124 protein-coding genes and 3 pseudogenes (2 of these 127 only partly in view) are annotated in these 115,343 nt (G+C 39.0%); 79 read left to right on the top strand and 48 right to left on the bottom strand.

What is annotated here, in order from left to right; all coding sequences use genetic code 11:
• On the top strand, positions 1-1,240 hold the 3' portion of the coding sequence (locus K6I41_RS01605; RefSeq protein WP_250375091.1) for a PglL family O-oligosaccharyltransferase. The gene continues 389 nt to the left of window position 1, outside the view; only the last 1,240 of its 1,629 coding nucleotides appear in the window; the start codon falls outside the window, past its left edge; the stop codon is at positions 1,238-1,240.
• A 41-nt stretch (positions 1,241-1,281) separates the two neighbouring features.
• Here the strand turns inward: K6I41_RS01605 and bfr are convergent, their stop codons facing one another.
• The 7 genes and pseudogenes from bfr to gmk form a co-directional block, all read right to left on the bottom strand.
• Positions 1,282-1,746 (bottom strand): heteropolymeric bacterioferritin subunit Bfr, encoded by a 465-nt coding sequence (bfr, locus tag K6I41_RS01610; RefSeq protein WP_000678123.1) that lies wholly within the window; start codon positions 1,744-1,746, stop codon positions 1,282-1,284.
• 245 nt (positions 1,747-1,991) lie between these two features.
• A complete protein-coding gene (locus tag K6I41_RS01615; RefSeq protein ID WP_250375092.1) occupies positions 1,992-2,186 on the bottom strand; it encodes a bacterioferritin-associated ferredoxin in 195 nt (64 codons plus the stop codon).
• Between the two features lie 219 nt (positions 2,187-2,405).
• The gene (gene ridA, locus K6I41_RS01620; protein WP_004789789.1) at positions 2,406-2,789 is read right to left on the bottom strand and encodes a deaminase RidA; all 384 of its coding nucleotides are present in this window, start codon (positions 2,787-2,789) and stop codon (positions 2,406-2,408) included.
• 144 nt (positions 2,790-2,933) lie between these two features.
• A complete protein-coding gene (locus K6I41_RS01625) occupies positions 2,934-5,039 on the bottom strand; it encodes a RelA/SpoT family protein (protein WP_005301002.1) in 2,106 nt (701 codons plus the stop codon).
• A 39-nt stretch (positions 5,040-5,078) separates the two neighbouring features.
• Positions 5,079-5,168: pseudogene (locus K6I41_RS01630) on the bottom strand (hypothetical protein); the annotation flags it as partial.
• An 80-nt stretch (positions 5,169-5,248) separates the two neighbouring features.
• Positions 5,249-5,527: a DNA-directed RNA polymerase subunit omega gene (gene rpoZ / locus K6I41_RS01635; protein ID WP_002116990.1), complete on the bottom strand. Its 279-nt coding sequence runs from the start codon at positions 5,525-5,527 to the stop codon at positions 5,249-5,251.
• A 72-nt stretch (positions 5,528-5,599) separates the two neighbouring features.
• The gene (gene gmk, locus K6I41_RS01640; RefSeq protein WP_004789787.1) at positions 5,600-6,229 is read right to left on the bottom strand and encodes a guanylate kinase; all 630 of its coding nucleotides are present in this window, start codon (positions 6,227-6,229) and stop codon (positions 5,600-5,602) included.
• Positions 6,230-6,351: 122 nt separating this feature from the next.
• On the opposite strand from gmk, the gene ispH reads away from it, so the two are divergent.
• From ispH to rplS, 12 genes are all read left to right on the top strand, one after another.
• On the top strand, positions 6,352-7,302 hold the full coding sequence (gene ispH, locus K6I41_RS01645; protein WP_013196710.1) for a 4-hydroxy-3-methylbut-2-enyl diphosphate reductase: 951 nt from the start codon (positions 6,352-6,354) through the stop codon (positions 7,300-7,302).
• A gap of 170 nt (positions 7,303-7,472) precedes the next feature.
• Positions 7,473-7,946, top strand: coding sequence for a pilus assembly FimT family protein (locus tag K6I41_RS01650; protein ID WP_192454566.1), 474 nt, complete (start codon positions 7,473-7,475; stop codon positions 7,944-7,946).
• Positions 7,940-8,500, top strand: a complete 561-nt coding sequence (gene pilV, locus K6I41_RS01655) for a type IV pilus modification protein PilV (RefSeq protein WP_250375093.1) — start codon at positions 7,940-7,942, stop codon at positions 8,498-8,500. Before K6I41_RS01650 ends, pilV begins: the two co-directional genes overlap by 7 nt.
• Positions 8,500-9,504: a PilW family protein gene (locus K6I41_RS01660; RefSeq protein WP_250375094.1), complete on the top strand. Its 1,005-nt coding sequence runs from the start codon at positions 8,500-8,502 to the stop codon at positions 9,502-9,504. Before pilV ends, K6I41_RS01660 begins: the two co-directional genes overlap by 1 nt.
• Entirely contained in the window at positions 9,501-10,310 is an 810-nt protein-coding gene (locus K6I41_RS01665; RefSeq protein ID WP_216070609.1) for a PilX N-terminal domain-containing pilus assembly protein, read from the top strand. Before K6I41_RS01660 ends, K6I41_RS01665 begins: the two co-directional genes overlap by 4 nt.
• 11 nt (positions 10,311-10,321) lie before the next feature.
• On the top strand, positions 10,322-14,176 hold the full coding sequence (locus K6I41_RS01670; RefSeq protein WP_250375095.1) for a PilC/PilY family type IV pilus protein: 3,855 nt from the start codon (positions 10,322-10,324) through the stop codon (positions 14,174-14,176).
• A 12-nt stretch (positions 14,177-14,188) separates the two neighbouring features.
• Positions 14,189-14,671, top strand: coding sequence for a type IV pilin protein (locus K6I41_RS01675; protein WP_111855056.1), 483 nt, complete (start codon positions 14,189-14,191; stop codon positions 14,669-14,671).
• Complete coding sequence (locus tag K6I41_RS01680) at positions 14,668-15,093, top strand: type IV pilin protein (protein WP_250375096.1); 426 nt, start codon at positions 14,668-14,670, stop codon at positions 15,091-15,093. The genes K6I41_RS01675 and K6I41_RS01680 overlap by 4 nt, the downstream gene beginning before the upstream one ends.
• Positions 15,094-15,240: 147 nt before the next feature.
• Positions 15,241-15,492 (top strand): 30S ribosomal protein S16, encoded by a 252-nt coding sequence (gene rpsP, locus K6I41_RS01685; protein ID WP_000260334.1) that lies wholly within the window; start codon positions 15,241-15,243, stop codon positions 15,490-15,492.
• 20 nt (positions 15,493-15,512) lie between these two features.
• Positions 15,513-16,061: a ribosome maturation factor RimM gene (gene rimM / locus K6I41_RS01690; RefSeq protein ID WP_198307888.1), complete on the top strand. Its 549-nt coding sequence runs from the start codon at positions 15,513-15,515 to the stop codon at positions 16,059-16,061.
• Positions 16,062-16,103: 42 nt separating this feature from the next.
• On the top strand, positions 16,104-16,859 hold the full coding sequence (trmD, locus tag K6I41_RS01695) for a tRNA (guanosine(37)-N1)-methyltransferase TrmD (protein WP_151768238.1): 756 nt from the start codon (positions 16,104-16,106) through the stop codon (positions 16,857-16,859).
• A 219-nt stretch (positions 16,860-17,078) separates the two neighbouring features.
• On the top strand, positions 17,079-17,447 hold the full coding sequence (gene rplS, locus K6I41_RS01700) for a 50S ribosomal protein L19 (RefSeq protein WP_004789772.1): 369 nt from the start codon (positions 17,079-17,081) through the stop codon (positions 17,445-17,447).
• Between the two features lie 53 nt (positions 17,448-17,500).
• Here the strand turns inward: rplS and K6I41_RS01705 are convergent, their stop codons facing one another.
• Together K6I41_RS01705 and K6I41_RS01710 are read right to left on the bottom strand one after the other, a co-directional pair.
• The gene (locus K6I41_RS01705) at positions 17,501-18,442 is read right to left on the bottom strand and encodes a lipase family alpha/beta hydrolase (RefSeq protein WP_192836324.1); all 942 of its coding nucleotides are present in this window, start codon (positions 18,440-18,442) and stop codon (positions 17,501-17,503) included.
• Between the two features lie 116 nt (positions 18,443-18,558).
• The gene (locus tag K6I41_RS01710; RefSeq protein WP_250375097.1) at positions 18,559-19,590 is read right to left on the bottom strand and encodes a lipase secretion chaperone; all 1,032 of its coding nucleotides are present in this window, start codon (positions 19,588-19,590) and stop codon (positions 18,559-18,561) included.
• Between the two features lie 153 nt (positions 19,591-19,743).
• Here K6I41_RS01710 and truB point away from each other — a divergent pair, with 153 nt between their 5' ends.
• The 3 genes from truB (at position 19,744) to K6I41_RS01725 (ending at position 22,094) form a co-directional block, all read left to right on the top strand.
• The gene (gene truB / locus K6I41_RS01715; RefSeq protein ID WP_013196721.1) at positions 19,744-20,649 is read left to right on the top strand and encodes a tRNA pseudouridine(55) synthase TruB; all 906 of its coding nucleotides are present in this window, start codon (positions 19,744-19,746) and stop codon (positions 20,647-20,649) included.
• Positions 20,650-20,668: 19 nt separating this feature from the next.
• On the top strand, positions 20,669-21,439 hold the full coding sequence (locus K6I41_RS01720) for a sulfite exporter TauE/SafE family protein (RefSeq protein WP_009391954.1): 771 nt from the start codon (positions 20,669-20,671) through the stop codon (positions 21,437-21,439).
• Positions 21,440-21,650: 211 nt separating this feature from the next.
• On the top strand, positions 21,651-22,094 hold the full coding sequence (locus K6I41_RS01725; RefSeq protein ID WP_001019905.1) for a hemerythrin domain-containing protein: 444 nt from the start codon (positions 21,651-21,653) through the stop codon (positions 22,092-22,094).
• A gap of 7 nt (positions 22,095-22,101) precedes the next feature.
• Here the strand turns inward: K6I41_RS01725 and K6I41_RS01730 are convergent, their stop codons facing one another.
• From K6I41_RS01730 to serA, 3 genes are all read right to left on the bottom strand, one after another.
• On the bottom strand, positions 22,102-22,965 hold the full coding sequence (locus K6I41_RS01730) for an EamA family transporter (RefSeq protein ID WP_250375098.1): 864 nt from the start codon (positions 22,963-22,965) through the stop codon (positions 22,102-22,104).
• A gap of 92 nt (positions 22,966-23,057) precedes the next feature.
• On the bottom strand, positions 23,058-23,942 hold the full coding sequence (locus K6I41_RS01735; RefSeq protein ID WP_151768235.1) for an EamA family transporter: 885 nt from the start codon (positions 23,940-23,942) through the stop codon (positions 23,058-23,060).
• 98 nt (positions 23,943-24,040) lie between these two features.
• Positions 24,041-25,273, bottom strand: coding sequence for a phosphoglycerate dehydrogenase (gene serA, locus K6I41_RS01740; RefSeq protein ID WP_004789759.1), 1,233 nt, complete (start codon positions 25,271-25,273; stop codon positions 24,041-24,043).
• A 367-nt stretch (positions 25,274-25,640) separates the two neighbouring features.
• Here serA and K6I41_RS01745 point away from each other — a divergent pair, with 367 nt between their 5' ends.
• Both K6I41_RS01745 and K6I41_RS01750 read left to right on the top strand, forming a co-directional pair.
• On the top strand, positions 25,641-27,050 hold the full coding sequence (locus K6I41_RS01745; protein ID WP_250375099.1) for a D-2-hydroxyglutarate dehydrogenase: 1,410 nt from the start codon (positions 25,641-25,643) through the stop codon (positions 27,048-27,050).
• A gap of 75 nt (positions 27,051-27,125) precedes the next feature.
• Positions 27,126-27,443: a hypothetical protein gene (locus K6I41_RS01750; protein WP_250375100.1), complete on the top strand. Its 318-nt coding sequence runs from the start codon at positions 27,126-27,128 to the stop codon at positions 27,441-27,443.
• A gap of 13 nt (positions 27,444-27,456) precedes the next feature.
• Here the strand turns inward: K6I41_RS01750 and K6I41_RS01755 are convergent, their stop codons facing one another.
• Entirely contained in the window at positions 27,457-28,245 is a 789-nt protein-coding gene (locus K6I41_RS01755) for a xanthine permease (protein ID WP_250375101.1), read from the bottom strand.
• Positions 28,246-28,431: 186 nt separating this feature from the next.
• Between K6I41_RS01755 and K6I41_RS01760 the strand changes: the two genes are divergently transcribed.
• The gene (locus K6I41_RS01760) at positions 28,432-28,800 is read left to right on the top strand and encodes a hypothetical protein (protein WP_004789750.1); all 369 of its coding nucleotides are present in this window, start codon (positions 28,432-28,434) and stop codon (positions 28,798-28,800) included.
• 46 nt (positions 28,801-28,846) lie between these two features.
• Here the strand turns inward: K6I41_RS01760 and K6I41_RS01765 are convergent, their stop codons facing one another.
• The gene (locus tag K6I41_RS01765; protein ID WP_013196729.1) at positions 28,847-29,161 is read right to left on the bottom strand and encodes a putative quinol monooxygenase; all 315 of its coding nucleotides are present in this window, start codon (positions 29,159-29,161) and stop codon (positions 28,847-28,849) included.
• Positions 29,162-29,174: 13 nt separating this feature from the next.
• Positions 29,175-29,762, bottom strand: a complete 588-nt coding sequence (locus K6I41_RS01770; RefSeq protein WP_250375102.1) for an NAD(P)H-dependent oxidoreductase — start codon at positions 29,760-29,762, stop codon at positions 29,175-29,177.
• A 224-nt stretch (positions 29,763-29,986) separates the two neighbouring features.
• Between K6I41_RS01770 and K6I41_RS01775 the strand changes: the two genes are divergently transcribed.
• Positions 29,987-30,352 carry a hypothetical protein gene (locus tag K6I41_RS01775; RefSeq protein ID WP_005301067.1) on the top strand — a complete coding sequence of 122 codons (366 nt, stop codon included), beginning with the start codon at positions 29,987-29,989 and terminating at the stop codon, positions 30,350-30,352.
• Between the two features lie 371 nt (positions 30,353-30,723).
• Positions 30,724-31,953, top strand: coding sequence for a chloramphenicol efflux MFS transporter CraA (craA, locus tag K6I41_RS01780; RefSeq protein ID WP_250375103.1), 1,230 nt, complete (start codon positions 30,724-30,726; stop codon positions 31,951-31,953).
• Positions 31,954-31,990: 37 nt separating this feature from the next.
• Here the strand turns inward: craA and K6I41_RS01785 are convergent, their stop codons facing one another.
• From K6I41_RS01785 to K6I41_RS01805, 5 genes are all read right to left on the bottom strand, one after another.
• On the bottom strand, positions 31,991-32,527 hold the full coding sequence (locus K6I41_RS01785) for a hypothetical protein (RefSeq protein ID WP_013196733.1): 537 nt from the start codon (positions 32,525-32,527) through the stop codon (positions 31,991-31,993).
• A gap of 25 nt (positions 32,528-32,552) precedes the next feature.
• Positions 32,553-34,703: a YccS family putative transporter gene (gene yccS / locus K6I41_RS01790; protein ID WP_250375104.1), complete on the bottom strand. Its 2,151-nt coding sequence runs from the start codon at positions 34,701-34,703 to the stop codon at positions 32,553-32,555.
• A 203-nt stretch (positions 34,704-34,906) separates the two neighbouring features.
• On the bottom strand, positions 34,907-35,476 hold the full coding sequence (gene sodC / locus K6I41_RS01795; protein ID WP_081402079.1) for a superoxide dismutase family protein: 570 nt from the start codon (positions 35,474-35,476) through the stop codon (positions 34,907-34,909).
• A 126-nt stretch (positions 35,477-35,602) separates the two neighbouring features.
• The gene (locus tag K6I41_RS01800; RefSeq protein ID WP_005301078.1) at positions 35,603-36,721 is read right to left on the bottom strand and encodes an AI-2E family transporter; all 1,119 of its coding nucleotides are present in this window, start codon (positions 36,719-36,721) and stop codon (positions 35,603-35,605) included.
• Between the two features lie 124 nt (positions 36,722-36,845).
• Positions 36,846-37,490: a ParA family protein gene (locus tag K6I41_RS01805; protein WP_151822872.1), complete on the bottom strand. Its 645-nt coding sequence runs from the start codon at positions 37,488-37,490 to the stop codon at positions 36,846-36,848.
• A 158-nt stretch (positions 37,491-37,648) separates the two neighbouring features.
• Here K6I41_RS01805 and K6I41_RS01810 point away from each other — a divergent pair, with 158 nt between their 5' ends.
• Both K6I41_RS01810 and K6I41_RS01815 read left to right on the top strand, forming a co-directional pair.
• Positions 37,649-38,116, top strand: coding sequence for a Holliday junction resolvase-like protein (locus K6I41_RS01810; RefSeq protein ID WP_002116954.1), 468 nt, complete (start codon positions 37,649-37,651; stop codon positions 38,114-38,116).
• Between the two features lie 139 nt (positions 38,117-38,255).
• On the top strand, positions 38,256-38,819 hold the full coding sequence (locus K6I41_RS01815; RefSeq protein WP_005301082.1) for a hypothetical protein: 564 nt from the start codon (positions 38,256-38,258) through the stop codon (positions 38,817-38,819).
• 52 nt (positions 38,820-38,871) lie between these two features.
• Here K6I41_RS01815 and K6I41_RS01820 read toward each other — a convergent pair whose 3' ends face one another.
• Together K6I41_RS01820 and K6I41_RS01825 are read right to left on the bottom strand one after the other, a co-directional pair.
• The gene (locus K6I41_RS01820) at positions 38,872-39,405 is read right to left on the bottom strand and encodes a hypothetical protein (protein ID WP_004789733.1); all 534 of its coding nucleotides are present in this window, start codon (positions 39,403-39,405) and stop codon (positions 38,872-38,874) included.
• Positions 39,406-39,431: 26 nt separating this feature from the next.
• Entirely contained in the window at positions 39,432-40,220 is a 789-nt protein-coding gene (locus tag K6I41_RS01825; RefSeq protein ID WP_250375105.1) for a class I SAM-dependent methyltransferase, read from the bottom strand.
• Between the two features lie 127 nt (positions 40,221-40,347).
• Between K6I41_RS01825 and K6I41_RS01830 the strand changes: the two genes are divergently transcribed.
• From K6I41_RS01830 to astE, 8 genes are all read left to right on the top strand, one after another.
• Positions 40,348-41,625 (top strand): hypothetical protein, encoded by a 1,278-nt coding sequence (locus K6I41_RS01830; RefSeq protein ID WP_250375106.1) that lies wholly within the window; start codon positions 40,348-40,350, stop codon positions 41,623-41,625.
• Positions 41,626-42,038: 413 nt separating this feature from the next.
• The gene (locus K6I41_RS01835; protein WP_111855040.1) at positions 42,039-43,466 is read left to right on the top strand and encodes an amino acid permease; all 1,428 of its coding nucleotides are present in this window, start codon (positions 42,039-42,041) and stop codon (positions 43,464-43,466) included.
• Between the two features lie 1,038 nt (positions 43,467-44,504).
• Positions 44,505-45,779: a Glu/Leu/Phe/Val family dehydrogenase gene (locus tag K6I41_RS01840; RefSeq protein WP_013196743.1), complete on the top strand. Its 1,275-nt coding sequence runs from the start codon at positions 44,505-44,507 to the stop codon at positions 45,777-45,779.
• A 135-nt stretch (positions 45,780-45,914) separates the two neighbouring features.
• Positions 45,915-47,129 carry an aspartate aminotransferase family protein gene (locus tag K6I41_RS01845; protein ID WP_005301100.1) on the top strand — a complete coding sequence of 405 codons (1,215 nt, stop codon included), beginning with the start codon at positions 45,915-45,917 and terminating at the stop codon, positions 47,127-47,129.
• A gap of 18 nt (positions 47,130-47,147) precedes the next feature.
• Entirely contained in the window at positions 47,148-48,179 is a 1,032-nt protein-coding gene (gene astA, locus K6I41_RS01850) for an arginine N-succinyltransferase (RefSeq protein WP_005301103.1), read from the top strand.
• Entirely contained in the window at positions 48,179-49,648 is a 1,470-nt protein-coding gene (gene astD, locus K6I41_RS01855) for a succinylglutamate-semialdehyde dehydrogenase (RefSeq protein WP_250375107.1), read from the top strand. The genes astA and astD overlap by 1 nt, the downstream gene beginning before the upstream one ends.
• 17 nt (positions 49,649-49,665) lie before the next feature.
• The gene (astB, locus tag K6I41_RS01860) at positions 49,666-51,009 is read left to right on the top strand and encodes an N-succinylarginine dihydrolase (protein WP_004789725.1); all 1,344 of its coding nucleotides are present in this window, start codon (positions 49,666-49,668) and stop codon (positions 51,007-51,009) included.
• 12 nt (positions 51,010-51,021) lie between these two features.
• A complete protein-coding gene (gene astE / locus K6I41_RS01865) occupies positions 51,022-51,996 on the top strand; it encodes a succinylglutamate desuccinylase (RefSeq protein WP_250375108.1) in 975 nt (324 codons plus the stop codon).
• 62 nt (positions 51,997-52,058) lie between these two features.
• Here astE and K6I41_RS01870 read toward each other — a convergent pair whose 3' ends face one another.
• The gene (locus K6I41_RS01870) at positions 52,059-52,859 is read right to left on the bottom strand and encodes a hypothetical protein (RefSeq protein WP_250375109.1); all 801 of its coding nucleotides are present in this window, start codon (positions 52,857-52,859) and stop codon (positions 52,059-52,061) included.
• A 590-nt stretch (positions 52,860-53,449) separates the two neighbouring features.
• Here K6I41_RS01870 and K6I41_RS01875 point away from each other — a divergent pair.
• Complete coding sequence (locus K6I41_RS01875; protein ID WP_250375110.1) at positions 53,450-53,758, top strand: hypothetical protein; 309 nt, start codon at positions 53,450-53,452, stop codon at positions 53,756-53,758.
• A 35-nt stretch (positions 53,759-53,793) separates the two neighbouring features.
• On the top strand, positions 53,794-55,149 hold the full coding sequence (locus K6I41_RS01880) for a S8 family peptidase (RefSeq protein WP_013196748.1): 1,356 nt from the start codon (positions 53,794-53,796) through the stop codon (positions 55,147-55,149).
• 102 nt (positions 55,150-55,251) lie between these two features.
• On the opposite strand, the gene K6I41_RS01885 is transcribed toward K6I41_RS01880, so the two are convergent.
• The 3 genes from K6I41_RS01885 to K6I41_RS01895 form a co-directional block, all read right to left on the bottom strand.
• Entirely contained in the window at positions 55,252-55,686 is a 435-nt protein-coding gene (locus K6I41_RS01885; protein WP_198308167.1) for a hypothetical protein, read from the bottom strand.
• A 96-nt stretch (positions 55,687-55,782) separates the two neighbouring features.
• Complete coding sequence (locus tag K6I41_RS01890) at positions 55,783-56,202, bottom strand: hypothetical protein (RefSeq protein ID WP_013196750.1); 420 nt, start codon at positions 56,200-56,202, stop codon at positions 55,783-55,785.
• Positions 56,203-56,350: 148 nt separating this feature from the next.
• Complete coding sequence (locus K6I41_RS01895; RefSeq protein ID WP_151823156.1) at positions 56,351-57,217, bottom strand: LysR family transcriptional regulator; 867 nt, start codon at positions 57,215-57,217, stop codon at positions 56,351-56,353.
• Between the two features lie 108 nt (positions 57,218-57,325).
• Here K6I41_RS01895 and K6I41_RS01900 point away from each other — a divergent pair, with 108 nt between their 5' ends.
• The gene (locus tag K6I41_RS01900; protein ID WP_250375111.1) at positions 57,326-58,228 is read left to right on the top strand and encodes a DMT family transporter; all 903 of its coding nucleotides are present in this window, start codon (positions 57,326-57,328) and stop codon (positions 58,226-58,228) included.
• A 67-nt stretch (positions 58,229-58,295) separates the two neighbouring features.
• Positions 58,296-58,580, top strand: coding sequence for a YciI family protein (locus tag K6I41_RS01905; protein ID WP_192454547.1), 285 nt, complete (start codon positions 58,296-58,298; stop codon positions 58,578-58,580).
• Between the two features lie 20 nt (positions 58,581-58,600).
• Here K6I41_RS01905 and K6I41_RS01910 read toward each other — a convergent pair whose 3' ends face one another.
• The 6 genes from K6I41_RS01910 to K6I41_RS01935 all read right to left on the bottom strand — a co-directional run bounded on the left by K6I41_RS01910 (position 58,601) and on the right by K6I41_RS01935 (position 64,151).
• Positions 58,601-59,203, bottom strand: coding sequence for a hypothetical protein (locus K6I41_RS01910; protein ID WP_192454546.1), 603 nt, complete (start codon positions 59,201-59,203; stop codon positions 58,601-58,603).
• Entirely contained in the window at positions 59,196-59,924 is a 729-nt protein-coding gene (locus K6I41_RS01915) for an adenylate/guanylate cyclase domain-containing protein (RefSeq protein WP_192454545.1), read from the bottom strand. Before K6I41_RS01915 ends, K6I41_RS01910 begins: the two co-directional genes overlap by 8 nt.
• Positions 59,925-59,997: 73 nt before the next feature.
• A complete protein-coding gene (glyS, locus tag K6I41_RS01920; RefSeq protein WP_250375112.1) occupies positions 59,998-62,067 on the bottom strand; it encodes a glycine--tRNA ligase subunit beta in 2,070 nt (689 codons plus the stop codon).
• Complete coding sequence (glyQ, locus tag K6I41_RS01925) at positions 62,067-63,044, bottom strand: glycine--tRNA ligase subunit alpha (protein WP_250375113.1); 978 nt, start codon at positions 63,042-63,044, stop codon at positions 62,067-62,069. Before glyQ ends, glyS begins: the two co-directional genes overlap by 1 nt.
• A 92-nt stretch (positions 63,045-63,136) precedes the next feature.
• Positions 63,137-63,595, bottom strand: a complete 459-nt coding sequence (locus K6I41_RS01930) for a hypothetical protein (RefSeq protein ID WP_250375114.1) — start codon at positions 63,593-63,595, stop codon at positions 63,137-63,139.
• Between the two features lie 46 nt (positions 63,596-63,641).
• Positions 63,642-64,151, bottom strand: coding sequence for a hypothetical protein (locus K6I41_RS01935; protein WP_151744438.1), 510 nt, complete (start codon positions 64,149-64,151; stop codon positions 63,642-63,644).
• A 203-nt stretch (positions 64,152-64,354) separates the two neighbouring features.
• Here K6I41_RS01935 and K6I41_RS01940 point away from each other — a divergent pair, with 203 nt between their 5' ends.
• From K6I41_RS01940 to K6I41_RS01955, 4 genes are all read left to right on the top strand, one after another.
• Positions 64,355-64,771, top strand: a complete 417-nt coding sequence (locus K6I41_RS01940; RefSeq protein ID WP_250375115.1) for a lysozyme inhibitor LprI family protein — start codon at positions 64,355-64,357, stop codon at positions 64,769-64,771.
• A gap of 109 nt (positions 64,772-64,880) precedes the next feature.
• Positions 64,881-66,143, top strand: coding sequence for a putative DNA modification/repair radical SAM protein (locus K6I41_RS01945; protein ID WP_250375116.1), 1,263 nt, complete (start codon positions 64,881-64,883; stop codon positions 66,141-66,143).
• 2 nt (positions 66,144-66,145) lie between these two features.
• Entirely contained in the window at positions 66,146-66,943 is a 798-nt protein-coding gene (locus K6I41_RS01950; protein WP_250375117.1) for a TIGR03915 family putative DNA repair protein, read from the top strand.
• A gap of 133 nt (positions 66,944-67,076) precedes the next feature.
• Positions 67,077-68,177 carry an HPP family protein gene (locus tag K6I41_RS01955; RefSeq protein ID WP_250375118.1) on the top strand — a complete coding sequence of 367 codons (1,101 nt, stop codon included), beginning with the start codon at positions 67,077-67,079 and terminating at the stop codon, positions 68,175-68,177.
• A gap of 63 nt (positions 68,178-68,240) precedes the next feature.
• On the opposite strand, the gene K6I41_RS01960 is transcribed toward K6I41_RS01955, so the two are convergent.
• Positions 68,241-68,495 (bottom strand): PspC domain-containing protein, encoded by a 255-nt coding sequence (locus K6I41_RS01960; RefSeq protein WP_004789692.1) that lies wholly within the window; start codon positions 68,493-68,495, stop codon positions 68,241-68,243.
• 250 nt (positions 68,496-68,745) lie between these two features.
• Between K6I41_RS01960 and K6I41_RS01965 the strand changes: the two genes are divergently transcribed.
• Positions 68,746-69,393, top strand: a complete 648-nt coding sequence (locus tag K6I41_RS01965; protein ID WP_151821445.1) for a hypothetical protein — start codon at positions 68,746-68,748, stop codon at positions 69,391-69,393.
• 66 nt (positions 69,394-69,459) lie between these two features.
• On the opposite strand, the gene K6I41_RS01970 is transcribed toward K6I41_RS01965, so the two are convergent.
• Complete coding sequence (locus K6I41_RS01970; RefSeq protein ID WP_005301163.1) at positions 69,460-71,283, bottom strand: acyl-CoA dehydrogenase C-terminal domain-containing protein; 1,824 nt, start codon at positions 71,281-71,283, stop codon at positions 69,460-69,462.
• Between the two features lie 255 nt (positions 71,284-71,538).
• Between K6I41_RS01970 and K6I41_RS01975 the strand changes: the two genes are divergently transcribed.
• Positions 71,539-73,881, top strand: a complete 2,343-nt coding sequence (locus tag K6I41_RS01975; protein ID WP_250375119.1) for a hypothetical protein — start codon at positions 71,539-71,541, stop codon at positions 73,879-73,881.
• A 47-nt stretch (positions 73,882-73,928) separates the two neighbouring features.
• On the opposite strand, the gene aroE is transcribed toward K6I41_RS01975, so the two are convergent.
• From aroE to ribA, 3 genes are all read right to left on the bottom strand, one after another.
• Positions 73,929-74,717, bottom strand: a complete 789-nt coding sequence (aroE, locus tag K6I41_RS01980) for a shikimate dehydrogenase (RefSeq protein ID WP_250375120.1) — start codon at positions 74,715-74,717, stop codon at positions 73,929-73,931.
• Positions 74,718-74,897: 180 nt separating this feature from the next.
• On the bottom strand, positions 74,898-75,848 hold the full coding sequence (hemF, locus tag K6I41_RS01985) for an oxygen-dependent coproporphyrinogen oxidase (RefSeq protein WP_250375121.1): 951 nt from the start codon (positions 75,846-75,848) through the stop codon (positions 74,898-74,900).
• 118 nt (positions 75,849-75,966) lie between these two features.
• Positions 75,967-76,578 carry a GTP cyclohydrolase II gene (gene ribA / locus K6I41_RS01990; RefSeq protein ID WP_250375122.1) on the bottom strand — a complete coding sequence of 204 codons (612 nt, stop codon included), beginning with the start codon at positions 76,576-76,578 and terminating at the stop codon, positions 75,967-75,969.
• A 303-nt stretch (positions 76,579-76,881) separates the two neighbouring features.
• On the opposite strand from ribA, the gene dxs reads away from it, so the two are divergent.
• The 9 genes from dxs (at position 76,882) to K6I41_RS02035 (ending at position 85,729) form a co-directional block, all read left to right on the top strand.
• Complete coding sequence (gene dxs / locus K6I41_RS01995; RefSeq protein ID WP_250375123.1) at positions 76,882-78,786, top strand: 1-deoxy-D-xylulose-5-phosphate synthase; 1,905 nt, start codon at positions 76,882-76,884, stop codon at positions 78,784-78,786.
• Positions 78,787-78,903: 117 nt separating this feature from the next.
• Positions 78,904-79,734: an inositol monophosphatase family protein gene (locus K6I41_RS02000; RefSeq protein ID WP_004789677.1), complete on the top strand. Its 831-nt coding sequence runs from the start codon at positions 78,904-78,906 to the stop codon at positions 79,732-79,734.
• Positions 79,735-80,142: 408 nt separating this feature from the next.
• On the top strand, positions 80,143-82,077 hold the full coding sequence (locus tag K6I41_RS02005; protein WP_013196768.1) for a DEAD/DEAH box helicase: 1,935 nt from the start codon (positions 80,143-80,145) through the stop codon (positions 82,075-82,077).
• Positions 82,078-82,185: 108 nt separating this feature from the next.
• Positions 82,186-82,395: a hypothetical protein gene (locus K6I41_RS02010; protein WP_250375124.1), complete on the top strand. Its 210-nt coding sequence runs from the start codon at positions 82,186-82,188 to the stop codon at positions 82,393-82,395.
• A gap of 90 nt (positions 82,396-82,485) precedes the next feature.
• Positions 82,486-83,304, top strand: a complete 819-nt coding sequence (locus tag K6I41_RS02015) for an ABC transporter ATP-binding protein (protein WP_005301184.1) — start codon at positions 82,486-82,488, stop codon at positions 83,302-83,304.
• Positions 83,301-84,080, top strand: coding sequence for a lipid asymmetry maintenance ABC transporter permease subunit MlaE (mlaE, locus tag K6I41_RS02020; protein ID WP_005301186.1), 780 nt, complete (start codon positions 83,301-83,303; stop codon positions 84,078-84,080). The genes K6I41_RS02015 and mlaE overlap by 4 nt, the downstream gene beginning before the upstream one ends.
• Entirely contained in the window at positions 84,080-84,763 is a 684-nt protein-coding gene (mlaD, locus tag K6I41_RS02025) for an outer membrane lipid asymmetry maintenance protein MlaD (protein WP_005301188.1), read from the top strand. Before mlaE ends, mlaD begins: the two co-directional genes overlap by 1 nt.
• A 26-nt stretch (positions 84,764-84,789) precedes the next feature.
• Positions 84,790-85,431 (top strand): MlaC/ttg2D family ABC transporter substrate-binding protein, encoded by a 642-nt coding sequence (locus K6I41_RS02030; protein WP_049837391.1) that lies wholly within the window; start codon positions 84,790-84,792, stop codon positions 85,429-85,431.
• A gap of 10 nt (positions 85,432-85,441) precedes the next feature.
• On the top strand, positions 85,442-85,729 hold the full coding sequence (locus K6I41_RS02035; RefSeq protein ID WP_192836303.1) for an STAS domain-containing protein: 288 nt from the start codon (positions 85,442-85,444) through the stop codon (positions 85,727-85,729).
• Positions 85,730-85,801: 72 nt separating this feature from the next.
• Here the strand turns inward: K6I41_RS02035 and K6I41_RS02040 are convergent, their stop codons facing one another.
• Positions 85,802-86,815, bottom strand: coding sequence for a CorA family divalent cation transporter (locus K6I41_RS02040; protein WP_004789661.1), 1,014 nt, complete (start codon positions 86,813-86,815; stop codon positions 85,802-85,804).
• A 158-nt stretch (positions 86,816-86,973) separates the two neighbouring features.
• On the opposite strand from K6I41_RS02040, the gene K6I41_RS02045 reads away from it, so the two are divergent.
• Together K6I41_RS02045 and K6I41_RS02050 are read left to right on the top strand one after the other, a co-directional pair.
• The gene (locus K6I41_RS02045; protein ID WP_004789659.1) at positions 86,974-87,555 is read left to right on the top strand and encodes an LOG family protein; all 582 of its coding nucleotides are present in this window, start codon (positions 86,974-86,976) and stop codon (positions 87,553-87,555) included.
• Positions 87,556-87,569: 14 nt separating this feature from the next.
• The gene (locus K6I41_RS02050) at positions 87,570-87,968 is read left to right on the top strand and encodes an NUDIX hydrolase (RefSeq protein WP_016140094.1); all 399 of its coding nucleotides are present in this window, start codon (positions 87,570-87,572) and stop codon (positions 87,966-87,968) included.
• Between the two features lie 5 nt (positions 87,969-87,973).
• Here K6I41_RS02050 and K6I41_RS02055 read toward each other — a convergent pair whose 3' ends face one another.
• On the bottom strand, positions 87,974-88,603 hold the full coding sequence (locus K6I41_RS02055) for a ComF family protein (protein ID WP_199945146.1): 630 nt from the start codon (positions 88,601-88,603) through the stop codon (positions 87,974-87,976).
• The gene (gene recG / locus K6I41_RS02060; protein WP_004789653.1) at positions 88,596-90,641 is read right to left on the bottom strand and encodes an ATP-dependent DNA helicase RecG; all 2,046 of its coding nucleotides are present in this window, start codon (positions 90,639-90,641) and stop codon (positions 88,596-88,598) included. Before recG ends, K6I41_RS02055 begins: the two co-directional genes overlap by 8 nt.
• 20 nt (positions 90,642-90,661) lie before the next feature.
• On the opposite strand from recG, the gene K6I41_RS02065 reads away from it, so the two are divergent.
• Together K6I41_RS02065 and K6I41_RS02070 are read left to right on the top strand one after the other, a co-directional pair.
• Positions 90,662-91,489, top strand: coding sequence for an NAD-dependent epimerase/dehydratase family protein (locus K6I41_RS02065; protein ID WP_250375125.1), 828 nt, complete (start codon positions 90,662-90,664; stop codon positions 91,487-91,489).
• A 67-nt stretch (positions 91,490-91,556) separates the two neighbouring features.
• A complete protein-coding gene (locus K6I41_RS02070; protein WP_151826563.1) occupies positions 91,557-92,540 on the top strand; it encodes a putative solute-binding protein in 984 nt (327 codons plus the stop codon).
• 46 nt (positions 92,541-92,586) lie between these two features.
• Here K6I41_RS02070 and plsB read toward each other — a convergent pair whose 3' ends face one another.
• Positions 92,587-95,160, bottom strand: coding sequence for a glycerol-3-phosphate 1-O-acyltransferase PlsB (gene plsB / locus K6I41_RS02075; RefSeq protein WP_250375126.1), 2,574 nt, complete (start codon positions 95,158-95,160; stop codon positions 92,587-92,589).
• A 276-nt stretch (positions 95,161-95,436) separates the two neighbouring features.
• Between plsB and K6I41_RS02080 the strand changes: the two genes are divergently transcribed.
• Positions 95,437-96,309 (top strand): acyl-CoA thioesterase, encoded by an 873-nt coding sequence (locus K6I41_RS02080; RefSeq protein WP_003653674.1) that lies wholly within the window; start codon positions 95,437-95,439, stop codon positions 96,307-96,309.
• Positions 96,310-96,417: 108 nt separating this feature from the next.
• Positions 96,418-97,683: a dicarboxylate/amino acid:cation symporter gene (locus K6I41_RS02085; protein ID WP_005301217.1), complete on the top strand. Its 1,266-nt coding sequence runs from the start codon at positions 96,418-96,420 to the stop codon at positions 97,681-97,683.
• A 48-nt stretch (positions 97,684-97,731) separates the two neighbouring features.
• On the opposite strand, the gene K6I41_RS02090 is transcribed toward K6I41_RS02085, so the two are convergent.
• The 7 genes and pseudogenes from K6I41_RS02090 to K6I41_RS02120 form a co-directional block, all read right to left on the bottom strand.
• Complete coding sequence (locus K6I41_RS02090) at positions 97,732-98,682, bottom strand: metal-dependent hydrolase (protein ID WP_151826560.1); 951 nt, start codon at positions 98,680-98,682, stop codon at positions 97,732-97,734.
• Positions 98,683-98,805: 123 nt separating this feature from the next.
• Complete coding sequence (gene yihA / locus K6I41_RS02095; RefSeq protein WP_004789642.1) at positions 98,806-99,582, bottom strand: ribosome biogenesis GTP-binding protein YihA/YsxC; 777 nt, start codon at positions 99,580-99,582, stop codon at positions 98,806-98,808.
• 100 nt (positions 99,583-99,682) lie between these two features.
• Positions 99,683-100,120, bottom strand: a complete 438-nt coding sequence (locus tag K6I41_RS02100; protein ID WP_005301222.1) for an RrF2 family transcriptional regulator — start codon at positions 100,118-100,120, stop codon at positions 99,683-99,685.
• A gap of 85 nt (positions 100,121-100,205) precedes the next feature.
• Positions 100,206-100,970: a globin domain-containing protein gene (locus K6I41_RS02105; RefSeq protein ID WP_013196777.1), complete on the bottom strand. Its 765-nt coding sequence runs from the start codon at positions 100,968-100,970 to the stop codon at positions 100,206-100,208.
• A 2-nt stretch (positions 100,971-100,972) separates the two neighbouring features.
• Positions 100,973-101,085: pseudogene (locus K6I41_RS02110) on the bottom strand (hypothetical protein); the annotation flags it as partial.
• 30 nt (positions 101,086-101,115) lie between these two features.
• On the bottom strand, positions 101,116-102,663 hold the full coding sequence (locus K6I41_RS02115; RefSeq protein WP_144732986.1) for a helicase HerA-like domain-containing protein: 1,548 nt from the start codon (positions 102,661-102,663) through the stop codon (positions 101,116-101,118).
• Positions 102,664-102,705: 42 nt separating this feature from the next.
• Positions 102,706-103,896 (bottom strand): PLP-dependent transferase, encoded by a 1,191-nt coding sequence (locus K6I41_RS02120; protein ID WP_151826558.1) that lies wholly within the window; start codon positions 103,894-103,896, stop codon positions 102,706-102,708.
• A gap of 168 nt (positions 103,897-104,064) precedes the next feature.
• On the opposite strand from K6I41_RS02120, the gene K6I41_RS02125 reads away from it, so the two are divergent.
• The 23 genes and pseudogenes from K6I41_RS02125 to secY all read left to right on the top strand — a co-directional run.
• Positions 104,065-104,793: a type 1 glutamine amidotransferase gene (locus K6I41_RS02125; RefSeq protein ID WP_151826557.1), complete on the top strand. Its 729-nt coding sequence runs from the start codon at positions 104,065-104,067 to the stop codon at positions 104,791-104,793.
• A 252-nt stretch (positions 104,794-105,045) separates the two neighbouring features.
• A complete protein-coding gene (rpsJ, locus tag K6I41_RS02130) occupies positions 105,046-105,357 on the top strand; it encodes a 30S ribosomal protein S10 (RefSeq protein ID WP_000070912.1) in 312 nt (103 codons plus the stop codon).
• 58 nt (positions 105,358-105,415) lie between these two features.
• Positions 105,416-106,054 (top strand): 50S ribosomal protein L3, encoded by a 639-nt coding sequence (gene rplC, locus K6I41_RS02135; RefSeq protein ID WP_004639526.1) that lies wholly within the window; start codon positions 105,416-105,418, stop codon positions 106,052-106,054.
• A gap of 11 nt (positions 106,055-106,065) precedes the next feature.
• Positions 106,066-106,668, top strand: a complete 603-nt coding sequence (gene rplD / locus K6I41_RS02140) for a 50S ribosomal protein L4 (protein ID WP_003653663.1) — start codon at positions 106,066-106,068, stop codon at positions 106,666-106,668.
• A complete protein-coding gene (rplW, locus tag K6I41_RS02145) occupies positions 106,665-106,985 on the top strand; it encodes a 50S ribosomal protein L23 (RefSeq protein WP_003653662.1) in 321 nt (106 codons plus the stop codon). The genes rplD and rplW overlap by 4 nt, the downstream gene beginning before the upstream one ends.
• Before the next feature lie 11 nt (positions 106,986-106,996).
• The gene (gene rplB / locus K6I41_RS02150) at positions 106,997-107,821 is read left to right on the top strand and encodes a 50S ribosomal protein L2 (RefSeq protein ID WP_005301260.1); all 825 of its coding nucleotides are present in this window, start codon (positions 106,997-106,999) and stop codon (positions 107,819-107,821) included.
• Between the two features lie 13 nt (positions 107,822-107,834).
• The gene (gene rpsS / locus K6I41_RS02155; protein ID WP_001138119.1) at positions 107,835-108,110 is read left to right on the top strand and encodes a 30S ribosomal protein S19; all 276 of its coding nucleotides are present in this window, start codon (positions 107,835-107,837) and stop codon (positions 108,108-108,110) included.
• An 11-nt stretch (positions 108,111-108,121) separates the two neighbouring features.
• Positions 108,122-108,451 carry a 50S ribosomal protein L22 gene (gene rplV / locus K6I41_RS02160; RefSeq protein WP_004639524.1) on the top strand — a complete coding sequence of 110 codons (330 nt, stop codon included), beginning with the start codon at positions 108,122-108,124 and terminating at the stop codon, positions 108,449-108,451.
• Position 108,452: 1 nt separating this feature from the next.
• A pseudogene (gene rpsC, locus K6I41_RS02165) lies at positions 108,453-109,269 on the top strand (30S ribosomal protein S3).
• Positions 109,209-109,622, top strand: a complete 414-nt coding sequence (gene rplP / locus K6I41_RS02170; protein ID WP_002049688.1) for a 50S ribosomal protein L16 — start codon at positions 109,209-109,211, stop codon at positions 109,620-109,622. Before rpsC ends, rplP begins: the two are co-directional and overlap by 61 nt.
• Positions 109,622-109,819 (top strand): 50S ribosomal protein L29, encoded by a 198-nt coding sequence (gene rpmC, locus K6I41_RS02175; protein ID WP_000849928.1) that lies wholly within the window; start codon positions 109,622-109,624, stop codon positions 109,817-109,819. Before rplP ends, rpmC begins: the two co-directional genes overlap by 1 nt.
• On the top strand, positions 109,816-110,073 hold the full coding sequence (gene rpsQ, locus K6I41_RS02180) for a 30S ribosomal protein S17 (protein WP_001291845.1): 258 nt from the start codon (positions 109,816-109,818) through the stop codon (positions 110,071-110,073). Before rpmC ends, rpsQ begins: the two co-directional genes overlap by 4 nt.
• Positions 110,074-110,165: 92 nt before the next feature.
• Positions 110,166-110,534 (top strand): 50S ribosomal protein L14, encoded by a 369-nt coding sequence (gene rplN, locus K6I41_RS02185; protein WP_001982634.1) that lies wholly within the window; start codon positions 110,166-110,168, stop codon positions 110,532-110,534.
• Between the two features lie 9 nt (positions 110,535-110,543).
• A complete protein-coding gene (gene rplX / locus K6I41_RS02190) occupies positions 110,544-110,861 on the top strand; it encodes a 50S ribosomal protein L24 (protein WP_002116820.1) in 318 nt (105 codons plus the stop codon).
• 15 nt (positions 110,862-110,876) lie between these two features.
• A complete protein-coding gene (rplE, locus tag K6I41_RS02195) occupies positions 110,877-111,413 on the top strand; it encodes a 50S ribosomal protein L5 (RefSeq protein WP_004789621.1) in 537 nt (178 codons plus the stop codon).
• 9 nt (positions 111,414-111,422) lie between these two features.
• A complete protein-coding gene (rpsN, locus tag K6I41_RS02200) occupies positions 111,423-111,728 on the top strand; it encodes a 30S ribosomal protein S14 (RefSeq protein WP_004789619.1) in 306 nt (101 codons plus the stop codon).
• 11 nt (positions 111,729-111,739) lie between these two features.
• Positions 111,740-112,135: a 30S ribosomal protein S8 gene (gene rpsH / locus K6I41_RS02205; protein ID WP_004789617.1), complete on the top strand. Its 396-nt coding sequence runs from the start codon at positions 111,740-111,742 to the stop codon at positions 112,133-112,135.
• 13 nt (positions 112,136-112,148) lie between these two features.
• Positions 112,149-112,682, top strand: a complete 534-nt coding sequence (gene rplF / locus K6I41_RS02210) for a 50S ribosomal protein L6 (RefSeq protein ID WP_005301272.1) — start codon at positions 112,149-112,151, stop codon at positions 112,680-112,682.
• A gap of 14 nt (positions 112,683-112,696) precedes the next feature.
• Positions 112,697-113,047 (top strand): 50S ribosomal protein L18, encoded by a 351-nt coding sequence (gene rplR, locus K6I41_RS02215; RefSeq protein ID WP_003653654.1) that lies wholly within the window; start codon positions 112,697-112,699, stop codon positions 113,045-113,047.
• 2 nt (positions 113,048-113,049) lie between these two features.
• Positions 113,050-113,547, top strand: coding sequence for a 30S ribosomal protein S5 (rpsE, locus tag K6I41_RS02220; RefSeq protein WP_003653653.1), 498 nt, complete (start codon positions 113,050-113,052; stop codon positions 113,545-113,547).
• A gap of 6 nt (positions 113,548-113,553) precedes the next feature.
• Entirely contained in the window at positions 113,554-113,730 is a 177-nt protein-coding gene (gene rpmD / locus K6I41_RS02225) for a 50S ribosomal protein L30 (RefSeq protein WP_000849088.1), read from the top strand.
• A gap of 3 nt (positions 113,731-113,733) precedes the next feature.
• The gene (rplO, locus tag K6I41_RS02230) at positions 113,734-114,174 is read left to right on the top strand and encodes a 50S ribosomal protein L15 (RefSeq protein WP_004789613.1); all 441 of its coding nucleotides are present in this window, start codon (positions 113,734-113,736) and stop codon (positions 114,172-114,174) included.
• Positions 114,175-114,219: 45 nt separating this feature from the next.
• A protein-coding gene (gene secY / locus K6I41_RS02235; RefSeq protein WP_250375743.1) for a preprotein translocase subunit SecY crosses the window boundary here: on the top strand, positions 114,220-115,343 show its 5' portion. Its footprint extends 196 nt past the window's final position; 1,124 of the gene's 1,320 nt are visible here — the first part of the coding sequence; the start codon lies at positions 114,220-114,222; its stop codon lies beyond the right edge, outside the window.

The raw sequence follows: 115,343 nt of genomic DNA on the forward strand, positions 1-115,343 counted from the left end.
TGCAATTTGCCAATGGTTGAATATCGAGTCTCATATTCCTTATGTGCTTAAGTTGCTGGGTAATCGTCCTTACGGTAATTTTGGTCAACCTAATAATATGGCAACCTTTTTAATTATTGGATTATTAGGGTGTTTATATTTATATGAAAAAAATAAAGTAACAATATGGTTGTTACTACCTTCAGCCCTCATTATTTTATTTACAGTCGCATTGAGTCAATCAAGAACTTCATGGATAGTTTTTCCATTTTTACTCATCTATTGGGGGATCAAGCTGTTTAGAAAGCAAAAAAGATTTGGATTTGCTCAAGGCTTCTTATGGTGCTTAACATTTTTTTTAATTGCTGGATTAATCTTACCGTATATTACTCAATTCATTGAATTCTCTACAAATACACAGATTACTGAAACAAGAACGTTTGTTGCTCGAGCAGGTTCGGGGCATGAACGTGTAGGTATGTGGATACAAATATTACATGCTATAGCTCAGCAGCCATGGGCAGGGTATGGATGGAGTCAAACTAGTGTTGCTGTAGTAGATAGTATTCAATATGGAACTGTACATGTATGGTTTAATAGTGCCCATAATGTACTGCTTGATTTAATTGTTTGGAATGGTATTCCATTAGCAGCTGTAATTATTGCTTACTTTGCGTGTTGGTTCCTTTGGTTAAATCAACAGGCTAAAGAAACCATCTCAATTATAGCGATTATGATGGTGTGTGCGGTGTTTATTCATGCCATGTTCGAGTTCCCACAGCGCTATGCTTATTTCTTGCTTACTTGTGGTTTCTTGCTCGGTATTGTTCAGGCGCAGACTCCAGTACTCAAGGGAGTTGTACTTAATAAGCAACTTTTTCGCTTAATATGGATAATTAGTTTACTGCTTATTATTGCGATTTTACGTGATTACAATGTGTATGTTCTAAATAGTAATTTACTGTATAAGAATAAAAAGCCAAATGCAGAGTTCATGGGGAGCAGTAAAATTTTTGTTTTAACGCAGTTTGAAGAGCGTTTAAAATGGATTGAACTTAATCCAAAAACTAAATTATCTGAAGCTGAGCTAGTCCAGTGGGGAAACTCGGTAAAGAATAAAGCAACTCCATATAATTTACGTAAAAATGCAAAATTGCTGGCTTATAATGGAAAACCAGAGCAAGCAGAGCAGCAATTATTAATTTTAAAGCATCTCTATAAGCAAAAAATAACGCTACCAGAGTTATTAAAAGAAAAGTAATAAAAAATCCCCTTGTATTCAAGGGGATTTTTTATGAGAAACTACATTTGACTCTGGATGTAATTTTCAATACCAACGCTGCCGATAAGGTCAATCTGAGTATCTAACCAGTCCCAATATTCTTCTTCTTTTTCTAAAATTTCTTGAACAAGATCACGCGTCACATAGTCTTGTTCTGTTTCAGCGAGTGCAACTGCTTTTTGAATCGCTTCTATATTTTCTTTCACTTTACGAATGTCACATTGCAGAACTTCTTCTGTATGTTGACCAATATAAAGTTTGCCTAAGTGCTGAAGATTAGGTAAACCTTCCAAGAATAAAATACGTTCAATAATTTTGTCTGCATGCTTCATTTGGCGAATGGATTCTTTATATTCAGCAGAGCCAAGTTGCTCAATTCCCCAATCATTAAACATGCGTGAATGCAAAAAGTATTGATTAATTGCAGTTAGATGATGATACAGCACTTGGTTGAGCTGATTAATGACATCACGATTGCCTTTCATTGTAGCTACTCCAAAACAATTTCTGCCTTAATTCAATTAAGGCAATCTATAAAACCATTCTAGTGAACAAACACTAATATGGCGAGTAATTTATAGAACAGCAAATGAAAATCGCAATCAAAAACAACACAATATTAGGAAAGGAGAGTTTCCAACCAAAAAAAACCGCTTGAATGAGGAACTATTAACGTTCCGCAAAAAGCGGTGGAGGAGCTAATAAATACTATTAAATTTTTATAAATCTTTTACGCAGCTACAGAAATACGAGCAGCGATTTCTGCTAATTCTTCATTAATAATAGCACGTGCTTCTGGTGCACAGCGTCCACAGCAAGTACCAAGATCAAGCAAATCACGAATTTCGCGATAGCTTTCTACGCCATTTTCAACAGCGTCTTTAATATCTTGATCGGTAATGCCACGACACAAGCAAACGTACATGGGAGTGATCCCCAAATATAAATGCGATAATTGATATTATTGATAATTATTATCGTTTGTCAATGAAATTCATTTAAAATCTCATTTATTATTATTGGGAATTTGGATAAAAAAATACCACCTGAGCGGAAATCTGAGTTATGTTCAGATTTTATACAAAGGTGGTTCATGATTTAGAGTTAAAAATTTAACGGAAAATATTTAATTTATTTCAATATCTTATTGATTAATAACCACAATACCATCCATTTCAACTAAAGCACCTTTTGGTAAACTTGCTACACCAAGTGCTGCACGTGCAGGATAGGGTTGCGCAAAATATTCACCCATAATTTGGTTTACAAGTTGGAAGTTTGATAAATCAGTTAGAAAAATATTGAGCTTGGCAATGTCTGCTAGAGAACCGCCGGCAGCTTCACAAACTGCTTTTAAATTATCAAATACACGGCGAATTTGAGCTTCAATACCTTCTACAAGTTCCATACTGTATGGGTCTAAACCAATTTGCCCTGAAAGATATAATGTATTATCTACTAAAATGGCTTGAGAGTATGTGCCGATAGCAGCAGGGGCATTTTCAGTATGAATTACTTGGCGGGACATTTGGTTCTCCTTGATTAAATCTCATTTCATCATAATCGATGATCGCTTTGGACAAAAGTATCATCGATTTAATTGATTAAGTGGATTTGGAAAGTTTGATTTTGTTAAAGAAACATAAATCTGACCAATAGCCCTTGTAAAGACTTAGCTTACTTTTGAAATTTCCATCTGTGGATTAGGCGCATCTAAACGCTCAATACGTGGAAAACCATAATGCATACGTAAGTCACGGATGACTTTTGCAATATGTTTACGGTTATTCACCACAATATTAACAAAAGTTCTTTGCTCATTTGAGTGAACCATTTCTACCCCTGCATTATTTTTACGACATTGATAGATCAGGTCAGATACCTGCTCATCATTCATTGCCATTTCTATAGCGAGGTAGGCTGTAAAACGAACATCGTCTACATCATCTGCTTTCCATTGAAGCGGCATGATATTTTCAGGATGTAGATGTTGTTCATGTAGCAAGTTATGGCAGCGGATACGATGCACAATTAACCCACGACGTGTTAAATGTCCTTGAATTGGGTCGCCCAAAACTGGATTACAGCAATGCGCATATTTAACGTCGATACCTTCAGTGCTTTGAATGAGTCGATCTGAATTTTCCACTTGTGGATGCTTGTCATGAGCAAATAAGTGATTAGCTACAAGTTGAGGTAGTAGGTCGCCAACTGCAATTTGTTCAAACAATGTATTTTTATTATCGATGTGGCGCCATTGAAGTAAATCTAACCAGTCGGCTTCAGAGAGATCGTTAATCGAACGGTTAAAGAGTTTTAGTGCTCGAGAAAGTGCTTGTGCACCAACTAAACGTTGTTCTTCAATATCTTGATCTTTAAGGACATGCTGTAAGGCACGGCGAGCTTTTTGCGTGTTAATAAAGCTTAACCAGTCTGGGTTTGGTGTTGCTAAAACATCCGTAATAACTTCAATAACCTGACCGCTAATTAATGGTGTCGACAGTGGTTTAATCTCGCCATCTACTTTTGCACCAACAGCATGGTTACCTAAAAATAAACTGGCTGAATAAGCAAAATCAACTACGGTAGCACCTTGTGGTAACTCGTGGAGCTGACCATGTGGAGTGTAAACCCAAATTTTTTCTTGATGCAAGTAATCTAACAAATCATTGAAGGTTGTTTTTGCACACTCTCCATCGATCAGAGTATTCAGATTTTGCATTGAAGCCTGAATAGCTGAACGACAAGTTTGCGGTGCATTTTCACCAAGCACTACCCCAAAACGAGCAGCTTTACGCATAAGCTCGGTTTGAATAGTAAGAGAGAGTGTGGTTTTTTCGCCTTTGAGCTTAATTAATAAAGACTGGTTGCCACCTGGTAGCGGACGACGGATATGGTCCTGATATTGAATGACCTGAAAGTTTTCTCTTAAAGCATCAACTAGGCGATCACAGTCGGCAATTGATTGTAAAACGATTTCAAAAGCATGGCTGTGGGTAAGTTCTTGTAAATCCATCTCATTTTTAACGAAATGGCGTAATAATTCGATATTGTTGTTTTTCTTTTTAATGCGGCCTTGAATATGATAATTATGAAGAAGTTCAGCGAGGTTTTGTTCCCAGATGCTTTGATATTTACATCGCTCTGGTTTGGTTAGACGTAGTGCATTTTGCACGTTATCAAACATATCAAGATCAAGATTTTGATAACAAAGATTTTCTAGATTATCACCCATTTCATTCATGCCGACTAATCTTGCCATTGGCACAAAGATATCAAGAGTTTCTTGAGCAATACGAGCGCGTTTATCTGGACGCAAAGCACCTAGAGTAGTCATATTATGATAGCGGTCAGCTAATTTAATAATAATGACACGTGGGTCCTGTAGGGTCGCTTGCAGGATTTTTCGGAATGAGGCGGCCTTGTTATATTCTTTATCACTGGATTGGCTAAGTTTGGTTACACCGTCAACCAGCTCGGCAACTGTCAGGCCAAATTTTTCAGTAATATCTTCTTTTGTATATTGAGTATCTTCAATAACATCATGCAAAAGAGCTGCCATTAAGGTTTCAGCATCTAAACGCATGTTCGCAAGAATACAGCTGACAGCAATTGGATGCAGAATGTAGGGTTCACCACTTTTACGTGTAATGCCAGTATGCGCTAGATCGGCAAAATCACAGGCAGCAAGCACTTTCTCGACTTCACTTACCGATAAGTAAGGGTCGATAATCAATTTAAGCTGTTGCTTGGCTTGGCTGACCTCTTCGCCTGGCATAAATCACCCTTTTTCCTAATACTGAAAAACTAAATCTATCTACTTCTTAATGAAAAGCATATTGCGGAACTTGTCAATTTTTTCATTTGAAAAAGTGTATTTTTTTTTCAATGAAAATAATTGCTTTTTTCAATATCTTTAAATTCAAGACAAAGCCAAATAAAAAACCACCGCAGAAAAACGATGGTTTTTTTATGAAACAGAATTAATTAGAAAGAAAAACCTTCTAAATTCAAGCTGTTTGTAGAAAGAGCAAGATCAAGACTAGAAGTTTGATAATCTTGTTCACGTTGCTTAAGAATTTCTTTCGTAACGTGCCCTGCCGCGATTTCGCGCAAAGAAACTACAGTCGGTTTGTCGTTATCCCATTCTACAGTTGGCTCCATGCCTTGACGTGCCAATTGACGAGCACGTTTACTTGCAACGAGCACAAGCTCAAAACGGTTGTCTACATGATCTAAACAATCTTCAACGGTGACGCGTGCCATAAAAGTTCTCGTTTTGGAATGGTGAATTTGAACAGACTAAACAGTATAAAAGGCTTTCGATCTAGACTCAAGTTATTCCTGTTTTGGTTGAGGAGTAATCAAGTCTTGAATTAATGTTTGATAACGTTTCGCTTGCTGAGATAGTACTAGACGGTTTGCTGTAATCACAGCTTCAATCTCATGTAAGGCTTTATTAAAGTCATCATTAATAATGATGTAATCAAAGTTCGTGTAATGCTGCATATCTTCAACTGCACAGCTTAAACGATGTTCAATGACTTCAACTGAGTCTGTGCCGCGGTTAGATAAACGCTGACGAAGGTCAAACTGTGTTGGCGGTAAAATAAATATTTGCTTGGATTCAGGAAAAAGTTTGCGAACTTGCTCTGCACCTTGCCAATCAATTTCAAGTAGAACATCGTGTCCTTGAGCTAACTGTTGTTTTACAGTTGCTTGAGAAGTGCCATAGTAATTACCAAATACTTCAGCGTATTCAATAAAACCGTCATGGTTGACTTGGTCTAGAAATTCATCTTTTGTAGTGAAGTGATAGTGAACACCATCTAATTCACCGGGACGTTGACCTCGGGTAGTATGTGAGACTGAAACATGTAAATTGCTCACACGGTCAAGCAGGGCTTTCACCAAAGATGTTTTGCCCGTTCCTGATGCAGCAGAAACGACAAACAATAGACCCGACATGATATTTTTCCTGATATGATAAAATATCTTCGCTATTGTAGTGTACCGTGCGTTTAAACTGAATAGTTTTAATTGCAAATATTCAAGAGAAATTCCCCTGTTTTATTAATTTTGAGGCTGTTATGGAAATTGTGTTAGCTAATCCGCGTGGTTTTTGTGCCGGTGTTGATCGAGCCATAGCAATCGTCAATCGGGCTTTAGAATGTTTTAACCCTCCTATTTATGTACGTCATGAGGTTGTACACAATAAATTTGTTGTTGATGACTTACGTCAAAGAGGGGCAGTTTTTGTTGATGAACTAGATCAGGTTCCGGATGACTCAATTGTCATTTTTAGTGCTCACGGTGTTTCAAAAGCTGTTCAGCAAGAAGCGGAGCGCCGAGGTTTAAAAGTATTTGATGCAACTTGTCCTTTAGTTACCAAAGTTCATATTGAAGTGACTAAATATGCACGGGAAGGTACTGAAGCCATTTTAATTGGTCATGAAGGGCACCCAGAAGTTGAAGGAACAATGGGCCAATATGACAAATTGAAAGGTGGTGAGATTTATCTGGTTGAAGATGAAGCTGATGTTGCTGCGCTTGCAGTTAGACATCCTGAAAAACTTGCATTTGTAACTCAAACAACTTTATCTATTGATGATACGGCTAAAGTTATTGATGCTTTGCGTGCAAAATTCCCTCATATTCAGGGGCCGCGTAAAGATGATATTTGCTACGCTACTCAAAACAGACAAGATGCTGTACGTGACTTGGCGGAACAGTGTGATGTGGTCTTGGTTGTAGGCTCACCTAATTCATCAAATTCAAATCGTTTACGCGAGCTTGCAGAGCGTATGGGCAAAGCTGCTTATCTTGTAGATAATGCTGACCAGTTAGAACAGTCATGGTTCAATGAAACTTGTAAAATTGGTGTGACAGCGGGTGCTTCAGCACCAGAAATTCTGATTAAGCAAGTTATTCAACGTTTACAAGATTGGGGCGCGCAAGCACCTAAAGAATTAGATGGACGTGAAGAGAACATAACCTTTAGTCTTCCTAAAGAATTACGTATTCATGTGACTCAAGCATAAAGTGTGACTTATTTAACATACTGATTTTAAAATAGTAAACAGATAATTGTTGATGTGACAGTTATCTGTTTTTTTATACCCTTCATCTGCTTTGTATTTGTTTTGTAAATCTAAACCGTAAAATTTAAATAATAAATAAAAAATTCTTAAGTTTATTTGGGGTTCTGGGGATGAGGGGAATTATTCCGCAAGAAGGGTTCACCTTGGTTGAGCTTATGGTGACGATTATAGTAATGACCATCATTGCGATGATGGCCGCACCGTCTATGTCGAATTTATTAGAAAGTAAACGACTAGATGAAAATCAACGAGACTTAATCAATACTTTGTCTGAATCAAAAAGCCAAGCAATACTTGGTCGACAAGATGTAACTATTAATCTGAATTCAACAGCTTCAAATACATCAACATCTTTTAATTGGAAAGCTGCAGCCAATAATGCTCTTGAGCTCAAAAATATTGCTGCTAATGGTACGCAGAGTTCACTAACAGCGACGACTTTAACTTTTAATGCGAATGGAGTTGTAAGTAATATCACCCAAGACACACTTTTATCTATTTGTAATTCAAAAATAAATACAAAGAAAATTCTTATTTTAACAAAGCTTGGCACATTAATTTTTAAAGCTGAGGAGACATGCTAATGCTGGGTGGCAAACAAAAAACTCAAGCCGGGGTGGGTTTATTAGAAGTGTTAGTCGCCTTAATTTTACTTGCAATAGGAGTTTTAGGATATGTTGCCTTGCAGGTTCGGGCTATAGACGCCTCTTCAGAAGCACTAAGTAAATCTCAAGCTATTATGATTATGAGAGGGTTAGCGGAAAATATTCGCGTAAATAGTTCTCAAGCTAGTCAATATCCTGCATTTGTTCGTAGTTATAGCAATTACTCCTCTACAACCATAACTCCCACGTTGTGTTTTAATGCCACTTGTACGCCTTCTCAACTTGCTCAATTTGATGCATATCAAGCAGCAAAAAATGCTGATCAACTTGGCATGAAAATCACAATGACAAATTGCCCTGGGGTTACAAGCACAATGACCCAGCAGAGGCAGTGTTTGTTTATTTTCTGGGGGAAAACTTCTCCAGTAATTACAACAAATGGGGGAGTCATTACCGCGGATGTATCGAGTTGTATGAGTACCAATGGCGTTTATGCCAATAATTCAAATTGTTTAATGATGGAGGCATATTGATGGCTCACTCATTTTTTTCGGGGAAGCAACGAGGCTTTACATTAATTGAGCTTATGGTTGCATTGGCTTTAGGTCTGATTTTGGTGGCTGCAGCGACGCAATTATTTATTGGTGGACTTCTATCAAGCCACCTACAAAAAGCAAATGCTGAAATACAAGATAGCGGTATTTTCGGTCTGGAATATATTGCACGTGATATACGCCTTTTAAATTATGGAAATGTAATCAACCCGATATTAACTGATATCACCCCTTGGGGCGGCGTTGTATTAACTGGCTCAACAGCAACTAATAATGACAGTGTCAATTTTGTACCTAATGTTGGAACAAATACTTATATTGCTGATGCTTTATTAAGTCGTGGTGCTGGAGATAGCGTAAGTACTGTTAGCAACCATTGGAAAGGCCTTTCAAATATACAGAACAGTTCAGACACCGCTGTGCAAAGTGATCAGTTGACGATTCAATTTATTGCTCCTACCTCTATGACCAATTGTGAGGGTGTGAATGTACTTGCAGGAGATTTAATTGTAGAGCGTTATTTTTTACGTCTTGATAGTAATGGTAGTTCTCAACAAGATTATGCACTTGCATGTGATGCAAATACTCCCTCTGCTGCAGCCGCGACAGCTCAACCTACCACTATTACTGGCTTGGGTGACGCCGGGCAAATCGTATTACCGCGTATTGATCATTTTCATGTGTTATTTGGTGCAAAAAATGCGGCTGGCAATTTTGCTTACTATACGATTCCCCAGTATCGAGCTGCTGCACAGGCTGCGCGAGATGCCACACCATCTGTAATGGCACCGCGAATTCTTTCAATACAAATATCTGTACTAGCCCGTTCCACGAATAATGCTCAAAACAGAGCAATAGATCCTGCCCAGTCTTTTCTTATGTTAGATCAAACAGTGCATGCTTCTGATAATACAACTCGATTCTTACGCCGTGTTTATAACGTAACAATTGCTCTACGTAATGCGATGGGGGAAAGTCTATGACCCATTTAATTCATCAAAGTAAATCTAAAGAAAAAGGGGCAACCCTTATAGTTGTGCTTATTATTTTGTTGGTTGTTATTTCTGTAGGTGTTTTAGCAATAAGAGTGGCTATAGTTTCTTTAAAAGTTGCTACGAATAGCCAAGTTAGTCAATTAAATTTTCAATCATCTGATACGCCCTTGGAACTCATTGTGCAGATGAATCCTAATACACTGACTAATATTACTAATGTGATTGGTGCAGCGCTCAAAGAGCATGAAAGTAATCCGGGTGCAGAATACAACTTTTGTTATAAGCCTGTTTCTACATCTACAAATTTTGCTCAAACTCGAGGCGCAAGTTTACTTCGGGCAGGAAGTGCTAATAATGCAGTCGTCGAAGATGGCGGGGTAGCGGGTTTTTGTGATTTAACAAGTGACTATGGAAGTAATCGTCAAGCAGTCGTTACCCAAGTTGCTGTCAGTATTCCAACAGATGCTCTTAATGATATTCCGGGTTCAAATTTACCGCGGGGAACAAATACCTCCGAAGGTACGCAACTACCTAAAAGTATGCTGTCTACTCAACGTATTCGAGTGATTACAACTGCTTTTCTACCTGCCTATGCATCTACCTCAATAGAGACTTTACAAAGTGATTGTTTAAGTACGAGTTCAGCAAAAATTAGTGACAATTTTGATACTACATTAACAGCGAAGCAAACCTTAGCAGAGTGTTTGGCAAATCATAACGTACCTTTTAGCACTCAAGTTCAAGAATTTAACTATACCAATAAGCTCACTCAAATTGCGGCACCAGGTTCATAGCGGGGAATATCGTGAAACTAAAATTGAATAATTTTAAGCCAAATAATTTATGGTATGCCATCTGTTCGAGCTCGGTTGCTTTTACATGGCTAGTGACAAGTTCTGTTGCGCAGGCCAGTGATTTACAGATTTATGCTTCACCTACAGCTGGTAAAAAAACTATTGTAATGATGTTAGATACTTCAGGGAGTATGACATCTAATAGTTATAACGAAAATCGTTTGGCTATGCTTAAAAATGGTATGAATGCTTTTTTAGCCAGCAATAATCCTGTTTTAAATGATACTCGTGTGGGTTTAGGTAATTTCTCTGCAAATGGTGATAGTCGAAGTGGGCAAATTTTGGTGGCTGCTGCTCCTTTAGGAGATGCAAGTACTTTAAATACGGTGGGGTCTCAGCGTTATAAATTAAAACAGGCAGTTGCAAATTTATCTGCTGGTGGGTCAACACCTTCAGCACATGCTTATGCAGAAGCTGCTGCTTATTTGATGGGTACATCGACTTATTCAGAGGCGAATTACCTTATTCGCAAAGATAGTTATATAAAACGTGTACGAAAATCTGATAATAGAACAGAATATACATATTGTACGAATTATCGCGATTCACAAATTGATACAGCAAATTTATGGCAACCTTGTCGCTCTAGTAGCTATTGGAGTAACTGGTCAACCTCTAATCCAGGTGTAGCCACGGCCACAGCCTATAATACTTCGTCTGATTCAAGTTATTCTTATACTTATTACTACACCACTTTTAATTATGCTATAGCAAACACTGATAGTGGTATTCCAAAATCAAAAACCAATGATACGACAAGCAATCCGAATATTGTTTTAGATAGAAATGCTTCTAACTTAGATGCCATTTACCAATCTCCTTTACCGGCAGTGGCCAATCGTCAAAGTTGTGATGGGCAGGGCATTTACTTTTTATCAGATGGTGAGCCGAACAATACAACAGATACACGCTCGGCAACAGTAATGTCGACGGCCCTAGGTAGCACTCTGGGAGCAAATTTCAGTTGCTCTGGGGGACTTTCTAATACTTCATCAGATTCTGGTTGGGCTTGTATGGGGGAGTTTGCTAAACGACTATTTGATAAAACAAAAAACCCTGCTGGAGTTTCTATTCAAACAGCATTTGTTGGTTTTGGTAGTGATTTTTCTAGCTTGAGTTCGGAAGATGTGAAAAATGCCTGTCGTCTAAGTTCAAGAACCCAATCTAACCGTAAAAGTGATGATAATTGTTCACCTAATCAACCAAACAATGCAGTTGCCTCTCCAGGATATGGAAACGGTGGTTTTTTTCCTACCCAAAGTGCTCAAGGGGTAACGAATAGCGTTATTGCGTTTATCAATAATTTAGATAAGGTCCCTTTAGAACCTTTAACAACAGGTGCAATTTCTGTTCCTTACGATGCTTTAAATCCTAAAAATTTACAAGAATATGGTTATTTACGTGCTTTGGAGCCTAATCCTGCCAATACGTATTTAACATGGAGAGGAAATCTAAAGAAATATCATGTTGTTTTATCAGGAACAAATGCTGGGGCTTTTGAAGCTAACACGGGTGGATTGGTTTACAACGCAAATGGTGCATTTAGAGCAGATACAAAAGATTACTGGAATAGCTCGAATTACAATGATGGCGGAAAAGTCTTTTTAGGTGGTTCGTATGCAAAAGTTCCTTTACCAATTGCTGGACAAAATGAAACACGTGATGAAGAAGGAAATATCACAAAATATTATTACGCAGTACAAACTAAAATCCGCAACTTATTTACTGATGTTTCCGCTGTTGCAGCGGATGGTAGCTTAACGAAAATATCGACTTCTGGAACTAATTTACTAAGAATTCCTGCTGCTCCTGCTACTGGAGCTAATCCTTTTGATAGCGCAAGTAATACAGCAAGTTATATATTAGGAAAATTTGATGCTTCAACTGGACAAGATATTTTAAAAACTTTCCCTATTAGCTTGAAATTAAAAATATTAAATTATCTAGGTTACTCAACTGATATTAGCGCTACGACTTTACCTTCGTCATTAGTTACATCGAATGCACCATATTTATCGATGGGTGGTAGTATTCATTCTTTACCAGTACAGCTTACCTATAATGGAACATTAGATGAAAATGGGAATTTAACATCTGCGCGTGAACAATCCATTCTCTATGGAACGATGGAAGGTGGTCTGCATATTGTGGATGCCTCAACTGGTGTAGAACAAATGGCTTTCGTCCCTGCTGATATATTAAATGATCCAGTTGCATCAAGAGCTTTAGTTGTTGGGCAAAGTGATACTACAGCTCCTGCTCACGGTATGGATGGGGCTTGGGTATCTGATCCTGCATATAGTATTACTACAACGGGAAGCGGTAGCTCAGCAGTATCAAAAGTAACTGCAAAGCAAATGAATATTTATGGTGGCATGCGAATGGGGGGCAGCAGCTATTATGGCTTAAATGTCTTAAATCCTGCTTCACCTAAGCTTCTATTTAGAGTGGGAGCTGATCAAACTGATTATAGTCGTATGGGGCAGAGTTGGTCTAAACCTGTACTTGCAAATATACGTTATAACGGGGTTATTAAACGCGTCATGATTGTTGGTGGTGGCTATGACCAATGTTATGAAAACCCGAATATTACCTTGAGCAACTCTTGCTTTACGAATGGAAAAGCAAAAGGGAATGCTGTTTATATTATTGATGCTAAAACTGGGGAGCGCTTATGGTGGACTAGTGATACAGGCTCAAATATAGATAACTCTAATATGAAGCACAGTATTGTTAGTCGCATTAGTACTTTAGATCGAGATGCTGATGGTTTAGTCGACCATTTATATTTTGGCGATTTAGGTGGGCAAATTTTCCGTATCGATCTTAATAATAACCAGACAAAAACAAATTCAACTTATAGCAGTTTCGGTATTAGAGTTGTTCGATTAGCCAATTTAGCGACGAATGACTCAAATTATGATGCTTCGAACGATTATACAAATGGGAATGCACCACGGTTTTATGAACCGCCTACAGTCACTATACATGATTATGGTATCCGTACTTTTATTACTGTAGGTATTGCTTCAGGTGACCGCAGTACACCGTTAGATGTTTATCCACTTACGGGACGTGAGGGAATGTCACCTAGCTCGGCATTAAGCGGAAGACCTGTAAACAATGTCTATGGAATTATTGATAAAGACTTTATCAAAAAGAATTTGATGTCTTTAACTGATAGCCAACTTGAAACAAAAGATATTACTCGATCAGCTCTTAGAAAAAATCCACAAATTTTAAGATCTGGAGAAACACGAGTAGCCCAAATTTTCTTCCCAAACAGTGGGACGGGGCAAGGTGGTTGGTATCGCTCACTTTCTAGTATGAGCGATGGCACAGAGAAAGCTAATAATAGTTTCCGTATTAAAGGTGGACTAAAAGCTTTTGAAGAGCCTATGGCCGTTACGGGGACTTTAATTGTGCCTGTTTATGACCCGCAGGGAACAGGTATTGTAGCGGCAGACCCATGTTTACCACGGGTAGTAGGGGAAACGGACCAGCAGACTTACTGCCTACCATTTGGCGCCTGTCTTAACTCTGATGGATCAATTGATCAGAATAAAGAGAATGGCAATGGATTTAAAACACAAACGGGTAGTAACTGCCCAGCAGGGGCCTCTGAATGTAATATAAACGTCATAGGTGCAGGTATTCGTAGCGTAACATTTGTACCAACGGAGGATAACCCACCTGCGACAAATAGTTGTGGGAAATTAAAGCTGTCTGGTAATGAGCAAGGGACGGGACAGTGGCAATGTACGAGTCATTTAGTTCCTACGCGTTGGTATGAGCGTTATCGCTAGAAGGGATGACTTATGAATAAGTACTACATTTTACGGTTCAATCAGGGTTTTACCTTGATTGAGCTCATGGTTGTCATCGTGATTGTCGCTATTTTTGCTTCGATTGCTATCCCTTCATATCAAAGTTATAGCCGTAGAGCGACTGCTTCTGCTGCCAAAGGTGAAATTCTAAAATTGGCGGAACAATTGGAACAGCATAAATCCAAGAACTTTACCTATAGAGGATTTACGACCACATCTGTAACGTTGCCACAGGGTGGTTATACGATTGCAATTAGTGATGATACGACGACAGGAAATTTATTGACAAATGGTGCTGCAAATGGGCAGACATGGGTCATTAAAGCGACAACTACAGATCCAGGAAACATTAACTTTATTGCTAAAAATTCAGGTTTGCGTTGCCAAAGTTTAACAGCTACGGCTGTTGATAATGACTGTGGTGGGACAGTCACTTGCAATGTATGTGAAACAAATAGTGAGAATTGGCAATGAAGAATGGTTTTACTTTAATAGAAATCATGATTGTAGTAGCGATAATTGCAATTTTAGCAGCTATAGCGACACCTTCATATTTGCAATATTTACGTAAAGGGCATCGTACAGCTGTTCAATCTGAAATGATGAATATTGCCCAAACATTAGAATCAGAAAAAATGGTTCACAATCGTTACCCATCAAATGCTACCATTACTTCGATTTATGGCTCAAATGTAAGTCCTCAACAAGGCCAAGCCTTATATAACTTAGCTTTTGCCAACATAACTGATTCAAGCTGGGTGTTAACTGCTACGCCTATTGCTAATACTTCTCAAGCTGGTGATGGGATCATTTGTCTTAATGATCAAGGACAAAAATTTTGGGCAAAAGGTGCAGCGAATTGTGTGTTATCTGCCGCATCAAATTGGCTACAGTAATTTTAAATTCAAAACTGCGGATAACTCAAAAAATAATCTTTCTTTCAGGGCGAAAATCACGTAGAATGTCGCCCTCTATGAAAGGGGTTTGAAGTGTTGCCGATGGTCGGCGCAGGGATAATCCGTAAGAATTATAAGGCTTTTATCATGGTTGTTATTCGTTTAGCACGTGGCGGCGCAAAAAAACGTCCATTCTATCAAATCGTTGTGACTGACAGCCGCAATGCACGTGATGGTCGTTTCATCGAGCGTATCGGTTTCTTTAACCCGACTGCACAAGGTCAAGCAGAAAAACTTCGTTTAGACGCAGACCGTTTTGCTCACTGGGTTTCTCAAGGTGCTCAACCTTCTGAACGTGTTGCTTCTTTAGCTGCTCAAGCTAAAAAAGCTACTGCATAATTTTTTGTAGTAGGTAGCCCATGACATCAACACAGAATGTTCCCGAAGATCGTATTCAGATTGGACAGTTACGTTCAGCTTATGGATTGAATGGGTGGCTCTGGGTGTATTCAAATACAGAACCTATGAGCAACATGTTTGACTACCTGCCTTGGTACATTGAGACCAAGGCCGGTTGGCAAACAATAGATGTAAAACGTTGGAAACCACATGGCAAAGGCTTAGTTGTTGCTTTGAAAGGTGTGAGTGATCGCACTGGAGCAGAAAACTTGGTTGGCGCTAATATCTGGATTGCTAAGTCTCAACTGCCAAAAGCAGATGTAGATGAGTACTACTGGTCAGATTTAAAAGGCTTAACAGTGTTTGGTCTGAATGATGAAGAGCAGGAAGTAAACTTAGGTAAAATTCATGAGTTGTTTGAAACTGGAGCTAATGATGTGATGGTAGTACATGCTACCCCAGACAGCGTTGATTCAGAAGAACGCATGATTCCTTGGCATAAAGATGTAGTACAACGTGTTGATCTTGAAGCTGGTCGTATTTACGTCAATTGGGGCGTAGATTATTAATCCTTTTAGGATTAATACAGCAGGAAAATAGAGGAGTCTGTGATGTTTTTTGCAGTCATTACGCTTTTTCCTGAAATGTTTGAAGCGATTACAGCCTACGGCATCAGCGGACGTGCGGCAAAACGAGATATCGTACAAGTTACTTGTATTAACCCTCGTGATTTTGCTGAGGGAAACTACAGAAGAGTGGATGAACGTCCATTTGGTGGTGGCCCTGGGATGGTGATGATGGCTGAGCCTTTGGCGAAAGCAATTGCGCATGCCAAACAGCTTGCCTCACAAGCAGGACATGCTCATGTTCCTGTGGTGTACATGTCTCCACAAGGCAAAACTTTAAATGAACAGGCAGTACAGCAGTTTGTTGATTATGACGGCTTAATTGTACTGTGTGGACGTTATGAGGGAGTGGATGAGCGTTTGATCCAGCATTATGTTGATCAGGAATGGTCAATTGGTGATTACGTTTTATCAGGTGGTGAACTGCCCGCTATGGTGTTACTTGACAGTATTATTCGCCGTTTGCCGAATGTAATGTCAGATGAACAGTCAGCAGTACAAGATTCTTTTGTTGATGGTCTTTTAGATTGTCCACAATATACAAAGCCAGACCATTTTGAGGGGCTGGATGTACCAGAAGTTTTAAAATCTGGACATCACGGCAATATCGAAAAATGGCGTTTTTTGCAGCGTTATCAACGAACTTTAGAACGTCGACCAGAGTTGACCGAGAAAGTAGAATTGAATAAGCAGCAGAAAAAATGGCTAAAAGATGCGCAAGAGAGCGGTGGTAATTCTTAACCACTATTCTCAGGAACGGAAGTTCTGCAAAAATACGAGAAGCAATGCTTCGAGTTAAAGCATGATTCTATTTAATGAATAGTTTTATGTATATTCTAAGGCTCTTTATAGACATTTTGTCGTAAAGGGAAAGATAAACGGGTTGATATGCGCTTTAGCCTCTATCCCCAGCGGAATTTCAGACCTCTTCTGACTCCGCACATATTGGAGATTCCCACAATGAGTGGTAAACATCCTTTAGTTCAAGCTGTTGAAAATGCACAGTTAAAATCTGATATCCCTGCTTTTGCTCCTGGTGACACTGTTATTGTCCAAGTTAAAGTAAAAGAAGGTGAGCGTGAACGTCTTCAGGCATTTGAAGGTGTTGTAATCGCTAAGAAAAACCGTGGTTTGAACTCTGCGTTCACAGTACGTAAAATTTCTAGCGGTGTTGGTGTTGAGCGTGTATTCCAAACTCACTCACCAGTTGTTGCTAAAATCGAAGTGAAACGTCGTGGTGACGTTCGTCGTGCTAAACTTTACTACCTCCGTGACTTGTCTGGTAAAGCTGCACGTATTCGTGAAAAATTACCAGCTCGTAAAGCGTAAGCTTATAGCGAGTAAAAAAATGCGCCTTTTGGCGCATTTTTTGTTTTAAAAAATTACAGTCCTTGAAGTTTCAAACGGTTTGCATGTTGACGGTAAACTGAGACCGGATCTGATGCAAAAATAGAACGTATTCCAAGTACTTGGTTCACTTCATCTAAATGATTCCAGTTGTAATCATCACGAATTGTTTTGCCAAATTTGGCACTGCATCGAGAAACAAGTCCATCATTATCACCAAATGGATCGACCACTAAGCTACTGCCTGTAAGAGCAATATCAAATGGATCTAATGGATTGGTTAAGGCTTTATTTCCAGAGAAAGAATACATATAAATGCCTTTCTCTTGATATGTTCCCTCACCACAAGAGGTGGTTGGTATACCCATAGGGAATTGAGTATTAAACTGAGCTGAACCTTGAGTCGATAAGCTATGGGCGCCTGCTAAAGAGTCATGCGGATAGCTAGTCGGATCTAGACCTCCTGCCCAAGTAATCGCTGCTGAAAACCAATTTACTAACGTTGCCAGTCCAGACAGAGGAGTACCCTCAACGTTCAGAATGACATCTGCCATTGGTGATCCCTTATGAGGCGCACCAATCGTGGTAAGTGAGGCAACTTTTTCTGGCATGATACCGGCCACATAGCGAATTGTTGGACCCCCATGGCTATGACCGATTAAGTTGACTTTAGGTTTACCAGTAATGGCAATAATCTCTTCTACTTGCTGGGCAAGTTGTTCTCCACGCACTTCTGTTGAGTTAAATGGTGAGACCCTTGTAGCCCAGACATTTCCTCCATTGCGGGCAAGATCAGGAAGAATTTGGTACCAGTAATCGAGACCAAGCGTATCTGTTCCGATTCTGTTAAAACCCGCCATTCCATGATTAAAAACCATTGGATATTTTGTCTGCGCGTAAGATGAATAAACGAACGAGCTTTTAACTTGTTCAGCATTTGTTGCATGGGCCGCTGAAATACTCAGTCCTGAGAGCATTGCAGCGCAGAAAAACATTAACTTCCTTTTCATTTTTTACTCACTATTTTTATTTTGTATGAAAAGCAGCTTCTTACTGCTAGTGAATGTTTAGCCAGTTCCCAAAAAGGAAAGGCTTAGTAATTAAATGGCAGCTCACCTCCCTGATCATGGACCGTTTCAAAAGTTCGAAGTCTTAGTTGTTCTTGTGATGAATTGAATTGTTGTTGGCGTAACTGTTGAATAGCTTGATTTTTGGCGCTATCACTCATGTTACTTTTAATAATTTCATCTCGACCATTGAGATAACTTGTGACCCTTTGTTGCCAAGCATTCCGCTCTGTATCTAAAGTTTCTAATCGTTGAGTCGCCTCGGCTCCAACGAGTGCTGTACGCATTTGTCGAAGTTCTTCAGCTGAACCCTTACGAGCTTTAATTTGTTTGGTCAATGTATGTAAATCATCAAGTTTAGAAAGTTCTTGCAGGTTTTTCTGCCAGTCTTCGGGAAGTTCTTCAAAACGTTCTTTAAGTTTTCGTGCTTTTTCAATTTCGCTTAGAGAAGAGTCTTCAAGTATCTGCATTCGATCTAGCGTATAGTTCTGATAGATATCTTCGCTCGAGAAAAGGCCTTCAATTTCAGAAGTCGAAAAGAAACGCTTTCTTATATCTTGAATTGAATTAAAGATCTTTTGAAAATAATTTTTATCTTGTTGTTTTGCTGAAGGCGTTTGGATTTGAGCAAGCTGTTCACGATATTTTAAATAGCGGCTCCATAAGTCCATAATCTGAGAGCGGGCTGGCTCTAAATATTTGCCTTGAATAAATTTCCCAAAGTGGTTTTTGATTTGTTCTAAATCATTTTCGCCATATTGAGTAATAAAATATTCAAAGCAGTCGCGTGTTTGACTGTTAACGACTAAATGTTGAGAACTATCAATTTTTAACTGGCAGTTAACTTCGGTGTCTTGCTGACTTTTACTATGGTAAGCATCTTCATTTAACGATGAATGATCTGTGGGTTGAGCTGATGCTAAATTTTGAGCTGTATTTTCACTGACTTGGGCTGATGTGTTTTTTGAGTCAGGACTTAACCAATAGACACATGCAATGAGGCTCAAAATAAAAAATCCGAGCACGCACCACAATACCTTCTTCTGCATTCCGTGCATAAAGATATCTTCCTTAAGTTTTAATTTGTTGTTTTTTTACTCGATCATTAATGTGCCATAAAATAAGTGAAAAGGCACCTAAATATTGTGAAAATATCTTGTCGAATTTGCTAACATGTCGGCACTTTTTTCTAGCTTTGTGTTCCAGTAAAAATGACGACAAAAAATCAAAAAATTTCTCGTCGCCATATCAGTGGTGTATTTCTATTAAATAAACCATTAGGGCTCAGCTCAAATGCGGCTTTGCAAAAAGTGCGTTGGTTATATCGCGCCCAAAAAGCAGGTCATACTGGAGCTTTAGACCCATTGGCGACAGGTTTGCTCCCGATTTGTTTGGGAGAGGCTACCAAGTTCTCACATTATTTGCTGGACTCAACAAAGCGCTACCAAACTACTGTTCGCTTGGGGCAAACCACGACGACAGGTGATGTGGAAGGGGAGATTCTACAAGAACGCTCCGTTCCTGTTCTCAACCAAGAGCTTATTGAACAAACCTTAGAAAAATTTAGAGGTGATATTCAACAAGTTCCGCCGATGTATTCGGCTTTGAAAAAAGAAGGCAGACCATTATATGAGCTTGCCCGAAAAGGTATTGAAATTGAGCGTGAAGCCCGCCCAGTCACAATTTATGCTTTAGAGCTCATTGAATTTACCGAAAATAGTATCACTCTGGACGTCACTTGTTCTAAAGGAACATACATTCGTGTATTAGGTGAAGATATTGGTGAAGCACTTGGTTGTGGTGGGCATTTAACGATGCTAAACCGGACTCAAACAGGACATTTTGAGCTTATTCCGAGTTATACCATTGAATATCTGGAAAGCTTAACTGAAGAGCAAAGAGAAGCATTGTTACTACCAGTGTATGCGCCAATTGACCATTTCCTAAAAATTCAGGTGCCTGAAGGGCGTGAAAAATATTTTTGCAACGGTTTAGAAAGCAATATTGAGCATTCTGCAGAAGCAGAAGTTTTGGTTTTTTCGGGTGAGCGTTGTTTAGGCTTAGCTGAGATTACCGATAAAAAACGGTTGGTACCTAAGCGTATCTTAAATTTGTAGTAGATGTAGAGTATAGAGCATGGAATGGGACGTTATCCTAAGTTTGATCTTTTTTGCGTTTACTGCGGGAGCAATTGATGCTGCTGTAGGTGGCGGTGGACTCATCCAGATTCCCGGGATCATGAGCACTTTTCCTAACATGTCGACTGCTACGGTAATTGGTACCAATAAAGTCTCATCCATTTTTGGTACTGCATCGGCTGCTTATACATTTGCTAAAAAAGTAAAATTGCAGTGGAAGCTTTTAGCAGTTATTGCCATTTGTGCTCTGATTAGCTCTTTTGCTGGGGCAGCTTGTCTATCGCTTATTCCTCAATCGGTATTACGTCCTTTCGTGTTCGTGATGTTGATTGTGATTGCCGTTTATACGCTAGTTAAAAAGAACTTCGGGCAGGTTCACACTGAGCAAAAAATTACCAATAAAATGCTGATTTTAGCTGCTATAGGTAGTTTGGCGATTGGTTTTTATGACGGTATTTTTGGGCCAGGTACAGGTAGTTTCTTTATTTTCTTCTTTATCCGTTTTTTACAAGTTGATTTCTTGCATGCTTCAGCTTTGTCAAAAATCGGTAACTTTATGACGAACTTAGCTGCTTTGAGTTTCCTCATTCCGACAGGTCACGCTATTTTGCATATCGGTTTAATGATGGCCGTTGCAAACGTGCTTGGTTCTGTTGTTGGGGTCCGTACCGCGCTTAAATACGGTAGTGGATTTGTCCGTATTATCTTTTTAATTTTGGTGAGTATCCTGATTTGCCGTTTGGGCTATCAAATGTTTGTTACGGGTTAAATAAGATTAAAAGTATGAGCTGTTCCTAAAATGCAGTTCATACTTTTATGTATCATTTAAAATTAGAAATATAAAAATCATTACAGAAGTTTACTAGAAAGAAAACTGTGTAAAAAATAGTCTCATTTTAAGCTACTTAAACATTATAAATTTCAACGTATGATAAACCTTGAAATAAAAAAGATTTTTTAGCTAAAAAATGAGGAAGAGAATGAATATTTTCGAAGCATTAAGAGAAAGCCATGAAAATCAACGTAACCTTTCTGAACAACTTATTCAGACACATGGTTTAACTGAAGAAAGAAAAGAACTATTTGATGCATTAAAAAATGAACTTTATGCCCATTCAGTTGCCGAAGACCGTTACCTCTATATTCCTTTAATGTTTGACGATGTCGGTTTAGATATTACGAGACATGCTTTATCTGAGCATCACGAAATGGATGAGTTGGTTGAGCAGCTCGAAAAAACCGATATGAGTAGCCCAAGCTGGTTAGCAACTGCCAAACAGTTGAGTGAAAAAGTTCATCATCATTTAAAAGAAGAAGAGCATAAATTTTTTCAACAGGCGGGAAAAATTCTTAAAGATAGTGAAAAAGAAACACTCGGTAATAAATATTTAAAGGAATATAAAAAGTATAAAAAGCAGCAATAGTATTTAACTATGCTACTTTTTTAGAACTTCTTAAAGTAACGCCGATTGATGCCAACATTACACAACCTAAAGCCACCCATTGCAGCATGCTGATTTCTTCGTGAAGTAATAAGAAACCCGTTAATGCTGCCAATGCTGGTGCTAAACTTGTTAGGGTGCCGTAAGTTAATTTAGTAAGTTGTTTGAGTGCCATTAAATCAAGTGCATATGGAATAGCCGTCGCTAAAATAGCAATAAGTAATGCTTTACCCCAATACTGTGTTTCAAGTAATGCAGGAGCATTATGCCAGATGCTAATCGGTAGTAAGGTTAGAGCAGATAATCCAATTCCAATGGTTAAAGCATGCATTCCTATATTTTGGGTCACAACTTTCTGACCAAAATAAATATAGAATGCCCAGCAAAGTCCAGCACCTAGCGCGCAGGCAGCACCGACATAGGAAAAGTGGTGCTGTGTTGGGTCTTGCCAAGGCACCATTAATGCAATACCTAACATCGCAAATGCCACCCAAATATAGTCACTCTTTTGTTTAATGGAAAGTAGAGCTAGTCCTAAAGGACCAATGAACTCTAAGCCCACGGCAATTCCTTGAGGTAACTTCCCAAGTGACGTATAGAATAAAATATTCATGAGACCCAAAGATGCGCAGTACATCAATAAATCACGCCATTTTAAATAGGGTAAGCGTGACCAGATTTTCCATGAACGGAACATGATCGCGACAATAACCGTTGCAAAACTCAGCCTTAAAACTGTAACGGTAAGAGGGTCTAATATTGAAATGAGTTGCTTAGCAAATGAAGCACTGATTTGATATGAGACCATCGACAGAATCATATATAGCACAGCAATAATGGGAAGATTCTGCATGGAAATACCCTAGGGCCTCATCTAATATTATTTAAAACTAACAAGGGTTAATTATAGCGAATGCCATGTTTTAACTCGTGGTTTTAGTCGATTTAACTTACTGTTTTTTCACGTTCCTGACGTGCTTTTTGAGTGGTTATGGTACAACCGACTGAAGCTGCAATAATTGTTGCAAGTGCCAACCATTGATTCCATAACAAATACTCACCTAAAAAGATAAAACCAGAAAGTGCAGCAACTGCGGGCTCTAGGCTCATCAATGTTCCGAAACTTAAAGGCGTTAAATTACGTAGGGCTAGCATTTCTAAAGAAAAGGGTAATGCACTGGCTAAAATTGCCAAACCAATAAAATAAAAAAGATAGGGGAGCTCTATAACTTGCCCTATTGAGCCTGAGAAAAAAGTAATGGGTAATAAGATGCATGCGCCCACACTCATTCCTAAACACACAGTGTGATTGCCTGATATACCTGACGGTTTCTGTCCAGCAATAATATAAAGTGCCCAACATGCGCCAGCACTAACCGCAAATAATACTCCGATCCAATCCAGACTATGAGCCTGATTGAAAGGGAATAGTAAAATGAGACCAACAATCGCTAAACTGACCCAGACAAAATCATATTTTTGGCGTGCATGGTATAAGGCCACACTTAAGGGGCCAATAAATTCAAAAGCAACTGCAATACCAATGGGTAGCCGTTCAATTGACAGATAAAAAAGTGCGTTCATTCCTGCAAGAGCAAAGCCATACGCTAAAATAGCTTTCCAGCGGACCTGACTAAAATTAATTCGCCAAATTCTAAAAATAAAGGCAAGAATAATTGCACCTAAGCATAAGCGCATTGCTGAAACGGTAAGGGTAGGAAAGCTCTGGAACAGAAATTTAGCTAAAGATGCACTGCTTTGTACGCTCAGCATAGCGAGAATAAGAAAACCCAACGCATGTAGCTGAGATTTCTGGTTCGAACTGGACATTTTATTATTTGATCGATTGGTATACTTTTCACATGATAATGTAAATGTCCATAAAAAAGCCACAGACAATGCTGTGGCTTTTAAATTTACAGTTCGTATTAGAACAATACGCGCACGCGAATTGTACCTTCAACTTCATGCAACATATCTAAAGCTTCGTGAGAAGCAGAAGCGTCAACGTCCATTACGAGGTAACCGATGTCACCTTTAGTCATGAGTGATTGACCAGAAATGTTGATGCCTTGCTCAGCAAACAAGTTGTTGATTTTAGACAATACGCCAGGTACGTTTTTGTGGATGTGCAATAAACGGTGTTGGCCAGCAGTCAATGGTAATGCGATTTCTGGGAAGTTTACTGCAGAAAGCGTCATACCTTTGTCAGAGTAAGCAACAAATTTCTCTGCAACTTCTAAACCGATGTTTGCTTGCGCTTCCATGGTTGAACCACCAACGTGAGGAGTCAAAATCACATTGTCTAAGCCACGAAGTGGAGAAACAAACTCTTCGCCATTTGCTTTTGGTTCTTTAGGGAATACGTCAACCGCTGCACCAGCAATATGACCAGATTTGATGGCATCCGCTAAATCTTCAATCACTACACATGTACCACGTGCAGCATTTAGGAAGATTGCGCCTTCTTTCATTTTTGCAAATTGTGCTTTAGTGAAGAAGTTGCGTGTAGATGGAACATCAGGCACATGTAATGTAACTACATCAGCAGTCGCTAAAAGTTCGTCTAACGAACCAACTTGGCGAGCATTACCCATTGGTAATTTAGTTACAGCATCGTAATAAATCACATGCATACCTAAGCTTTCAGCAAGAACAGAAAGCTGAGAACCGATGGAACCGTAACCTACAATACCTAAAGTTTTGCCACGAGTTTCGAAAGAACCGACAGCAGACTTGTCCCAACCACCACGATGACAAGCCGCCGATTTTTCAGGAACACGGCGAAGAAGAAGAATTGTTTCAGCAAGTACAAGCTCTGCAACCGAACGCGTATTTGAATACGGTGCGTTGAATACAGGAATACCACGTGCCATTGCTGCTTTAAGATCAACTTGGTTGGTTCCGATACAGAAACAACCCACTGCGATCAATTTATTTGCAGCTTCGAAAACTTCTTCAGTCAATTGGGTACGCGAACGAATACCAATAAAGTGAGCATCTTTAACAGCTTCTTTTAGCGCTTCGCCTTCAAGAGCAGTTTTGCGATAGTCAATATTGGTGTAACCCGCAGCGTTTAGAGTATCGACTGCGTTTTGGTGAACGCCTTCTAACAAAAGGAAACGGATTTTATCTTTAGGTAGTGAAAGATGTTGGCTCATTACGGCTCCGCTACAAAGGCCAAATTTGGTGGCGCTATCATAACATAATGGTCGGTACTATAGATATTTCGTTTGCGCCATCGTCTTATGGCAATTTTATCTATGTCTAATCACTTCTATTTATGGCTTGTGATTAATTTAGAATAGGTTTGGTATGAGATTTTTCTCTGGAAGTCCCATAGAAAAGCATTTATTTACGTTAAACATGTTTTGTAGTGACAGTATCTCTATTCTGAACTTTATCGCTTGAGCTGTTGCATGTAGAATATAGGAGTTCCTTGAACATTATGGCTTTGCTCAGGTGAGAACCCTGAAAATATGAAGTCATATTCCCACCATAGTTTACTTCTTGCTAGGTCTGCAAACGATGAATGCTCCAGTCGCTTTAACACCTGAGTTACTCACCCAATTAACAGCAATCGTCGGTGAAAACCGTATTAAAACCGATGCTGATAGTCTCGAAAACTGGGGTAAAGATCATACCAAGCATTTTAATCCGAACCCATCGGTCATCGTTTTTCCATCGACCACTGAACAAGTTCAGGCAGTTGTAAAGCTTGCGAACCAGTTTAATATTGCGATTACACCGTCAGGCGGTCGTACTGGTCTCTCTGCTGGTGCTGTAGCAACCAATGGTGAAATTGTCATTAGCATGGACAAAATGAACCAGATTCTTGAGTTCTTCCCAGCAGATCGTATGGTACGAGTGCAAGCTGGTGTAGTGACTGAAGAATTGCAAAACTATGCTGAAGAGCAAGGTATGTATTATCCGGTTGATTTCGCGTCAGCGGGTTCTAGTCAGATTGGCGGTAATATCGGTACCAATGCTGGTGGTATTAAAGTTATTAAATACGGCATGACACGTAATTGGGTGCTTGGTTTAACTGTTGTCACTGGTAAAGGCGATATTTTACGTTTAAACAAAGGCATGGTTAAAAATGCAACTGGTTATGCATTACAGCATTTGTTTATTGGTGGTGAAGGTACATTAGGTTTAGTCACTGAAGCGGAAATTAAACTTGAGCGCCAACCACAAAACTTACAAGTTTTAGTTTTAGGTGTTCCTGATTTTGACGCAGTAATGCCTGTATTACATGCATTCCAAAAAGATATCGATTTGACTGCATTTGAGTTCTTTGGTGAACTTGCAATGCAAAAAGTTTTAGACCACGGGCATGTACAACGTCCATTTGAAACTGAATGTCCATTCTATGTATTGCTTGAGTTTGAAGCGCCATATGAGCCAATTCTCGATAAAGCAATGGAAATCTTCGAGCATTGTATGGAGCAGGGTTGGGTACTTGATGGTGTAATGAGCCAGAGTCTTGACCAAGTAGAAAGTTTATGGCGTTTACGTGAAGATATCTCTGAATCAATCGCGCCGTTTATTCCATATAAAAACGATATTTCAGTGTTAATTACTCACGTGCCTGCATTTATTCGTGAGATTGATGCAATTGTTCAAGAGAACTATCCTGATTTTGAAATTTGCTGGTTCGGTCATATCGGTGACGGTAATTTGCACTTAAATATTTTAAAACCTGAAAACTTAACCAAAGATGAGTTCTTTGCGAAGTGTCAGGTTGTGAATAAATATGTGTTCGATACCGTTAAAAAATACGATGGTTCAATCTCTGCCGAGCATGGTGTAGGTATGACGAAAAAGCCATATTTGGAATATTCACGTTCGCCTGAAGAAATTGAATATATGAAAGCATTGAAGTTGGCATTTGACCCGAACGGGATTATGAACCCAGGTAAATTATTTGATCTTTAATACTTGATTGAATAAAAGAATTTCTGTTAAAAGCGTATCGAAAGATGCGCTTTTTTTATTGTTAGGAAAGAGTGAATGATAGAAAAACAAACTATTTGTCACGGGTATATTTGCTTACATCGTAAAGATATTGCTGTTGACTACGTGGATTTTCACAACAAGAATAATGATTTATATATCAGTATGGTTTTATTTATGAAAATAGAAGATTCAACTCATATGATACGCTTATATCTGAAAGATGAAGAAAAGAAAATTTTGGATGAGTTTTTGGTCTGTAAAATTGTATTTGGACAAATTTTAGATCAAGTTGTTTTGATGAAAAATTATTTAATTACAGATTTTCAAGGTAAAAATATAGGAGAAGCTTATATAACAGAAATTAAAGTATAAGCAGTGATAAAAATTATTTCTTGTACGCTTTCCAGCCCGTCACAATATGATAAATCAACGGTAAAAGACTAAGAGCAAAAAAGCTACAAAGCCCAATGGCCCACACAGGTAAATCCCTTGGATTACCTAAAAAGAAATAGGCAAAAATAGAATAAGACAACATCGAAAACATCGCCATTGTTCCAAGTGGAACTGTGACTTTAAAAATTAACGTACTAGCAAATGTTTTGTAGGGTTCCATGTCGCGCTTTAGACTATAGGCAATAATCATGAGCAACACATAACCTAAAATAAACAGCATAAATAAAGCGGCTGCAAACAATAGAATTGTTCGCCAGCTCTTTTCTTGTGCGGTGTGATCACCTGATTCATAAACAACAGTAATATGTTCACCAACTACAGGTACATCACCAGAGCGAACTGAGTTGTCTAAAGTTAGAGTTCTGTTTTGATTATCTTTAAATTGAACCTGAGCAATATGCATCAGTGTCTTAGTTTTATATTTACGCCCATTTGAGTCGGTACGTTCAGTATCTACCCATTCCGAAGTATAACTCACTACAGTTGCATCGTAAGTTGGTTTGGTTGCTAAGCCGTAGACTGCCTGAGAAACCCAATAAGTAAATGGGAAAAATAAAGCACTAATACTAAAAACCACGGCAAATAAATAGGCAAATTCAAACTTACTACTTTTACGATTTTTAGCTAAACGCTTGACCCAAAACTTGGTGAGTACAAATGACCAAATTATCAAAACTGCAACGACCACCAAGAAAACTTGTCCCGCATACGTCAGTTGCATAATGATCCTATTTGTTATGTGTAATAGAAATTAATTTTATCAAACGATTGTCGTTAAAGTTGAGTGAGTAAGAACAATTATTTGATCTGTAAAAGAGTAGCTATCCTTAGAACTACATAGTTTCTACAGAGTAACCGAGCAAGGCATAGCATCATAAAGCTATGCCTTTTGTTTTTGGTGATAAAAATGCAACGTTTATTTTTAATTTCAGCGCTCTGTGCTGGACTTTTCACTGGGTGTGCGACGACCAGTAAATTAATTCCTTTTGTGGGTTCCGAAACCCCAATGCAACAAGTACTTAAAGCTCAACCTGAGATTGTAAAAGAGCATAACAATACCTCAGTTCAGCAAGTGTTTAACCGAGTAGAATCTCCAACAGTTTCTCGTATTGTTGTCATTCAAACAGGTTTAATGGATGACTCCGTCTCTGCCATTCGAACAGAATATGCATTTAAATTAGTGGATGAAAAGTGGCAGTTGCAGAATAAGCAAAAAAGCTATCAGTGTGCGAGAGGGAAAGGCTCTAGAGGTTTCCAGACACAGCTTTGTTCATAAAAACAAAAAAAGACGATAAATATATCGTCTTTTTTTATGGGCTAAATTATACGCCGCTTTCTAAAATTTTAATTTTGACATCAATGACATCATCTTTAACTGCTTCATGATGTGCTTGCATATGAGGTGTAGCCAAATGCGCCTCAAGATGAGCAACACTTTCCCATTTTTCTAACATCACAATTGTGTCAGGCTCGTGGGTTTGGAAGCTCGCATTTGATTTGTGATCAATTAAAGGTTCATAACCATGACAACCATCTTCGGCTAAAACAGTTGGAATAATTTTTTGAAAAGCATCCAATACGTTTTGACGATGCTGCCCAGCTGATTTGGTGCGAATTTCTGCAATAATGGTTAGCATGGATTTCTCCTTATTAAGCTGCTACAAAAACACTATTTAAGTGTGCTTTATATTCTTCAATATAACTATCAACGTTAGGCATTTTAATCACGTCATTTACAATAAAAGTCGGTAATGTGCCCATGCCTAAGAACTGATTAGCTTTATGAAATGGTAAATAAACACCATCTACGCCTACGCCGTGGAAGAACTGATCTGCATCGTCAAATGCTTCCATTGGCGCATTCCAAGTGAGTGACAGCATATATTTTTTGTCATGAATTAAACCACCTGAACCATATTTTTTTGATGTATCAGAACGGCTACGACCATCATTTGCGTAAAGTGAACCATGACCTACAGTAAATACATCATCAATATATTTTTTAACTGTCCATGGTGCACCCATCCACCAACCTGGCATTTGATAAATAACAACATCTGCCCATAAGAATTTTTCTACTTCAGCTTCTGCATTGTAGTCGCTATCTGCACGAGTCACTTGAACTTCATGGCCTAGTTCAGTGAGATGGTCGGTTGCCAATGTCGTGAGCGTGTCATTTAATTCACCATTTGAATGGGCAAATTGTTTGGCGCCATTAATCACTAAAATATTGCTCATGAGAGTTACTCTAATTAAATTCCTAAACTTGATGTGTACTTTACGGAATTTACTCTTGTTGAAAAATGTATGAATTGGAAAAATATTGTTGATTAAAAATCACTAATATTGATTTGATGCATCATTTTATTTTCCACTTTAAAGATAAACACTTTACAAAGTAGAACGGAAAAAATTATTTGTAGTCTTTAGCATTAAATTTGAGTAAATCTAAGAGATTAAGTATGAGAAAAATGAGTTTGCTGATTGCTTTTAGCCTTGTAACGCTAACGGCGTGTACTCCAGCGAAAAATTCTTCTGCTCAACTTGCTGATAGCCCGATACAAGCGGTATTGCTTGATCAGCCCGATCTTTTAAATGATGCAAACAATTTGGATATTTCACAGCAAATGAATGCTGCCGATGATCCCTCTAATGCTCAAGTCACTATTTTACAGACAGATCCGAGCGAAGACGCGATAACAAAAGTCCGTACAGAATATTTATTAAAGCGAGACCAGCAAGTCTGGAAAATTGTAAATAAAAAGCAAAGCTATCAATGTACACAAGGACAAGATGCCCCAGACTTTCAAGTTAATCCTTGTCCTTAATGCTTAATTTTTTATCGAATATGTGGATAACTTTGAGTTTGTGCACAACAAGAATTTGTGGGTATTTGAGTGCAAAAAACTGAAATTTAAGCTTCTTGAAATTGCATGATTGCTGATCAATTTAAAAAGTGCTATTGTTGCGCTCGGCAATTGTGCCAATTGGTAAAAATTACCGAATCTCACGTCATACTTTTTTTCTCGTTTTAGACACCTTGTGAATACGGTGTTTCACATTCTAAACATGCACTCTCACGGCATATAAAAACTTAACTAAAGATTGATAGACCATACTGTCATCGTCATGACTACATTATTTATTTCAATATGTAGTTGCTGAGACATTTTGGCCGCTATTTTGAAGTGTACAACTCATGAAAAATATTCAAACGACAACGTTGAACCGTACAACGTTGATGTTTCCTTTGGCCTTAGTGCTATTTGAATTTGCGGTTTATATTGGCAATGACCTTATTCAGCCAGCAATGTTGGCAATTACTGAAGATTTTGGTGTAAGTGCAACTTGGGCACCATCTTCAATGTCATTTTATTTATTAGGTGGCGCTACAGTTGCGTGGTTACTTGGACCGTTGTCGGATCGTCTCGGACGTAAAAAAGTACTGCTAGCAGGGGTTTTGTTTTTTGCTCTATGCTGCTTCTTAATTTTACTAACCCGGCAAATAGAACAATTTCTAGCATTAAGATTTTTGCAGGGAATTGGCTTAACTGTAATCTCCGCAGTCGGTTATGCCGCTATTCAAGAGAGTTTTGCCGAGCGTGATGCAATTAAAGTTATGGCACTCATGGCAAATATCTCGTTGCTTGCACCATTGCTGGGGCCTGTACTTGGAGCCTTTTTAATTGATTATGTGTCTTGGCATTGGGGCTTTGTCGCCATTGCTGTATTGGCATTACTCAGTTGGGTCGGTTTGAAAAAACAGATGCCAAGTCAGCAAGCTAGTGTAACTCGACAACCTTTTAGTTATCTTTTTGATGATTTCAAAAAGGTGTTCACTAACCGCCGTTTTTTAGGTTTAAGTCTTGCTTTACCGTTGGTGGGCATGCCTTTAATGCTTTGGATTGCTTTATCTCCAATCATTTTGGTAGATGAGTTAAAGCTCACCAGTGTGCAATATGGCTTGGCTCAATTTCCAGTATTTCTTGGTCTCATTGTAGGCAACATCGTCTTAATTAAAATTATTGACCGTCTCGCTTTAGGTAAAACCATCCTGATTGGCTTACCGATTATGCTGATTGGGACACTCATTTTAATATTAGGTGTGGTGTGGCAAACCTATTTAATTCCTTGTTTGCTTACAGGCATGACGCTCATCTGTTTTGGTGAGGGAATTAGCTTTTCAGTCTTATATCGCTTTGCACTCATGTCATCTGAAGTATCAAAAGGAACCGTTGCAGCAGCTGTTTCGATGCTATTGATGATGAGTTTTTTTGCCATGATTGAGCTGGTACGGTACCTCTATACGCAATTTCATTTATGGGCTTTTGTCTTATCTGCATTTGCTTTTATTGCTCTTTGGTTTACTCAACCACGAAGTGCTTTAAAGCAGGAAATGCAAGAAAGAAAGCTCGAAGGAAATGATTAAATTTAAAAAACCGGAATTTATATTCCGGTTTTTTTAGTTATTCTTTTAACATTTTTTCCATTTCCTCGCGGTCTGTTTCATAAGTACAACCTAATAATGTCATCGGACTTTTTCCGGTCATTTCTGATAAATTGAGATTATGATAAACAGTAAAAGAATCTGCTGTTGCAGGTTCTGTCTTGACAGTGCGAACACCTCTAAAAAAAGGTAATGTTTTAAAGTCTGGATGCTGAGGAATATTAAATTTCTTTGAAAGTTGTTGAACATTTACATTACGAAAAACGGCAGTTATACCTTGACCAGCTAGGGCAATTTCGTTTGTCTTTAAACCAAACAGTTCAATGGGTTGATTAGTTTTATATAAATAAATGAAAGGTTGGTCTGAATCTTCAATTCTTTTAAAGCCAAGCGCTGATAAATTTTCATCATATTCAGAAGCAAAACTGGTATAAGTTTCTTGATCTGATTGACACTCTATAATCTTTTTTAAATCATTTATTTCAAATGCATATGATGTGCTACTCAGCAATAAAAAAGTGGCAGAAAGAAATTTATATATCTTTGGAAAATACATTTTTATCCTCAATAAAGTGTTATAGCTATTTAATCTCTTGTTCTAAAAGCTGACCTTTTAAAGTTAAGAGTTCAGGTAGGGTTTCTAATAGTAAACTCATTTGTTTTAAGACTAGAGTATAGCTTTCCGAAAAGTCCTCATGAGTTGTTAGATTTTGAATTTGTTTTAAAGTTCGCTCAAGAAAATTAAAGTCAACAGAAGCTTGTTCAAATAAACTCTGATTAAGAATGTGCTGACAATCCAGTAAGAGCTGTAATACCTGTTGATCCTCAATTTTCTGCCGTTGGCTACCTAACGCTGCCACATAGCTCAACTGGCTGTGGCTATAAACCAAATAGCGAAAAGCGTAATGAATGAGTTGAGGATTTGGATTCGGTTCAGCACTTAAACTCGAGATCATGTTCGACAGCTCGATTTGAGCATTATGGGCAGCACGACGAATTCGGCGGTATTCTATATCTTGATTTTTGCCATATTGATATTGCTCAACAATCACATTGAAATAATCTAAGGTCGCTTTGCTACTTTTCTTAATATTGTTAGGAATATTGCGGAAGTTCCAATCAGGCCAAATAAAGTTTACGGCAAGCCATGCAATAAAACAGCCTAACAGCGTATCTATCAGACGGGGTAAAATGATGCTGTAGCCTGCACCTTTTAAGTTAAAAATTAACAGCACCATCAGGGTGGCCATAAGCGTCGCCAATGCGTATTTCTTTTGCCGCAAGTAGAAAAAGCAGACTCCGCAAATAATCGTAATGATGAGCTGACCTTCAATACTCGGTACAAAATATAGAATTGGTATTCCTAGTAAAACACCGAGTAGGGTGCCAATGGTTCTTAGTTTAAGACGGCTTTTAGTCGCAAAATAAGTGATCTGGCAGACAAATAAACTAGTCAGTAAAATCCAATAGCCATGCTGAGCAAAGGGTAATAATGAAATGGCATAACCTGCGGCGAAAACAACTGCAATTCGTATGGCATGTCTAAATAAGGCTGACTGTGGTGTAAGTTGTTGCCTGAGTTTTAAGATCAGATCTGAAAATCCTTGAATATCATCATCAAGTAAATTTAAGTGTTCTTGTCTTGTTTGAGTATTATTTTCAGGGAAGGGCTGTGCATATTGTAGTTGTTCAAACTGTTCATGCATTCCCTTTAAATTATCAAAAATAAGTCTTAAGTTTTTAACTTCAAAGTTTTGTGGATGCTGTTGTATCCAGTCCTTTAAAGAACTTTCCAAATTGTTCAATACCGTCCGGCTTTCTTGTGAAGGCTGAGATGGTCGATTATGCAAAATACATTGAGCCAGATCTTGGCACGCTTGTGCTTGTAGGCGTAGGTTTTTTTGGAAACGGAAAATAAGATCACTACGACTGAAGTTCTGTTGAATATGTTCGTAATGTAAATAATTAGAAGTTGCTTGCTCGTGAATGTCCCGCGCAAAAAAATACAGGTTTAGCCAATAAATACTTTTATTACTGACGCGCGAAGCTTTGAGTCGAGTGAGCAGGGAGCTGCGTATTTGATTGAGACTTTGAGCAACTTGCGTATTTTGTAAGGACAGTTCATATAAAAGTTGTTCTACATTCTCTTTATTGTCGGGATCAAACAAACGTGCTTTTGCTTGTAGGAGAACAGAAATTTCTTTAAAAATTTGTGAGAGCTTATCTTGTAAGGGAAGTGTCGGCTTAATAATAAAAAACAAAATAGATGTAAAGCCGTACCACAAAGCACCATAAACAAAGTAGGTAGGTTGTTGGTACCAGTGCGCATATTCTCCTAAACCGAACATGCTATAAATGGAAAGCAAAATAGTGCCAAACGAAATTGTGGCATAACGTTGCCCTAAAGCGCCTAATAAAATGAAAAAAGCACTAGAAAGAGAAAGATATAAAATAAAGAAAATTTTGTAGGGAGCTAAAAAGCCAAGAATACTACTGACTGTAAAAAAGAGGAGGCAGACGTAAACCAAGTTACGTAGCCGAATACTTAAGCGATCATCAAAGTCAGTTAACGCTGCTGCAATCGCGCCTAAAGTCACGGGAACGATGAGCTCGTTATGGCCTAGCCAAAGTAAACCCAAAGTTGTGCCTGTGAGTACAATCAAAATTTGCAGGCAATAAATTAAAATCGAGTTCGACTTAAAACTATTAAATATTTGGGTCAGATAGTTCACGGCTTTTGTTCTAAATTAGAGAATACGTGAGAAAGCAGTATGTAACTTTAAATTTTTATTACTTCAAAAATATTATTCTTTTTATCTACAAAAGTCAGTCATTTTTTAAGATTTTATTAGGCTTAAATCAAGTTGTAACGATCAATAAATTAACAAAATTGTGGATATCTTTTTAGATACCCACAATTTGAAAAAGACATAAATTATTTAATCACGCCACATGCAATTCGTGCTCCGCCACCACCGAGAGGAAGAGGTGAGTCTGAGTAGTTATCACCACCCGCATGAATCATAATAGCTCGACCTTGAAGATCAGCAAGTTTCAATCGAGGTGCGATTACAGCAGTCGTTGCAACACCAGTATTATCGACCACTAAAGCAGGTAAATCACCTAAGTGACCAGTTGTTGGAGTACCGTGATGAGGGGCTTGATTCGGGTTGTAGTGACTACCAGCAGCTAAAGCAGCACCTGGTTTCCCATCTTTTACAGCTGGTTCACAAGAGGCATTTTCATGAATATGGAAGCCGCGTGTACCACTTGGTAAGTCAGCTAGAGCAGGCGTAATAATTAAACCTTTGTCGCTATCTTGAAAGCTAATCGTACCTAATTTTTTACCAATACCAGCGGCAGTCACTTCATTTACATCGACCACTTTTTTCGTATGCATTGTTGTTAATGCTTGAGCTGTATCTGATACAGTTTTTGTGACTGAACTACAGCCAACCGTAAAAAAAGCTGTAAGCGCACAGACTGCGCCAATTTTATTAAACATCTGCATGATCGGATGTCCTTATAAATATATATGATTGTTTGATTCAAACAAACGAAGGTTTAACCTACAAGTTAATTTAAATAGTTAATTTGTATCTAGAAACATTTTTAAATTAAATAAATAGGATCACTCTTTATCATTAGAAGATTCATTTTCAGAATCATAAATCATAGTCGTTTTAGGCATAGGTTCAGGCTCAATGGTTTCATGTAACCATTCACGCCAAATTGCCAGTAAAATAGCCAGAATTACAGGTCCAATAAATAAACCTACTAATCCAAAACTTGCAATACCACCTAATACACCAAACATGATTAATAAGAATGGAATTTTTGTAGCACCAGAAATCACAAGTGGTCGAATCACATTATCTGAGCTACTAACAATCACTACACCCCAAACCACTACACCAATTGCTTCCATAGTTTGTCCCTGAGAGAACAACCATAGACCGACACCTAAATAGGAAATGGGTGTACCAAATGGAATTAAAGCCAATAAGAAAGTAGCAATGGTAAGCACCATTGGGTTAGGGACACCTGCTACAAAATAACTTAATCCAGCTAAAACAGCTTGAGCAATTGCAGTTAAACCCACGCCATAGACTACAGCACGAGTCGTTTCCGAAATCGTATCGAGATAATGATGTATACGAGGGCCTATAACCATTTCTAAGGCTTTACTCACCTGAGACAAAATCATTTGACCATCACGGTAGAAGAAAAATAGGCTAAATACGGCAAAGCCAAGTTTGACAATATTTTTACTAATTTCACCGAGCAGTACACGGCCATAACTTAAATGGCTTTGTACCCAAGCTGCAACATTTTGAATTGTGCTATTAGGGTCGTTATTTAACTCATTGAGTGTACGAGAAATTTCTTTTCCAACAAAAGGAAGATCACGAATAAAATCAGGGACACTTAAATGACCTGAAAAAACCTGACGTTGTAAGTCAAAATATAAGTTGCGGCCTTCATGCTGCAAAATAAAAATAGCGCATGTAAAAGGGACGCCAACAACCAAAATGACCAGACTAATCATTAGAGTTGCATTTAAAGTATTACGGGTTTCTCCAAAAAAACGTTGAATTCTTAAATAAATAGGCCAAGTCATATAAGCAATGATGGCAGCCCAAAGTACAGGAACAATAAAGTATTTCAGGATATTAAATCCTAAAAAAATCAAAATAAAAAACAGCCCAAACAATAAAACGCGCTGTAAATTAGGAGCGTATGGATGCACGAACAATATTTCTCTAATTTTCTACATAGAATAAAGTCATATTAACTGAAAAATAACCTGAGGCAAATTTTAAGGCCGCAATGTAAAGAACCTTATACATCTCTTTTTAGAGACTAAAAGTCATTTAAAACCACTCAGCTTTATCTTCAACTAACTTGTTTAGAACAGGTTGCCATTGATTTTGAATCGTAATAAAGTTTTTTTGAGGCTTATCAAAAATGCTTAAGCCTTGCATTGCTAAGCTACCATATGCAGTGCGTTCAGCAATCCAAGCAACAGGTTCCTGTTCAATTTTTTCAAAAAACTGCTGAATATCTTTTGAGCTAGCACTGTTTGGTTTTACGCGATTTGCAAGAAGTAAAATCTGAACTTTGCCTTTACGAATACGCTTAATATCTTGTAAATGCTTTAAAAAGCGACGAGTACTGTCTATATCAAAAAATGAAGGCTGAAGTGGAGTAATAATGGCATGAGCTTCACTAATGAGTTGCTCAGCATGTTCACCTGAAAGTGCACCAGGCGCATCAATAATTAAATAATCCAGATTTTTAGGCGCGTCACCAATTGATTTTTCATGACGCCAGTCGAGGCTTTGAATTTTTGCGACACCTTCGGGGCGCTGTTTTAACCATTGTAAAGCCGATTTTTGATTGTCCGAATCTGCTAATGCTACTTTATATCCTTTTTGTGCCAATGCTGTTGCCAACGTAATGGCCGTCATGGTTTTTCCGCATCCGCCCTTTTGATTTGCAATAAGTATCGTTTTCATAAATCCAATTATTTTCAGCAGCACATTTGTTTATGTTTTATACCTTAGCATCTTTTTATGTGAAGAAGATGACCACCTTTGACAAAAGTTTAAGCTGTTTCGTTATTTTAGATATGATTAGATCTGTAATCTTAATTCGCGCTTTTTAAGGAAAATTTATGTCTGTATGGCTTGCCATGCTTATTGGTGCTGGAATTGGCATCATTATCACTACTCTTATTTTATCAAACACTCGGAATGGACGAATTAAGGCTGAATATGAGCAATATATTGCTGAACTTGAATTAGAGCATCAACAAGCTCTTACTCAAGCACAAAAGAGAAGTGTAAATACAAGCCGTGCGGTGTTGAAAGGAAAAATGGCAGAACAATTTGCTCCAGTTTTGCCTGAATTTCAGTATCTACCCAGCGATGCAAAATTTATGGGCGATCCGGTGGACTATATTATCTTTGATGGATATACCGATTTTCGTGATGGTGATGGGACAGCAGAAGACATTAATATTATTCTACTTGATGTAAAAAGTGGTGGTGCAAGGCTTACTAAAGGCCAACAGGCGATTGCCCAAGCGGTCCAACAAGGTAAGGTTCGTTTTGAAACTTTGAGAATAGATTTTGAAGATTAACAAGCTGTTTAATTCAGCACAAAAATAGACGAAATTGATCTGTATTGTTACTAAATTCCGATATTTTTTTCATCGCTTACAGCTACTATAAATTGATGATCTATTCACTTTGATCTAGCAATATTTGAGGTGTAACGCGATGAAAAAACAATGTTTGATGATGGCCTTGCTGACTGCTATTGGCATGAGTGCAGCATTTGCATCGACCTCAAGTGAATATAATATTGCCAATGGTTTGAACCCGATAGAAAAAGATCAATCTATTTCTGTGTTACAACCTTTTCAAGGAAATTTCAGGATCTTGGGTTCAAAGGTTTATCAAAATGATGAACAAGCTAAATTTTCTCCTATCGACTATGCTGTAAGTTGGGGATTGTTTGCACAGCCTGAAATTGCACGTCACATTTCAGTGAAACAATATGACCGTTATTTAAACTGGAAAATTCCTAAATTACCTGTTCCCGCAGAGCAAGCAATGCAAATGGTGTCTAACATGCACATCATTCCTGCAAACCCTGAAATTGCTCAGCAGATTAAACAAGTTAAACGTGGTGATCTCGTTTATCTAAAAGGGGACCTTGTCGAGATTAAAGACAAAAACTTAGTTTGGAAATCTTCACTTACGCCAACCGACACGGGGGATGGAGCATGTGAATTATTCCGTGTTCAGGCAATTCATTGGGTTGAAAAGCAAAATATATAATTTGAAAAAAGCCTTCATAAATATAAAGGCTTTTTTATAAGTAATGTAATACTTATTTCTGTTGTGATGCTTTCCAATACTTTAATTGATTTTGCGCTTGTAAATAGTCGGCAAGATCATTGATCTGTTCATCTTTAGTCGCGTGCTTATCACTATAGTGTTTTTCTTGGTTTTCCCAATATTGATAAAGTAGTCCCTGAATGTAACGGCCTTGCTCAGTTTTTAAATCTAAATCTTTTAACATGGTTAGAGCAGAGCGCACATTATCGAGTGTACGTTGTTGCTCAAAATCTGTTGTGAGTGTTCCCGCTTCATGCATTTTTGCTAACTCATTTTCCATTTCGTCGCTCATTTCTGTAAAGCGGCGGTCATAGTCCTCTAAAAGTGCAATATCGTGTGCATCATCAGCAGTAGCAGGGAACGTCTTAACAGGTCTTTCATTTAGTTTTTCTAAAACCTGATCTGTAGATGAGGTGGCAGATGGTTGCTCCGTCTTAGCAGGCTCATCCGCTTTTTTACAAGCAGTAAGTAATAGGCTAGAGCAAAGCAAAGACATTAATATGACTTGAGGTGTTTTCTTCTTCATAACTTTCAACCAAACCTATTCACTAATTATTTAACGGGTAACGTACTTTTCTGAAAGTGATATGCATATGTGACATATGGAAAATCAATCTGATCTTGAGGGCCCAATCCCGTAAAATCATAAACAATTTTTTCAAACTGTGCTTTGAGTTGTAACTGATCTTTTTCAGTCATTGCAGCAATAAAACTTGTAGAGAGTAAACGTTTACTCACGACTTGTTCGACAGAACCGCACTGCGACTGTGTAAATGTTTGTAGGCTATCAAGTACGAATAAATCTTGTTGTTCAAACACACGTTTCCACTTTTCACTATGGTAACGCGGCGTGTCTCCTTCAAGAGGAAGTAGAAAATCAGCTAAGGCTTTCACCCAATCCGTACGCTCGTCGCGTTGATTCCAAACGAGTCCTAAATGTCCTTGTGGTTTTAATACTCTATACATTTCTGTTAGGGTATCAAGGTTGTCAAACCAGTGGAAAGATTGCGCACAAATAATGGCATCAACTTCATGGTCTGCTACAGGAATTGAATGGCTAAAAGCCTGTAATGTTTTGATATCAGGATAAACTTGTTGAAGCTGCTGTAACATCTCGCCAATTGGCTCAACTGCAATAACATCTGCATGTGTTTGTTTTAAGTAGGGTAAGAATTTGCCAGTACCCGATCCAAGATCGATAACAGTAGAGTTTTCCTGTATTTGTAGGCAATTTTGCAGCCAACTTACTATTTCTGCGGGATAATTAGGTCTAACTTGCTGATATAGTTCAGCAGCTGAGCTGAAGCCTTTTTGAGCGGCAGGATGTAAGGATTGTGTCATATTTTGCGCTTTTTAATCTGACTGGCATCTATAAAATAAGATACTCCGCAATCATAAATTGGCAAAACACCTATTTTGTTTCATTTTTGACGTTGTATGTGGGAGTAAATTTTCTTTCGGTGTGAGCATGGATAAGCAAATTATTTTTGAAGACGAACACATTAGAGCCATTTTTTTACCAGGCGATTCTAATACATTGGTTCTCTCTTTTGGCGATTTGATTACCCGAGCGAGTGGCTTATCTATCAATGCTGAAAAGTCCCTAATTAAATACCAATATAATATTATTGGGGTAATGCCAAAACAAAAATCATGGTTTCCTCAAGCGAGCATGATTGAGCTGGCAAAAGCGATTTCGCCTATTCTAGAAGGCTTTAAAAATATTGTGGGTTATGGCGGTTCAATGGGCGGCTATGCAGCAATCAAATATTCTAATTTATTGAATATGAATCGTGTGATTGCATTCGTGCCTCAATATTCAATTGATCCTGACCAAGTTGAAGATCGACGCTATGCCGAGTTTTTCGATGCTGTGGCAAATAAAGACATGCAAATCCAGGCGCAAGATGTCGATGCAGCGCGTGAATATGTCATTGTTTATGACCCTTATTTTTCGACTGACCGTGAACATTATCTAAAAATAAAAGAGCTATTACCAAACTTACATACGATTCATTTGCCATTTACTGGTCATGAAGCATTGTCTGTATTGGCAAGTTCAAGTTTATTGCATGATTTTATTGAACATGAATTTGACGAAATTTATTTTTATCAGCAGGTTCGTAAGGTCAAAAAGCAAAGTAAGTTTTACTTCCGTAATGTATTAGCGCATGTTCTTACTCATCATGATGACATGTTGTTAAAAATATTACGCCAAAATGATTTTCAGCTTGATGAGCGTTATTTTGATAACCCTCTTAAACACGCTATTACTCGTAGTCTGATAAAGACACAGCAAGCAACTGAGCTAGACTTTCAAAAGTTAGGTATTAAAGTACAGCGAATTCAGGACGCTGCAAATTATCAAGAAGGATTGCAGACCAGCTTTGGCTCAATTTTGGTATTCAACCTCATTAATTCAAAGTTTGAAAGTTATGCTCTAGATGTTCTGCTGGCGAATAAGTCTTATTTGATTCCAATTGTGGCTGAACACACTGGTGTAGTGCATATTAAATTAAATAATGAAACTTATTTGTTAGGAATGAATGATCGCAAAGTCATTAAATTGTTCAAGCACGACGAGCCTTTATCATCGGATATGAGTCCGTTTGTAGTCAAAAAATATTCAGACTGTTTTGCAATCAGCTATAAGCAATTAAATTTATCTTGTGATGAACATGGGATGTGTGAATTTATAGAAGGTTCAATTCAGTCGACTGAACAACTAGTCTCGATCAGCTTTTAAAACTTTATAGTGGTTAAATAAAGCTCAGACCTTAAGGTTTGAGCTTTATTTTTTGCTTAAAAAATATTTTTTCATAAACTTATTTGTATATTAATTTAAAATTCATTATTTAAATAAATAGTGTGTTTGTTCTGCGAATATTTATTGTATTAAAAGTAGATATAGCTAGTGGTGAATATAAATGCTATATTTTAAAATAAATGGGTTTTATTAATATATAAATTATAGAAATAGTGTCAGGTTAATTAAAATACATAAATAACGATGTTTTTTTATAAGATTATGTTTTTGTTATTTATTTTATTTAAAGAAGATGGGGCTGCTTAAAATAAGTTCACTATTCAAAGATAATTGCATATTTATTTTTTTCTCCTAAAATGATTTTTTACTAAATTGTCGTTACAGTTTTTTATATGCAATCATTAAATTATCGGAATAATGATGCATCGCAACATGGAAGTTCTGCACCTTTGAAACGAGCAATGAGTACTCGACATTTGGTGATGATCTCCCTTGGCGGTGCCATAGGTACAGGTCTTTTTTTAGGGTCGGGTGATGTAATTTCCCAAGCTGGCCCAATTGGCGCAATTATTTCTTATTTTTTAGGCGGTTTAATTGCCTATACCGTGATGTTATGTCTTGGTGAACTTGCGGTACATGTACCAGAATCAGGATCATTCGGTGAGTACGCTCGTCGCTATATTGGTCCGGGTACGGGCTATATGATCACTTGGTTATATTGGTTAACTTGGACCGCGACTTTAGGAACAGAATTTACCGCAGCAGCTTTACTGGTTCGTGAGTGGTTTCCCTCTACTTCTGTTTGGGCTTGGACATTATGTTTTGGCGCCTTAGTTTTTTTCATTAATATTAGTTCAACGCGATTATTTGCCGAGTCAGAGTTTTGGCTGGCACTTGTGAAAGTTGTCACAATTATCTTTTTTATTGGCTTGGGTTTGCTGGCGATTTTTGGCTTTATCCCTTATCACGGACACGAAACTGCGCCGTTGTTTAGCAATTTAACTGCCCAAGGCTGGTTCCCACATGGGTTATTTCCAATTTTTACAACCATGCTGATTGTTAATTTTGCTTTTTCGGGTACAGAATTAATTGGTGTGGCAGCTGGGGAGGCAGAGAATCCAGCACAGACAGTTCCTAAAGCAATCAATGCTGCTATTTGGCGACTACTGATTTTCTTTGTCGGCACAATTGTTGTAATTAGTTCACTGTTACCATTCCAGCTTGCTGGTTTGAGTGGTAATGAAGTGAGTAATAGTCCATTTGTGACTGTGTTTAATTATATTGGTATCCCATATGCGGAAGATATTATTCGCTTTGTGATTATTACGGCTTTACTCTCTGCTGCAAATTCTGGTTTGTTTGCTGCTTCACGTATGATGTGGTCGCTTTCTGCAAAAAACCAATTACCAAAAATCTTTTCTAAACTTACACCTTCAGGAACACCTATTGTAGCTATTGTGGTCACAATGCTGGGTGCTATACCAGGTTTACTTTCAGAGCAATTTGCACCTGAAACTATTTTTAAGAATTTATTGGGTGTTGCTGCTTTCACCATGGTTGTAGTGTGGATTGCAATTTGTGTATCTCAATTCAACTTCCGTAGACAGTGGTATAAATCTGGTAAAACTGCAAAAGATTTGCGTTTTGCTGCTCCTTTATTTCCTTTGACTCCAATCGTGGGTGGTCTGTTCTGTGCTATTACTTGTATTAGCATGGTATTTGATCCTTCGATGCAGGTTGGCTTCATCTGTTGTATTGTTTTCATTCTGGTGTGTTATGCGAGCTACTTCATTTTTTATCACAAGAAAGATGCGGTGTAGAGCTAAGCAAAGATATGCTTTCTGAAGCATAGTCTAAAGGCCCCATTTGGGGCTTTTTTATTGCCTGTAGGAAATTAGAAAAGGATGGGTTTTATATATTTTTTTTAAAAATGAATTTTTATTTTTGATCATAAAAACAAATATTGTTTTATAAATTTACCATTGATCGGATTTTTATTAATATTTATTTATTATAAATATTTGATTAAGTCTATGTTTAGTCTTGTTATTTAATAAAGAGCCGTTTTTAGTTTTTTGGAATATAAGGGTTGAATGAACGTAATATGGATTTAATGTGAAGAATAGATAATTTTTTGATAGTTTTTTGGAAAATAAAAGTTATTAAGTTATTGTTATATATTAATAAAAATATTTACATTTTTTGTATTTATGGTTGTTTGTTTTCTATAATATTTTTTTATTAAAGTTAAGGGTTTTTTAATATTTGTTGTTTTTTTATTATAAATGTCAGTTCGATTTGATTATTTTTTCTCTTCTTATTTATTTTAAAATGTTCTAAATGAGCTTGCTCTATGCTATATTTATTGGAAGATTTTATATCTATGTTGCGGCTTAATTTTAAGCAGCATGTGTGGAAATAATTAATCTGTAGGATTATTGAACAAAGTTTATTTTAAAAAGACTAATGGAGGGATCTATCGATTAGTCAAAAAAATTTTATGGACTCGTGGTTTTTGTAAATCATAGTTCTTTTTAACTCCCAAACGGTTATGTCACTTCTTTTGTATTTATATTTCAGCCGGCTGGTTTTAGTGGGTTGTGGCTAGTTTTTTGCTTTTATAAAACTCTCTTTATAAATAGCAATTTAAACAAAAGAAAACTTGTAAAAGATATCGGTATATAAAAGTAGATCGTACTTTTAGTACCAACAAATGGAATTTAAAAAATCTGATGCTTTAGAAGAGCAAAAGATTTAGTAAATAAACTAAGACACTGTTATTTCAGGGTTTTAGTTGCTAAATAATAAAGATTACAGATTTATCAAATCTGAGTCTATGAAGGTATATAGGAAAAAAGATGTCAGATCTTTCATACGTAAACGAACACAGCGATGCATGGCAAACTTACTTGGCACAAATTGACCGTGTTGCTCCGTACTTAGACCACTTAGCTGAGTTTATCGACACTTTAAAACGTCCAAAACGTGCACTTATTGTAGACGTGCCAATTGTAATGGATGACGGTTCTATTCAGCACTTTGAAGGCTACCGTGTACAACACAACTTGTCTCGTGGTCCTGGTAAAGGTGGTGTTCGTTACCATCCGAATGTTGATTTGAATGAAGTTATGGCGTTATCTGCATGGATGACAATTAAAACTGCTGTTTTGAATTTGCCATTTGGCGGTGCAAAAGGTGGTATCCGTGTTGATCCACGTAAATTATCTAATCGTGAATTAGAGCGTTTAACTCGTCGTTATACGACTGAAATCGGTCACATTATCGGCCCTCAAAAAGATATCCCAGCTCCAGACGTTGGTACAAATGCCAATATCATGGGTTGGATGATGGATACTTACTCTACAAGCCAAGGTTACACAGTAACTGGTGTTGTAACTGGTAAGCCAGTTCACTTAGGTGGCTCTTTAGGTCGTGTTAAAGCGACTGGTCGCGGTGTATTCGTTACAGGTCGCGAAGTAGCTGCAAAAATCAATTTACCAATTGAAGGCGCGAAAATCGCTGTTCAAGGTTTTGGTAACGTAGGTAGTGAAGCTGCTTTCTTATTTGTTGAATCAAAAGCAAAAATCACTCACGTTCAAGATCACACTGGCACAATTTTCAATGCTGATGGTATTGATCTTGTTGCATTACGTGAACACGTAAATGCAAACCAAGGTGGTGTTGGTGGTTTCGCTGGCGCGCAAGCAATTGCTGATGAAGATTTCTGGACTGCAGATGTAGACATCATTATTCCTGCTGCGTTAGAAGGTCAAATCACAGTTGAACGTGCTGAAAAACTTAAAGCTAAGTTGATTTTAGAAGGTGCGAACGGCCCGACTTATCCTAAAGCTGAAGACGTATTAGTTGAGCGTGGCATTGTTGTAGTACCTGACGTTGTATGTAACGCTGGCGGTGTAACTGTAAGTTACTTCGAATGGGTTCAAGACATGGCGAGCTACTTCTGGACTGAAGAAGAAATCAATGAGCGTTTAGACAAATTGATGGTTCAAGCTATGGATGACGTTTGGAACACAGCGAACAGCAACGCTTGTACTTTACGTACAGCAGCTTACATCTTGGCATGTGAGCGTATTTTAAAAGCTCGTAAAGAGCGTGGTATTTTCCCGGGCTAATCTGCGGGAATTACTTTTAGGAAAAGTGGTCTGAGCAAATATTAAGGATGTTATAGGGTTATTTGTTCAGCCCCTTTTTCTGAATTATTCAAAATTAAGTGTTATCGAATATATTAAATAAATACTGAGGTAAGCATGGAACAGCCAATTTCTGTAACTCGAAGCAACTTTAACGACTGGATGGTTCCAGTTTTTGCACCGGCAAATTTCATTCCGGTACGTGGCGAAGGTTCACGTATTTGGGATCAAGAAAATAAAGAATATATTGATTTTGCAGGCGGGATTGCAGTAAACGCATTAGGTCATGCGCATCCAGTGGCAGTAAATGCTTTAACAGAACAAGCAACAAAACTTTGGCATGTAGGTAACGGTTATACAAATGAACCCGTTCTACGCCTTGCAAAACAACTCACCGAAAATACATTTGCAGACAAGGTTTTCTTCTGTAACTCAGGTGCTGAAGCGAACGAAGCTGCTTTAAAACTGGCTCGTAAAGTTGGTTTAGATAGTGGTGTTGCCGGTAAAAGTGGCATTGTGGCATTTAATAATGCTTTCCATGGTCGTACCTTATTTACCGTTTCAGCGGGTGGTCAGCCTAAATATTCACAAGACTTTGCACCACTTCCAAACGGTATCAACCATGTTGCCTTTAATGATTTAGAAGCTGCAAAAGCGGTGATCAATGAGCAAACATGTGCAGTCATTGTTGAACCGATCCAAGGTGAAGGCGGCGTTATTCCTGCTGACATCGAATTTTTAAAAGGTTTACGTGCACTGTGTGATGAGTTCGGTGCCTTACTTATTTTTGATGAAGTGCAAACTGGTGTTGGCCGTACAGGCGCACTTTATGCCTACATGAACTCTGGTGTTATTCCAGATGTGTTAACGACAGCAAAAGCATTAGGCGGTGGTTTCCCAGTCGGTGCAATGTTAACAACTGATAAATTTGCTCCACATTTTTCAGTGGGTACACATGGTACGACTTATGGTGGTAACCCATTAGCAAGTGCAGTTGCAGGTGCAGTATTCGAATTTATTAATACGCCTGAAGTACTTGAAGGTGTGAAACATCGTCATCAATATTTCCTCGATGCACTAAATGCATTAAACGCTGAACATCAGATTTTTGAAGAAATTCGTGGTCAAGGTTTATTGATTGGCTGTGAATTAAAAGCTGAGTATGCAGGGAAAGCCAAAGATATTACGACTTGGGCGGGTGAAGAAGGTTTACTTGCTTTAATTGCAGGCCCGAATGTGGTTCGTTTTACTCCGTCGCTTATCATTCCTGAACAAGATATTGATGAAGGGATTGCTCGTTTAAAAAGAGCGTTGGCAAAATTGGCTAAATAAAAAAAAGGAAAGCTAGCCATGATGATCGTCCGTCATGCCGAGTTTCGAGACCTTGAAGATATTTATAAATTAGCGGGTAAGTCGGGTGTAGGCCTGACTTCCTTGCCACAAAATATGGATACACTTTCGGCTCGAATTTCACGTACTCGCAATACTTTAAATGGCAATGTCCATAAAAGTGAACAAGGCTATCTGTTTGTTCTTGAAGATACAGAAGCTCAACGTGTTATTGGTTTAAGCGCAATTGAAGTTGCTGTAGGACTCATTGAGCCTTGGTACAACTTTCATGTTGGTACTCAAGTACACGCTTCAAAAGCATTAAACGTTTATAAGTCACTACCTACCTTATTTTTGAGTAATGACAGAACGGGTAGTAGCGAACTCTGTACATTATTTCTAGATCCAGAGCGTCGTGAAAACCAAAACGGTAAATTCTTATCGAAAATCCGTTTTATGTTTATTGCTGCCTTTAAGCAATATTTCGAGAAAAAGTTAATTGCTGAAATGCGTGGTTTCTCAGATGAAAATGGATGTTCTCCATTTTGGGATGCGATTGGTCACCATTTCTTTAATATGGATTTCTCAACAGCAGACTATTTAAGTGGAATTGGGCAAAAAGTATTTATTGCAGAGCTTATGCCACGTTTTCCAGTCTATGTAGATCTCTTGCCAAAAGATGCGCAAGAGGTGATTGGAAAAATGCACCCACAAACTTTGCCTGCTTACCATGTGCTTGAGTCGGAAGGCTTACGCTATCAAGGATATGTCGATATTTTTGATGCGGGTCCAACCATTGAAGCCAATATTGATGAATTGCGGGCAGTAAAAGAAAGTCAGTTCTTAAACGTCAAAATTACAAGTGAAGCTGCGGTCGGTAAGACCCAATATCTCGTTGCCAATGATAATTATCATGACTATAAGGCAATGTTGATGAAGCTTGATCTTGTTGATAACACTATAAATTTAACACATGAACAAGCTGAAAAACTCGGTGTACAAGAAGGTCACGTTGTTCGTGTGTTATCACTAAATCCAATGGAAGTTTCCTGATGTCAAACTCTTTATTTATAAACGGTGTCTGGTTACAAGGCAGCGGCACAACATTTGAAAAAACAAATCCAGTTGATAACCAAACTGTATGGTCCGGTGCTGAAGCAACTGCTGCTGATGTAGAGCAAGCTTGTCAGGCAGCGCGTACTGCATTTCCAGCATGGGCACGTTTACCACTTGCAGAACGTGTAGCGATTGTTGAAAAATTTGCGGCTTTGCTTGAAGAAAATAAAAAGCACTTAGCAGAAGTGATTAGCCAAGAAACCAGTAAACCATTTTGGGAAACACTAACTGAAGTTCAATCAATGATTGGCAAAGTTGCAATTTCAATTCGTGCTTATCATCAGCGTACAGGTGAAAGCTCAACTGAAATGGCCGATGGCGTAGCATCTTTACGTCACCGTCCACATGGTGTGCTTGCAGTTTTCGGTCCATATAACTTCCCGGGCCATTTACCAAATGGGCATATTGTTCCTGCATTATTGGCAGGTAATACCGTGGTATTTAAACCAAGCGAATTAACACCTTGGACTGCTGAAGAAACTGTAAAACTTTGGCAGCAAGCTGGTTTGCCAAATGGTGTTATGAACTTGGTGCAAGGTGGTCGTACCACTGGCGAAGCGCTCGCTGCTTCACATGAAATTGACGGTTTATTGTTTACTGGAAGTGCAAACACGGGTTATCACTTGCATAAGCAAATGGCAGGTGCTCCTGAGAAAATCCTTGCGCTTGAAATGGGCGGCAATAATGCATTGATTATTGATGAAATTATTAATGTCGATGCTGTAGTTAATCTCACTATTCAATCTGCATTTGTTTCGGCGGGTCAGCGTTGTACATGTGCACGCCGTATCTTGGTAAAAAATGGCGCAGAAGGTGATGCATTTATTCAACGTTTCGTTGAAGTTGCAAAAAATCTAAAAGTTGGTCGTTGGAACGATGAGCAACAACCATTTATGGGTGGCGTTATCTCGTCAGTTGCCGCATCAAATATGATGCTTGCTCAGCAAAAATTGCTTGAGCTTGGCGCAAAAAGCTTGTTGCCAATGACGCGTCCGCAAGAAGATAGTTCGTTACTTACTCCAGGCATTGTTGATGTAACAGGCGTCACAGATATTCCAGATGAAGAATATTTTGGTCCGCTTACGACGATTCAACGTTATGACAACTTTGATGAAGCATTAAAAATTGCGAATGCAACTCGCTTTGGTTTGTCTGTTGGTCTGGTTTCACCAAAACGTGAACTGTTTGATCAAGTACTTATTGAAGCGCGCGCCGGTATTGTGAACTGGAATAAGCCATTAACAGGTGCTTCAAGTGCTGCACCGTTTGGTGGGGTCGGAGCCTCAGGTAACCACCGCGCAAGTGCCTTTTATGCAGCTGATTATTGTGCTTGGCCAATGGCTTCACTTGAAAGTGACAGCTTAACCTTACCAGAAAAATTATCTCCAGGGATTGTGTTGCCTTAAACACTAGGGAAAGAAAAATGAAAGGATATGAAGTAAATTTCGATGGCTTGGTGGGACCAACACATCACTACGCGGGCTTGTCGTTTGGTAATGAAGCATCGACAAAAAACCGTAATAACGCCTCGAATCCAAAATTAGCAGCTAAACAGGGCCTGCTAAAGATGAAGGCCTTGGCTGACATGGGAATGAAACAAGGTGTGCTTGTTCCGCATGAGCGCCCACATGTTCCAATGTTACGCCGCTTAGGTTTTACAGGAGATGATATTAGCGTTGTTGCTCAAGCAATGCGTCATTCACCTGAACTATTATCATCGTTAAGTTCAGCTTCTCCAATGTGGACTGCAAATGCTGCTACTGTTTCACCTTCGGCAGATAGCCAAGATGAACGCGTGCATTTTACCGCAGCGAACTTGAATAATAAGTTTCACCGTTCAATTGAGGCTGAAACTACAAGTCAGGTCCTACAAGCGATCTTTAAAAATGAACGTCATTTTGTACACCACGAAGCGTTGCCACAAGTAGCCTTGTTTGGTGATGAAGGTGCAGCAAATCACAATCGTTTAGGTGGTGATTATGCTAAGCGCGGTGTTCAAGTATTTGTGTATGGTCAACAACATTTAAATAATGGCTTACCAGGACCAAAACGCTATCCAGCTCGTCAGACGCGTGAAGCAAGTGAAGCAATTGCACGTTTGCACCGTTTAGATGATGCGCATACCGTTTTTGTTCAACAAAATCCGGATGTAATTGATCAGGGCGTATTTCATAACGATGTTATTGCGGTAAGTAACCAACAGGTTTTATTTCATCATCAACATGCATTCTTAAATCAAGATCAAGCTTTTGCTGAAATTCGTCAGAAAATGGCAAGCATCGGTGAAGATTTTATCTCGATTGAAGTTCCTGAAAACCGCGTTACTGTTGATGATGCCGTAGCAACTTATTTATTTAATAGCCAGATTTTGACTCGTCCAGATGGTGGAATGACCATTGTTGTGCCGGAAGAGTCTCGCCAGAATAAAGCAGTTTGGGGTTATCTGAACGATATGGTTCAGATGGGCACACCAATTGATGCTATTCAGGTATATGACTTACGCGAAAGTATGCGTAATGGTGGTGGTCCGGCATGTTTACGTTTACGCGTAGCTTTAAACGAAACTGAGTTAAATGCTGTAAATCCAAAAGTATTAATGAATGATCAATTGTTTGGCACACTCAATCAATGGGTTGATAAACATTATCGTGATCGTTTAGCTCAAGAAGATTTGGCTGATCCGCATTTACTCATGGAAAGCCGTATGGCACTCGATGAACTGACCAAAATTTTAGGTTTGGGCTCGGTTTATCCTTTCCAAAAATAATGAGGAGGTGACATGCAAGATTTTCTAGCATTAACCTTACAAGGTGAGCAACCTAACACCTGCGAAGGAAAACAAGATAATTTTTCTTGGCGTTGGTTGGGTGAGGGGATTCTTGAATGTACACCAAATGCACAGTACGACAAAGCCGTCGTACTGTCAGCTGGAGTACATGGTAATGAAACAGCACCAATTGAATTGTTATCTCATCTTTGCACAGATTTATTTGCGGGACGTTTAAACCTTGCTGTGAGGTTGCTGTTTGTATTGGGTAACCCTTATGCAATGCGTCAAGCGAAACGTTATGTGCATGACGATGTGAACCGAATGTTTTGTGGTGGATATAAAACTCTACCTGTGACTGAAGAATCAAAACGTGCTGAAGTTTTAGAGCAAGTGGTCACGACTTTTTTTCAGGAAAGTTCAAGCCAAGCAAAACGTTATCACTATGATTTGCACACCGCAATTCGTGCTTCTTTGTTGCCAACGTTTGCTTTATTTCCCTATCAAACACATGCTTATGATGCAGATTTGACAGCGAGCCTTGAAGCAGCTGACTTGGATGCTTTGGTTTACCACAATGCGGTCGGTAAAACCTTTACGCATTTTACCAGTGAAAATTTTAAAGCTGCGAGTGCGACTTTAGAGTTAGGCAAAGCCTTACCATTTGGACAAAATGACTTGAGCCAGTTTGCTGCAATTGATGAAGTGATTCGTCATGTGGTTTCTGAGCAAGCCTTGCCACCACGTAATAAAACAAAAATTCGGGTCTTTAAAGTATCGGACTCTTTAATTAAAAAAGACGAAGATTTTCAGATGAATTTATCGGCTGAGGCACCAAATTTCTCGACTTTTACCAAAGGTGAAATCATTGCGACTCAACCTTCTGGCAATTATATTGTTGAGCAAGATCAAGTCTGGATTTTATTTCCAAATCCAAATGTGAAACTTGGTTTACGTGCAGGTTTGGTTTTAACTGAAACCAGCTGAACATTTGATTTTTAAGAAATAAAAAAAGGGCAATTAATTGCCCTTTTTTTATTTATAAGATATTAGTTCGTACCGAAAAGGCCTTTAACCCAAGATTTCTTTTCAGCTTTTTGTGTAGACGTTTGAGCACCAGCGTTTATATTTGCGTTTGTGTTAACTCCAACAGGGCCAACGTTAACACCAACATTTACACCAGTTTGAGCATTAATTGCATGTGCTGGTTGTGCTGCATTCAACTGTGCTTGGGCATCAGCTTTAGTATCAGCTACAAATTCTTTTTGCTCAGCTTGATTTTGAGCTACACGAGTTTTTACTGCATCTACATGCGCTTGAGCATTAGCTTGTTTTTCAGCAGTAAATTCTTTTTGGTCTGCTTGTTTTTCTGTAACTTTAGTCTTTACAGCATTAAAACCTGCTTTTGTATCAGCTTTAGCCTCAACTGCTAGGTTTTTAGTGCCGTTTGCAGCTTTAGTCGCTACATTTTTAGTACCTGTTACTGCTTCGGTAGCAAAATGTTTAGTACCAGTTGCAGCTTCGGTAGCAAAGTGTTTGGTACCCGTTGCAGCTTCAGTTGCTATGTGTTTTGTACCATTTGCAGCTTTAGAAGAAAGTTCAGTCACTTTTCCTGTTGTTTTTTTAGTTGCTTTAACTGTAGTGTCAGCAGCGACATGACCAGCATGCTTTGCCGTATTACCTACAGTGTGTGCAGTATTTTTGACTGTATTGGCTACGCCACTAACAAGACCACCCGGTTGTACATTTACTTGAGCAGAAGCATCTGCATTAACGCCCGCACTTTGTGCAAAAATAGAAGCAGAAGCAAGAACACTTGCAGTAACGATAGCTGTTTTCATCATTTTCATTGCGATATCCTTCAAAGAATATACCCTTTTAGTGAGGTATTTCATAAACGCAAACGAATCATAGCCAAGGGAATATGGGCTTGGGAACTGAGTTCATCAAAACGTTACAACAGTGTTACGTTGAGTAAACAGACTAGGGAGGAATTGTGGAGATTAATAAAAATTAATAATAAAGTGAAAAAGAACATTTATTTATTAGAAAATCTAATTAAGCAAAATGAGTTCTTATTATTTAGTTTAAAAAAAATATCTTTTAATTTTTTCATTTCGTTTTTTCGAGTTTGTTCTCTATATCTTCAAATGTGATGTAAATCTCATTATTTATTGGAGTAAACGGCATAGTTATTGCTTATTATGAGAATAAGGCGCTTTTTAGCACTTTTTTGAACCATCTTCTGCCAGAAATATAAACGTACAGGGCAGAACTGTATTTTTGCTTATTCGGGATAAAGTTATTTTAACTTTTTAGTGGTTATGTATTTCATTAAATAGATTTTTCACATGAAAGATACATTAAGAAATGATGCTTTATTTCAAATAATCAAAAATAAAAATAGATATCTATAAACAAAAAAACAGAGATATGACAGATGAAAATTATTGCTTCCCTTCTTGTAATAGTCGGCTTGATCGCCGTTGTTCTCTATTTAAAGCCCACAAGTGGTGCATCTGATGTGTTTAATTCTGCTTTACATGAGTCGAATTCGCCACAACCAGACACATCGTCTTATCTTTCTAAACTTAAGGAGCCTACTCAACCTAAAAATCTATCTCAACATTCAACTCATCCACAATCGGTATCGGCTGATACAGTTCCTTTTTATGACACAAAAAGTGATCCTTCAATTCAACCGATTGATCCAGAAAAAGATCCAGCAAATGAAATAAAAGTGAAATAAGTAAATTGTTAGTTGAAAAACTACGGAGAAAAATAATGCAAAGTAAAACGTTATTTCTATTAGGTCTATGTACGATTTTAAGTACAACTGCATCAGCTCTTCCTTTAGATTCTAAAGGTGCTAAACAGAGATTAAATCAGGCAGCAAAACAAAAAGTATTTCAGGGTAAAATCGATTTAGATGCCTTGGTGAATAATGATTCGAATGATTTAATTGTTGAATACAATATTGCTTCGGTGAGCGTGCCTTCCGGGTTAGAACGGCGAAGTTATATTGCAACAAATAAGAAAAATTTACAGGCAAGGTTTAACCGTGCTGGTGGTGTTCAAGTACTTCGGGACTACAATAATTTGCCTTTAGCTTTTTATCGGATTAGTAACCGCGAAGCTTTGGTCTCTTTACTCAATGACCCTAATGTTAAAGCGGTTTATCCAAATCGTATTAATCAAACCACAACCAATGAAAGTTTACCTTTAATTAATCAACCACAAGCCAATACCAATGGTTTCACTGGTGAAGGCTCTAGTGTGGCAGTGATTGATACAGGGGTGAATTATCTTCATTCTGATTTTGGTTGTACGGCAGTAAACACACCATCAAATACTTGTCGCGTTGTTTACTCATTTGATAGTGCACCAGATGATGGCGCTTTAGATGATGATGGGCATGGTAGTAATGTTTCAGGCATTGTGTCTAAGGTTGCCACCAAGACCAAAATTATAGGCATTGATGTGTTTAGAAAGGTCAGATCCCAAGGTAAATGGGTAAGCACAGCTTATGATAGTGATATCCTCGCAGGGATTAATTGGGCTGTAAATAATGCACAAACCTATAATATTAAAGCAGTTAATTTAAGCCTTGGCGTGCCGGGTGTTAAATATACCTCGGAGTGTAGCGACAGCAGTTATGGAACGGCATTTGCTAATGCACGAGCTGCTGGTGTGGTACCTGTAGTCGCTTCAGGCAATGATGCATTTTCAGATGGAATTTCATCTCCTGCCTGTGTTGCTGGTGCAGTAAGAGTTGGTGCTGTTTATGATAGTAATATTGGTGGTGTGTCATGGGGGAATCCAGTGAAATGTTCTGACCCAACAACAGCAGCAGACAAAGTGGCGTGTTTCAGTAATGGTGGTAGCCTTGTGACTTTATTGGCACCGGGAGCAATGATTACGGCAGGTGGCTACACTATGGGAGGTACATCTCAAGCGACACCACATGTGGCCGGTGCGATTGCTTTATTACGAGCGAATAGCGTAAGTCCAACAGAAAGTATTGATCAAACCATCAGCCGTTTAAAAACGACAGGTAAACCAATTACTGACTCAAGAACGGGCTTGGTTTTCCCGCGTATTGATTTACTGGCAGCAACAAATGGTTTAACCATTAATTAATAGCTTATTTATAATTTTTTAAATTAGGTCCAAGAAATTTTTAAAATAGCTATAACCCGTTGCAGAAGATAGCTTTTGCAACGGGCTTTTTATGAAAAAGTATTAATAACACTTTTCTAAATTTGCTGGATTAAAGTTATTTTGGAGTTTTTTGAAATTATTCTGAATTTCTGGATCTTGAATATTAAAAGTTGTTGAGCTTTTAGTCGTAGAGTTTGTTGCCTGATTTAATATGCCTGACTCATCAGGGTATTGTTGTGTAAATGATGTGGCTGAAATGAGCCCTTTATCATTAAATACCCAGTGTTCAGTAACGTGTCCGCCCCCTAAATATCCCGTAAATTCAATCATACAAGCTTGCTTATCTTGTTTAATGAGTTTGGCTACATTACCTGTAGTTGATGGATAAGCTTCGATATTGGTATCTTGCTCTAGAACTTGTGCCTGAGAATAAGATGAAGAAGGAGGTGCAGAGGTTGCACATGCAGTTAATGCTAAGCAGCATAGTGTTGAAAAGAGAAGTTTTTGACTATTCATAAGGCAGATTCCTAGCTCTTTATAGTTGATGATCAATAGTTCTAAATGAATATCTGTATTTATAAAAGCGCGAATTTATCGCGCTGTCCTAGCAAATTAGTTAGTTGTTGTGCTCGATTTACTTAGCTCACCTTGTTCAATTGGGATATTTTCACCGTTTCGACTACTGGTAATATTTTGCTTCGCTTGATCTATTTTATTTTCTGTAAAAGCTTTGGCTGTATCTGCTTTCTGCTGAACAACTTCTGCTTTTTCAGCTGTAAATTCTTTGGTGTTTTTCCACTTTTCACTAATTTTATTTGAGGTTTTTTCAGAAGCTCCTTGAATAGAGTCTCCTAAATTTTGTATGCCTTTTCCAGTTTTATATAACAATACACGACCTAAACTTGGGTTATCACCATAAGGTTGTGCTTTAGAGGTTGTTTCACCCACTTGTTGTGGTTGCGTTGTTTCTGCAAATAAGGTCGATGAAGCCAACATAGAGGTCGCAATACATAAAATGTGTATGGTTTTCATTTTGGATAAATCTCCCCAACCAGAATCAAAAGATGAAGTGGTGATCTTACTGTTAAAAATAAAGCTTGTACTGCAATGAGATAAAACCCATACGATTTGATTACGATAAATCATCACTTGATCGCAATAAAGTAATTATCCCAATGACTCATAAACAAAATTCAGACTTAATTAAATCTAAAAACATATCTCGAGCTTTATGGTTGCTCACATTTTTATGCCAAAAAAATTGATTCTGCATAAAGGCAAGGTGTTCAAATTTATAGCCTCGAATATTGGTTAAATTTTTATATTGTTCATAAATACTCTTCGGTACCAAAGACACCCCAGAGCCTGCGCTGACGCAACCAATAATGGTGGCGTAACTGGTAATGCTAGTAATTGGAAGTGAAATATTTTTGAGCTTAAGCCATTCTTCAAGAGCTGCTCGGTAAGGACAGCCTTCAGTCCACATAAAAATTTCTTTACCAATCAAGTCTTCTTGGTTGTGGATTTCTCCCAAAGAATGAGATGCAATCAAGACCATTTCTTCTTGATAAATACTAAGTTTATTCAGCATAGGAAACTCAATATTGCCCGCTACAATTGCACCATCAAGTTTGTGTTGAGAAATATCGACTAATAGCTGTTTCCATGTGCCTGTAATAATTTGAATAGAAACTTCTGGAAAACGTTGATGATACTTCGCAAGTAAGTTAGGCAGACGAGTTGTGGCAGAAGATTCAATCGCCCCAATTTTTAATGGGCCAGAGGGTGGAGCATCAGGGTGAATACTACGTTTTGCTTCATCGCATAGCGCTAAAATTTTATGGCAATAATTAAGAAAAATTTCTCCAGAGGGCGTGAGCTTTAAACGTTTTCCTTCCCGATAAAACAGCGGTGCGCCTAATTCTTCTTCGAGTTGTTTAATGCGCGTTGTGATATTGGATGGTACACAATGTAGTTGCATTGATGCCTTAGCCATTGTTCCGCATTCAACCACGGTCTGAAACATTTTTAACTGTGCGATATCCATATTTTATCATTCACTTTTAATGAATATTTGACTCAATATAAGTTAATTTTATTCAACTATCCATGCGCATATGATGAAAGTGTTCCATTTCATTAGTGCAGATTTAACATGGCAATTTCTCTTGCTGCCGAAACCCAGCCTCCCGCATTTAAGCTCTATTTATGTATTGCTGTGACCGTCTTTTGTTGGGGCTATTCACCTATTGGCGTACATAGTGCTTTGCATTCATATACACCGCAGCATATTGCCTTACTCCGCTTTTTGATTGCATCGTTTTTTTTACTACTTTTGATCATGAAAAAAGGCGTTCAACCTTTAAAGTGGAAAGATGCTCCTGCACTTGCTGTATTAGGATTTTTCTCTGTAACGCTTCATCATTTGCTTATAAATACGGGGCAGCAATATGTAACTGCAGTCGCATCTAGTATTTTGAGTCAATCTATTCCCTTATTTACCTTTATTATTTCAGCTTTGCTTTTTAAGGAAAAAATTAGTTTCAAACAATGGTTATGTATTTTGCTCGGTCTTTGCGGCGCCGTGTTGGTGGTTAGTGGAGATCATGGTTTTGGTGTACCGAGCCCTTATAGTTTATTAATTGTTTTAGCTGCAATTGCATGGGGTCTTTATTTTAATTTATATAAGAAATTTGCTTTAAATTATGATGCCTTGAGCATGATGTGCTACATCATCTGGTTCGGAACCATTCCTTTACTTTTTTATAGTGCTCATTTGCCTAGTGAAATTTTACATGCCACTTGGCAAGCCAATATGTCGGTTGTCTTATTGGGTATTTTTCCTAGTGCGATGGCTTATGTACTCTGGGGCTATGTACTTAAAAATATGCCGTTAACGATTGCATCGAATTTTTTGTATTGTTCGCCGATTGTCGCCATGAGTTTGGCAGTCGTTTTCTTAAATGAAAAACCATCAATGATGGTGCTTCTGGGTGGAGTGATTATTGTGGGGAGTTTGGTGTGGATGAATTGGGGGAATAGGCGTACTATCGAATAAGCTACAGATCATTAAACTATCTGTAAATTGATGTTATGTCATGTGCTGCTTACTTTAAGAGAATGAGATGATTGTTGTTACCTTGACCTATAAAAAACCTTTGACCGAAGTTGATGCTGTACTCAAAGAGCATATTGCTTTTTTAGATCATTACTATGAGCAAAAGAAGTTTTTAGCGTCGGGGCGCCGGGAAAATAGAGTAGGTGGGGTGATTTTAGTTTTAAGCTCTTCGCTTCAAGAGGCTGAAGAAATTATGAAAAATGATCCGTTTTATATTCATGATGTGGCTGATTATGATTTTATGTGGTTTGAGCCATCGAAAAGTTTAGAAGAAATTAATTCTTTTATATAAAAGAATTAATTTCTAATTATTTAATGGATTGTCTTTGAACTCTGAGGCAAAGTCTTCTTGGGTTCAACTTCAACTTTTTTAATATTTGGTGCAAAAAGAAAAGATATAGAGCCAGTAACAATTAGACATGCGATTAAGCTTACAGCAAACTTGAGTCTATATAGTTTTAAATCGCGAATATAAATTAACTTAAGATGTTCAAATACTAATTCTTTAATAAATGGAAAGTTAGGATCATCTAAATCAGTAGAGTAATTTAAAACTGTTTGATTCGCACGAATATCTGTACGAAAAAAACCATTAATCAAATTAAATCTGAAAGTTCCACCCCCATAATAGGTTCCTTTCTGAGCATAACCATCATTTATATGTTTACTGGGATTATCAATTGCTGAAAGAGCTGCTAATAAGATTAAAACAGCAATAAGCCAAATTGCAAAGATAAGCCAAGCTAATCCTTGTTGCCACCATAGGCCATTAGAGTTTAAAAATTCATAAATTGTTCTAATCTGTGGAAAAGGAACAATACAGCCTGCTAGCAGTGCTCCAATTTTAAAATCAATAGCACGAATATTTTGTTGTGTATCTTGAATGGCGGATTGCAAAAAAGTGGATTTATCCATTTTGTTCTACCCATTTATTCATTGTGCTATTAACAGTATTGCCTTCATAGCATTCGTATGAAGAATTCCAATTTAACCAATCAATTTTCTTTTTATTATCGTCTGTTAAATTGTTATAAAAAGTTTTGCTATAAAGAGTTCTTTTTGAATTCGATCTATTAGCTTTTGAGCAGAGGTCGGCAGTTTCACCTACAAGTTTTCCGATCCATGTCACTTCATTTATTCCACTACCATTGTAGCCAGCTTTGATCATAAGTACGTCTGCATCATGACAAGCGATACCTACTGTGATTTCAGAATATTTTTTCTTCTTTAATTTTACATTTAAAGTATCAATAACAGAGGCTGCTTGGGCTGCTGTGCTAAAAATGCTATCAATATCAGTTTTCATCGGACTATTAAAAACGCCCCAGACACAATCACCTTCAATATAAATTTCTCTTAATCTTGAATTGCCATTGAGAACAGCAACTAGCTCAGAAATATAACTTCTATATATTTTAGCAGTAACAGGGCGCGTATGTTTTTTTGAAAACTCTTTAGAGCCTCTCATATCAATAAATATAGCAGAACAAAAAATATAATAACCATTTGTGAAAGTTAAATTATCACGATTAGGAATTTCCTTCTTATCTTCATAATTGTTATCAGATGAGCCTAAAATTTCATCTATTCGATCACGACTTTTTTCAAAATCATATGCCTTATAATTAGCTTGCATTCTATTTGCTCAAAAAATAAACCCCACTAATTTTATAGCGGGGTTTATTAAAAAGATCAAGTATTATAGATACTTAACCCTGCAACACACTCACATCAGCCACAGCAGTAAACAAGTTACGCAACTGAGCCAATAAACGTAAACGGTTTGCTTTCAATTCAGCATCATCTGCCATTACCATTACACCATCAAAGAAGGCATCAATCGGCGCGCGAAGTGCTGCAAGCTTAGAAAGAGCAGCCGTGTAGTCTTTTGCCGTAAGTAATGGCTCAACAATTGGAGTAACTGCTTGAAGCTCAGCAAATAATGCTTTTTCAGCATCTTCAACTAAGTTTGCTTCAACTACAGAACCTTCTGGCGCTGCTTCTTTTGCAAGAATGTTAGCAACACGTTTGTTTGCAGCAGCAAGTGCAGCAGCTTCCGGCAGAGCACGGAAATGGTTTACAGCATTTACACGCTTGTCAAAATCAAGTGGAGACTTCGGTGCAAGTGCTTGAACCGCTTGAAGTACGTCAACAGCAACGCCTTGGTCTTCATACTTGGCACGGTAACGACCTTCCAAGAATGCAACAGCATCAGCACGAGTCTTGTCGTGATCTTTCACAATGTCGCCATAACCTTGAAGTGCGAGATTTACCAGTTCTTCAATAGTTACGTCCAATTCATTTTCAATGATTAAACGTAAGATACCAATTGCTGAACGACGAAGAGCAAACGGGTCTTTAGAACCTGTAGGCGCTTGTCCAATACCGAAAATACCAACAAGTGTATCTAAACGGTCAGCAAGGGCAATCGTTGTACCAGTCTTAGTTTTTGGTAAAACATCGCCAGCGAATTTTGGTAAATATTGCTCGCCTAAAGCTTCTGAAACTTCAGTGTTTTCGCCTTCAATGCGTGCATAGTAAGTACCCGCAATACCTTGAAGCTCTGGGAATTCACCTACAAGCTCAGAAGTTAAGTCGCATTTAGCAAGTAATGCAGCTTTTTCAGCATCGGCTGGGTTTGCACCAGTGATTGAAGACAATGCAACAGCAAGTTTAGCAATACGTGTTGATTTATCCCAAAGCGTACCGAGTTGTGCTTGGAATACCATGTTTGCCAATTTTTCTTTACGAGATGCAAGGGGTTGCTTTTGATCTTGTAAAAAGAAGAATTCAGCATCAGATAAACGAGGGCGAACAACTTTTTCGTTACCTTCAATAATTTGAATCGGATCTTTAGACTCAATATTTGAAACAGTAATAAAGTAAGGCTGTAATTTACCTTCGCTATTGATCAAGCAGAAATACTTCTGGTTGTCTTGCATCGTTGTAATGAGTGCTTCTTGAGGAACAGCAAGGAAGCGCTCTTCAAAGTTTGCACGAAGAGCAACTGGCCATTCAACAAGGCTTGTTACTTCATCAAGTAAGTCAGCTGGAACAATCGCAGTCGCGTTAACTTCATCAGCTAACTTTTTCACTTGTTCTTGAATGGTTGCTTGACGTTTTTCAAAGTTCGCAACAACGTAAGCTTTCTCTAAAGCAGCTAAATAGTCATTTGCATGCGCTAAAGTCACAGCTTCAGGTGCATGGAAACGGTGACCATAAGTCACATTGCCAGCTTTGTGATCTTGAATAGTCGCGTCAACAATTTGGTCATCTTTAAGTAAGAGAACCCATTTCACTGGACGTACAAATTCGGTACGGCTTGCAGCAGAACGCATACGCTTAGCAATTGGTAAATTGTCTAATGCAGTTTGTAAAATCTGTGGAAGTAAAGCATCAAGGCTTTGACCTTTTACATCTTTTAAATAGCAAACTTTTTCAACTTTACCTGCTTGGAAAGTAGAAAGCTGATCAACTGTAATGCCTTGGCCACGCATAAAGCCTTCAAGTGCTTTAGTCGGTTTGCCTTCTGCATCATAAGCCGCTTGGACAGCAGGGCCGTCAAAACGTTTTTGTGTATCAGCTTGAGCAGCATCGATATCAACAATTTTAAGCGCTAAACGACGTGGAGCTGCATAAGCTTCAATTGATGCGAAGTTTAAGCCCGCATCTTTTAAGCCTTTTACCGTCTCTGCCTGTAAAGCATCACGTAAGTTTTTTAAGCTTTTTGGTGGAAGCTCTTCACAGCCAAGTTCGAATAAAACAGTATGTTTGCTCATTAGTTTTTCTCCGCCTTTGCTGCTTCACTTTCAGCTTGTGCTTTTAACTGTGCCAATACTTCATCACGTAAGTGTGGTTCTGCCATTGGGAAGCCAAGCTCTGCACGTGCTTGTACATAACTTTGTGCAATAGCACGCGCTAAAGTACGTACACGTAAAATGTAACGTTGACGCTCAGTCACAGAAATTGCGCTACGTGCATCAAGTAAGTTAAAGGTATGAGATGCTTTAACAACTTGCTCATAAGCAGGAAGAGAAAGTTTTGCTTCAATTAAACGGTTTGCTTCTGACTCGTAAAAATCAAACAGTTCAAATAGTTTTTCAACTGGAGCGTATTCAAAGTTATAAGTCGATTGCTCAACTTCATTTTGATGGAAGACGTCACCGTAAGTCACAGTACCGAATTGGCCTTTCGTCCAAACAAGGTCGTAAACCGAGTCAACACCTTGAAGGTACATTGCAAGACGTTCTAAACCGTAAGTGATTTCACCTGTTACTGGGTAACACTCAACACCACCGACTTGTTGGAAGTAAGTGAACTGAGTCACTTCCATACCGTTAAGCCAAACTTCCCAACCTAAGCCCCAAGCACCTAGCGTCGGAGATTCCCAGTTGTCTTCTACAAAGCGAATATCGTGAGTAAGCGTATCGATCCCGATTGCTTTTAAAGAATCAAGATAGAGCTGTTGGATGTTATCTGGGTTTGGCTTAAGCACCACTTGGAATTGGTAGTAGTGTTGCAAACGGTTCGGGTTTTCACCATAGCGGCCATCTTTTGGACGACGTGAAGGTTGAACGTATGCAGCGTTCCAAGTCTCAGGCCCTAAAGCACGTAAGAATGTTGCGGTGTGGAATGTTCCAGCGCCCATTTCCATGTCGTAAGGTTGTAGTACGACGCAGCCTTGTTCGGCCCAATAGTTTTGTAGGGCAAGAATTAAGCCCTGAAATGTATCAATGTGCGAGATGGCGCGACTCATGTAGCATCCACGAATTTATGAGAAAAATTGCCCCTAAGTATAAGGATTTTGTAGGGGAGTGGCAAAGGCTAGTTTGGGAATTTCAGATTTGATCATTTAGCAGCTTTTTTCATACTTTTGAGTAGTAAAATCCAATAAGTGATAGCGAAAATTAAAGAAAAGAAACTGACCATAAATATGATTTCTATTGGAAGGATTTGCCGTGGGGCGATAAATAAAATTGCTAAAATATTTGGAATTAAAAAGCTAAGAAAAATTGCGCTAACAAGAATAGAGAAGAAATTAAGGGAATTGAATTTCAATAAGAATAGTTGTAAAAAATAAACGGGTATAAAAACTAATATGTAATAAATGGCTGCAATAAAGAGTAGTCCGACAGGGGTGTTTAGTAGAATCTCAAAAGAAAAATCTTTATGGATGATTAAAGAACTTAAAAATATGAATAAAGCAACTATGTATAAATAGATTGGTGTCATGACTAGACAATGCCAAATTTGATCTTTATCTGGATCTAAATTTTGAATGAAGATTTTTAAAAAATTAAAAGACATTTTTGTACCCTGTAATAAAGGTTTTTTAGAAGATATAAGAGAAATTTTAATCTTGAGATTTTTCTGATTTTTTTATACTTCTGAGTAGTAATATCCAATATGTAATAGCGAAAATTACAGAAAAATAACTGAAGAAAATGATCATTTCTATTGGGGCGAATTCTAAACACATTAAACTAAGGATTAGCGTAGTCAGTATGATCGCACTAACAATAATTGAGAAAAAATTTATGAAATTATACTTTTGCAAGAAGAGTTGAAATAGATAAGCGGGAACAAATGCGAGTATGTAATAAGTCATTGCAACCATAAAAAGCATCAATGGCATATTCACAGCAGTTTTTAGAATTTCTAAAGTGAACCCTTCATATAGCATCATGGTGAAGATCCATAGAAACCAAGCAGGTATAAATAGATAGAGCGGGACTTTTAAAAGACTATATAAAATTTGATCTTTATCTGGATCTAAATTTTGAGTGAAGATTTTAAAATTATTAAAGATAGCTTTCTTCATATAAATCAATGTAAATTTGATTCTTATAACTATATATAACATGAATGCAAGTTAATGTATTTAAGAATGCGATCAAATCAAAATGTCTAATTAATATATTTCAGCTTATAAGGATTTTATATTCGATTAGCAGAGTGTTCATTCAATGTTTATGTTCTAATCTTTGAACATGGGCTAATAGGCAACTGTTACAGAATTTTTGTTATATTGAAGCATATTAAAAATTATAGAATCGAGAATTAGTTATGCTGAAATTTTGCTGCAAACTTATTGTTTTATCCAGCCTTTTTTGTAGTCCATGGCTTTACGCGCAGACGGAAACTGATGAGCAAGATGAATACAACCAATGTGTAGACCAGACCATTAAAGAAATGAAGCTTGAGAGTATTAACAACATGGTCGTGCATAGCTGTTCTGAACAAGCTAAAAAGACTTATGAAGAAAAAATAGTTGCTCTTATTGATCAAATTCGCACACAAAGCGAAGAATACAAACAGCCAGAGCGTTACCAGGATATTTTAAAATCTCAGCGACTTTGGAAAGCTTATGTAGATCAGGAATGTAGTAATGCAGGCTCATACATTGGCTCTCCGATGTATTCGTATTGCCCAATGCAAGAGTATGCAGCGCGTGTAAAGCAGCTTGAAGGATACGTTAATTAAGACGAATTATTTTAAACGTCACCTCATGACGCCGAGCGTACTTCACTGGATTAAATTTAAGAATGCAAAATGATATTTTTTAAACGATGCCATAAATGAGTCGTTTGATATGTCTGATCGCATTCGAGAAAAACTACAGATTCTTGCCGATGCTGCCAAATATGATGTGTCTTGTTCATCAAGTGGCAGTGACCGTAAAAATAAAGATAAAGGTTTGGGAGATGCCAGCCATTCAGGTATTTGCCATAGCTATACTGAAGATGGCCGCTGTGTGTCTCTCTTAAAAATTCTATTTAGTAATGTATGTATTTTTGATTGCGCCTATTGCGTTTCGCGTCGTTCTAATGACGTCCAGCGTGCAGCATTTACAGTGCAAGAAGTCGTAGACTTAACCATTAATTTTTACCGCCGTAATTATATTGAAGGATTATTTTTAAGCTCGGGCATTTTTAAATCGGCGGATCATACGATGGAGCGTATGCTTCAAGTCGTCAAGAAATTGCGTCTTGAAGAAAACTTTAATGGCTATATTCATCTAAAAACCATTCCAGGTGCATCGCCTGAACTGATCCATGAAGCAGGTTTATATGCGGATCGTATGAGTATTAATTTAGAGATGCCGACCGAGGTTGGCCTAAAAACTTTTGCGCCAGAAAAATCACATCAGGAAGTACAAAAAGATTTAGGACTAGTCCGTGACAGGCTTATTCAGCTTAAAGATGAGCGACAAATCATTAAGCATGTACCGAAATATGTACCAGCAGGGCAAACCACTCAAATGGTAGTGGGGGCCCATCAAGAATCAGACCAAGATGTCTTGTTTATGGCAGACAAGCACTATAAAGAATTTAAACTTAAGCGCGTCTATTTTTCGGGTTATATCCCAATTAATACCGAAAATAATTACTTGCCAGCAGTGGGTTCTGCACCGCCGTTGCTTCGTGAAAACCGACTCTATCAAAGCGATTGGCTCATGCGTTTTTACGGTTTTGAAGTCAATGAAATCGTTAATGAAAAACACCCAAACTTAGACCTTGATGTAGACCCGAAATTAAGCTGGGCTTTAAGGCATCCTGAACAGTTTCCGGTAGATTTAAACCGTGCAGATTATCAAATGATTTTGCGTGTACCGGGCATTGGGGTGAAATCGGCCAAGAAAATTGTGCAGGCTCGCCGCTTTGGAAAAATCCATATCGATTTACTTAAAAAACTAGGCGTGGCCTACCAGCGTGCAAAATTCTTTATTCGCTGTGAAGACAGCCCAAAGTTCCAAAAGGAACTATCTTCTGGCTATATTCGACAGCAGATTTTAACGCAGGGATCTTCGAAATATGTGCAGCAACTCTCGCCACAATTAAGCCTTGGGTTTTAATCATGTTTAATGAGGAAGTGGCTTACTATTTTGATGGTTCAATGGTGGGACTACTGAGCTGTGTTTTTCGTGCATTTCAATTTAAAGAATTGCAGGTCAGGCTCTGTTTAAATGATGCAGCTCAACATGGCTTATTTGCCGATAAAATTGAGGTTTCAAATAACGAGCAACATGCCGAGCGTGTTTGGTCCGCACTGCAAAAAAAGCTTTCATCTTCTTCGTTAAAACAATTTTATTTTGCTTATTTATCTGAATCTTTAGATGCTTATCAGCATTTATTTAATTACTGTATTTATGTGTTTAGTAGTCATTCTTCTGTAGAAAAAGATTATTCAAATTCTAGTGTTCTGGCAATTGCACAGTGGACAAAAAAGGTCGGGCGAGAGAAGCATCGGATGGAGGCTTTTATTCGTTTTAAGAAAACCAAAGATGAGCTTTTTTTAAGTTTAGTTCGTCCAGATTTTAATGTTTTACCGCTTATTCAGCCCCATTTTAAACGGCGTTATCAAGATCAGCGTTGGCTTATTTATGACGAACAACGCAAGTTTGGAATTTATTATGATTTACGTGAAATACATGAAGTTTCACTTGAAGCTTCTGAAGTCGACCGTAATTTAAAAAATGGAATGAGTCAAAGCTTTCAGCTTGAGCTGGATGAACAAGAAGGTTTATATGACCAGCTTTGGAAAGATTATTTTAACAGCGTAAATATTACAGAACGCCAAAATATAAAACTTCATGTGCAATATTTGCCGAAGCGCTATTGGCGTTACTTAAATGAAAAATTGATGGAATATTAAAGTTTTAAAATAATAAAGATTATTTTCAATAAGCTTTCTTGTTGTTTAAAGATATAATTTAAATGCACTTTATGTGACTTTGGGCGTATACTTTTGCCCGTTATAAATAACGGCATATCCCCAAAGGTGTACTGTGAGTGTTATACAGCGAGAATGGTTACAGATTTTAAAGCCAAATTTTAAGGTTTTACCTTTAAAGGAACGGTTACTTTGCGGTATTGGAGCGTTGTGTGGTTTAGCAATTTCTTCCTTAATTAGCTGGTATGTTCTGGGTGGAATTAATGCTTGGTACATCGCTCCAATGGGCGCCTCATCTGTTCTATTGTTTGCTGTGCCGACCAGTCCCTTGGCTCAACCATGGAATGTGATTGTTGGTAATACCTTAGCTGGAATTATTGGTGTTGCCTGTGCGCAGTGGATTCCTGATTTAACTACAGCTTTTAGTCTCGCAGTAGGTTTTGCCATATTTTTAATGATGACCACCGACTCTTTACACCCGCCGAGTGGCGCAGTCGCAATTACCGCGGTATTAGGTGGGGCGGCAATTCATAAATTAGGCTTTTATTTTATTTTTTATCCAGTTTTACTCAACTCGTTACTTTTACTCGGTTTCGCCATATTTTTTAATAGATTAATTGGGCGGCATTATCCGGTTACTGCTCATCTTAATGACCGTAGTAAAGACCCTACACCGACTCAAAAAGTATCAATTCAACCCAAAGACATTGAGTATGCATTAGGGCATCACACAGAATTACTAGATATTAGTCAGTACGATTTAGAAAAAATTATTTTAGAGGCTCAGGAACACGCCAATGAGCGCATGGTAAATCAATATATCTGTCAGGATATTATGAGCCGTGATGTTATCAAACTACATGAAGATGACGACATTCATCAGGCACTCGATAAATTTAAACAAGTGAACTTGATGAGCCTACCTGTAGTAAATGTAGAAAATCATTTGGTGGGAACTTTAGCGTTATATGAAGTTGTAGAGTGGTTTAAGGGTGCAGCAGATCCAAGAAACTCTTGGCAGCACTATGTGAAACAAATTATGAGTCATCGAGTGGTCACGGTACTGCCAACTCAACCTATTCAAGATTTGGTACCATACTTTGTTGAAAAGTCGTTTAACTACATACCTGTGGTTGAAGATCGCAAGCTTGTAGGAATGATTAGCCGTGCAGATATGATTGCTGCGTTACAGCAACAGTTAAATCAAAAGCTATAATTTTTAGAATAAAAAAAGCTACGGTTGATTAGGGGATGCAACCGTAGCGACCAAAATTATTAATTAACGTACTTGTTCTTCATTTACTGTTCGAACGGATTGTCGATAGCCTTCAATATGCTCTGGCTGTTTTTTCGGAATGACTAACCATAAAACCAGATAAACTAAAATTCCTGGAAAGGCCGCACTCATAACTGAGATCAAAACAAAAATGACACGTAGTAAAGTTACGTTCCAACCAAAACGTTCAGCAATACCACCCATTACACCGGCGATCATGCTGTGTCGGTTCGAGCGATATAAACCAGAACTGGCCATCTAATTCTCCTTAAAGATAAATAATTACAAGAAGCTATTGTGCTCTTGCTTAATAAAAATATGGAGGCGAAATAACGGGTTTAAAGTCCTCTCAAAAGTAAATTGGTTAAAATATGTAAAGGATTGGGATGAAGGAAACCAACATCAACTAAAATGCACCTTTTCAGGGCTTAAGGGGTTATTACAGCAATTGGTTAATGCCTGAAATGAATATAAACATGGCGGTTGCTGTTATCTGTGAATAATGTATATGTCTTTGAAGCGGTCTAGTTTTTTAGTTAAGTATTTAGTTGTAGGGGCTATGATGTGCCTGACACTGAGTGCTTGCGATATAAACCATGCCAACTCAAAAGATCACTCTAGTGCCAGCTCTAATTCTACGCATGAAGAAAATCTAATAAAAAATAGTACATCTACAAAAACATTAGATTATGTGGCAGGCCGTACTTTTTTACCCGAAGAAAACTTAGATCAAGCTAAAAAGTTAAGCGGAACCTTATTGCAATATGTAGGGCGATATCACACCCGAATTTCATGTGAGGATGCTTTTGCTGATTGTGAATCGGGCGAAGCAGAGTACATTTTAAATTTATTACCCAATGGATCGGCTTATTGGAATGTTATTCATTTTGGCCGTGTGGGAAGTAAAGATGGGGCTAAAAGTGCCGCTGTAAATGAATTATGTCCTTCTTTAAATTGGAAGGTAGATGAAAAAGAGCATGAGTTAACCATTCAATGTCCTTTATCTAAAGTTAATTTTTATTTTAATTTTGATTCAAACAAAAGATTGGTCATGAATCTAGAGAAGCTGTTTTATAGCGATTATGGTAAAAATCGTGAATTTTTAGAGCAAAACTATTTTGTTCCAAATCAGGCTTATGTATTAACTAAAGAATAAATATTACTTGAATAAAAAAGAGCGCAATATGAATTGCGCTCTTTTCGTTTCTCTATTTAAAAATCATTAGTAGTCGAAGCTAAAGTGTTCAACTGGTAATGATGTTAATGTGCGAGAGCTTGTCACCATCGACTCTGCATGACCTTGAGTCCGAGGCAGCATACGGTCAAAGTAGAAGTCTGCAACTTTGATTTTAGCTTTATAGAATTCAGGTGTTTCTGCACCGTCACCTGCTTCAAGTTTTTCAGAAGCAATGACTGCTTGTTGCGCCCAGAAGTAAGCCATCATCACGTAACCTGAGAACATTAAAAAGTCTACAGAAGCAGAAGATACGATGTCACGGTCTTTACGTGCAGCAAGCATGATACGAACAGTTAAAGTATTCCATTGAGCACAAAGCTTAGTTAAGTCCCAAGCAAAACGACGTAAGTATTTATTACGTGCGTGCGCAGCACAGAATTTTAAGATTTCAGCAGTGTAGTCACGAACCACTTTACCTTTTGAGCTAAGCAATACTTTACGACCAATCAAGTCAAGTGCTTGAATGCCTGTGGTACCTTCGTATAGCGTTGAAATACGAGCATCACGAGCGATTTGTTCCATGCCCCATTCTTTGATGTAGCCGTGGCCGCCGTAAACTTGCATGCCGTTATTTGCTGCTTCTAAACCAAGCTCAGTCAAGAAACCTTTCAAAATTGGAGTGTAGAAACCAAGCTTGTCATCATAGTCTTCATAAGCAGCTTGGTCGCCACGTGTTAATGCATCTGTCATTTTGTCTGCAAGTTTTGCAGCATGATAGATCATTGAACGACCACCTTCAGCAATTGCTTTTTGAGTCAACAACAAGCGACGTACGTCAGCATGATGAATGATTGCATCAGCAACTTTGTCTGGATCTTTCTTACCAGAAAGCGCACGCATAGACATACGGTCTTTCGCATAAGGTAACGCACCTTGATAAGATAACTCGGCATGTGCAATACCTTGAACAGCAGTACCAATACGTGCTGTGTTCATGAAGGTAAACATTGCATGTAGACCTTTGTTCACTTCACCGATTAAATAACCAGTTGCATTATCAAAGTTCAACACCGCAGTAGCAGAAGCTCGGATCCCCATTTTGTGTTCGATTGAACCACAAGCGACTGTATTACGCTCACCAACACCGCCATCAGCAGTAGGGATGAATTTAGGTACGATAAATAATGAAATACCACGAGTACCAGCAGGAGCATCTGGAAGACGTGCAAGTACGATATGAATAATATTTTCAGTTAAGTCATGTTCACCGGCAGAAATGAAGATTTTTGTACCAGAGATTTTATAAGTGCCATCTGCTTGAGGTTCAGCTTTAGTTTTAACTTGTCCTAAGTCTGTACCACATTGAGGTTCGGTTAAGCACATTGTGCCGCTCCAAGTTCCTTCAACAAGTTTAGGCATATAGGTTTGTTTTTGCTCATCAGTACCGAATTGCAAGATAGTATTCATACAACCCGAACTTAAGCCAGGGTACATGGTAAATGACCAGTTTGCAGTACCCATCATTTCTGATTTAATCAGATTTAATGACATTGGTAGGCCTTGACCACCAAATTCTTCAGGATAAGAAAGACCTTGCCAACCGCCCATTACGAACTGGTCATAAGCTTCTTTAAAGCCTTTAGGCGTTCTCACTTCACCATTGTCAAAATGGCAACCTTCTTCATCACCAGGTTGGTTAAGTGGCGACAATACGTTTTCACAATAATCTGCCGCACCTTCAAGAATCATATCAACTGTATCTGGATCTGCATTTTCACCATTTGATAAAGTTTTATAGTGAGCAGGGTAATCTAATACTTCATTCATTAAGAAACGAATATCATGTAGCGGGGCTTTATATGCTGGCATGGCTTTAATCCTAATTTTGAATCATTGTGGGATTATCTGAATCGATGATTTGATTATTCACTCACCTGATAAAAATACAATGATAATCACATCCGAAAGAAATGTCAGAAAAGCGAATTTTGTCGAAAATAAATACACCCGAAAATACATTTTCTGCTACATTCAGGACTTATACTTTTATGTGAAAAAACAACTATTTTTTATTTTTAGCAAGTTTTGCTAAAAAGATAAAGCTATAAGGTTTTAAAAAAGGTTATGCATTTAAAATATCTCAGTTTATGTTTATTTAGTTTGGGTTTGACCGCATGTGCGCAGCATAACCTACGTCCATCAGTGGCATCTGCCAACTTAGATCAAAAAGTCATTCAGGGTATGAATGCAATGTATGAATACCCAAGCTATGACTACCGCGGGCATTTTAAAGTTAATGTTGATTCGAATCAGCCTAAGAAAATCAGTACTGTAGAGAAAACGGCTCAGCTTGATGCTGGAGTGCAAAAAAAAGTAGATCAATATTTACGTGAACAAAAAACTAATTTGAATAAAAAACAGAAGCAGGCGCTTTATGCTGCAATTGCAAATGAGCAATCTGTTTCAGGTATATCTGACGAATCACGTTCAGAAAAAGTAAATGCCGTATTAATAAATTTATTAAATGACCTCCAATTTAGTTACGATGGCTCAGTTCATTACCGTCAAAAAATGGGGTCGTTAAATCTCACTGCAAGATATGAGAAACCGACCTTACTGGTACAGGCAAAATTGCCAATGGTACTTGATCTGAAAGACTATAAATTTTACGTTAATTATTTTGGATTAATGCCTTATCTAGTAAATAAAGACAATCAAAATAACTTGGCGTATGTCGATTTTTCAAAGTATAAAAATCTGTTTACAAACGTCGATATGAAGAAGTTTGTTGAATATGCAAAAGCTTCTAGCGCGATATCTTATCGTTTGGCTGAACCACAAAATTTACAGCGTTTACCCATTACCGATGCTGACCGTAAAGCCGGAATTGTAGAAAAAATTCGTTTAAAAGATACGGTCGAAGAGTTATTGCTGCAATCGGAACTCTATGGTCAAGTCAATGAAAAATATTTGCAAAAAAATGTTTTAGGGTTTGATGACCAAAAGGTTGCCGAATCTATAGCAACTGAACTTGCTGCTTCTGAAGCTAAGAAAAAGGTGACTGGTGCTGAGGGGCAGAGGGTTTCTTCTGAAGATGCAGCGGCTGTCAGTCAGCAACTCTACTCACTTATTAATGCTCATTTTGGCAATACATTGGCTTCTGAGGAAGGTGATGAAGACCAAGCAAGTGCAGCTCAAGATGTGGCAGCAGCAGAAGCAGCCTCTGATTCAGCTCAAGCAGAAGACGTTGCTGTGGCAGATGCTGAACCTACTGTACAAGATGCAGAAGTGGCTACACTTACAGAAGATCAGTGTGTTGAATTACAGTCTCTTAAGAAACCAGTTGCCTTAGGTGATATTAATTACTGTCAAATTTACGGTATTAATGTGCTTGATCAGAGCGCAGTAAATACCGAAAAAACTCACATGAAAGCTCGTCAAGCTGCTCTAAAACAAACTTTTGCTGCTTATGATCAGAACCAGTTTGTGAATGATGATGCCTTTAAAGCTTTATGGTTAAAACATAAAGCCGAGATTGAACAAGCTTTACCAAAACAAAGAAATCCAATTACGATTGATGTTGGACTTGATGAAAAAGGCCGTTTAGTTAACGCAGATTATGATGTTGCCTATACACCAGCCGAGTTTAATCATCGCTTTAATATTAAAATGGACATGCAAATTTTAAATTATGGTAAAGCCACTTCAATTGACCCGCAGCAGCTTAAACAAGCTAAATCAGTTGCTGAAGCAAGCAAAGGTTCGCTATTTGAAAACTTTGTAAAAGGCTTTAGTGAAAAACTTGGGCAGAGTGATGTTTCTGAACATCCAGTTGGCTTACATAGCGATGTACAAGATTTAGATTCTAGTCTGGCGCTGTTGGCTAACCAAACTTATGATGCAACACGTGCCTATGATAAAACGTATAAGGCTGTGTTTATTGCAAAATTGACTGCCGAAAAACCGTCATATATTCATTATTATTCAGTTCAACAGTTGCAAGAAATTGCTGAAGTTTATGCTTACTGGTTCTCTGAAGAAGAAACTTATAATCCTCAAGGTAAGGCTTTAGAGCGTATAGAAGCATTGCAGAAAAAGCACCATCTTGAGCAAGAAGAGCAATTTGATAATGATTTAGGTCGTGCTGTGGACCATATTGTGATTACGACAATACAAGGTGAGGCAGGGCGTGAAGCATGGCAAAAATTACAGAAACAATATAAGCAGCCTGAGCAGCTTTTCTCGAAGCAATATCAATTAAAATTTGAACAACAAAATGGTGCTTCTGCTGAAGAAAAACAATTGTTGTCGCAAACAGCTGATATTTTAGGTAAGGCTTATGCTGCTGCGCGTAAACAGCAACTTACGGAAAAAACAATTCAGAATTTAAAACCTGAACATAATGAATTTATTGATTATGAGATTTTCCGAGATGTTTATCAGCAAATGGTTGTGACCAAAAAATAATAAATGCAGTCAAAAAAGAACCTACTTAAAGTAGGTTCTTTTTTGTTTTATAGAAAATCTTTTAATTCAGGTCTTACACCATTCCAGATATAGAAGGCTTCAATAGCCTGACCCACTAACATCCCAAAACCTTCTGAATATGGCACATTGCGTTGTTTAGCTTGCTCAAGGAAGCTGGATGGCTTGCCATAAGCCATTTCATAGGCATATTTGAACTCTAGATTTTCTGGTAATTGTAATGCATCACCTGAAAGGCTTGCAGAAGTTGCATTAATTACAATGTCAAAACTCCCTTCTAACTCACTTAGAGAAATTGCTTGTAATTGAGCTTGAGGAACTGCTGCTTTTAAGTCATCTACCAGTTGCTCTGCACGAACGAGAGTACGGTTTGCAATCACAATCTTCTTAGCACCAGCCTGTACTAATGGATAAATAACACCACGAGTTGCACCCCCAGCTCCTAAAATTAAAATATTTGTATTTTCTAGGTTCCAGTCTAAGGCTTGAATTGCGGCCACTAAGCCTTGGCCATCAGTATTATCGCCGTGCAATTTGCCATTCTGCATCCATAACGTATTCACCGCTTTCGCAATTTGAGCGCGTTCGGTTAACACATCACACAAAGCAAAAGCTTGTTCTTTAAATGGTACGGTAACGTTCATGCCACTTCCACTATTTGCAAAGAAACTACGCATACTCGGTTCAAAACCATCAAGAGGGGCAAGACGTTTTTGATAGTCGAGATCAACACCTGTTTTTTCAGCGAAAGCATGATGCAATTCAGGAGAGCGTGATTGTTCGATTGGGTTGCCAATTACTGCAAACTGTTTGGTCATTCTTATATCCAAAATTTTAAAATGGCATGAAGCAGTTAAAAACGTGTGCTGAATATTCAGCAGGCCTCACTATAAGCCAAATTGGAATAAGAAAAAATATTTGAATGAGGTTCAGAAAAGTGAAAATAAAAAAGGAGATTCTCTAGGGTGGAAGCCAAAGAATCTCCAAAAAGCAAAAAATTAAGCAACTTTTTCTTTTAGATTTAACCAGTCACGTGGTTTTAGGTAATAGTCAGTTAAACGTTTCTCTGGGGAATTTTCATCCCATTCAGGACGATACGACCAACCTGCAAGGTTCGGTAGGCTGACTAAAATAGATTCGATACGTCCACCTGTTTGTAAGCCAAACAATGTTCCACGGTCATATACTAAGTTATATTCGACATATCTACCGCGACGGTAAAGCTGAAATTCACGTTGAGCTTCGGTATAAGGCTGTTCACGATGTTTTTCAAAAATTGGCAGAATGGCATTTAAATAACCATTACCTACAGCTTGAATATATTTAAAGCAAGTTTCGAAATCCCAGCCATTGAGATCATCAAAAAATAAACCACCAACACCACGTTGTTCATCACGATGTTTTAAATAGAAATAATCATCACACCATTTTTTATGTTCAGCGTAGACATGGTCACCAAAAGGCTGACATAAGTCATGAGCGGCTTGATGCCAATCGATAACATCTTGCTCATCTGGATAAAAAGGAGTTAAGTCAAAACCACCGCCAAACCACCAAATCGGATCTTGTCCTTCAGGTTCTGCAACGAATAAACGTACATTGGCATGAGAAGTCGGAATATTCGGATTTTTAGGGTGAATCACTAACGAAACGCCCAGTGCTTGAGCCTTAGCGCCAGCAATTTGAGGGTGTCTTTCTGTAGCGGAAGCGGGCAGTTTACTAATGTTGATGTGAGAGAACATCACACCACCTTTTTCAATCACTGTACCATTTTGCAGTACGCGTGAACATCCACCACCACCTTCCGGACGTTCCCAATCATCAATAATAAATTCACTCGTACCGCCACCAGCTTTTTCTTGTTGTTCTAACCCAGCACATATACGGGCTTGTAAATCGAGGAGAAATTCGCGGACACGTTGAATATCTGTGGAAGTCGGATGTTGCATAATGACCCTCAAAGATGATTGAGATAGGAGATAGATACATCAAAACACAAAACCATAAAAAAAGTAAGGGATTTTTAAGAAATGTCTCAAAAATCCCTTGTGATTGCTTTTTTAATATTTATTTTTTTAAAAAATCATCTTTTTGGTAAAGGTGATCCATACGTTCACGTTTGGTTTTTAAATATTGTTCATTAAAAGGGTTGCGCCCAACCGTTAATGGGACACGGTCAACAACATTAATTCCTTGATCTTTGAGTGCCTGAATTTTCAAAGGATTATTGGTAATTAATTTAACTTCTTTAACTTCTAAATGATCTAGCATGATGCTACACATGTCGTAACGACGTGCATCGGCAGGAAGATTTAAAAGTAAATTAGCATCTACGGTGTCATGACCTTGATCTTGTAAAGCATAAGCGCGAATTTTATTTGTAAGCCCAATACCACGGCCTTCCTGACGTAAATACAAAATAACGCCTTGACCTACCTCATTGATGAGCTTTTGAGTTGCCTGCAATTGAGGACCACAGTCACATTTTAATGATGCAAACGCATCACCTGTTAAACATTCTGAATGTACACGAACCAAAACAGGGCCTGTAGGGGGATTTTCTAACCCTTTAGAAAGTGCCACATGTTCTTCACCTGATACTGGATCTTGAAACACAGAAATATTGAATTCACCAAAAGCGGTCGGGAGTTTTGATGTTGCAATGAACTCTATAGGCACAGATTAACTCATCTTTTAACCGAAAACGGTTTAAAGTATAGCGTAATGCTGGGAGATTGGTCGAATTGTCATAATCATTTTGCACACTAAGGTTTTCTTTTTTGTATAAAGATGACGATAATAGTTGATAAATAGTCAGATTATTCAGGATAATCTGCCAACCATACCCATGATGTATGAGAGACTGCTTTGCATGACCTCGTTCGCAAATGTGGCTGATTGAAGGTGACTTCATTCGATTGTATGATCGACCCATTTTGACCCAGCTTAGGATTTGCCAGGCTTATAAAGGCTTTGCCACATATGTTGTATACCGAAATTCCAACTCAACGCCCTGTTACGCCATTGTTAGATGCAATTGATCATCCTCAACAATTACGTCAGCTCGAGCATAGCCAATTGGTTCAAGTGGCTGATGAGTTGCGTCAATATATTTTATATGCAGCAGGCCAGAGTGGTGGCCATTTCGGTGCTAATCTCGGCGTGGTTGAGCTGACGGTTGCGCTGCATTATTGCTTTAATACACCAAATGACCGATTAGTTTGGGATGTGGGACATCAGGCGTATCCGCATAAAGTCCTGACAGGTCGTCGTGAGCAAATGACCACGATTCGTTCTAAAAATGGTTTAGCAGCATTTCCAGCCAGAGAAGAATCAGTTTTTGATACATTCGGCGTAGGACATTCATCAACAGCAATTTCAGCTGGTTTAGGAATGTCGTTAGCACGTCGCTATCAAAATGATCCATGTGAAGTCGTTTGTATTGTTGGTGATGGTGCAATGACAGCAGGTATGGCGTTTGAAGCCATGAACGACGCTGTTGCACATGATGCTGATTTAATAGTTGTTCTTAATGACAATGACATGTCAATTTCTTGTAGTACAGGTGGCTTTGCTAAACATTTGGCTGCAATTTGGGAAAAAGGTCATTTAGTAAATGTAGATGAACATGGTGAGGCTTACATTCAGCCACATCCAAAATGGACCTATAACTCTCGTTTGCATCAATCGGCAACAGATGCGGCAGATAATTTATTTAAAGCAATTGGTTTTGATTATTTTGGCCCATTCGATGGCCATGACGTAAATCAACTGGCCCAAGTATTTAATGCTCTCAAGAAGCGTAAAGGCCCACGGTTAGTCCACGTCTATACTAAAAAAGGTAAAGGTTTCACTCCAGCAGAAGCGGATCCGATTACCTACCATGCAATTAGCAAAATTAATGCGACTTCAGCAGGTAAAACACCACCTAAATATTCTGATGTATTTGGTCAGTGGCTATGTGATGAAGCTGCACAAGATGAACGTCTACTTGCGATCACACCAGCGATGTGTGAAGGCTCAGGTATGGTTCAGTTTGCTAAAGAATTTCCGCAGAGATTTTTTGATGTTGCGATTGCTGAACAGCATGCAGTAACACTTGCAGCAGGAATGGCTTGTGAAGGCTTAAAACCTGTTGTTGCAATCTATTCAACATTCTTACAGCGTGGTTACGATCAGCTTATTCATGATGTCGCATTACAAAACCTTGATGTGACTTTCGGAATTGACCGTGCAGGTTTGGTTGGTGAAGATGGTCCAACTCATGCAGGTGCATATGATTATGCATACATGCGTACAGTGCCAAACATGGTCATCATGGCACCAAAAGATGAAAATGAATGCCGTCAGATGCTTCATACAGCCTATGTCTATAATGGACCAGCGGCAGTACGTTACCCGCGTGGTGCAGGTGTAGGTGTTGAAATTCAGCAAGAGTTGACTGCTATTGAGTTAGGAAAAGCTGAAATCGTTGCTGAAATTAAATCTGCTTGTGATGAACAGATTACAATTTTGGCATTTGGTAGCCGCGTTATGGTTGCCATAGAAGCTGCTGAACAATTTGCACAAAAACATGATGTGGGTGTGCGTGTTGTAAATATGCGTTTTGTGAAACCACTTGATGAAAAAATTATTCGTGATTTGGCTGAGCACACACATTTATTTGTCACTGTTGAAGAGCATGCGGTTATGGGTGGTGCGGGAAGTGCGGTAAATGAGTTCATGGCTCAAGAACAAATTGTGAAACCTATCATTAATTTAGGCTTGCCAGATTTGTTCTTACAACAGGCTTCACACGGACAAATGTTGCAAGACTGTGGTCTAGACGCTAAGGGTGTTTTGAGCTCAATTGAGAAAGTTTGGCTCAAGTTAAATCAGGTCGTTTAACCCTCAATAAAATTTTTGAAACATTTTCCCCCTAAAAGCGCATATATTTGCTAAAATATTTGCGCTTTTATGCATTATTCTTTGTCAAAATCTTCAAATTTGTCTAGTGGGTGTTCAATGGAACCTATGGTGGTTATGGCTGCGCGTGCGGCTCAAACAGTTGGTCAAGAGCTTTTAAAAGCGCATCAAAATCGTCATAAACTCGATTTACAAGTTGAAGAGAAAGGCATTGATGGCCCAGTAACGCGTGTAGATCGTTATTTAGAACAGTTAGCGATTGATACGTTACGTAAAAGTTATAAAAACCATAGCTTCTTAGGTGAAGAGTTTGGTTTACAAGAAGGTAAAGGCCATGATGCAGAGTGGTGCTGGGTAATTGACCCGCTTGATGGCACACAAAACTTTATTAATGGTTTCCCTCATTTCTGTATTTCAATTGCAGTTCAGCATAAAGGCGTTACTCAACACGGCGTAATCTACGATCCAGTACGTGATGAGTTATTCTCTGCTAGTCGTGGTCGCGGTGCAGTTATGAATCAACGCCGTATTCGTGTAAATGTAAAAGATAGTTTAGAAAATACATTCTTAGCAGTAGGCCATCCTTACCGCGCTAAACGTGCTGGCGAAATCGTATCTTATGCAGAGCAGCATTTCGCATCATTACTAGCTGTTACTGAAGCAGGCGCACAAATCCGTCGTGGTGGTTCAGCTGCTCTAGATTTAGCGTATGTAGCTGCAGGTCGTTTCGATGGCTTCTTTGAGCTTGGTTTAAAGCCATGGGATATCGCTGCGGGTGAACTTATTCTTAAAGAAGCGGGCGGTGTAGTTGTTGATGCACGTGGTGGTAATAATTCACTTGAAAATGGTCAAGTACTCGCATGTTCGCTTAAATTGCTAAAACCTTTAATGCAAACAGTTGTTCCAGCTTGGGATAAAGCTGCAAAATAATTTGGTTTATTATTAATAAAACCCTCTGTAATCAGAGGGTTTTATGTTTTAAATAAGGATTAAAATTAAGTTAATTCAAGAAATATGCATAAAGTTGATTAAAAAAGGTGACTTTTAAATTATTTCTGCTATAATCCGCCAACGCACTTAAATTTCCGTTCATTACCTGAACATTCTGTTCTATTCATTGTAAGCGCACGCTGTCCATAGAGAGGACCATTACTTGCGCCCCAATCGCTCAGCGATTCTTCAGGTTCGGCCGTAATCAAGCGTGCGTTTAGTCCACATCGTCGTTACTCGGATTGCTGCTGAAAAAATGTTTCAGCTAACTTTGCTTTGCCGCTTTTTGCCGATGTCTATTTTTTTGTATTTATTAAAAATGGAGCACCCACAAGGGTGAAACTCTCTATGAGCAAAACTTTTGCCGAATTTTCTTTGCATGAAACCTTACAACAAGCGCTTGAAGGTTTAGGTTTTACTGCCCCGACTCCTGTGCAAGAACAAGCAATTCCTGCTGCTTTAGAAGGTAAAGACCTTCTTGTATCAAGCCAAACTGGCTCTGGTAAAACTGCTGCATTCTTACTCCCAACATTAAATGCTTTAGCTGGTCAAGAGACTGTTGTACCGTTCAAAGACCGTATGAAAGCAGTAACTCAACCGAATATCTTGGTAATTTCACCAACTCGTGAATTGGCTCAGCAAGTAAGTCAAGATGCAATTGCATTTGTACGTCACATGAAAGGTGTTCGTATTGCTGCCATTATGGGTGGTATGCCATTTGCAAAACAAATTCAACAATTAAAAGGCGCGCAAGTTGTTGTTGCAACACCTGGTCGTTTACTTGACTTGGTAAATCGTCGTCAAATTAAATTAGATCAAGTAGATGCTTTAATCGTTGATGAAGCGGACCGTATGCTTGACCTAGGTTTCTCTGAAGACTTAGAAGCAATTAGCGAATTAGCGGCTAACCGTAAACAAACATTAATGTTCTCTGCAACATTTGCTGACCGTATTATTCGTCTTGCATCATGCATGATGAAAGATCCTATGCGTATTGCAATTGAAACAGGTCATTCAACCAATACTGATATTACACAAACATTGCATTGGACGGATGGCTTCGAACATAAGAAAAAATTACTTACCCATTGGTTAAGTGATGAAAACTTAGATCAAGCTGTTGTTTTTGCTAGTACGCAAGAAGATACAGATATGTTGGCAGAAGAACTTGCTGAAGCAGGTCATTCTGTAGTTGCACTTCATGGTGCAATGCCACAAACAGTTCGTAACCGTCGTTTACGTAGTATTCGTGAAGGTCGTGCAAAAATCTTAGTTGCAACTGACGTTGCTGCTCGTGGTCTTGACGTTCCGACTATTTCTCACGTAATTAACTTCGGTCTTCCGATGAAGCATGAAGATTATGTACACCGTATTGGTCGTACTGGTCGTGCTGGTCGTACTGGTCAAGCAATTACTTTAGCGACTTATCGTGAACGCGGTAAGATTCGTGCACTTGAAGAATATTTAGAAGCGCGTTTAAGTGTTTCTGAAATTGAAGGCTTAGAGCCATCTCCACCTCCTGCTCGTTCAGGTCGTGATGGCGGTGGTCGTGGTCGTGGCGGTAATGGCGGTAGCCGTGATGGTCGTCGTGGTGGCGGCGGTTTCGGTGGCGGTCGTCGTTTTGAAGGCGAAAGCAACTTCAAACGCCGTGAAGGTGGTCGTGATGACCGTCCACGTCGTAGCTTCGATGATAAACCACGTGGTGAGCGTCCAGCATTTGGTGGTGAAGATCGTCCACGTCGCGAGTTCAATTCAGACCGCCCACGTCGTGAAGGTGGTTTTGAAGATCGTCCGCGTCGTGAGTTTGGTTCAGATCGTCCGCGTCGCGAAGGTGGTTTCAATGATAAACCGCGTTTTGACTCGAATGATGACAACCGTGGTAATCGCGTAGATTATAAACCACGTCGTGAAAGTGGTTTTGGTGATCGTCCAAAACGTAGCTTCGGTGGTGAAGATCGTCCACGTCGTAGTTTTGATGACAAGCCACGTGGCGAGCGTCCAGCGTTTGGTGGTGAAGATCGTCCACGTCGTAGTTTTGATGACAAACCACGTGGTGAACGTCCAGCGTTCGGTGGTGAAGATCGTCCGCGTCGCGAGTTCAACTCAGATCGTCCACGTCGTGAAGGCGGTTTCAGCGATAAGCCACGTCGTAGCTTCGATGACAAACCACGTGGTGAACGTCCAGCGTTTGGTGAAGATCGTCCAAAACGTAGCTTTGGTGGTGAAGATCGTCCGCGTCGTAGTTTTGATGATAAACCACCGCGTCGTAAGTTCGACCGCTAATCAATATTTAGTTTGAAAAAAAAGGCCAGTAAAAATACTGGCCTTTTTTATTTTTCAGTTTTGTTATAAACTAATAGAATGTGAATTGGTTCAATTTTTTATTAAATAATGCGTAAAAGTAAGCGAAAAGAGACAATAATGGCACAGTTGAAGAACCTTCTGGTTCAGCGTGGGTTGCCTTATCTTTTTATTGCACTTGTTTTGTGTAATGGGGTTTACTTCGCCTACGCTTTTATAAATGGAAATTCTGTTGAGCAATTCCAAGCTTCTGAATTGACCTCTTTTTACGAACATACTTCTTCGACTTCTCTCAAGTAAGTTAGCTCTGCTTTTGTCAAAATTACAACAAGTTTGCTAATTTTCAGTGTTATAGTATGCGTGCATAAAAGTGCAGGAACGATTGCCATTATGAATAATAAAACTCCTCTCTCGACTCAACCGCTTATTGAAGTGAAGAACTTGAGTTTTAATCGAGGGGAACGCGTCATTTATGACAATATTAGTTTAAATATACGTCGAGGCCAGATTACGGCCATTATGGGACCTTCTGGTACAGGTAAAACAACTTTATTACGTCTGATTGGTGGACAGTTAGTTCCAGATCAAGGGGAAGTTTTACTCGACGCTAAAGATATTGCCAAAATGTCTCGTCAGGAACTTTTTTCCGCTCGTGCACGTATGGGAATGTTATTTCAGAGTGGAGCTCTATTTACGGATATGTCCGTTTATGAAAATGTGGCGTTTCCAATCCGAGCGCACACAAAGCTTCCTGAAAATCTCATTGCTGAACTGGTTGCATTAAAACTTGAATCGGTGGGTCTACGTGGTTCTGAACAATTAATGCCGACAGAACTTTCAGGTGGTATGAATCGTCGTGTAGCATTGGCTCGCGCGATTGCACTTGATCCCGATTTGATCATGTACGATGAACCTTTTGCTGGTCAAGACCCAATTGTGAAAGGTGTTTTGACACGTTTAATTCGTTCACTACGTGAAGCGTTAGATTTAACAACAATTATTGTTTCGCATGATGTTGCAGAAACATTATCGATTGCTGACTACATCTATGTGGTAGCTGAAGGAAAAATTCAGGGAGAGGGTACACCTGAAGAGTTGCAAAAACATGCTTCTCCATTTGTACACCAATTCTTAACAGGTTCGGCAGAAGGACCAGTTGAATACCAGTTTAGTCATCTAGCTTATTTAAATAACGAGGTTCGTCCATGAATACGATTGCCTGGTTAGGTAGACTCGTTATTGAGCGGATTCGAGGCATTGGTGCTGCGGCACATATGCTCTTGCAGATTATTTTTTCACTTCCTAGCAAGGGTGGTTTTGGTCGTTTTGGTTACCAAATGCACCGCGTAGGTGTGATGTCCTTACTTATTATTACCGTTTCTGGTTTGTTTATTGGTGCGGTTCTTGGCTTGCAGATGTATAGCATTTTGGTCACTTTCGGTGCTGAGTCAATGTTGGGTACAGCGATTTCGTTAACCCTACTCCGTGAGCTTGCTTCTGTGGTTGCTGCATTGCTATTTGCAGGACGAGCAGGTTCTGCATTGACTGCCGAAATTGGTTCAATGAAGCAAAGCGAACAGCTTGCCAGTATGGAAATGATCGGGGTTGACCCTTTAAAGCAAATCGTATCACCACGTCTTTGGGCTGGTATTGTCAGTTTGCCAATGTTAACTGTGATATTTGCCGCCATTGGGATTATTGGTGGCAAGATGGTCGGTGTTGACTTTTTAGGTGCTGATGAAGGCTCCTTCTGGAGTGGCATGCAAAATACAGTGCGTTTCGGGCATGACATTATCAATGGCACGATTATTAAAAGTATTGTTTTTGCTTTGATTTGTACATGGGTCGCTGTTTATCAAGGCTATGCTTGTGATCCGACACCAGAAGGCATTGCAACGGCAATGACCCGGACGGTTGTGTATTCTTCATTATGTGTTTTAGGTTTTGATTTCGTGTTGACTGCGGTCATGTTCGGAGGGATTTAATGAAATCACGTAGTAGTGAACTGGCCGTTGGTATCTTTGTTATTATCTTCGGTATTGCATTGTTTTTCTTAGCAATGAAAGTTAGTGGGCTTGTTGGTACTAACTTAAGTGATAGTTATACCATGAAGGCTCAATTTGATAACGTCAATGGGCTAAAGCCACGTGCTAAAGTAACAATGAGTGGGGTTACAATTGGTCGTGTTGATTCAATTACGCTTGATCCGGTTACGCGTTTGGCTACCGTAACATTTGGTTTAGATGGAAAATTGACAAGTTTCAATCCTGAACAATTAAAAGAAGTTCAGAAGAATGCGCTGGAAGAGTTGCGTTATAGCTCAGATTATACTCAGGCTTCTCCAGAGCAACAAAAAGCAATGGAACAGCAACTGACCAGTAACATGACCTCCATCACAAGTATTGATGAAGATGCTTATATAATGGTAGCAACCAATGGTTTGTTGGGTGAAAAATATTTGAAAGTTGTACCTGGTGGTGGTGTGAACTACTTGAAACGAGGTGACACGATTTCAAACACTCAAGGAACTATGGATTTAGAAGATTTAATTAGTAAATTTATTACTGGTGGTGGGGCTGGTAAAGTTGCTGCCGGTTCAGGCTCAACAGAAGCGAGTGCTCCTGCAAGCACTGATAAAGATAGTGCACAAGCCTCATTTGTTGAGTAAAAGATTATTTGAAGGAGTGGTTCCTGGTGAATACGTTGTTTAAACAAACCCTGACAGCAAGTCTTTTGTCTACCATGATTGTGGGTACAGCATTTGCTGCACCTTCAGAAGCACCACCTGATTTTATCAAGCGTGTTGCTGATGGTTTGATTACTCGTTTGAAAGCTGATCATGCAAAATTGCAAAATAATCCAGCATTAGTGAAGAGTATCGTACGTCAGAATTTAGACCCGTATGTTGATTCACAAGCATTTACTCGTATTGTAATGGGTACTTATGCAACAAATCAGTATAGTACAGCGGCACAGCGTGCTCAGTTCGAAACTAACTTCCGTAATACTTTAATTGAAAATTACGGTAGTGCATTTGCTAAATATACGAACCAAAGCTATACCATGCGCCCTTACAAGGCAACTGCGGGTAAAAACCCAGTAGTGACATTAGACTTCAGTCATAACGGCGACAAAATTCCTGTATCTTTCCAGTTAGCTGATAAAGGTACACAATGGAAAATCCGTAATATCAATGTTTCTGGTATTGATTTGGGATTACAGTTCCGTAATCAGTTTGCTGCAACAGTGAAACGTAATGGTGGCGATTTGAATAAAGCAATTGCAACCTTCCAACCGGATGCAGACGCTGCTGTTAATCAGAACAAACAAAAATAGTAGGTGAAGAGTGGTTCAGTATCTCAACCAACAATTGGTTGTTTCGGGAAAAATTGATTTTGAAAATGCGGAACAACAGTATCAGGCAGGTTTAGCTATCATCAAGAAGCAGCAAAGCTTTCCTCTGGTGGTGGATTTAACAGAGCTTGAGCATGGTAGTACCTTAGCGTTGGCTGTTTTAGTTCAATGGTTACGAGTGACTCCACAAAAGGCTGGTTTGCATTTTAAAAATGTACCCGAAAAAATGCTGAAGATCATTCAAGCCTGCCATTTGAAGGAAGATCTACATTTGATCTGATGTTCTAGATGTAAAAAAGCACCTATATTTAGGTGCTTTTTTATGCTTTGGACTAGCATTTTATTACAAAGCTTAAATCCATTTTTTCCAGCGGAAATAAATAATAGGGCCAATAAAGAAACCGATAATAATCAGTAAAACGATGATGAAACTAGTCGTACCATGTGCAAAAGGCAATACATCTGTGTTCATCCCATAGATGCTGGCAATAAGCATTGGAGGAGCTAACATACTTGGTAAGATCGAGAATCGACGGATCGTGTCATTCTGTTCGGTGTTAATGAATCCAGACGTTGTATCAAGCAAGAATCGTACTTTTTGGAATAAGAAAGCATCATGTTCTACGAGTGAGCGGACATCTTCACTCAATTCTCGAATATCAGCATCGTAAATATGACTGCCTAATGCTCGAGGACGTGATAAAAAAGTAAGTACACGTCGTAAATCAATTAAACAGAGCTGAGCTTTTCCTAACATGTCTTCTTGTTGAGCTAGGCGCGTAATCATGTCATCTAGATCTAGAATTTGTTCACGTTGGTGATTGTTAAGAACCTCTGTCGAGTATTTTTCTAAATCTTTGTGGATATCTTCTAAGATATCCGCAAGCTCATCGAGTTTTGCTTCAAGAAGACCTAATAAAATCCACGTTGGATCTTTATAGTCCATGTCGTAGTCATTTCGGCGAGCACGCGCACGAAAGGCACGAAACGCAACTAATTTTTCTCCCCGCATCGTAAAGAGACGGTCTTTATGTAAAATAAATGCGACCGTTTGTACCATCGCTAAAATGTGTGATGAATCTTCTGCATCACCATCCACTTGATAGTTTTTATTTTTCGTTAAAAAATAAGTACTGATATGCAAAATACCATCATCATCACGGTAGAATCGTGCTGAGGATGAAATATCTTCAAGCGATTTTAGTGTGGGTAAATTTTGGTCATAGGCATCTAGTACCCATTGTTGCTCTTCTTGCGAGGGTGCAATAAGATCAAGCCAGACTAATTCGGGATGTAGATCAAATCCACCATTAATGGTGGCATCTTCCAGACTTCCGCGTTCTGTGGCATAAAAGGCTTCAAGCATGTGTCTTTTTTCCTCACGCAGTCTGATGGAAATGGATGGGTGTATTTTAGACAAGGATTTGCCGAAAAACACTTGCCAATACGCTATTTTGCAAAAAAAAACTCTATCGATAGTTTAGTTTGTCAGCATGACAGTTCAATAAAACGGTTTTTTACACTATGAATTCAATTTGTATTTTCTGTGGTTCATCTCTTGGTTCAAACCCAATTTTTCAACAAATTGCCAAAATTACAGGTGAGGCTATTGCAAAACAAGGTAAGACCTTGGTTTATGGCGGTGGTCGCTCTGGCTTAATGGGTGTTGTCGCTGATAGTGCTTTGCAGGCAGGTGGACAAGTCATTGGCGTGATTCCTCGTGCTTTGGTCGATCGTGAGTTAGCTCATCCGGGCTTAACCAAATTATATGTGGTCGAAAATATGCATGAGCGCAAAACCAAAATGGCGGATCTCTCCGATGGTTTTATTGCTTTACCTGGTGGTGCGGGTACATTGGAAGAAATCTTTGAACAATGGACGTGGGCGCAATTAGGTATTCATCAAAAGCCATGTGCTTTCTTAAATGTAGCTGGCTTTTATGAAGATTTACTTAAAATGATTCAAGGGACGGTAGATAATGGATTTAGCCAAGCACGGTTCGTTGATAAATTGATCGCATCAGACAAAATTGAAGATATTCTTCAACAATTTGAGCAATATCAGGCTCCTGCTCCAAAATGGACAAATGCAGATGTTCAACCATAAACGAGGTTAAATAAGTGAAAACAATTACGGTCGCTGCTGCAGTGATCTTGAATGAGCAAAATCAGTTGTTGCTCGTGAGAAAGCGTAATACCCATGCTTTTATGCAAGTGGGTGGCAAGCTGGAACCCAATGAAGCGCCAGATGTCACAATGCAGCGAGAAATTTTAGAAGAAGTTGGAAGTTCTTGTGTAATTGAACAATTTCTTGGTCGTTTCGAAACAGCAGCTGCCAATGAGCCAGACCATATTCTGGTTAGTCATTTATATCTTGTTCAGCTCGATCAGGCGCCTAAAATCGCAGCCGAAATTGCAGAAATGAAATGGGTTGATTTAAATGATTCAGAAACACACCTTGCACCATTAACCCGTGAAATTGTTATTCCTTGGTGTGAGCAGCATTTATCTACAGTTTAATCATTTTAACTGGTCAGAGTTGCCGCTAGACAAGCGGCATAGATAGATGTGCAGCCTAATTGTTTAAGTGCTTGACTGAGCGCATGAATAGAGCTTCCAGTGGTTATTACATCATCAATAATAAGAACACGGCGATAACGCCGTTTTTCTTGAGAAAGCGCAATAAACTGTTGTTCAATGTTCTCAAAGCGTTCAAGTCGAGAAAGCCCTTTTTGCGAATGTTCAGCAAGACGTTGTACTGGCTGCCAAACAGGTATTTTTAATTGTTTGCTTAAGATGTTTGCAAGTAACAATGACTGATTAAAACCACGTTCGATTAAACGTTGATTGGAAATAGGCATAGGAACAATAGCCTGTACCTTGGGAAATTTGAGTTGTTGTAAAATTTCACCTAACAAAATTTCATAATGTAATTTCTGTTCATATTTAAACTGCTGAATGATCCGGCTAACTGGATAAGCATACTCACAGGCCACAAGAACTGATTGATCATTGCGTTGAATTGTTTGTTTAAGCCAAGGTAACTGCTTCCAACAGTCCTTACATAGCGAATATTTTTCACGTACATCTGACTCACATAACAAGCAAGGTGAGAGTAATTGAATAAGATGCTGTGGGTTTAAGAAACTAAACATACGCGTAGCGAGGTGCTTCAGGAAGCCAACGTTTTAATAATGCATCTGCTTGTTCTGGATAATCTTTTAAGACTTGCTGAGCTACATAATGAGCTTGACTGAGTAAGTGATCATCTCGCTCTAAACGAGCAACTCTAAACCCCATATCCCCAGTTTGTTTGGTACCTAGTAATTCACCCGGTCCGCGTAACTCAAGATCTTTTTCTGCGATCACAAAGCCATCATTGCTTTCTCTTAAAATAGAAAGTCTCTCTTGCCCATTTTGAGAAAGAGGCGTTTTATATAAAAGTACACAAAAGCTGGCTTGAGCACCTCGACCTACACGACCGCGTAACTGATGTAACTGAGAAAGTCCTAAACGTTCAGCATTTTCAATGACCATAATAGAAGAATTAGGAACATCTACCCCAACTTCAATGACCGTGGTTGCGATAAGAAGCTGTAGCTCATTATTTTTGAACGCTTGCATGACCGACTGTTTTTCGTCAGCTTTCATTTTGCCATGCACTAAGCCAATATTAAGCTCAGGAAAGCGTTCCTTCATTTCTTGATAGGTGGCTTCAGCTGCTTGAGCATCTAAAGTTTCAGACTGCTCAACCAGTGTACATACCCAATATGCCTGTTTCCCATCTCTACAATTAGAAGCAATTCGTTGAAGTACTTCTTCGCGACGATCAAGTGGAATCGTAACGGTTTGAATTGGAGTACGGCCTGGTGGTAATTCATCAATAATTGATGTGTCTAAGTCGCCATACGCACTCATTGCCAATGTTCTTGGAATAGGAGTGGCTGTCATGACGAGTTGATGTGGGGTGAACTGCTCAGCACCTTTATTACGTAAAGCTAAACGTTGGTCTACACCAAAACGATGTTGTTCATCAATAATCACTAGCCCTAATTTGGCAAACCCAACATTGTCTTGAAATAAGGCATGTGTACCAACAATAAGTTCCGCGTGGCCTTCTTTAATCTGTTGTTCTGCTTGGGCACGGGCTTTACCTTTTTGTTTGCCAGATAGCCAAGCAACTGTAATACCTAATGGTTCAAACCAACGTTTAAAATTCAAATAGTGCTGTTCTGCAAGAATCTCAGTCGGGGCCATTAATGCAACTTGCCAATCCGCTTCTAAAGCATGACAAGCCGCTACAGCAGCAACTAAAGTCTTTCCAGCCCCAACGTCACCTTGTACTAGGCGCAACATAGGTTGGTGTTGTTTTAAATCATTTAGAATTTCTTTAGATACACGTTTTTGTGCATTGGTCATTTGAAAAGGTAAAGCTTCTAAAAGCTTTTTAGCTAATATTTTACTGCTTGAAAAAGCTGGAGATGCAATTTGACGAATATAAGCACGGCGATTAAGTAAACTAATTTGGTGTGCAACTAGCTCTTCAAAAATAAGTCGTTGTTGGGCTGGGTGTGAACCTTGGGCCAACTGGAGCATATTGGCATCAACAGGAGGCTCATGAATGTAATACAAAGCCTCTTTAAGCGCATAGCCATTAGTATATTTTTTGGGGAGCAGCTCTGGTAAGGCATCACTATGATGCTTTAAAGCTTGTTTTACATATTCACGCAGTTTAGGCTGAGTTAGCCCATCCGTACTTGGGTAAATTGCTGTAAGCTGAGTTTTTGGTAGAGGTGTATGTTCATGAATAAGCTGAATTTCAGGATGATACATCTCAAGCCCGCGGGCACCGACGCGAACTTCACCAAAAATACGTAAGCGATGACCCGGTTTTATTTTGTCAGTCAGATTTTTATAAATATGATAAAAGCGTAAGGTGACTTTACCGAATTCATCTTGAACCAAGGCCGCCATAGATTTTCTTTTTCCCGGAGGAAAATCAATTGATCTGACTTCACCTTCAAGTAAATAGCTACGTCCAACCACAAGTTGATTCATTGCAATAATCGTACTGCGGTCTTCATAATCACGTGGCAGATGAAACAGTAAATCATCTGTGGTAAAAATATTTAGTTTTTCGAGTAGGGCTGCTGAAGCCGATCCAACGCCTTGTAACTGATGGACTGAAGTCATGTCCCCTCAACGAGTTTTCTATGCATATATTATTTATCGGTTATGGTAAAACATCTCAGCGTGTTGCTAAACAACTATTTGAGAAAGAACATCAAATTACCACAATCAGTCGTAGTGTAAAAACGGATAGTTACGCAACACATCTTGTTCAAGATATCTTTAAACTTGATTTAAGTAAAATTGAACCAGTGGATGTCGTATATATTTTACTTTCTCCAAACGAGAGTACGGTTGAGGGGTATCAGCATACTTATGTAGATAGTATTGAACCGATTCGAGATGCATTAAAAATACATCCAGTAAAAAAAATAATCGTCGTGTCATCTACGCGGGTATATGGCGAAAATAGAGGGGAGGTCATTGATGATTTTAGTGAAATTCAGCCAAATGATGCACAAGGCCATGTATTGCGTAATATGGAACTCCTTTGGCAAAAACATTATCCAGCACAATGTGTAATTATTCGCCCAACTGGTATTTACGGAACTTCCATAGCCCGTTTGAAGAAAATGGCTGAAAATAGTCAAAGTTATCCAAATATACATTATAGCAATCGAATACATATTGGTGATTTAGCAAAGTTTTTGGCTTTTATGGCGGACTATGAAAATCATCAAGCCAGCTATATTGTGACTAATAATCAACCATTGCCTTTGCATGAAGTTATCGTGTGGTTCCAAAAACAATTGGGTTTACCAGAGTTAACGTTAGAATCAAACCAAATCTCAGGTAAACGAATTTATGCGAAACATTTGCCTGAAACGGGTTTTCGATTAGAGCATCCAATTTGCTTTAATGACTATTTATTATGTTTAAATGTTCATAGCACTAAACAAAATTTTGATTAAACTTTAAATAAGAACAGAAATACCTGATGAGGCAGTCAAATTGCCGATAAAGATAAAAAGTTTGAAAGTGAAAAGAATTTGTTTAGCTCTTATTTTGAGCGTAACAGCTGTTGCGAGTTGGGCCGAGGATCAGGTGTGGTGTGCATATGATCCGATTGGTTCCCAAGGGGATATTACACGTCGTTTAAATGACATTCGGTTATATGCTCAGCAATACCAAGTCAAATTTAAAGTGGTGACCTATCAAAAAGAACAACAGGCCATACAAGCTTTTGATGATGGTAAATGTTCAGGTTTAGCGGCATCTAATTTTAATACTTATCGCTATAACCAGTTTATGGGAAGTACCGCAGGGATTGGGCTTATTCCTAATAATCGTACTGCTAAAAGCTTATTACAGCTTTTGAATCATCCAACAGTCGAAAAAAGATTAATTTCTAAGGATTATGAGGCAGTAGGAATGATTCCTGTTGGCACGGCCTATATGGTCCTAAAAAATAAAAAAATCTCTAGAGTTGCTCAATTAAGAAATCAACGTATTGGTGTGTTACCAAATAATCCACCACAACAAGCATTGGTACGAAGTGTAGGTGCTCAGCCAGTTTACGTTGATTTATCTAATGCGATTGTGCAGTTTAAGCAAGATAAAATCGATATTGTTCCAGCTCCCATATATGGACTATTACCATATAACTTACAAAAGGAGTTTGGACCAGATGTTCAAGTCATTAACTTTCCTTTAGCATATTTTGGCGTTAATTTAATTATTAAGCCGCAAGCTTATCCTGCTAATTTTGGTCGAAAAATACGAGGATGGTTTGTTCAAAATAGCCAATTGCTGACTAACCGTGCAACTCAGTGGGAAAATCATTTACCTGCCTATTACTGGGTAGACGTTTCTTTTTATGAAAGGCAGAGCTACGACGTGATGGTTGCCAAAATACGTAATCAGTACGTGCTTTCAGGTTATTACGATGCTTATTTTGTTCAACTTATGAAGCGTTTACGTTGTATGGATGATCCACGCTATTTTGAATGCCCAATTCGCTAATAAAATAAAAGGCAACCGAAGTTGCCTTTTATTTTGACTCAAAATTTTAAGATTTTTTACGTTTTAAACGTCGTTTTGCTTGTTGAGATGCCATCGCTTCAAGCGCATCTTTTAATTCTTCGTCAGTAAAGGTCGTGATGTGCTGCAACATTTGTAAGGTTACTTCATCAAGAACCAACTGTGCGCCAGCAGCCATTTGACGGAAATTGTCATCAAACTCGATTTGGCCTTGGTCGTTTGTACGAATGTAATTTTGCTGTGTAAGAACTTTTAAGAAGCTTTGGAATAAAGCTTTGTCGAAGAACTCTGGCGAATTAAATTCATATAGAACTGACAAACGTTGTCCGAGTAAATGACTTAATTCTTCAACCTGTTTAGCAGAAATATTACCCGAACCACGTTGAGTAATGAGCGCAAGCGTCATGTAGTAACGCTCAAGACTTTGCTTAACAGGCGTAGCTAAAACAACAAGCTGATTATGCTCTTCAGTGTTTGGTGCAGAGCTAATTAAATTACCTTCATCATCTTGCTGAATAAGGTTTGATTGAACCAATGCATTTGCATATTGCTCAATTTGTTCTTTAAGTTCGCTACTCTTCCATTTAAGGAATAACTCTGCTTTCAAGAATGGATACAGGGTGTAGATAACATTGGTTAAATCTGAACGACTGATTTTTCCATTATGTTCAACAAGTGATGCTACCAATGAAGGTAAAACAAAGGCGTGCAAAATGTTATTACGGAAATAGGTTAGAAGAACAGCTTGGTTATCTTCAATCGCAATAATATCGCCTAGTGCATGCTGAACTCGTTTAATGAGTTTAAGCTTTAAACCATACGCAATGATTTCTTTACCAGAAAGCGGCGTTACTTCCATACGTTGGTCATATGGGAAGTTCGATGCTAGATTGCGGTAAGCTTCAAGCTGCTTAATACAAATTTCTTCATCAAGCGTATGCTTTGGAGTTGCAAGCAGAATAATAGAAAGTAAAGAAACAGGGTTAATCACCACAGCTCGATTAATATTTTCTAAAATTGCATGTGCAGAGCTATTTACGGCATCTGAAACTGCTTGAGGAATTGGGTCGTCATTTTTCTCGATAAAAACGTTTTCTGCATTATGTTGTTTAAGCAGATTATCAAGGAAAACAGGTTCACCAAAGTTCACGTGGACTTTGCCGAAAATACGTTCAATTTTTCGTAAGGTTTTCACAATACCAAAAATTGATTCAGCTTCTTTCGGTTTACCTTGCATTTCGCCTACGTAGGTCGAGCCTTCCATTAGGCGTTCATAACCAATGTAGGTGGGTACAAATACAATTGGCTTTGTACGGCCACGTAAATGACTATGAACCGTCATAGCAAGCATGCCAGTCTTAGGTGGTAATAAGCGTCCTGTACGCGAACGTCCACCTTCAATAAAGTACTCAAGTGGCGTGTTACGTGACAGAATACTATATAAATATTCTTTAAATACTGTTGTATAAAGGCCATTACCACGGAAAGAGCGACGAATAAAGAAGGCGCCACCACCACGTAAAAGCTGACCTACGAAAGGCAAGTTTAGGTTATCACCCGCAGCAATATACGGAACCATAAGACCACGTCTATAAATCACATAAGACAATAATAAGTAGTCAATATGGCTGCGGTGGCAAGGTGTATAAACCACTTCATAATCTTTTGCCAGTTCACGAACGGTACTGAAGTTATGCACATCTACGCCGTCATAAAGCTGGGTCCATAAGCGCGTTAAAGCAAGATCGGCAAAGCGCACTGCTGAATGTGAATAATCCGATACGATTTCATTGACATAACCAATCGCACGACGCTCAGCTTCGAGCATACTCACTTTCCCGCGAATACTTTCACGGCGGATTGCTTCTTGAACATCACGAGATTTCACAACCGACTGCATGACATTACGTCGATCCGATAAGTCGGGGCCTAACACCACTTCACGCTGACGATCTAAGTAATCATTTAACGTACTTACAATATAAGTGGCTGGTGAAAGGTTCGGATAATGCTGTTGAGCATATTCAACCAATTCACGTAGCGATTGTGGTTCATGAAACTCTAAGTAAGATTGACGACCATGTAAGCCAATGTTGACCAATTGCTTAACAGTGCTTGGTGTAGCCCATGTATCTGAAAATAAAAGCTTAAACCAAGAGTCTTCTTTATCTGGAGAACGACCCCATAAAACGGTAACTGGAACAAGCTCTATATCAAGTTCAGGATTTTCTTGTAAGACTTCAATCAGTTTTAGTAAGCGTGGTGGAAAAGCATGAGGAGGAGGATTCAGTAAATTATTTTCATCATTGTGCTGTAAAAATAAAACTGATGCTTTTTCCTGATGAGTGCCAACAACTAATGGGTCTAACGCAGGTTTTAAATTTAAACGACGCGTTTCTCCATCAACCACCAAAGCATTGCTTCGAGAGTGGTTTTGCAAGACATAGCACACCACTTTTTGGCGGTCAGTCTTTGCTTCTGCTTCTGTTGTTTCTGATACTGGTTCAGTAGGAACTTCCCCAAGAACATGTGGTGTTACCACGAGGTCAAGTAGTTTACTCGAAAGCCGACGATACATTTGACCAAACCCACTCTTGGACATAAGAACTCCTACTTCTTAAAGACAAATCCCAGCACCAAATGCGGAGGGTAATTATTTTGAGGCATTTATTAAAAAAAACAATATGCTACTTTCTTATAAATTATAATGCTTTTGGCATATTTTATCGTTAAAAATCGTATTTTTAGCTGTTATATGAGCAATGTTCATCAGAAGTTGACTGATTGTTCCATGTTCAAATAGTTTTTTATGGCACAATAGATTCTACACATCTGTCCTTTAATACGATTTTTTACCTGAAATATGAAGGTATCTCTCATGAATGCGTTAACCCAAGAACTAGTCGAGCTTCTCACTTTAGAAAAGCTAGAAGAAAATATTTACCGTGGCATGAGCCGTAATCTTGTCGGTAAACGTGTCTTTGGTGGACAGGTTTTGGGTCAGGCTTTACGTGCAGCATCTTATACAACGGATCGCCCAGCACATTCTTTACATGCTTACTTTTTATATGGTGGCGATATTAATGCTCCAATTATCTATGAAGTAGACCGTTTACGGGATGGAAAAAGCTTTGTAAGTCGTCAAGTTCGTGCGATTCAGCATGGGCGAGTTATATTTTCAGCAATGGTGTCTTTTGCCAATCCAGAAGAAGGTTTGAACTATCAACATCAAGAACCTGAGTACCCAGCACCAGAAACGCTTAAATCTGAAAATGAGCTAAAACAAGGTATTCTAAACTTTGTACCTGAAAATGTTCGTGCTAGTTTCATGCGTGAGCGTCATGTAGAAATTCGCCCAATTGATCCGGTAAACCCGTTTCAGCCACAACCTGAAGCGCCGTATAATGCGCACTATATTCGTACCCATGATCGTATTCCAAAACAATTAGATGATATTGCCTTGCATCAAGCAATTGTTGCCTTTTATTCAGACTTTACCTTAATGACAACGGCTTTAAGACCGCATGGCTTAAGTTATATTTCTCCAAGTTTGCAATGTGCAAGTATTGATCATGCAATTTATTTCCACCGTCCACTTCGTGCTGATGAGTGGATGCTTTATGACATGGAAGCCACAGTGAGTGCGGCTTCAAGAGGTCTTAATTTTGGTCGTATGTGGCAAAATGGCCAACTTGTATGCAGTACCGTACAAGAGGGTTTAATTCGTTTGCGGGAAATTGAAACTCAATAGATCTATTGAAGAGCCATCTAACCAGATGGCTTTTTTATTTTTAATGGGAACGATGTGACAAAAAATTGCTCGAATGAAAAGCAACCTCATGTCATATTGTAAATAGGTATGCCAACTGAAAAAAATAATGCTGATATGAACTTAAATACACAAATTCTGATTGCCGCCATTTTAGGTTTAGCCTTTGGTTTCCTACTCACCATGTATCCAGACACAGCTTTTGTAAAACATAGTTTATATGGGCTTGGAATATTAAGTAGTGTTTTTATCGGGCTTCTTAAAATGCTTTTGGTGCCTTTAATTTTCAGTTCGATTGTTGTAGGGGTATCAAATCTACAAGCGGGTGGACAGTTAGGGCCAGTCTGGAAAATCACATTTTTATGCTGTTTAACTACAACGACTTTAGCCCTAATTTTAGGTATTAGTTGTGCTCATTTATTTGAGGTGGGGCGTGGCATAGATATTTCTATTTTCCAAACATCTATGCAAAATTATCAAGCACCAGATAGTTTAAACCCGGCAAGTTTTTTCACTAATTTTATTCAAAATACTTTAATCAATCCATTTAAAGCATTTAGTGATGGTAACGTTTTAGCCGTTGTGGTCTTTGCTTTATTTGTCGGTGTTGCTTTGGTACAGGGTGGGGAACGTTTCAAAAGTATTCGTGTATTGAGCCACCAGTTCTTTGAAATGATGATGCTGCTTGTTGGCTGGGTCATGAAATTAGCGCCTTTGGGTATTTTTGCTTTATTAGCAAAACTAATGGCAACCGAAGACATTTCAGTATTAAGTCGTTTGGCTGAGTTTGCAGTTGTTGTAACAGGCACAACCATTTTCCATGGTGCTGTTGTTTTACCACTACTGCTTTGGATTTTTGGACGCATGAGCCCTTGGACTTTTTTCAAAGGGACACGTACAGCATTAATTACAGCATTTGCAACGAGTTCTAGCTCTGCCACGATGCCACTTAGCATGAAGTGTGCACAAGAAAACTTAGGCGTGCGCCCTCAAACAGCGGGATTTGTTATCCCACTTGGCACTCAGCTTAATATGGATGGTACTGCTTTATATGAGGCGGCAGCTGCACTCTTCGTAGCAAATTTGGTGGGTCTAGATTTAAACCTGACGCAGCAAATTATCGTGTGTTTAACAGCAATGATCGCATCACTTGGTGCTCCTGGAATTCCGAGTGCTGGTATGGTGACTATGATTATGGTTTTACAATCGGTAGGTTTACCAGCTGAAGCAATTGCCATTTTACTGCCAATTGACCGCTTACTAGATACGGTGAGAACGGTGGTAAATGTACAGGGCGATATGATGATTAGTGTGGTTGTAGATCGTTATACCAAAGATAAAGATATCAGTGTCTAATATCTCGAAATAAAAAAAGCAGGATTTAAAATCCTGCTTTTTTTATTTTTAAGCAGCTTGAAGTTCTGCTCTTTTTGCTGCTGGAGATTGCGATAAATAACTAACCGCATCTTCAGTGCTACCTTCTTTTACTGGATCATACCAAGGCATGAGGTAATCAATTTGTTGAGCAATAAGCCAAAATGGATTTGGTAATACTTGGTTATCTTTACGACTAATCTTAAGCCATTCTATAGCAACCCATACTGGGAAAAATCTCGACTTGGCCGCATCAGTAAAACGAGGATCTTGTTTCATAATATGTGCAGCACCATCTACCCATAAACCAAGTACCAGCACAATCACGGCAAGGCTTAAATAGTAGCGAGGAATATAGCCACCACCAAGATGACGATATAAATCAAAGGCTACCGTACGGTGTTCAATTTCTTCTGAACCATGCCATTTCACTAGATCGACCATTTCAGGGTCAGCGCCTAATTCTTCCCAACGCTTATTATATAGAGCATATTTACCTAACACACAGGTCATATGTTCAACAGTGGCAACAACACCTAAACGGAATAAATCCCATTGGCCTTGTAAGAAATTTGGAACTTCTTTATCAAAAGGCTTATCTGCCAAAGCTGTCGTAAATAAATAGTTCATAATGTCCAAATTTCTCTGGATATCAATATTACGTACGTTTAAATATTCTTTGTTTGCAGAGGTGTGTGCATTGGCATGCATAGCTTCCTGACGGATAAATGCTTGTACATCCTGCTTGAGTTTTTCATCTGTGATTTGCGGTAAAACCTTGTTATACAAACGGCAAAACCAGAACTCACCAGCAGGCAAAATATTATTAATTTCATTAATAAAATAACTTGCGAAAGGCTGATTAGGAATCCAGTCGACAGGGGTATCTTTCCAGTCAAATTTCACTTTACGTGGAAGAATTTTATAATCAATAGAAGAACCTAAAGCCTTGTTCTTCAAAAAAGATAACAATTTCATCATTTAGTCCTGATTTTTAACTCGATGAAGTTATAACGAGTATAAAAAAAGCCCCTACATTTGTGTTTAGCAATAGGGGACAATTGAGTATAAATTTATTGAAAAAATTGTATCTGTTATGACAATTTAGCTTTCAGCATCTTCATCTGTCGCTTCAGGGATTGAATCGACATCAAATTCTGGCTGTTGATCTAGCGTAAAATGCAGACGTCCACCCATGACACTTGCAAGCTCTTCCAAACCTAATTTGTTAAGTGAAGAGAAAAGCTGAATGGAAAAATCAAGCTTCATTTTTTTAAGTTGTTGTTTAACTTCAAGCAATACTTTATTTGCAGGACCACGATTAAGTTTGTCTGCTTTCGTTAAGAGTATATGAACAAATAGATGACGCGAATAAGCCCACTCTAGCATCATCATGTCAAAATGCTGTAGAGGATGGCGAATATCCATAAGTAAGACTAAGCCTTGTAAGCTTTTACGGTGAATTAGATAGTTTTCTAATTCCTTTTGCCATACCTTTTTCATATCTTCAGGTACAGCTGCATAACCGTAACCTGGAAGATCGACTAAACGCTGATCAGGATTACCTAGACTAAAGAAGTTAATCATCTGAGTACGACCAGGCTTTTTAGAAGCACGGGCAAGTTGTTTCTGATTAGTTAATGCATTAATAGCACTAGACTTACCAGCATTTGAGCGTCCTGCAAAAGCAATTTCGTAGCCACTATCTTCAACACAAAGTGCCAATTTAGGTGCACTCATTAGAAACTCAGCTTGGCGTAACCAGTTTAGAGATTGCACAGCATAGGCTGTGATCGCCGGATCTGGTGCTTTTTCATAGCTGATCTTTTGCTTGGGTGCGAGTCTGGCTTTGGTGTCTTTCGATTTTTCACTACGACGCATAAAAAATAACTTTTTAAATGAGAGGGCTCGCGCCTAGTATAAAGGAGCTTGGGTATTCTTGCTAATTTTCAATAAATCAACTTATGAAAATCAATAGAAGTTAGATTTCTAAAAAGGCAATAGGGGAGTTAGCAGGAGCAGATTTTGATTGCTGCAAAACTTCTCCGAGTGTGTATTGGTCTAGGCTTTGATAAAAGCTCTCTAGAGCTTGATCTAAAATACCTTTTAAACCACAGTGACTGCGTAATACACAAGGTGGTGTATTGCACTCAACGATTTGATTATCACCTTGTAATATTCGAACAATTGAACCCAAATTGGAGTTAAGTGCATCTGGATTTAAGCGAATTCCACCGCCTTTTCCACGAATGGTAATAATCCATTCTTGTTTGCCCATAAAGTGAACAACTTTAACCAGATGGTTTTGTGAAACATGCAAATCTTTCGCGATTTCTGCAATCGTGTAGGGTGCATCACTTGGGCGTGCAACATACATTAATATTCGTAATGCATAATCGGTAAATTTATTAAGCTGCATGATCACCAAAAATGGAAGAGAAAAAGGATGATCATCTTAGCCTGAAAGTTTAAATAAGAAAACTTTCAGGCAAGACGTTTTTACATTACAGCGTTAAAGGAGCTGAAACCTGTACTTGATCACCAACTCTATAATGCTCAAGCAAGATGTTCGAAACTGAAAATTCAGTATGGTTTTCTTCAGGCTGAACGTCAAAGTGATATGAGTTATTTTCTTGAGCTTCTGTAAATTTAAAAGCTTTCGGCTGTTCAAGCTGTTGCTCTGGGACTTGTACTTTTACCGAAATAAAAGCATTTGCCGGACTGGTTAGTACGTCCTCATGATCAGTTGCTTTTAAAGTGAAACGTTTGCCAGATTCAAGAGGATCAATTTGTGTAATTTCAAATGGACGCCAGCCAGCCCATCCACCTTTTAAGCTCTCAAGTTGTTCATATTTTTGTTTTTCAACGCCAATCAAGATATCTGCCAATTGTAGATAAGCTTGCTTCCACGCTTCGATAAGTTCTGATTCAAATGGCACGTTAAGTACTTCACTAATTGAATGAAGTAGGTTGTCACCAACAATTGCATATTGATCAGGCTGAATATCCAAGCTCACATGTTTAGTAGTGATACGTTCAACAGCTTTAGCTAGAACAGTAGGGTTCTCAATATTTTCTGCATAAGCAAGAACGGCAGCTGCAAGCGCACGTGGCTGACGTAAGCTAGTTTGGTCATCTAAGTTAAAAACATTTTTTAATTCGGGATTGTTATTAAGCATACGCTTATAAAAGTATGTAGTCAGCGTAACACCGTGTTCACGTAAAACCGGTACAGTAGATTTAACAAGTTCAATTTGTTGTGGAGTCATGGCTAGACCTTATTTATCTGGCTATATAAGATGTATTTAAAATACATCTTTAAAAAAATAATGGCAATAGCTTTTCGAGAAAAACCATAAAAAAATTAGGGGATATAAAATCCCCTTAAATTAACGTTATGTTATTAAATATTTTTTATTTACCAAATAAAGAGCCAAGTAGGCCTCGAACAAGTTTTTGACCTGTACTTCCTCCTAAACTGCGCGCAGCACTTTTTGCAAAAGTTCCAACAATATCTTGGGTGAGTTTGGCTCTTTCACGCGCTGCTCGTTCTTCCTCTTTTAATTGATCACGTGCCAATCTTTCTTGCTCTTTCGCCTGCTGTTTTGCTAGGGTTTCTTGCTCTTTCGCTTGTTGTTTTGCAAGCTCGGCATTTTGTTGCTGCTGTTCGCGTTCAGCCACTTTATTTTGTAGCATTTCATAGGCGCTATCACGATCTACAACCTGCTCATAAACTCCAGCAATAATACTTTGTGAGATTAAAGCTTGACGCTCTTCTGGAGTGATTGGTGTAAATGCAGAGTAAGGAGGCATGACCCAACCACGCTCAACAATTTGTGGAGTACCTTGCTCATCTAGGCAGCTAATGAGTGCCTCACCAACACCAAGTTCAGTAATCGCTTCATCAACTTTAAAGTTTGGATTGGCTCGGAAAGTATCTGCTGCGGTTTTTACCGCTTTCTGATCTTTAGGGGTAAATGCGCGTAGGGCATGTTGAACGCGATTACCAAGTTGACCTAGAACACTTTCAGGTAAATCGAGTGGATTTTGGGTAATGAAATAGATACCTACTCCTTTAGAACGAATTAAACGTACAACTTGTTCAATTTTGTCTTGGAGTGCTTGGCTGGCATTGTCAAATAATAAGTGAGCTTCATCAAAGAAAAACACGAGTTTAGGTTTATCCATATCACCGACTTCCGGAAGCTGTTCAAATAGTTCTGAAAGCATCCATAAAAGGAAAGTGGCATATAGTTTAGGTGTATTCATGAGCTTGTCAGCCGCAAGAATATTAATGTAGCCATGACCATTTGCATCGGTTTGAATAAAATCTAAAATATTTAAAGCAGGTTCACCAAAAAATTGCTCTCCACCTTGGTCGGCAAGGGCGAGTAAATTGCGTTGAATAGCGCCTAGACTTGCTGGAGATAAATTGCCATATTCTGCTTTAAACTCGGCTGCATGTTCACTCACAAAAGTGATCATGGCTTTTAAATCTTTAAAATCGACTAATAGTAGACCTTGGTCATCTGCAATACGGAATACAGCAGATAGCACACCCTCTTGAGTATCATTTAAATTGAGCATACGAGCCAATAAAATTGGCCCAATTTCAGAAATGGTAGTGCGAATAGGGTGGCCTTGTTGGCCAAATAAATCCCAAAAAACAACTGGATTCGCTGCGAAAGGAACGCTATCAATCTGCAAAAGCTTTAGTCGTTCATTAAATTTATCTGAAGCTTCTCCCGCTTTGGCGAGACTCGAAACATCACCTTTAGCATCGGCAAGAAATACCGGTACACCAATTCGAGAAAAACTCTCTGCTAGAACTTTTAACGTAACTGTTTTACCTGTACCCGTGGCGCCCGCAATAAGTCCATGGCGGTTAGCAAACTGGGAAAGTAAAACAATTTCTTTGGATGTGTCATTAATATTTTTAGCAATAACAATCGGTGTACCCATATATTTTTATCCTGTGGTTCGAGTCACTATGATCTTGTCGTTTTACAGTTGTTTCAGTGCATTTTCGATATCTTGTATTAAATCTTGTGGATCTTCTAGTCCTATACAGAAGCGAACCAATAATCCTTGTTGTAAATGTGTATTCTCAAGTTTTCTCATCATTTTTAAATCATAAAGCATAATCAGACTAACGGGTCCTCCCCAGCTAAAACCAAGCTTAAATAACGCTAAGGCATCGCAAAAACGACGTACTGCTGTAATGTCATATTCAGGTTTGAAAATAACACTGACTAGACCAGCACTTTGATTATCTATGCAGATTTCTTGCCAATATTGATGGCCTGGGGCGGCCTCATCACTTGGATGTAGAACTTGTGCAAATTGAGATTGGTGTTTTAGCCATTTAAGTAAAGTTTGAGCATTGGCTGATTGTTGTTCATAACGTAAAGACATATGAGCAAGACTGCGTTGGACTTGAGCTGCATCATCTCCTGAAACTGCAATACCTAAAATGGCATGTGTACGGAACAGGCGGTGATGAAGTTTCTCATCACGAGTTACAATGCTACCCATTAAGATGTCACCACCACCACTCGGATATTTGGTGAGTGCATGCACGGTTAAATCGACTGATAGATGTTCATCAGAAAAATTAAAAGCATTAAACGCAAGCCCAGCTCCCCAAGTGTTATCTAGAGCAGTTAATACACCGTGCTTTTTAGCTTTTTTGACTAGATTCTTAAGATCAGGAAATTCTAGGGTAACTGAGCCTGCTGCCTCTAACCACAACAGTTTGCTTCTTTCGGTTGGTTGAAAGCTTGAGGCGTCAATAGGGTTGTACACTTTGACAATAACGCCATATTGATTTTGCAGATGATTTAAATGCTCAAGGTTTGGTCCATAAATGTTGTCTGGTACCCATACTTCATCATTAGTGCTTAAGAATGCTGAGTTCACAACATTAATTGCTGATAAGCCACTTGGTGCAAGTAAACAATGCAATCCACCTTCAATTTGCGCAATATTGTCGCCTAAGGTGAAGGTGGTGGGGGTGCCGTGTGTCCCATAGCTATAATCGTAATCATCCGTCCAGTGGCGATCAAAAAGGTGCGAAGTTGATTTAAAAATAATAGTAGATGCACGAAATAAGGGTGGTTGTACTGTTTCAATAAATTGTGGAGCCTTTCTTTGTGCATGAATGAGGCGAGTCTGGAAGTCGTTATGCTTTTTCATAGTGCTTTGCATTTCAAATAATAAAGTTAGATTAAGAGAAATTTAGATTCTTCGCTAGATTTACGAAGTTTTATAAGACGTTTCGTTACAGTAGACTCATAAAATAAAAACTTGGCTTTATTTTTGCAAAGACCACTACAACATTCTAACAACAATAGGTTTAAGCGCATGAAGTCGCATTTACGTGTTCACTATTTTCAACATATCGCGGGTGAGGGATTTGGAAGTTGTTATTCATTTTTAAAAGCCCATCACGCGACAATTAGCTCTACAGAGTTTTTTGCACTTCCGGTTGATCGGTCACTTGAAATAGAAGCTTTACCTCGAATTGATGAGGTTGACTTATTATTGGTCATGGGTGGTACCATGAGTGTAAATGATGAGGCAAACTTCCCATGGCTAAAGATAGAAAAAAGATGGTTGCGCCGTTATTTGGCAGCGGGAAAGCCAGCTATTGGTCTTTGTTTAGGGGGGCAGTTAATTGCTAATGCGTTAGGTGCTGCGGTAAGCCGTAATCGCTATCAGGAACTTGGATGGTCAACAGTTCAGAGAGTTGCGAATCTACCTCAAGAAAGCTTCCCATTACCAGAGAAAATAAAGGTGATGCAGTGGCATAGCGAGACATTTGAAATACCTAAAGGTGCTATACATTTGGCTGAAAATCAGGCCTGTCGCAATCAGATGTATCAGATTGGAAAAAATGTACTGGGTTTTCAGTTCCATCCAGAGATGACACCCGCAGCTCTAGCGCTTTTACTTGAAGATGAAGAAGAGCTTTCTATTTTTGATGGAGAATATGTTCAATCTACGCATGAACTATATTCTTCCGAAGCACAAAAATTTGAACAAGGTAATCAACTTCTAAATAAAGCGATTGAATTTGTAATAAGTGCTTAGTTTAGTTCCCAATACACGATTAAAGCAGGTTTTGTGGAGAAAATAGAAAAAGAGAATTGCATAAGACTTAAACAATCGTTATAATGAGCGACCCTCAATAGGAGGGGCATTTACTGCGAAGAAAGTGGTAAATGTGCATTACAGTCGTGGCATCGATCATGACCTTAGTGATTTTCACTGCCTTTGACACTTACCAATGGGTGAGATGCGTCAAAGGTGATTCTTTATATGTTTGGCTTGGAGTTTACTGGTATGTCTAACCAGAGAATTCGTATCCGTTTGAAGTCTTTTGATCATCGTCTGATTGATCAATCTGCTCAAGAGATCGTAGAAACCGCTAAGCGTACTGGCGCACAAGTTTGTGGTCCAATTCCGATGCCTACTCGCATCGAACGCTTCAACGTTCTTACTTCACCGCACGTTAACAAAGATGCGCGTGACCAGTACGAAATCCGCACCTACAAACGTTTGATCGACATCGTTCAACCTACAGATAAAACTGTTGATGCATTGATGAAATTAGATCTTGCGGCTGGTGTTGATGTTCAGATCGCTTTGGGTTAAGGCTTTCGGTTGATTAACTTTTAAGTTAATTAGGCCGCTTTTTTAGAGGTTTATGCACATGGCTATTGGTTTAGTCGGTCGCAAATGTGGTATGACTCGCATCTTTACAGATGCAGGTGTTTCTGTACCTGTTACAGTCATCGAAGTCGATCCAAACCGCATTACGCAAATCAAAACACTTGAAACTGATGGTTATCAAGCTGTTCAAGTAACTACTGGTGAACGTCGCGAATCTCGCGTAACTAACGCTCAGAAAGGTCACTTTGCGAAAGCTGGTGTTGCTGCTGGTCGCTTAGTTAAAGAGTTCCGTGTTACTGAAGCTGAGCTTGAAGGTCGTGAAGTTGGCGGTACTATTGGTGTTGATTTGTTCACAGTTGGTCAAGTAGTTGACGTAACTGGTCAATCAAAAGGTAAAGGTTTCCAAGGTGGTGTTAAACGTTGGAACTTCCGTACCCAAGACGCTACTCACGGTAACTCAGTTTCTCACCGTGTATTAGGTTCTACAGGTCAAAACCAAACTCCTGGTCGCGTGTTCAAAGGCAAAAAAATGGCTGGTCACTTAGGTGATGAACGCGTAACAGTACAAGGTCTTGAAATCGTATCTATTGACGCTGAACGTTCTGTTTTAGTTGTTAAAGGTGCAATTCCTGGTTCAACTGGCGGTGACGTGATTGTACGTCCTACCATCAAGGCCTGAGGGGAAATACCGTGAATTTGAAAACTGTTTCCGGCTCTGCTGTTGAATTGTCTGAAGTTGCTTTCGGACGTGAATTTAACGAAGCTCTTGTACACCAAGTTGTTACTGCTTACTTAGCAGGTGGTCGTCAAGGTACTCGTGCTCAGAAGTCACGTGCAGACGTTTCTGGCGGTGGTAAAAAACCATTCCGTCAAAAAGGTACTGGTCGTGCTCGTGCGGGTTCTACTCGTAGCCCAATCTGGGTTGGTGGTGGTAAAACTTTTGCTGCTCGTCCACAAGATTGGTCTCAAAAAGTAAACCGTAAAATGTATCGCGGTGCAATGCAATGTATCTTAGCTGAACTTGTTCGCCAAGATCGTCTTGTACTAGTTGAAGAGTTTGCTATTGCAGCTCCAAAAACTAAAGAATTGCTTGCAAAGCTTGGCGATTTAAATGCCGCTCGTGCATTGATCGTTACTGAAGCTGTAGATGAGAACTTATATCTTGCAGCACGCAACCTTCCGCATGTAGATGTGGTGGATGCTACTGCAATCGATCCTGTAAGCTTGATCGCGTTTGATAAAGTTGTGATGTCTGTAGCTGCTGCTAAGAAAATTGAGGTAGAACTCGGATGAACAACGAACGTATCTATCAAGTCCTTAAAGGACCAGTCTTCTCAGAAAAGGCACAAGTTTTAGGTGATACTGTTGGCGTTCAAGTATTTAAAGTAGATATTAATGCTACTAAACTTGAAGTTAAAAAAGCAGTTGAAAAACTTTTTGGTGTAGAAGTTGTTAAAGTTAACACTACTATTACTAAAGGTAAAACTAAGCGCTTTGGTAAAACATTAGGACGTCGTTCTGATGTTAAAAAAGCATACGTCACCCTGAAAGCTGGCCAAGATGTTGAAATGGCTGACTTGGGCGATACCGCTGAAAGCGCAGCGGAATAAGGACGAAAATTATGCCGATTCAAAAATGTAAGCCAACGTCTCCAGGACGTCGCTTTGTAGAGAAAGTGGTTCATGACCACCTTCACAAAGGCGCGCCTTACTCACCGTTGGTTGAAGCAAAAAAACGTACTGGTGGTCGTAATAATAACGGTCACATTACAACTCGTCACGTTGGTGGTGGTCATAAGCAACACTATCGTATCGTTGACTTTAAGCGTAATAAAGACAGCATCCCAGCTGTTGTAGAGCGCATTGAATACGATCCTAACCGTACAGCACATATTGCTTTGTTGAAATATGCTGATGGTGAGCGTCGTTATATCATTGCTCCTAAAGGCTTACGTGCTGGCGATAAAGTACAATCTGGTAACGATGCTCCAATTCGTCCAGGTAACTGCTTGCCACTTCGTAACATGCCTATCGGTTCTACACTTCATAACGTTGAACTTAAAATTGGTAAGGGTGCGCAATTAGCGCGTTCTGCTGGTGCTTCTGTTCAGTTGTTGGGTCGTGATGGTTCTTACGCGATTGTTCGTCTTCGTTCAGGCGAAATGCGTAAAATTCATGTTGAATGCCGCGCTGTAATTGGTGAAGTTTCTAACCAAGAAAACAACCTTCGTTCATTGGGTAAAGCTGGTGCTTCGCGCTGGCGTGGTGTTCGTCCTACCGTACGTGGTATGGCGATGAACCCAGTTGATCACCCGCACGGTGGTGGTGAAGGGCGTAACAAAGGTATTCAACCTGTAAGCCCATGGGGTCAAAAAGCTAAAGGGTACAAGACACGTACCAATAAGCGTACGACTAAGATGATTATTCGCGACCGTCGCGTCAAGTAAAGGAATCTGACTAATGCCTCGTTCTCTGAAAAAAGGCCCATTCGTCGATGCGCACTTGTTCGCTAAGGTTGAAGCGGCTGTTGCTAGTAACTCTCGCAAGCCGATTAAAACTTGGTCTCGTCGTTCGATGATCCTTCCAGATTTTGTTGGTCTAACAATTTCTGTTCATAATGGTCGTAATCACGTTCCAGTAATTGTTACTGAGCATATGGTTGGTCATAAACTCGGTGAATTCGCGCCAACTCGTACCTATCGTGGTCACGGTGTTGACAAGAAGTCTAAACGTTAATAGGTGTCATGATGGAAGTAACTGCTAAATTACGCGGTGCCGCTATCTCGGCACAAAAGGCACGTTTGGTTGCAGATCTTATTCGCGGCAAATCTGTTGCGCATGCTTTGAATATCTTAAACTTCAGCAATAAAAAAGCTGCTGTTTTAGTAAAAAAAGCATTGGAATCTGCGATTGCAAACGCTGAACACAATAACAGTTTAGATGTTGACGATCTTAAAGTTTCTACGATTTACGTTGATGAAGGTGTTAGCCTTAAACGTATTATGCCACGTGCTAAAGGCCGTGCAGATCGTATTACGAAGCGTACTTGTCACATCACCGTTAAGGTAGGGGTTTGATATGGGTCAGAAGGTTCATCCAATCGGTATCCGCCTAGGTGTTGTGAAACGTCATAACGCTAACTGGTATGCGAGTCCGAAACAATACGCTGAATACTTGCTTAAAGATCTTCAAGTTCGTGAGTTTTTAACTAAAAAACTTAAGAATGCGATGATCAGCAACATTCTTATCGAACGTCCATCAGGCGCTGCTAAAGTAACAATTAGCACAGCTCGTCCTGGTATCGTAATCGGTAAAAAAGGCGAAGATATTGAGAAATTACAGCGCGAACTTACCAGCATTATGGGTGTTCCTGCGCAAGTAAGTATCAATGAAATTGATCGCCCAGACTTAGATGCGCGTTTAGTTGCTGAAGCAATTGCTTCTCAATTAGAAAAGCGTGTAATGTTCCGTCGTGCTATGAAGCGTGCGGTTCAAAACACTATGCGTGCTGGTGCTAAAGGTATCAAAGTTGAAGTGTCTGGCCGTTTAGGTGGTGCAGAGATTGCTCGTACTGAATGGTATCGTGAAGGTCGTGTACCTTTGCATACATTACGTGCAGACATTGATTATGCAACTATGCGTGCAGAAACAACTTACGGTACGATTGGTGTTAAAGTTTGGATTTTCCGTGGCGAGATTTTAGGTGGCATGAAACAAGTCATGAACCCTGCTCCTGCTGAAGATCGTCCAGCTAAACGTGGTCGTGGTCGTGGTGAAGGTCAAGAGCGTCGTGGTCGTCGCGGTGACCGTGCTGCTGACAAGGGAGAATAATCCATGTTGCAACCTAAACGTACCAAATTCCGTAAGGTGCACAAAGGCCGTAATACTGGTCTAGCGCATCGTGGTAGTACAGTATCATTTGGTTCGATTGCAATCAAAGCAACTGAACGTGGTCGTATGACTGCGCGTCAGATTGAAGCTGCACGTCGTACTATTAGCCGCCGTATTAAGCGTGGTGGTAAAATCTTTATTCGCGTATTCCCGGATAAGCCAATTACTCAAAAGCCTCTTGAAGTGCGTATGGGTAAAGGTAAGGGTAGCGTGGAGTACTGGGTTTGCCAGATCCAACCAGGTAAGATCCTGTACGAAATTGAAGGTGTGAACGAAGAATTAGCGCGTGAAGCATTTGCTTTAGCTGCTGCTAAACTTCCGTTTAAAACCACTATCGTGACTCGGACGGTAATGTAATGAAAACTAAAGATTTACGTGAAAAGTCGGTAGAAGAGTTGAAAGCTTTGCTTGATGAGCAACAGCTTAACCAATTCCGTCTTCGTATGGCGAAAGCAACTGGTCAGTTGGGTAAATCGCACGAAGTGCAAGTTGCTCGTAAGACAATTGCTCGTATTAAGACACTCCTTACCGAAAAACAGGGGAACGGACAATGAGTGAAAAAACAGTCCGCACGTTAACCGGCAAAGTCGTAAGTGACAAAATGGATAAATCTATTGTTGTTCTTATTGAACGCCGCGTTCAACACCCGTTGTATGGCAAGTCAATTCGCCGTTCAACTAAGTTACACGCTCATGATGAGAACAATGTCGCTAAAATTGGTGATGTTGTGACAATCAAAGAAAGCCGCCCAATTTCTAAAACTAAAGCTTGGACTTTAGTGGAAGTAGTTGAAGCAGCTGCTGAGTAATTCGACGTTCTTGTTGCATCATCGGTCAATTTCGAGTACTCTTTGAGCCTTTCGAAATTGTGACCGGTGATGCTCGGTTTTGGAGTAGGGCAATGATTCAAACCGAAACTATGCTCGACGTAGCAGACAACAGTGGTGCTCGCCGCGTACAATGTATTAAAGTACTTGGTGGTTCACATCGTCGTTATGCTTCTGTTGGCGACATTATTAAAGTTACTGTAAAAGAAGCAATCCCACGCGCACGTGTTAAAAAAGGTGACGTGATGAATGCGGTTGTAGTTCGTACTAAATTCGGCATTCGTCGTCCAGATGGTTCTGTGATCCGTTTTGATGATAATGCTGCAGTTATTCTGAACAACAACAAAGCTCCGATTGCTACTCGTATCTTCGGACCAGTGACTCGTGAACTTCGTACTGAACAGTTCATGAAAATCATTTCATTGGCTCCTGAAGTTCTATAAGAGGCAATCATGGCTAAGATTAAAAAAGGCGATCAAGTTATCGTGATCGCAGGTAAAGAAAAAGGCAAACAGGGTACTGTATTGTCTGTTTCTGAAGACCGCGTTAAGGTTGAAGGCCTTAACTTAGTGAAGAAGCATCAAAAGCCGAATCGTGTAACTGGCGCTGAAGGCGGTATCGTTACTCAAGAAGCTTCGCTTCATATTTCAAACGTGGCAATTTTAAATGCTACAACCCAGAAGGCTGACCGTGTTGGTTACCAAGTGATTGATGGCGTGAAAACTCGCGTTTATAAATCAAATGGTGAATCAGTGGCGGTAGCGAAGTAATAGGTTGAAAAGGCAATGGCCAGACTTAAAGCACGTTACAATGATGAACTTAAAGCAAAGTTAAAAGAAGAACTTAGCATTAAGAACGTGATGGAAATTCCACGCATCACAAAAATTACCCTGAACATGGGTGTAGGCGCAGCTGCAACTGATAAGAAATTATTAGATGGCGCTGTAGTCGACATGCAATTAATTGCTGGTCAAAAACCAGTAATTACACTTGCTCGCAAATCTATCGCTGGTTTTAAAATCCGTGACGGTTGGCCGATTGGTTGTAAAGTTACTTTACGTGGCGACCAAATGTACGAATTCTTGGACCGTTTGATCTCAATCGCAATCCCTCGTATCCGTGACTTCCGTGGTTTCTCTTCGAAATCATTTGATGGTCGTGGTAACTACTCAATGGGTTTGAAAGAGCAAATCGTTTTCCCTGAAATCGATTTCGATAAGATTGATCGTATTCGTGGTATGGATATTACTATTACTACGACTGCTCGCACCGATGACGAAGGCCGTGCGCTTATGCGTGCATTCGGCTTCCCGTTCAAATAAGAGGTCGATATGGCTAAGAAAGGTATGGTTAATCGCGAATTGAAACGCGAAAAAACAGTTGCTAAATACGCTGCAAAACGTGCTGAATTAAAAGCTACGATTGCAAACGTAAATGCAAGTGAAGAAGAACGTTTCGAAGCGATGTTAAAGTTACAAGCGTTGCCACGTAATGCATCTCCGGTACGTCTTCGTAACCGTTGTGGTTTAACTGGTCGTCCTCATGGTTACTTCCGTAAGTTCGGTTTAAGCCGTAACAAATTACGTGACACAGTAATGCAGGGTGATGTACCAGGCGTTGTTAAGGCAAGCTGGTAAGGAGCGACTAAATGAGTATGCAAGATACCGTTGCCGACATGCTAACACGTGTTCGTAACGCACAAATGGCTAAGAAACAGACTGTTTCTATGCCTTCTTCTAAGTTGAAAGTTGCAATTGCAAACGTACTTCAACAAGAAGGTTATGTTTCAAACGTAGAAGTTGCTCAAGAAGAGACAAAATCTACTTTGACAATTACTTTAAAATATTTCGAAGGCAAACCAGTTATCGAAATGGTTAAGCGCGTAAGCCGTCCAGGTCTTCGCCAATACCGTGGTAAAGATAAACTTCCAAGCGTTAAGCAAGGTTTAGGTATTGCAATTGTTTCTACAAGCAAAGGCATCATGACTGATCGCGCTGCACGTGCTGCGGGCGTTGGTGGTGAAGTTATTGCTTTTGTTTCTTAATAGGTGATTCCTCATGTCTCGTGTGGCTAAAGCCCCAGTAACTGTACCGAATGGTGTAACAGTTACTCAGAACGGCCGGCAGGTCGAAGTGAAAGGCAGCAAAGGTACGTTGTCTTTCAACCTGCATGCGCTGGTCGAGCTAAAACAGGAAGAAGGTAAACTTCAACTTGCTCCAGTTAAAGAATCGAAAGATGCTTGGATGCAAGCTGGTACTGCTCGCGCTGTATTGAATAACCTTGTAAAAGGGGTTAGTGAAGGCTTCGAACGTAAGTTGCAGCTAGTTGGTGTTGGTTATAAAGCTGCGGTTAAGGGTACTGTTGTAAACCTTAACCTTGGTTACTCACACCCAATTGACTACGCTTTACCTGAAAGTGTAACAGCGGAAACTCCAACTGCAACTGAAATCATTTTGAAATCAGCAAACAAGCAGTTGTTAGGTCAAGTAGCGGCAGAAATCCGTGCGTATCGTGCTCCTGAACCATATAAAGGTAAAGGTGTTCGCTATTCGGATGAAGTCATTCTTCGTAAAGAAGCTAAGAAGAAATAAGGCGCGAGGTTCTTATGAACGAAAAGAAACAAACCCGTTTGCGTCGTGCGAAAAGCACACGCTTGCACATCCGTGCATTGGGTGCGACTCGTTTGTGTGTAAACCGCACTCCGCGTCACATCTATGCTCAAGTTATTTCAGCAGATGGTGGCAAAGTTTTAGCGCAAGCTTCAACTTTGGATGCATCTTTACGTAGCGGTACTACAGGTAATGTAGACGCGGCTACTAAAGTAGGTGCTTTAATCGCAGAACGCGCGAAAGCAGCTGGTGTAACTAAAGTTGCATTTGACCGTTCTGGTTTTAAATATCATGGTCGTATCAAAGCCTTGGCTGATGCTGCTCGTGAAAACGGCTTGGAGTTCTAATCATGGCTAAAGTTGAACAAAACGAAGGTCTTGTTGAAAAGCTGGTTGCCGTTGATCGTGTAGCCAAAGTTGTTAAGGGCGGTCGTATCTTCTCTTTCACAGCATTAACTGTTGTGGGTGATGGTAATGGTCGTGTTGGTTTTGGTCGTGGTAAAGCACGTGAAGTTCCAGCTGCTATTTCTAAAGCTCTTGAAGCTGCACGTCGCAACATGATTACTGTAGACCTTGCAGGTACTACTTTACAACACCCTGTGAATGCTCGTCATGGCGCAAGCCGTGTATACATGCAACCTGCTTCTGAAGGTACTGGCGTAATCGCTGGTGGTGCAATGCGTGCCGTTCTAGAAGCTGCGGGCGTGCATAACGTACTTGCTAAATGTTATGGTTCTACTAATGCTGCAAACGTAGTAAACGCAACTTTCAAAGGTTTGCGTGATATGACTTCTCCTGAGAAAGTCGCTGCGAAACGTGGTAAATCAGTAGCAGAAATTCAAGGGTAATCAATCATGAAAACGATTAAAGTTACCCAGACTAAATCTTCTTCACATCGCTTGAAAAATCACAAGCTTTGCTTACAAGGTTTAGGTCTGCGTCGTATTGGTCATACTGTAGAAGTGCAAGATACGCCTTCTAACCGCGGTATGATCAACAAAGTCTACTATATGGTTAGTGTAGAGGAATAAGCCATGACTCTGCGTTTAAATGAGCTTGCGCCTGCGGAAGGTGCAAAACGTGAAAACCGTCGTTTAGGCCGTGGTATCGGTTCTGGCGTTGGTAAGACTGGTGGCCGTGGTGTCAAAGGTCAAAAATCACGTAAAAGTGGTGGCGTTCGTCCAGGCTTTGAAGGCGGTCAAACAGCGATTTATCGTCGTTTACCTAAATTCGGTTTCACTAGCCAAATCGCTTTAAAAACTGCTGAAGTACGTTTATCTGAGTTAAGCAAAGTTGAAGGCGACATCGTTAGCCTAGAAACTTTGAAAGCTGCGAATGTTGTTCGTCGTGACCAAGTTCGTGCTCGTATCGTACTTTCTGGTGAAATCACTCGTGCATTCACTGTTCAAGGTGTTGCATTGACTAAAGGCGCTAAAGCTGCAATTGAAGCAGCTGGCGGCAAAGTCGAGGAGTAATCTCGAGTGTCTATGTCTCCTAGTTCTTCAGGTCATGTCAACATGATGAAAGGTCAGCCATTTCACGTGAAATATCGTGAAATTATTCGCCGGATGAGTTTTCTAATCGGTGCATTGCTGGTCTTTCGACTAGGAGCGCATATTCCAGTACCAGGCATTAATAATGCTGCGTTAGAAAATTTATTTCATGCGAACCAAGGAACTATTCTTGGGCTATTCAATATGTTTTCTGGCGGTGCTTTAGAGCGAATGTCTATTCTTGCTTTAGGAATTATGCCTTACATTTCTGCATCAATTATTGTGCAGTTAATGTCTACGGTAATTCCTTCACTAGAAGCCTTGAAAAAGGAAGGTGAGCAAGGTAAGCGTAAAATTAATCAATATACGCGTCAGGGTACATTGTTGCTTGCAGTGGTTCAGGCAGTTGGTATGTGCGCAGGTTTGATTGGTCAGGGTATTACTCTGTCAGTTGGTCTTGAGTTTTATATACCAGCAGTTACTTCACTTGTCGCTGGAACTATGTTCTTAATGTGGCTAGGTGAACAAATCACTGAAAGAGGTATTGGTAACGGTATCTCAATGATTATTTTTGCTGGTATTGTTTCTGGTTTGCCTAAATTAATTATGCAATCAGTTTCATCAGTAGATAATGGTCAGACAAGCTTAATTGGTCTTGTGATCTTTGGTCTTTTGTCTGTAGGTGTGCTGGCTGCCATTGTGTTTATTGAAAAAGCACAACGTCGTATTCCAGTCAATTATGCACAAAAGCAACAAGGTCGTCGTATATTTACAGCACAGCAGACACATTTGCCATTAAAAATTAATATGGCTGGTGTGATTCCTGCGATTTTTGCAAGTTCTTTACTATTGTTCCCAGCGAGTCTTGGTCAATGGGTAGGAAGTGCAGATGCAAATGCTGGATTAATTAAGCGTGGCTTACAAGATTTAGCTTTAGTATTGTCGCCTGGACAGCCTTTGTATTTGGTGCTCTTTGGTGCGTTAATTATCTTTTTCTGTTACTTTTATACGGCTTTAGTATTTAGCCCTAAGGAAGTATCAGAAAATCTAAAACGCAGCGGAGCTTATGTGCCTGGTATTCGCCCAGGTGAGCAAACTGCTCGTTACTTAGATCATATTCTTAATCGTTTGACGTTTATTGGTGCGATTTA

This window comes from Acinetobacter sp. AS23 (genome assembly GCF_023612055.1).
Lineage (GTDB): Bacteria > Pseudomonadota > Gammaproteobacteria > Pseudomonadales > Moraxellaceae > Acinetobacter > Acinetobacter oleivorans.

Coding starts and splice junctions, on each gene's coding strand:
- bfr (WP_000678123.1), bottom strand. CDS start 1,746: ATGAAAGGCAATCGTGATGTCATTAATCAGCTCAACCAAGTGCTGTAT.
- K6I41_RS01615 (WP_250375092.1), bottom strand. CDS start 2,186: ATGTACGTTTGCTTGTGTCGTGGCATTACCGATCAAGATATTAAAGAC.
- ridA (WP_004789789.1), bottom strand. CDS start 2,789: ATGTCCCGCCAAGTAATTCATACTGAAAATGCCCCTGCTGCTATCGGC.
- K6I41_RS01625 (WP_005301002.1), bottom strand. CDS start 5,039: ATGCCAGGCGAAGAGGTCAGCCAAGCCAAGCAACAGCTTAAATTGATT.
- rpoZ (WP_002116990.1), bottom strand. CDS start 5,527: ATGGCACGCGTCACCGTTGAAGATTGTTTAGATCATGTAGACAACCGT.
- gmk (WP_004789787.1), bottom strand. CDS start 6,229: ATGTCGGGTCTATTGTTTGTCGTTTCTGCTGCATCAGGAACGGGCAAA.
- ispH (WP_013196710.1), top strand. CDS start 6,352: ATGGAAATTGTGTTAGCTAATCCGCGTGGTTTTTGTGCCGGTGTTGAT.
- K6I41_RS01650 (WP_192454566.1), top strand. CDS start 7,473: ATGAGGGGAATTATTCCGCAAGAAGGGTTCACCTTGGTTGAGCTTATG.
- pilV (WP_250375093.1), top strand. CDS start 7,940: ATGCTAATGCTGGGTGGCAAACAAAAAACTCAAGCCGGGGTGGGTTTA.
- K6I41_RS01660 (WP_250375094.1), top strand. CDS start 8,500: ATGGCTCACTCATTTTTTTCGGGGAAGCAACGAGGCTTTACATTAATT.
- K6I41_RS01665 (WP_216070609.1), top strand. CDS start 9,501: ATGACCCATTTAATTCATCAAAGTAAATCTAAAGAAAAAGGGGCAACC.
- K6I41_RS01675 (WP_111855056.1), top strand. CDS start 14,189: ATGAATAAGTACTACATTTTACGGTTCAATCAGGGTTTTACCTTGATT.
- K6I41_RS01680 (WP_250375096.1), top strand. CDS start 14,668: ATGAAGAATGGTTTTACTTTAATAGAAATCATGATTGTAGTAGCGATA.
- rpsP (WP_000260334.1), top strand. CDS start 15,241: ATGGTTGTTATTCGTTTAGCACGTGGCGGCGCAAAAAAACGTCCATTC.
- rimM (WP_198307888.1), top strand. CDS start 15,513: ATGACATCAACACAGAATGTTCCCGAAGATCGTATTCAGATTGGACAG.
- trmD (WP_151768238.1), top strand. CDS start 16,104: ATGTTTTTTGCAGTCATTACGCTTTTTCCTGAAATGTTTGAAGCGATT.
- rplS (WP_004789772.1), top strand. CDS start 17,079: ATGAGTGGTAAACATCCTTTAGTTCAAGCTGTTGAAAATGCACAGTTA.
- K6I41_RS01705 (WP_192836324.1), bottom strand. CDS start 18,442: ATGCTCTCAGGACTGAGTATTTCAGCGGCCCATGCAACAAATGCTGAA.
- K6I41_RS01710 (WP_250375097.1), bottom strand. CDS start 19,590: ATGCACGGAATGCAGAAGAAGGTATTGTGGTGCGTGCTCGGATTTTTT.
- truB (WP_013196721.1), top strand. CDS start 19,744: ATGACGACAAAAAATCAAAAAATTTCTCGTCGCCATATCAGTGGTGTA.
- K6I41_RS01720 (WP_009391954.1), top strand. CDS start 20,669: ATGGAATGGGACGTTATCCTAAGTTTGATCTTTTTTGCGTTTACTGCG.
- K6I41_RS01725 (WP_001019905.1), top strand. CDS start 21,651: ATGAATATTTTCGAAGCATTAAGAGAAAGCCATGAAAATCAACGTAAC.
- K6I41_RS01730 (WP_250375098.1), bottom strand. CDS start 22,965: ATGCAGAATCTTCCCATTATTGCTGTGCTATATATGATTCTGTCGATG.
- K6I41_RS01735 (WP_151768235.1), bottom strand. CDS start 23,942: ATGTCCAGTTCGAACCAGAAATCTCAGCTACATGCGTTGGGTTTTCTT.
- serA (WP_004789759.1), bottom strand. CDS start 25,273: ATGAGCCAACATCTTTCACTACCTAAAGATAAAATCCGTTTCCTTTTG.
- K6I41_RS01745 (WP_250375099.1), top strand. CDS start 25,641: ATGAATGCTCCAGTCGCTTTAACACCTGAGTTACTCACCCAATTAACA.
- K6I41_RS01750 (WP_250375100.1), top strand. CDS start 27,126: ATGATAGAAAAACAAACTATTTGTCACGGGTATATTTGCTTACATCGT.
- K6I41_RS01755 (WP_250375101.1), bottom strand. CDS start 28,245: ATGCAACTGACGTATGCGGGACAAGTTTTCTTGGTGGTCGTTGCAGTT.
- K6I41_RS01760 (WP_004789750.1), top strand. CDS start 28,432: ATGCAACGTTTATTTTTAATTTCAGCGCTCTGTGCTGGACTTTTCACT.
- K6I41_RS01765 (WP_013196729.1), bottom strand. CDS start 29,161: ATGCTAACCATTATTGCAGAAATTCGCACCAAATCAGCTGGGCAGCAT.
- K6I41_RS01770 (WP_250375102.1), bottom strand. CDS start 29,762: ATGAGCAATATTTTAGTGATTAATGGCGCCAAACAATTTGCCCATTCA.
- K6I41_RS01775 (WP_005301067.1), top strand. CDS start 29,987: ATGAGAAAAATGAGTTTGCTGATTGCTTTTAGCCTTGTAACGCTAACG.
- craA (WP_250375103.1), top strand. CDS start 30,724: ATGAAAAATATTCAAACGACAACGTTGAACCGTACAACGTTGATGTTT.
- K6I41_RS01785 (WP_013196733.1), bottom strand. CDS start 32,527: ATGTATTTTCCAAAGATATATAAATTTCTTTCTGCCACTTTTTTATTG.
- sodC (WP_081402079.1), bottom strand. CDS start 35,476: ATGTTTAATAAAATTGGCGCAGTCTGTGCGCTTACAGCTTTTTTTACG.
- K6I41_RS01805 (WP_151822872.1), bottom strand. CDS start 37,490: ATGAAAACGATACTTATTGCAAATCAAAAGGGCGGATGCGGAAAAACC.
- K6I41_RS01810 (WP_002116954.1), top strand. CDS start 37,649: ATGTCTGTATGGCTTGCCATGCTTATTGGTGCTGGAATTGGCATCATT.
- K6I41_RS01815 (WP_005301082.1), top strand. CDS start 38,256: ATGAAAAAACAATGTTTGATGATGGCCTTGCTGACTGCTATTGGCATG.
- K6I41_RS01820 (WP_004789733.1), bottom strand. CDS start 39,405: ATGAAGAAGAAAACACCTCAAGTCATATTAATGTCTTTGCTTTGCTCT.
- K6I41_RS01825 (WP_250375105.1), bottom strand. CDS start 40,220: ATGACACAATCCTTACATCCTGCCGCTCAAAAAGGCTTCAGCTCAGCT.
- K6I41_RS01830 (WP_250375106.1), top strand. CDS start 40,348: ATGGATAAGCAAATTATTTTTGAAGACGAACACATTAGAGCCATTTTT.
- K6I41_RS01835 (WP_111855040.1), top strand. CDS start 42,039: ATGCAATCATTAAATTATCGGAATAATGATGCATCGCAACATGGAAGT.
- K6I41_RS01840 (WP_013196743.1), top strand. CDS start 44,505: ATGTCAGATCTTTCATACGTAAACGAACACAGCGATGCATGGCAAACT.
- K6I41_RS01845 (WP_005301100.1), top strand. CDS start 45,915: ATGGAACAGCCAATTTCTGTAACTCGAAGCAACTTTAACGACTGGATG.
- astA (WP_005301103.1), top strand. CDS start 47,148: ATGATGATCGTCCGTCATGCCGAGTTTCGAGACCTTGAAGATATTTAT.
- astD (WP_250375107.1), top strand. CDS start 48,179: ATGTCAAACTCTTTATTTATAAACGGTGTCTGGTTACAAGGCAGCGGC.
- astB (WP_004789725.1), top strand. CDS start 49,666: ATGAAAGGATATGAAGTAAATTTCGATGGCTTGGTGGGACCAACACAT.
- astE (WP_250375108.1), top strand. CDS start 51,022: ATGCAAGATTTTCTAGCATTAACCTTACAAGGTGAGCAACCTAACACC.
- K6I41_RS01870 (WP_250375109.1), bottom strand. CDS start 52,859: ATGAAAATGATGAAAACAGCTATCGTTACTGCAAGTGTTCTTGCTTCT.
- K6I41_RS01875 (WP_250375110.1), top strand. CDS start 53,450: ATGAAAATTATTGCTTCCCTTCTTGTAATAGTCGGCTTGATCGCCGTT.
- K6I41_RS01880 (WP_013196748.1), top strand. CDS start 53,794: ATGCAAAGTAAAACGTTATTTCTATTAGGTCTATGTACGATTTTAAGT.
- K6I41_RS01885 (WP_198308167.1), bottom strand. CDS start 55,686: ATGAATAGTCAAAAACTTCTCTTTTCAACACTATGCTGCTTAGCATTA.
- K6I41_RS01890 (WP_013196750.1), bottom strand. CDS start 56,202: ATGAAAACCATACACATTTTATGTATTGCGACCTCTATGTTGGCTTCA.
- K6I41_RS01895 (WP_151823156.1), bottom strand. CDS start 57,217: ATGGATATCGCACAGTTAAAAATGTTTCAGACCGTGGTTGAATGCGGA.
- K6I41_RS01900 (WP_250375111.1), top strand. CDS start 57,326: ATGGCAATTTCTCTTGCTGCCGAAACCCAGCCTCCCGCATTTAAGCTC.
- K6I41_RS01905 (WP_192454547.1), top strand. CDS start 58,296: ATGATTGTTGTTACCTTGACCTATAAAAAACCTTTGACCGAAGTTGAT.
- K6I41_RS01910 (WP_192454546.1), bottom strand. CDS start 59,203: ATGGATAAATCCACTTTTTTGCAATCCGCCATTCAAGATACACAACAA.
- K6I41_RS01915 (WP_192454545.1), bottom strand. CDS start 59,924: ATGCAAGCTAATTATAAGGCATATGATTTTGAAAAAAGTCGTGATCGA.
- glyS (WP_250375112.1), bottom strand. CDS start 62,067: ATGAGCAAACATACTGTTTTATTCGAACTTGGCTGTGAAGAGCTTCCA.
- glyQ (WP_250375113.1), bottom strand. CDS start 63,044: ATGAGTCGCGCCATCTCGCACATTGATACATTTCAGGGCTTAATTCTT.
- K6I41_RS01930 (WP_250375114.1), bottom strand. CDS start 63,595: ATGTCTTTTAATTTTTTAAAAATCTTCATTCAAAATTTAGATCCAGAT.
- K6I41_RS01935 (WP_151744438.1), bottom strand. CDS start 64,151: ATGTTATATATAGTTATAAGAATCAAATTTACATTGATTTATATGAAG.
- K6I41_RS01940 (WP_250375115.1), top strand. CDS start 64,355: ATGCTGAAATTTTGCTGCAAACTTATTGTTTTATCCAGCCTTTTTTGT.
- K6I41_RS01945 (WP_250375116.1), top strand. CDS start 64,881: ATGTCTGATCGCATTCGAGAAAAACTACAGATTCTTGCCGATGCTGCC.
- K6I41_RS01950 (WP_250375117.1), top strand. CDS start 66,146: ATGTTTAATGAGGAAGTGGCTTACTATTTTGATGGTTCAATGGTGGGA.
- K6I41_RS01960 (WP_004789692.1), bottom strand. CDS start 68,495: ATGGCCAGTTCTGGTTTATATCGCTCGAACCGACACAGCATGATCGCC.
- K6I41_RS01965 (WP_151821445.1), top strand. CDS start 68,746: ATGTCTTTGAAGCGGTCTAGTTTTTTAGTTAAGTATTTAGTTGTAGGG.
- K6I41_RS01970 (WP_005301163.1), bottom strand. CDS start 71,283: ATGCCAGCATATAAAGCCCCGCTACATGATATTCGTTTCTTAATGAAT.
- K6I41_RS01975 (WP_250375119.1), top strand. CDS start 71,539: ATGCATTTAAAATATCTCAGTTTATGTTTATTTAGTTTGGGTTTGACC.
- aroE (WP_250375120.1), bottom strand. CDS start 74,717: ATGACCAAACAGTTTGCAGTAATTGGCAACCCAATCGAACAATCACGC.
- hemF (WP_250375121.1), bottom strand. CDS start 75,848: ATGCAACATCCGACTTCCACAGATATTCAACGTGTCCGCGAATTTCTC.
- dxs (WP_250375123.1), top strand. CDS start 76,882: ATGTTGTATACCGAAATTCCAACTCAACGCCCTGTTACGCCATTGTTA.
- K6I41_RS02000 (WP_004789677.1), top strand. CDS start 78,904: ATGGAACCTATGGTGGTTATGGCTGCGCGTGCGGCTCAAACAGTTGGT.
- K6I41_RS02005 (WP_013196768.1), top strand. CDS start 80,143: ATGAGCAAAACTTTTGCCGAATTTTCTTTGCATGAAACCTTACAACAA.
- K6I41_RS02010 (WP_250375124.1), top strand. CDS start 82,186: ATGCGTAAAAGTAAGCGAAAAGAGACAATAATGGCACAGTTGAAGAAC.
- K6I41_RS02015 (WP_005301184.1), top strand. CDS start 82,486: ATGAATAATAAAACTCCTCTCTCGACTCAACCGCTTATTGAAGTGAAG.
- mlaE (WP_005301186.1), top strand. CDS start 83,301: ATGAATACGATTGCCTGGTTAGGTAGACTCGTTATTGAGCGGATTCGA.
- mlaD (WP_005301188.1), top strand. CDS start 84,080: ATGAAATCACGTAGTAGTGAACTGGCCGTTGGTATCTTTGTTATTATC.
- K6I41_RS02040 (WP_004789661.1), bottom strand. CDS start 86,815: ATGCTTGAAGCCTTTTATGCCACAGAACGCGGAAGTCTGGAAGATGCC.
- K6I41_RS02045 (WP_004789659.1), top strand. CDS start 86,974: ATGAATTCAATTTGTATTTTCTGTGGTTCATCTCTTGGTTCAAACCCA.
- K6I41_RS02055 (WP_199945146.1), bottom strand. CDS start 88,603: ATGTTTAGTTTCTTAAACCCACAGCATCTTATTCAATTACTCTCACCT.
- recG (WP_004789653.1), bottom strand. CDS start 90,641: ATGACTTCAGTCCATCAGTTACAAGGCGTTGGATCGGCTTCAGCAGCC.
- K6I41_RS02065 (WP_250375125.1), top strand. CDS start 90,662: ATGCATATATTATTTATCGGTTATGGTAAAACATCTCAGCGTGTTGCT.
- plsB (WP_250375126.1), bottom strand. CDS start 95,160: ATGTCCAAGAGTGGGTTTGGTCAAATGTATCGTCGGCTTTCGAGTAAA.
- K6I41_RS02080 (WP_003653674.1), top strand. CDS start 95,437: ATGAATGCGTTAACCCAAGAACTAGTCGAGCTTCTCACTTTAGAAAAG.
- K6I41_RS02085 (WP_005301217.1), top strand. CDS start 96,418: ATGCCAACTGAAAAAAATAATGCTGATATGAACTTAAATACACAAATT.
- K6I41_RS02090 (WP_151826560.1), bottom strand. CDS start 98,682: ATGATGAAATTGTTATCTTTTTTGAAGAACAAGGCTTTAGGTTCTTCT.
- yihA (WP_004789642.1), bottom strand. CDS start 99,582: ATGCGTCGTAGTGAAAAATCGAAAGACACCAAAGCCAGACTCGCACCC.
- K6I41_RS02100 (WP_005301222.1), bottom strand. CDS start 100,120: ATGCAGCTTAATAAATTTACCGATTATGCATTACGAATATTAATGTAT.
- K6I41_RS02105 (WP_013196777.1), bottom strand. CDS start 100,970: ATGACTCCACAACAAATTGAACTTGTTAAATCTACTGTACCGGTTTTA.
- K6I41_RS02115 (WP_144732986.1), bottom strand. CDS start 102,663: ATGGGTACACCGATTGTTATTGCTAAAAATATTAATGACACATCCAAA.
- K6I41_RS02120 (WP_151826558.1), bottom strand. CDS start 103,896: ATGAAAAAGCATAACGACTTCCAGACTCGCCTCATTCATGCACAAAGA.
- K6I41_RS02125 (WP_151826557.1), top strand. CDS start 104,065: ATGAAGTCGCATTTACGTGTTCACTATTTTCAACATATCGCGGGTGAG.
- rpsJ (WP_000070912.1), top strand. CDS start 105,046: ATGTCTAACCAGAGAATTCGTATCCGTTTGAAGTCTTTTGATCATCGT.
- rplC (WP_004639526.1), top strand. CDS start 105,416: ATGGCTATTGGTTTAGTCGGTCGCAAATGTGGTATGACTCGCATCTTT.
- rplW (WP_003653662.1), top strand. CDS start 106,665: ATGAACAACGAACGTATCTATCAAGTCCTTAAAGGACCAGTCTTCTCA.
- rplB (WP_005301260.1), top strand. CDS start 106,997: ATGCCGATTCAAAAATGTAAGCCAACGTCTCCAGGACGTCGCTTTGTA.
- rpsS (WP_001138119.1), top strand. CDS start 107,835: ATGCCTCGTTCTCTGAAAAAAGGCCCATTCGTCGATGCGCACTTGTTC.
- rplV (WP_004639524.1), top strand. CDS start 108,122: ATGGAAGTAACTGCTAAATTACGCGGTGCCGCTATCTCGGCACAAAAG.
- rplP (WP_002049688.1), top strand. CDS start 109,209: ATGTTGCAACCTAAACGTACCAAATTCCGTAAGGTGCACAAAGGCCGT.
- rpmC (WP_000849928.1), top strand. CDS start 109,622: ATGAAAACTAAAGATTTACGTGAAAAGTCGGTAGAAGAGTTGAAAGCT.
- rpsQ (WP_001291845.1), top strand. CDS start 109,816: ATGAGTGAAAAAACAGTCCGCACGTTAACCGGCAAAGTCGTAAGTGAC.
- rplN (WP_001982634.1), top strand. CDS start 110,166: ATGATTCAAACCGAAACTATGCTCGACGTAGCAGACAACAGTGGTGCT.
- rplX (WP_002116820.1), top strand. CDS start 110,544: ATGGCTAAGATTAAAAAAGGCGATCAAGTTATCGTGATCGCAGGTAAA.
- rplE (WP_004789621.1), top strand. CDS start 110,877: ATGGCCAGACTTAAAGCACGTTACAATGATGAACTTAAAGCAAAGTTA.
- rpsN (WP_004789619.1), top strand. CDS start 111,423: ATGGCTAAGAAAGGTATGGTTAATCGCGAATTGAAACGCGAAAAAACA.
- rpsH (WP_004789617.1), top strand. CDS start 111,740: ATGAGTATGCAAGATACCGTTGCCGACATGCTAACACGTGTTCGTAAC.
- rplF (WP_005301272.1), top strand. CDS start 112,149: ATGTCTCGTGTGGCTAAAGCCCCAGTAACTGTACCGAATGGTGTAACA.
- rplR (WP_003653654.1), top strand. CDS start 112,697: ATGAACGAAAAGAAACAAACCCGTTTGCGTCGTGCGAAAAGCACACGC.
- rpsE (WP_003653653.1), top strand. CDS start 113,050: ATGGCTAAAGTTGAACAAAACGAAGGTCTTGTTGAAAAGCTGGTTGCC.
- rpmD (WP_000849088.1), top strand. CDS start 113,554: ATGAAAACGATTAAAGTTACCCAGACTAAATCTTCTTCACATCGCTTG.
- rplO (WP_004789613.1), top strand. CDS start 113,734: ATGACTCTGCGTTTAAATGAGCTTGCGCCTGCGGAAGGTGCAAAACGT.